Annotated in this window: 116 protein-coding genes, 1 pseudogene, 1 riboswitch and 1 other annotated feature (2 of these 119 only partly in view); of the genes and pseudogenes, 50 read left to right on the top strand and 67 right to left on the bottom strand. The window is 48.1% G+C overall.

Translation table 11 applies throughout. The features are described from left to right. Together VP472_RS05650 and VP472_RS05645 are read right to left on the bottom strand one after the other, a co-directional pair. Positions 1-117, bottom strand: the 5' portion of a protein-coding gene (locus tag VP472_RS05650; RefSeq protein WP_003155043.1) for an ABC transporter permease. It extends 819 nt beyond the left edge of the window; the window shows 117 of its 936 coding nt (coding positions 1-117); it begins with the start codon at positions 115-117; its stop codon lies beyond the left edge, outside the window. A gap of 106 nt (positions 118-223) precedes the next feature. Beyond that, the gene (locus tag VP472_RS05645; RefSeq protein ID WP_039062894.1) at positions 224-1,858 is read right to left on the bottom strand and encodes a peptide ABC transporter substrate-binding protein; all 1,635 of its coding nucleotides are present in this window, start codon (positions 1,856-1,858) and stop codon (positions 224-226) included. Between the two features lie 476 nt (positions 1,859-2,334). Beyond that, positions 2,335-2,546, top strand: a binding site (T-box leader). Positions 2,547-2,601: 55 nt separating this feature from the next. On the opposite strand from VP472_RS05645, the gene trpS reads away from it, so the two are divergent. Beyond that, entirely contained in the window at positions 2,602-3,594 is a 993-nt protein-coding gene (gene trpS, locus VP472_RS05640; RefSeq protein ID WP_014304785.1) for a tryptophan--tRNA ligase, read from the top strand. A gap of 33 nt (positions 3,595-3,627) precedes the next feature. Here trpS and VP472_RS05635 read toward each other — a convergent pair whose 3' ends face one another. The 9 genes from VP472_RS05635 to VP472_RS05595 form a co-directional block, all read right to left on the bottom strand. Next, a complete protein-coding gene (locus VP472_RS05635; protein WP_014304784.1) occupies positions 3,628-4,380 on the bottom strand; it encodes a YjbA family protein in 753 nt (250 codons plus the stop codon). A 147-nt stretch (positions 4,381-4,527) separates the two neighbouring features. Then, the gene (opp4C, locus tag VP472_RS05630; protein WP_003155049.1) at positions 4,528-5,442 is read right to left on the bottom strand and encodes an oligopeptide ABC transporter permease; all 915 of its coding nucleotides are present in this window, start codon (positions 5,440-5,442) and stop codon (positions 4,528-4,530) included. Between the two features lie 21 nt (positions 5,443-5,463). Further along, on the bottom strand, positions 5,464-6,414 hold the full coding sequence (locus tag VP472_RS05625; RefSeq protein ID WP_003155051.1) for an ABC transporter permease: 951 nt from the start codon (positions 6,412-6,414) through the stop codon (positions 5,464-5,466). 66 nt (positions 6,415-6,480) lie between these two features. Next, positions 6,481-8,109: a peptide-binding protein gene (locus VP472_RS05620; protein ID WP_077722053.1), complete on the bottom strand. Its 1,629-nt coding sequence runs from the start codon at positions 8,107-8,109 to the stop codon at positions 6,481-6,483. A 77-nt stretch (positions 8,110-8,186) separates the two neighbouring features. Next, positions 8,187-9,176 (bottom strand): ABC transporter ATP-binding protein, encoded by a 990-nt coding sequence (locus VP472_RS05615; protein WP_025851953.1) that lies wholly within the window; start codon positions 9,174-9,176, stop codon positions 8,187-8,189. Further along, complete coding sequence (locus VP472_RS05610) at positions 9,173-10,159, bottom strand: ABC transporter ATP-binding protein (protein ID WP_146276503.1); 987 nt, start codon at positions 10,157-10,159, stop codon at positions 9,173-9,175. The genes VP472_RS05615 and VP472_RS05610 overlap by 4 nt, the downstream gene beginning before the upstream one ends. 173 nt (positions 10,160-10,332) lie before the next feature. Beyond that, entirely contained in the window at positions 10,333-11,118 is a 786-nt protein-coding gene (locus tag VP472_RS05605; protein WP_012117278.1) for a DUF2268 domain-containing putative Zn-dependent protease, read from the bottom strand. 83 nt (positions 11,119-11,201) lie between these two features. Then, entirely contained in the window at positions 11,202-12,440 is a 1,239-nt protein-coding gene (gene fabF / locus VP472_RS05600) for a beta-ketoacyl-ACP synthase II (protein ID WP_003155056.1), read from the bottom strand. Positions 12,441-12,462: 22 nt separating this feature from the next. Beyond that, positions 12,463-13,401 carry a beta-ketoacyl-ACP synthase III gene (locus tag VP472_RS05595; RefSeq protein ID WP_007409122.1) on the bottom strand — a complete coding sequence of 313 codons (939 nt, stop codon included), beginning with the start codon at positions 13,399-13,401 and terminating at the stop codon, positions 12,463-12,465. A 166-nt stretch (positions 13,402-13,567) separates the two neighbouring features. Between VP472_RS05595 and VP472_RS05590 the strand changes: the two genes are divergently transcribed. Further along, complete coding sequence (locus VP472_RS05590) at positions 13,568-13,786, top strand: hypothetical protein (protein ID WP_003155059.1); 219 nt, start codon at positions 13,568-13,570, stop codon at positions 13,784-13,786. A gap of 29 nt (positions 13,787-13,815) precedes the next feature. On the opposite strand, the gene VP472_RS05585 is transcribed toward VP472_RS05590, so the two are convergent. The 4 genes from VP472_RS05585 to VP472_RS05570 all read right to left on the bottom strand — a co-directional run bounded on the left by VP472_RS05585 (position 13,816) and on the right by VP472_RS05570 (position 16,446). After that, the gene (locus VP472_RS05585) at positions 13,816-14,007 is read right to left on the bottom strand and encodes a ComZ family protein (RefSeq protein WP_003155061.1); all 192 of its coding nucleotides are present in this window, start codon (positions 14,005-14,007) and stop codon (positions 13,816-13,818) included. Positions 14,008-14,019: 12 nt separating this feature from the next. Continuing rightward, positions 14,020-14,973: a BMP family ABC transporter substrate-binding protein gene (locus VP472_RS05580; RefSeq protein ID WP_070081621.1), complete on the bottom strand. Its 954-nt coding sequence runs from the start codon at positions 14,971-14,973 to the stop codon at positions 14,020-14,022. An 89-nt stretch (positions 14,974-15,062) separates the two neighbouring features. Next, the gene (locus VP472_RS05575) at positions 15,063-15,629 is read right to left on the bottom strand and encodes a Rossmann-fold NAD(P)-binding domain-containing protein (RefSeq protein WP_146276501.1); all 567 of its coding nucleotides are present in this window, start codon (positions 15,627-15,629) and stop codon (positions 15,063-15,065) included. A gap of 82 nt (positions 15,630-15,711) precedes the next feature. Next, positions 15,712-16,446 carry a lipase family protein gene (locus VP472_RS05570; protein ID WP_070081619.1) on the bottom strand — a complete coding sequence of 245 codons (735 nt, stop codon included), beginning with the start codon at positions 16,444-16,446 and terminating at the stop codon, positions 15,712-15,714. 260 nt (positions 16,447-16,706) lie between these two features. Between VP472_RS05570 and VP472_RS05565 the strand changes: the two genes are divergently transcribed. After that, positions 16,707-16,892: a YjzD family protein gene (locus VP472_RS05565; protein ID WP_032874447.1), complete on the top strand. Its 186-nt coding sequence runs from the start codon at positions 16,707-16,709 to the stop codon at positions 16,890-16,892. 36 nt (positions 16,893-16,928) lie between these two features. Here VP472_RS05565 and VP472_RS05560 read toward each other — a convergent pair whose 3' ends face one another. The 10 genes from VP472_RS05560 to VP472_RS05515 all read right to left on the bottom strand — a co-directional run bounded on the left by VP472_RS05560 (position 16,929) and on the right by VP472_RS05515 (position 28,722). Then, complete coding sequence (locus VP472_RS05560) at positions 16,929-17,108, bottom strand: YjzC family protein (RefSeq protein ID WP_003155070.1); 180 nt, start codon at positions 17,106-17,108, stop codon at positions 16,929-16,931. A 75-nt stretch (positions 17,109-17,183) separates the two neighbouring features. Then, entirely contained in the window at positions 17,184-18,155 is a 972-nt protein-coding gene (gene argF / locus VP472_RS05555) for an ornithine carbamoyltransferase (RefSeq protein WP_063174200.1), read from the bottom strand. Next, complete coding sequence (locus VP472_RS05550) at positions 18,143-21,238, bottom strand: carbamoyl-phosphate synthase (glutamine-hydrolyzing) large subunit (RefSeq protein ID WP_146276499.1); 3,096 nt, start codon at positions 21,236-21,238, stop codon at positions 18,143-18,145. The genes argF and VP472_RS05550 overlap by 13 nt, the downstream gene beginning before the upstream one ends. Next, on the bottom strand, positions 21,231-22,289 hold the full coding sequence (locus VP472_RS05545) for a carbamoyl phosphate synthase small subunit (RefSeq protein ID WP_024085118.1): 1,059 nt from the start codon (positions 22,287-22,289) through the stop codon (positions 21,231-21,233). Before VP472_RS05545 ends, VP472_RS05550 begins: the two co-directional genes overlap by 8 nt. A 68-nt stretch (positions 22,290-22,357) precedes the next feature. Beyond that, the gene (locus VP472_RS05540) at positions 22,358-23,515 is read right to left on the bottom strand and encodes an acetylornithine transaminase (RefSeq protein WP_029973152.1); all 1,158 of its coding nucleotides are present in this window, start codon (positions 23,513-23,515) and stop codon (positions 22,358-22,360) included. After that, the gene (gene argB, locus VP472_RS05535) at positions 23,512-24,288 is read right to left on the bottom strand and encodes an acetylglutamate kinase (protein ID WP_146276497.1); all 777 of its coding nucleotides are present in this window, start codon (positions 24,286-24,288) and stop codon (positions 23,512-23,514) included. The genes VP472_RS05540 and argB overlap by 4 nt, the downstream gene beginning before the upstream one ends. A 14-nt stretch (positions 24,289-24,302) precedes the next feature. After that, positions 24,303-25,520 (bottom strand): bifunctional ornithine acetyltransferase/N-acetylglutamate synthase, encoded by a 1,218-nt coding sequence (argJ, locus tag VP472_RS05530; RefSeq protein ID WP_146276495.1) that lies wholly within the window; start codon positions 25,518-25,520, stop codon positions 24,303-24,305. Positions 25,521-25,542: 22 nt separating this feature from the next. Then, entirely contained in the window at positions 25,543-26,580 is a 1,038-nt protein-coding gene (argC, locus tag VP472_RS05525; RefSeq protein ID WP_146276493.1) for an N-acetyl-gamma-glutamyl-phosphate reductase, read from the bottom strand. A 166-nt stretch (positions 26,581-26,746) separates the two neighbouring features. Next, positions 26,747-27,289, bottom strand: a complete 543-nt coding sequence (locus VP472_RS05520) for an MFS transporter (RefSeq protein ID WP_003155082.1) — start codon at positions 27,287-27,289, stop codon at positions 26,747-26,749. Continuing rightward, positions 27,286-28,722 (bottom strand): FAD-binding oxidoreductase, encoded by a 1,437-nt coding sequence (locus VP472_RS05515; protein ID WP_146276491.1) that lies wholly within the window; start codon positions 28,720-28,722, stop codon positions 27,286-27,288. The genes VP472_RS05520 and VP472_RS05515 overlap by 4 nt, the downstream gene beginning before the upstream one ends. Positions 28,723-29,063: 341 nt before the next feature. Between VP472_RS05515 and fosM the strand changes: the two genes are divergently transcribed. Beyond that, on the top strand, positions 29,064-29,486 hold the full coding sequence (gene fosM, locus VP472_RS05510) for a FosM family fosfomycin resistance protein (RefSeq protein ID WP_003155086.1): 423 nt from the start codon (positions 29,064-29,066) through the stop codon (positions 29,484-29,486). A gap of 107 nt (positions 29,487-29,593) precedes the next feature. Here the strand turns inward: fosM and VP472_RS05505 are convergent, their stop codons facing one another. Next, entirely contained in the window at positions 29,594-29,902 is a 309-nt protein-coding gene (locus VP472_RS05505) for a metal-sulfur cluster assembly factor (protein ID WP_003155088.1), read from the bottom strand. A 62-nt stretch (positions 29,903-29,964) separates the two neighbouring features. Continuing rightward, positions 29,965-30,732 (bottom strand): prolyl oligopeptidase family serine peptidase, encoded by a 768-nt coding sequence (locus VP472_RS05500; protein ID WP_007409140.1) that lies wholly within the window; start codon positions 30,730-30,732, stop codon positions 29,965-29,967. Positions 30,733-30,851: 119 nt separating this feature from the next. On the opposite strand from VP472_RS05500, the gene VP472_RS05495 reads away from it, so the two are divergent. The 3 genes from VP472_RS05495 (at position 30,852) to VP472_RS05485 (ending at position 32,096) form a co-directional block, all read left to right on the top strand. Beyond that, positions 30,852-31,664 carry a Cof-type HAD-IIB family hydrolase gene (locus tag VP472_RS05495; RefSeq protein ID WP_039252027.1) on the top strand — a complete coding sequence of 271 codons (813 nt, stop codon included), beginning with the start codon at positions 30,852-30,854 and terminating at the stop codon, positions 31,662-31,664. An 85-nt stretch (positions 31,665-31,749) separates the two neighbouring features. Beyond that, the gene (locus VP472_RS05490) at positions 31,750-31,899 is read left to right on the top strand and encodes a hypothetical protein (RefSeq protein ID WP_003155094.1); all 150 of its coding nucleotides are present in this window, start codon (positions 31,750-31,752) and stop codon (positions 31,897-31,899) included. Then, positions 31,899-32,096: a DUF3813 domain-containing protein gene (locus VP472_RS05485; protein WP_057080102.1), complete on the top strand. Its 198-nt coding sequence runs from the start codon at positions 31,899-31,901 to the stop codon at positions 32,094-32,096. Before VP472_RS05490 ends, VP472_RS05485 begins: the two co-directional genes overlap by 1 nt. A gap of 37 nt (positions 32,097-32,133) precedes the next feature. On the opposite strand, the gene VP472_RS05480 is transcribed toward VP472_RS05485, so the two are convergent. Together VP472_RS05480 and VP472_RS05475 are read right to left on the bottom strand one after the other, a co-directional pair. Further along, positions 32,134-32,595, bottom strand: coding sequence for a BsuPI-related putative proteinase inhibitor (locus VP472_RS05480; protein ID WP_003155099.1), 462 nt, complete (start codon positions 32,593-32,595; stop codon positions 32,134-32,136). 14 nt (positions 32,596-32,609) lie between these two features. After that, complete coding sequence (locus tag VP472_RS05475) at positions 32,610-33,452, bottom strand: YitT family protein (protein ID WP_003155101.1); 843 nt, start codon at positions 33,450-33,452, stop codon at positions 32,610-32,612. Positions 33,453-33,576: 124 nt separating this feature from the next. Here VP472_RS05475 and VP472_RS05470 point away from each other — a divergent pair, with 124 nt between their 5' ends. Together VP472_RS05470 and VP472_RS05465 are read left to right on the top strand one after the other, a co-directional pair. Further along, on the top strand, positions 33,577-34,428 hold the full coding sequence (locus tag VP472_RS05470; RefSeq protein WP_014304769.1) for a DegV family protein: 852 nt from the start codon (positions 33,577-33,579) through the stop codon (positions 34,426-34,428). Between the two features lie 48 nt (positions 34,429-34,476). Continuing rightward, the gene (locus VP472_RS05465) at positions 34,477-34,599 is read left to right on the top strand and encodes a hypothetical protein (RefSeq protein ID WP_003155105.1); all 123 of its coding nucleotides are present in this window, start codon (positions 34,477-34,479) and stop codon (positions 34,597-34,599) included. Between the two features lie 60 nt (positions 34,600-34,659). On the opposite strand, the gene VP472_RS05460 is transcribed toward VP472_RS05465, so the two are convergent. The 3 genes from VP472_RS05460 to VP472_RS05450 form a co-directional block, all read right to left on the bottom strand. Next, a complete protein-coding gene (locus VP472_RS05460; protein ID WP_146276489.1) occupies positions 34,660-36,309 on the bottom strand; it encodes a methyl-accepting chemotaxis protein in 1,650 nt (549 codons plus the stop codon). Then, positions 36,306-37,283, bottom strand: a complete 978-nt coding sequence (locus tag VP472_RS05455; RefSeq protein WP_146276487.1) for a BMP family lipoprotein — start codon at positions 37,281-37,283, stop codon at positions 36,306-36,308. The genes VP472_RS05460 and VP472_RS05455 overlap by 4 nt, the downstream gene beginning before the upstream one ends. Positions 37,284-37,454: 171 nt before the next feature. Then, positions 37,455-38,351 (bottom strand): CvfB family protein, encoded by an 897-nt coding sequence (locus VP472_RS05450; protein ID WP_192897774.1) that lies wholly within the window; start codon positions 38,349-38,351, stop codon positions 37,455-37,457. 99 nt (positions 38,352-38,450) lie between these two features. Here VP472_RS05450 and VP472_RS05445 point away from each other — a divergent pair, with 99 nt between their 5' ends. The 4 genes from VP472_RS05445 to VP472_RS05430 all read left to right on the top strand — a co-directional run bounded on the left by VP472_RS05445 (position 38,451) and on the right by VP472_RS05430 (position 42,443). After that, on the top strand, positions 38,451-38,942 hold the full coding sequence (locus VP472_RS05445; protein ID WP_012117263.1) for a YajQ family cyclic di-GMP-binding protein: 492 nt from the start codon (positions 38,451-38,453) through the stop codon (positions 38,940-38,942). A gap of 100 nt (positions 38,943-39,042) precedes the next feature. Beyond that, a riboswitch (SAM riboswitch) is annotated at positions 39,043-39,165 on the top strand. Between the two features lie 89 nt (positions 39,166-39,254). Then, positions 39,255-41,096, top strand: coding sequence for a bifunctional homocysteine S-methyltransferase/methylenetetrahydrofolate reductase (locus tag VP472_RS05440; protein ID WP_146276483.1), 1,842 nt, complete (start codon positions 39,255-39,257; stop codon positions 41,094-41,096). 81 nt (positions 41,097-41,177) lie between these two features. Continuing rightward, positions 41,178-41,618 carry a GNAT family N-acetyltransferase gene (locus VP472_RS05435; RefSeq protein ID WP_007409151.1) on the top strand — a complete coding sequence of 147 codons (441 nt, stop codon included), beginning with the start codon at positions 41,178-41,180 and terminating at the stop codon, positions 41,616-41,618. A gap of 198 nt (positions 41,619-41,816) precedes the next feature. After that, entirely contained in the window at positions 41,817-42,443 is a 627-nt protein-coding gene (locus VP472_RS05430; RefSeq protein ID WP_128974051.1) for a pentapeptide repeat-containing protein, read from the top strand. 7 nt (positions 42,444-42,450) lie between these two features. Here the strand turns inward: VP472_RS05430 and pdxR are convergent, their stop codons facing one another. Then, positions 42,451-43,893 carry a MocR-like pyridoxine biosynthesis transcription factor PdxR gene (pdxR, locus tag VP472_RS05425; protein WP_070081608.1) on the bottom strand — a complete coding sequence of 481 codons (1,443 nt, stop codon included), beginning with the start codon at positions 43,891-43,893 and terminating at the stop codon, positions 42,451-42,453. Positions 43,894-44,018: 125 nt separating this feature from the next. On the opposite strand from pdxR, the gene VP472_RS05420 reads away from it, so the two are divergent. After that, the gene (locus VP472_RS05420) at positions 44,019-44,627 is read left to right on the top strand and encodes a LysE/ArgO family amino acid transporter (protein WP_058906696.1); all 609 of its coding nucleotides are present in this window, start codon (positions 44,019-44,021) and stop codon (positions 44,625-44,627) included. 54 nt (positions 44,628-44,681) lie between these two features. Continuing rightward, complete coding sequence (locus VP472_RS05415) at positions 44,682-45,176, top strand: DinB family protein (RefSeq protein WP_146276481.1); 495 nt, start codon at positions 44,682-44,684, stop codon at positions 45,174-45,176. 45 nt (positions 45,177-45,221) lie between these two features. On the opposite strand, the gene iolG is transcribed toward VP472_RS05415, so the two are convergent. The 3 genes from iolG to VP472_RS05400 all read right to left on the bottom strand — a co-directional run bounded on the left by iolG (position 45,222) and on the right by VP472_RS05400 (position 48,403). Continuing rightward, positions 45,222-46,253 carry a scyllo-inositol 2-dehydrogenase gene (gene iolG / locus VP472_RS05410; protein ID WP_146276479.1) on the bottom strand — a complete coding sequence of 344 codons (1,032 nt, stop codon included), beginning with the start codon at positions 46,251-46,253 and terminating at the stop codon, positions 45,222-45,224. Positions 46,254-46,478: 225 nt separating this feature from the next. Then, complete coding sequence (locus tag VP472_RS05405; protein WP_146276477.1) at positions 46,479-47,504, bottom strand: LacI family DNA-binding transcriptional regulator; 1,026 nt, start codon at positions 47,502-47,504, stop codon at positions 46,479-46,481. Between the two features lie 35 nt (positions 47,505-47,539). Beyond that, entirely contained in the window at positions 47,540-48,403 is an 864-nt protein-coding gene (locus tag VP472_RS05400) for an AraC family transcriptional regulator (RefSeq protein ID WP_146276475.1), read from the bottom strand. 122 nt (positions 48,404-48,525) lie between these two features. On the opposite strand from VP472_RS05400, the gene VP472_RS05395 reads away from it, so the two are divergent. Next, positions 48,526-49,893 (top strand): MATE family efflux transporter, encoded by a 1,368-nt coding sequence (locus VP472_RS05395; RefSeq protein WP_146276473.1) that lies wholly within the window; start codon positions 48,526-48,528, stop codon positions 49,891-49,893. A gap of 36 nt (positions 49,894-49,929) precedes the next feature. Here VP472_RS05395 and VP472_RS05390 read toward each other — a convergent pair whose 3' ends face one another. Beyond that, the gene (locus VP472_RS05390; RefSeq protein ID WP_071392015.1) at positions 49,930-50,670 is read right to left on the bottom strand and encodes a squalene/phytoene synthase family protein; all 741 of its coding nucleotides are present in this window, start codon (positions 50,668-50,670) and stop codon (positions 49,930-49,932) included. Positions 50,671-50,755: 85 nt separating this feature from the next. Further along, positions 50,756-52,597, bottom strand: coding sequence for an asparagine synthase (glutamine-hydrolyzing) (asnB, locus tag VP472_RS05385; RefSeq protein ID WP_003155123.1), 1,842 nt, complete (start codon positions 52,595-52,597; stop codon positions 50,756-50,758). 175 nt (positions 52,598-52,772) lie between these two features. On the opposite strand from asnB, the gene VP472_RS05380 reads away from it, so the two are divergent. After that, the gene (locus VP472_RS05380) at positions 52,773-53,315 is read left to right on the top strand and encodes a DUF2777 family protein (protein WP_165698150.1); all 543 of its coding nucleotides are present in this window, start codon (positions 52,773-52,775) and stop codon (positions 53,313-53,315) included. Between the two features lie 252 nt (positions 53,316-53,567). Here the strand turns inward: VP472_RS05380 and VP472_RS05375 are convergent, their stop codons facing one another. Together VP472_RS05375 and VP472_RS05370 are read right to left on the bottom strand one after the other, a co-directional pair. Continuing rightward, on the bottom strand, positions 53,568-53,924 hold the full coding sequence (locus tag VP472_RS05375; protein WP_003155128.1) for a YisL family protein: 357 nt from the start codon (positions 53,922-53,924) through the stop codon (positions 53,568-53,570). Positions 53,925-54,017: 93 nt separating this feature from the next. After that, a complete protein-coding gene (locus VP472_RS05370) occupies positions 54,018-54,923 on the bottom strand; it encodes a fumarylacetoacetate hydrolase family protein (RefSeq protein WP_017417421.1) in 906 nt (301 codons plus the stop codon). A 215-nt stretch (positions 54,924-55,138) separates the two neighbouring features. Here VP472_RS05370 and VP472_RS05365 point away from each other — a divergent pair, with 215 nt between their 5' ends. The 7 genes from VP472_RS05365 to VP472_RS05335 all read left to right on the top strand — a co-directional run bounded on the left by VP472_RS05365 (position 55,139) and on the right by VP472_RS05335 (position 57,487). Then, a complete protein-coding gene (locus tag VP472_RS05365) occupies positions 55,139-55,348 on the top strand; it encodes an aspartyl-phosphate phosphatase Spo0E family protein (protein ID WP_025649564.1) in 210 nt (69 codons plus the stop codon). Between the two features lie 189 nt (positions 55,349-55,537). Further along, complete coding sequence (locus VP472_RS05360) at positions 55,538-55,759, top strand: spore germination protein (RefSeq protein ID WP_003155135.1); 222 nt, start codon at positions 55,538-55,540, stop codon at positions 55,757-55,759. Between the two features lie 12 nt (positions 55,760-55,771). Next, positions 55,772-56,008 carry a spore germination protein GerPB gene (locus VP472_RS05355; RefSeq protein WP_003155138.1) on the top strand — a complete coding sequence of 79 codons (237 nt, stop codon included), beginning with the start codon at positions 55,772-55,774 and terminating at the stop codon, positions 56,006-56,008. 35 nt (positions 56,009-56,043) lie between these two features. After that, a complete protein-coding gene (locus tag VP472_RS05350; RefSeq protein ID WP_146277462.1) occupies positions 56,044-56,661 on the top strand; it encodes a spore germination protein GerPC in 618 nt (205 codons plus the stop codon). After that, positions 56,658-56,834, top strand: coding sequence for a hypothetical protein (locus VP472_RS05345; RefSeq protein ID WP_003155141.1), 177 nt, complete (start codon positions 56,658-56,660; stop codon positions 56,832-56,834). The genes VP472_RS05350 and VP472_RS05345 overlap by 4 nt, the downstream gene beginning before the upstream one ends. Next, the gene (locus VP472_RS05340) at positions 56,834-57,229 is read left to right on the top strand and encodes a spore germination protein GerPE (RefSeq protein ID WP_007409166.1); all 396 of its coding nucleotides are present in this window, start codon (positions 56,834-56,836) and stop codon (positions 57,227-57,229) included. The genes VP472_RS05345 and VP472_RS05340 overlap by 1 nt, the downstream gene beginning before the upstream one ends. A 39-nt stretch (positions 57,230-57,268) precedes the next feature. Further along, positions 57,269-57,487, top strand: coding sequence for a spore germination protein (locus VP472_RS05335; RefSeq protein ID WP_003155143.1), 219 nt, complete (start codon positions 57,269-57,271; stop codon positions 57,485-57,487). Positions 57,488-57,530: 43 nt separating this feature from the next. Here the strand turns inward: VP472_RS05335 and VP472_RS05330 are convergent, their stop codons facing one another. The 5 genes from VP472_RS05330 to addB all read right to left on the bottom strand — a co-directional run bounded on the left by VP472_RS05330 (position 57,531) and on the right by addB (position 69,657). Continuing rightward, on the bottom strand, positions 57,531-57,824 hold the full coding sequence (locus VP472_RS05330) for a hypothetical protein (protein ID WP_070081602.1): 294 nt from the start codon (positions 57,822-57,824) through the stop codon (positions 57,531-57,533). A 15-nt stretch (positions 57,825-57,839) separates the two neighbouring features. Next, a complete protein-coding gene (sbcC, locus tag VP472_RS05325) occupies positions 57,840-61,232 on the bottom strand; it encodes an exonuclease subunit SbcC (RefSeq protein WP_146276469.1) in 3,393 nt (1,130 codons plus the stop codon). Further along, complete coding sequence (gene sbcD / locus VP472_RS05320) at positions 61,229-62,401, bottom strand: exonuclease subunit SbcD (protein WP_070081600.1); 1,173 nt, start codon at positions 62,399-62,401, stop codon at positions 61,229-61,231. Before sbcD ends, sbcC begins: the two co-directional genes overlap by 4 nt. 64 nt (positions 62,402-62,465) lie before the next feature. Then, positions 62,466-66,170, bottom strand: a complete 3,705-nt coding sequence (addA, locus tag VP472_RS05315; RefSeq protein ID WP_146277460.1) for a helicase-exonuclease AddAB subunit AddA — start codon at positions 66,168-66,170, stop codon at positions 62,466-62,468. Continuing rightward, positions 66,157-69,657 carry a helicase-exonuclease AddAB subunit AddB gene (gene addB, locus VP472_RS05310; protein ID WP_146276467.1) on the bottom strand — a complete coding sequence of 1,167 codons (3,501 nt, stop codon included), beginning with the start codon at positions 69,655-69,657 and terminating at the stop codon, positions 66,157-66,159. Before addB ends, addA begins: the two co-directional genes overlap by 14 nt. Before the next feature lie 141 nt (positions 69,658-69,798). Here addB and VP472_RS05305 point away from each other — a divergent pair, with 141 nt between their 5' ends. The 5 genes from VP472_RS05305 (at position 69,799) to VP472_RS05285 (ending at position 74,508) form a co-directional block, all read left to right on the top strand. Beyond that, entirely contained in the window at positions 69,799-70,512 is a 714-nt protein-coding gene (locus VP472_RS05305; RefSeq protein ID WP_021734194.1) for a DUF421 domain-containing protein, read from the top strand. A gap of 68 nt (positions 70,513-70,580) precedes the next feature. After that, the gene (locus VP472_RS05300; RefSeq protein WP_070081598.1) at positions 70,581-71,099 is read left to right on the top strand and encodes a ferritin-like domain-containing protein; all 519 of its coding nucleotides are present in this window, start codon (positions 70,581-70,583) and stop codon (positions 71,097-71,099) included. 251 nt (positions 71,100-71,350) lie between these two features. After that, positions 71,351-71,971, top strand: a complete 621-nt coding sequence (locus tag VP472_RS05295; RefSeq protein ID WP_070081597.1) for a TetR/AcrR family transcriptional regulator — start codon at positions 71,351-71,353, stop codon at positions 71,969-71,971. Between the two features lie 15 nt (positions 71,972-71,986). Continuing rightward, a complete protein-coding gene (locus VP472_RS05290) occupies positions 71,987-73,183 on the top strand; it encodes an MFS transporter (protein ID WP_003155154.1) in 1,197 nt (398 codons plus the stop codon). Between the two features lie 167 nt (positions 73,184-73,350). Beyond that, positions 73,351-74,508, top strand: a complete 1,158-nt coding sequence (locus tag VP472_RS05285; RefSeq protein ID WP_014304750.1) for an AbrB family transcriptional regulator — start codon at positions 73,351-73,353, stop codon at positions 74,506-74,508. A gap of 36 nt (positions 74,509-74,544) precedes the next feature. Here VP472_RS05285 and VP472_RS05280 read toward each other — a convergent pair whose 3' ends face one another. From VP472_RS05280 to VP472_RS05265, 4 genes are all read right to left on the bottom strand, one after another. Further along, positions 74,545-75,066 (bottom strand): MarR family transcriptional regulator, encoded by a 522-nt coding sequence (locus tag VP472_RS05280; RefSeq protein ID WP_012117244.1) that lies wholly within the window; start codon positions 75,064-75,066, stop codon positions 74,545-74,547. Between the two features lie 89 nt (positions 75,067-75,155). Then, positions 75,156-76,637 carry a monooxygenase gene (locus tag VP472_RS05275; RefSeq protein ID WP_146276465.1) on the bottom strand — a complete coding sequence of 494 codons (1,482 nt, stop codon included), beginning with the start codon at positions 76,635-76,637 and terminating at the stop codon, positions 75,156-75,158. A gap of 146 nt (positions 76,638-76,783) precedes the next feature. Next, positions 76,784-77,299: a signal peptidase I gene (gene lepB, locus VP472_RS05270; protein WP_003155158.1), complete on the bottom strand. Its 516-nt coding sequence runs from the start codon at positions 77,297-77,299 to the stop codon at positions 76,784-76,786. Then, positions 77,296-77,922: a TVP38/TMEM64 family protein gene (locus VP472_RS05265; protein WP_003155159.1), complete on the bottom strand. Its 627-nt coding sequence runs from the start codon at positions 77,920-77,922 to the stop codon at positions 77,296-77,298. Before VP472_RS05265 ends, lepB begins: the two co-directional genes overlap by 4 nt. 152 nt (positions 77,923-78,074) lie before the next feature. Here VP472_RS05265 and VP472_RS05260 point away from each other — a divergent pair, with 152 nt between their 5' ends. The 4 genes from VP472_RS05260 to VP472_RS05245 all read left to right on the top strand — a co-directional run bounded on the left by VP472_RS05260 (position 78,075) and on the right by VP472_RS05245 (position 80,579). Further along, a complete protein-coding gene (locus tag VP472_RS05260; RefSeq protein WP_012117241.1) occupies positions 78,075-78,434 on the top strand; it encodes a YhjD family protein in 360 nt (119 codons plus the stop codon). Positions 78,435-78,554: 120 nt separating this feature from the next. Then, a complete protein-coding gene (locus VP472_RS05255) occupies positions 78,555-78,755 on the top strand; it encodes a DUF3311 domain-containing protein (protein WP_003155162.1) in 201 nt (66 codons plus the stop codon). Continuing rightward, a complete protein-coding gene (locus VP472_RS05250) occupies positions 78,752-80,221 on the top strand; it encodes a sodium:solute symporter family protein (RefSeq protein WP_063174181.1) in 1,470 nt (489 codons plus the stop codon). Before VP472_RS05255 ends, VP472_RS05250 begins: the two co-directional genes overlap by 4 nt. 40 nt (positions 80,222-80,261) lie before the next feature. After that, positions 80,262-80,579: a YbjQ family protein gene (locus VP472_RS05245; protein ID WP_003155166.1), complete on the top strand. Its 318-nt coding sequence runs from the start codon at positions 80,262-80,264 to the stop codon at positions 80,577-80,579. 32 nt (positions 80,580-80,611) lie between these two features. Here VP472_RS05245 and VP472_RS05240 read toward each other — a convergent pair whose 3' ends face one another. Continuing rightward, complete coding sequence (locus VP472_RS05240; RefSeq protein ID WP_070081595.1) at positions 80,612-80,881, bottom strand: excalibur calcium-binding domain-containing protein; 270 nt, start codon at positions 80,879-80,881, stop codon at positions 80,612-80,614. 195 nt (positions 80,882-81,076) lie between these two features. On the opposite strand from VP472_RS05240, the gene VP472_RS05235 reads away from it, so the two are divergent. Then, complete coding sequence (locus VP472_RS05235; protein ID WP_146276463.1) at positions 81,077-81,787, top strand: YrpD family protein; 711 nt, start codon at positions 81,077-81,079, stop codon at positions 81,785-81,787. A gap of 132 nt (positions 81,788-81,919) precedes the next feature. Here the strand turns inward: VP472_RS05235 and VP472_RS05230 are convergent, their stop codons facing one another. From VP472_RS05230 to VP472_RS05220, 3 genes are all read right to left on the bottom strand, one after another. Beyond that, complete coding sequence (locus VP472_RS05230) at positions 81,920-82,291, bottom strand: iron chaperone (protein WP_070081594.1); 372 nt, start codon at positions 82,289-82,291, stop codon at positions 81,920-81,922. Between the two features lie 26 nt (positions 82,292-82,317). Then, positions 82,318-82,686 carry an iron chaperone gene (locus VP472_RS05225; protein ID WP_032874384.1) on the bottom strand — a complete coding sequence of 123 codons (369 nt, stop codon included), beginning with the start codon at positions 82,684-82,686 and terminating at the stop codon, positions 82,318-82,320. Positions 82,687-82,831: 145 nt separating this feature from the next. Continuing rightward, positions 82,832-83,410, bottom strand: coding sequence for a competence protein ComK (locus tag VP472_RS05220; protein WP_003155179.1), 579 nt, complete (start codon positions 83,408-83,410; stop codon positions 82,832-82,834). 315 nt (positions 83,411-83,725) lie between these two features. On the opposite strand from VP472_RS05220, the gene VP472_RS05215 reads away from it, so the two are divergent. Then, the gene (locus VP472_RS05215; RefSeq protein ID WP_003155181.1) at positions 83,726-83,959 is read left to right on the top strand and encodes an IDEAL domain-containing protein; all 234 of its coding nucleotides are present in this window, start codon (positions 83,726-83,728) and stop codon (positions 83,957-83,959) included. A 30-nt stretch (positions 83,960-83,989) separates the two neighbouring features. On the opposite strand, the gene VP472_RS05210 is transcribed toward VP472_RS05215, so the two are convergent. Next, a complete protein-coding gene (locus VP472_RS05210) occupies positions 83,990-84,847 on the bottom strand; it encodes an SDR family oxidoreductase (RefSeq protein ID WP_007610477.1) in 858 nt (285 codons plus the stop codon). A 124-nt stretch (positions 84,848-84,971) separates the two neighbouring features. On the opposite strand from VP472_RS05210, the gene VP472_RS05205 reads away from it, so the two are divergent. The 7 genes and pseudogenes from VP472_RS05205 to VP472_RS05180 all read left to right on the top strand — a co-directional run bounded on the left by VP472_RS05205 (position 84,972) and on the right by VP472_RS05180 (position 91,751). Beyond that, positions 84,972-86,495 (top strand): FAD-dependent oxidoreductase, encoded by a 1,524-nt coding sequence (locus VP472_RS05205; RefSeq protein WP_070081593.1) that lies wholly within the window; start codon positions 84,972-84,974, stop codon positions 86,493-86,495. Then, positions 86,411-87,151 (top strand): annotated as a pseudogene (locus VP472_RS20075) (protoglobin domain-containing protein); the annotation flags it as partial. The gene VP472_RS05205 and the pseudogene VP472_RS20075, both read left to right, overlap by 85 nt. 243 nt (positions 87,152-87,394) lie before the next feature. Continuing rightward, positions 87,395-87,910, top strand: a complete 516-nt coding sequence (locus tag VP472_RS20070) for a methyl-accepting chemotaxis protein (RefSeq protein WP_369719112.1) — start codon at positions 87,395-87,397, stop codon at positions 87,908-87,910. 130 nt (positions 87,911-88,040) lie between these two features. Next, positions 88,041-88,598, top strand: a complete 558-nt coding sequence (locus tag VP472_RS05195) for a biotin transporter BioY (protein WP_029973185.1) — start codon at positions 88,041-88,043, stop codon at positions 88,596-88,598. An 11-nt stretch (positions 88,599-88,609) separates the two neighbouring features. Next, complete coding sequence (locus VP472_RS05190; protein ID WP_070081592.1) at positions 88,610-90,046, top strand: acyl-CoA synthetase; 1,437 nt, start codon at positions 88,610-88,612, stop codon at positions 90,044-90,046. Then, positions 90,034-91,125: an acetyl-CoA C-acyltransferase gene (locus VP472_RS05185; protein ID WP_070081591.1), complete on the top strand. Its 1,092-nt coding sequence runs from the start codon at positions 90,034-90,036 to the stop codon at positions 91,123-91,125. The genes VP472_RS05190 and VP472_RS05185 overlap by 13 nt, the downstream gene beginning before the upstream one ends. Before the next feature lie 50 nt (positions 91,126-91,175). Next, entirely contained in the window at positions 91,176-91,751 is a 576-nt protein-coding gene (locus tag VP472_RS05180; protein ID WP_007409196.1) for a histidine phosphatase family protein, read from the top strand. Positions 91,752-91,766: 15 nt separating this feature from the next. Here VP472_RS05180 and VP472_RS05175 read toward each other — a convergent pair whose 3' ends face one another. Next, the gene (locus VP472_RS05175) at positions 91,767-92,645 is read right to left on the bottom strand and encodes an ABC transporter substrate-binding protein (protein ID WP_070081590.1); all 879 of its coding nucleotides are present in this window, start codon (positions 92,643-92,645) and stop codon (positions 91,767-91,769) included. A 487-nt stretch (positions 92,646-93,132) separates the two neighbouring features. On the opposite strand from VP472_RS05175, the gene VP472_RS05170 reads away from it, so the two are divergent. After that, positions 93,133-94,281 carry a S8 family peptidase gene (locus VP472_RS05170; protein WP_077722018.1) on the top strand — a complete coding sequence of 383 codons (1,149 nt, stop codon included), beginning with the start codon at positions 93,133-93,135 and terminating at the stop codon, positions 94,279-94,281. Between the two features lie 44 nt (positions 94,282-94,325). Here the strand turns inward: VP472_RS05170 and VP472_RS05165 are convergent, their stop codons facing one another. Beyond that, positions 94,326-95,576: a M48 family metallopeptidase gene (locus VP472_RS05165; protein WP_146276459.1), complete on the bottom strand. Its 1,251-nt coding sequence runs from the start codon at positions 95,574-95,576 to the stop codon at positions 94,326-94,328. Between the two features lie 154 nt (positions 95,577-95,730). Here VP472_RS05165 and VP472_RS05160 point away from each other — a divergent pair, with 154 nt between their 5' ends. Then, positions 95,731-96,126, top strand: coding sequence for a YhfM domain-containing protein (locus VP472_RS05160; RefSeq protein WP_063174170.1), 396 nt, complete (start codon positions 95,731-95,733; stop codon positions 96,124-96,126). 47 nt (positions 96,127-96,173) lie between these two features. Here VP472_RS05160 and VP472_RS05155 read toward each other — a convergent pair whose 3' ends face one another. The 4 genes from VP472_RS05155 to VP472_RS05140 all read right to left on the bottom strand — a co-directional run bounded on the left by VP472_RS05155 (position 96,174) and on the right by VP472_RS05140 (position 100,314). Further along, positions 96,174-97,715 (bottom strand): fatty acid--CoA ligase family protein, encoded by a 1,542-nt coding sequence (locus VP472_RS05155; protein ID WP_063174169.1) that lies wholly within the window; start codon positions 97,713-97,715, stop codon positions 96,174-96,176. 131 nt (positions 97,716-97,846) lie between these two features. Then, entirely contained in the window at positions 97,847-98,491 is a 645-nt protein-coding gene (locus VP472_RS05150) for an SDR family oxidoreductase (protein WP_003155203.1), read from the bottom strand. Between the two features lie 80 nt (positions 98,492-98,571). Beyond that, positions 98,572-99,567, bottom strand: coding sequence for a lipoate--protein ligase (lplJ, locus tag VP472_RS05145; protein ID WP_003155205.1), 996 nt, complete (start codon positions 99,565-99,567; stop codon positions 98,572-98,574). A gap of 12 nt (positions 99,568-99,579) precedes the next feature. Further along, positions 99,580-100,314 (bottom strand): MBL fold metallo-hydrolase, encoded by a 735-nt coding sequence (locus tag VP472_RS05140; protein WP_014304736.1) that lies wholly within the window; start codon positions 100,312-100,314, stop codon positions 99,580-99,582. 151 nt (positions 100,315-100,465) lie between these two features. Here VP472_RS05140 and yhfH point away from each other — a divergent pair, with 151 nt between their 5' ends. Further along, a complete protein-coding gene (gene yhfH / locus VP472_RS05135; RefSeq protein ID WP_012117221.1) occupies positions 100,466-100,606 on the top strand; it encodes a protein YhfH in 141 nt (46 codons plus the stop codon). Between the two features lie 234 nt (positions 100,607-100,840). Continuing rightward, positions 100,841-102,130, top strand: coding sequence for a glutamate/proton symporter GltT (locus tag VP472_RS05130; protein ID WP_007610442.1), 1,290 nt, complete (start codon positions 100,841-100,843; stop codon positions 102,128-102,130). A 41-nt stretch (positions 102,131-102,171) separates the two neighbouring features. Here VP472_RS05130 and VP472_RS05125 read toward each other — a convergent pair whose 3' ends face one another. Further along, complete coding sequence (locus VP472_RS05125) at positions 102,172-103,203, bottom strand: M42 family metallopeptidase (protein ID WP_246879675.1); 1,032 nt, start codon at positions 103,201-103,203, stop codon at positions 102,172-102,174. 131 nt (positions 103,204-103,334) lie between these two features. Here VP472_RS05125 and VP472_RS05120 point away from each other — a divergent pair, with 131 nt between their 5' ends. Beyond that, positions 103,335-103,532 carry a hypothetical protein gene (locus tag VP472_RS05120; protein ID WP_129091247.1) on the top strand — a complete coding sequence of 66 codons (198 nt, stop codon included), beginning with the start codon at positions 103,335-103,337 and terminating at the stop codon, positions 103,530-103,532. 138 nt (positions 103,533-103,670) lie between these two features. Continuing rightward, a complete protein-coding gene (gene fabHB / locus VP472_RS05115) occupies positions 103,671-104,648 on the top strand; it encodes a beta-ketoacyl-ACP synthase III FabHB (RefSeq protein WP_025852087.1) in 978 nt (325 codons plus the stop codon). Positions 104,649-104,698: 50 nt separating this feature from the next. On the opposite strand, the gene VP472_RS05110 is transcribed toward fabHB, so the two are convergent. From VP472_RS05110 to VP472_RS05085, 6 genes are all read right to left on the bottom strand, one after another. Further along, on the bottom strand, positions 104,699-107,032 hold the full coding sequence (locus VP472_RS05110) for a YhgE/Pip domain-containing protein (protein WP_014304734.1): 2,334 nt from the start codon (positions 107,030-107,032) through the stop codon (positions 104,699-104,701). A gap of 74 nt (positions 107,033-107,106) precedes the next feature. Further along, positions 107,107-107,679 carry a TetR/AcrR family transcriptional regulator gene (locus VP472_RS05105; protein WP_003155219.1) on the bottom strand — a complete coding sequence of 191 codons (573 nt, stop codon included), beginning with the start codon at positions 107,677-107,679 and terminating at the stop codon, positions 107,107-107,109. A 148-nt stretch (positions 107,680-107,827) separates the two neighbouring features. Then, positions 107,828-109,261, bottom strand: coding sequence for a protoporphyrinogen oxidase (gene hemY / locus VP472_RS05100; RefSeq protein ID WP_003155220.1), 1,434 nt, complete (start codon positions 109,259-109,261; stop codon positions 107,828-107,830). 27 nt (positions 109,262-109,288) lie between these two features. Further along, positions 109,289-110,224, bottom strand: a complete 936-nt coding sequence (gene hemH, locus VP472_RS05095) for a ferrochelatase (RefSeq protein WP_003155221.1) — start codon at positions 110,222-110,224, stop codon at positions 109,289-109,291. Positions 110,225-110,339: 115 nt separating this feature from the next. Beyond that, entirely contained in the window at positions 110,340-111,401 is a 1,062-nt protein-coding gene (hemE, locus tag VP472_RS05090; RefSeq protein WP_032875175.1) for a uroporphyrinogen decarboxylase, read from the bottom strand. Between the two features lie 123 nt (positions 111,402-111,524). Beyond that, positions 111,525-113,666: a transglycosylase domain-containing protein gene (locus VP472_RS05085; protein ID WP_033574485.1), complete on the bottom strand. Its 2,142-nt coding sequence runs from the start codon at positions 113,664-113,666 to the stop codon at positions 111,525-111,527. 122 nt (positions 113,667-113,788) lie between these two features. Here VP472_RS05085 and hmoB point away from each other — a divergent pair, with 122 nt between their 5' ends. Both hmoB and VP472_RS05075 read left to right on the top strand, forming a co-directional pair. Further along, a complete protein-coding gene (hmoB, locus tag VP472_RS05080) occupies positions 113,789-114,289 on the top strand; it encodes a heme-degrading oxygenase HmoB (RefSeq protein WP_003155224.1) in 501 nt (166 codons plus the stop codon). A 118-nt stretch (positions 114,290-114,407) separates the two neighbouring features. Continuing rightward, positions 114,408-115,343, top strand: the 5' portion of a protein-coding gene (locus VP472_RS05075) for a hypothetical protein (protein WP_146276455.1). Its footprint extends 450 nt past the window's final position; the window shows 936 of its 1,386 coding nt (coding positions 1-936); its start codon is at positions 114,408-114,410; its stop codon lies beyond the right edge, outside the window.

Below are 115,343 nucleotides of genomic sequence, written 5' to 3'. Positions count from 1 at the left end.
TCTTTCGCCGGAAAATGGTCCGCCCGGCGCTGCCTGCATTAAGAAGAACGTGGCGGTCACAATCACAAACAATGTGATGATCATGTAAATGAATCGTTTACCGATATATTTCAGCAAGGTGAACACCTCCATGTTTTTTACAATTTTATACGTAATCAGTAAGAAAGGTATATGGGGACATCCTCCCCATATACCTTGGGTCTTTTGTTCTCAGAACCGGCTTTTATTCAAAAGAAGCGTTTCTGAAGTAAACTTCGCCTGTTCCTGTCAAGATCACATTTTTGAGGTTTTTATCCTGCACCCAAGGATCCGTATAGAAATAAACTGGCGCGACCGGCATTGCGTCCATAAAGATCTTTTCTGCTTTTTTCAGCTCTTCGATACGTTTATCCGGATCCGTTTCAAGCTGAGATTGGTTCAGCAGCTTTTTAAACTCAGGATCTTCCCACCCGGTATCATTGTTTCCGCCTTCTTTATCACGGAACAATTCAAGGAAGTTGATCGGATCGTTGAAATCGCCGAGCCAGCCCATACGCGCGATTTGGTAGTTCTGGCTGTGCAGCTTGTCGATGTAAACATTCCATTCGGAGTTATCAAGCTCAACTTTGACGCCCAAGTTCTTTTTCCACATTTCCTGTACGGCCTGCGCGATTTTCGCATGCGCGTCATCCGTATTGTAGGACAGTTTGATCGCCGGAAGGTCAGAGGCATTCTTGACGCCTAATTCCTTCAGTCCTTTATTTAAGAATTCTTTAGCTGATTTGACGTCATTGTCTTTGAAATAACCTTTTGTGTTATCCTTGAATCCCTTCATTGACGGCGGCACCGCAGCCATGGCCGGGATTTGTTCGCCCTGCGTTACATTTTTCACGATGGACGAGCGGTCGATCGCATAAGCAAGGGCTTTACGGATGTTGACATTGTTCAGCGGTTTCTCTTCTGTGTTGAATTTGTACCAATACACGCCTGCGATCGGTTCAACGTGAAGAGATCCGTCTTTTTTCAATGTCGGCAGAGATTCAGTCGGAAGCTGGCCGAGCGGCATTCCTGCCCAGTCAAGCTCACCGGCCTGGAATTTTTTCAGTTCGGTGTTGTTATTGTTAATCATCACCATATTGATTTTCTTCAATTTCACAGCGTCTTTATCCCAATATTGATCGTTCTTTTCGAGCGTGATGGAACCGCTGTGTTTCCAGGCCGTCATTTTGAACGGGCCGTTTGACACATAATTTTCGCCCGCATTTGTATTCCAGTTTTTATGTTTTTCCGCGATTTTCTTGTTGATCGGCATATACGTATAGAATGAAGTTAATTGCGTGAAATAAGGTGTCGGGTTATTCAGTTCAACCTTTAATGTTTTGTCATTTACGGCTTTTACGCCTACATCATCAATCTTGCCTTTTCCTGTATTGGCAGCTTCAGCGCCTTTGATGTAGTAGAGCTGATAAGCGTATTGTGATTCGTTGTTCGGGTCAAGCGCCCATTTCCATGCATATTCAAAATCCTGCGCCGTCACCGGGTCGCCGTTAGACCATTTCGCACCGTCACGAATCGTAAATGTATAGGTCTTTCCGTCTTTGCTTGTTTCAATTTTAGATGCCATTCCTTCTTCAGGCTCACCTTTGGAGTTTACGCGTGTCAATCCTTCAAAAGTCTGTCGGATTACGCCTCCTGACACGGAATCATTCGCTAAACCCGGATGCAGTGAGAACGGCTCGGTTTTAATATTGATATTAAGTGAAGTCTGTCCTTTGGTGTCTTTTTTACCGCCGCCTGATCCGCCGCTGAATCCGCCGCACGCACTTAATACAAGCGAGAAGATAAGCATCAAACCTACAATAGACCAACGCTTTTTCATGCACTAACCCCCTAATCAAATTTTTCAGCCTTTACTACTAAATACTCAGAAATATCAGACAAAATAACTTAATATTTTTCTAAACTTTAATTGTGTTCCGTCTTTTCTGATTATTTTATGTAAAGAAGCTGTAACAATAGAGTGAACAAGTTCATTATAATGAAATGAATAATTTATTGCAATACTATTTTCTCAATTTAAAATATTTAAATTTGGTCAGTTTTTCTGTCAAAAAGGTGATACACTTCTATAGTTTAAAGCATGACCTAACTAAATTTTTTTAATGTAATTTCCAGTTCATATTGCTTTTTACATATAATATTCGTTATACGAAATGTTGATATACGTTATCATTTAAGCATTTTCAGTTCTTTTTGAGGATTTCCACCCCTAAAGTAAACTGGAAATAAGCTTGTATTCCTCTGATGACATTTGGCTATAATTGATTTATAATAGATCAATCAAATACATTTGTTGTGATTGCGATGATGAAGAGTAGTACACATTTTCATCCGTTTGAAGAGAGTCTGCGGTGCTGGGAGCAGGTAACGGGCGATGTGGAATGGACTTCTGAGCAGCTGACCGAACGTTAGTAGGCCCAGCCGGAGCAGCCTCCGTTACCAACGTCTCGAGCGATTCCATTGTAATGGAATAATCAGGGTGGCACCACGGTTCATTCGTCCCTTTTTTCTACGGGAAGAATGGGCTTTTTTTATTATGTTTTAAGAAATGAGGTAAGAACTATGAAGAAAACGATTTTTTCAGGCATTCAGCCGAGCGGTTCCGTTACCCTCGGCAACTACATCGGCGCAATGAAGCAATTTGTTGATTTGCAGCATGACTACAACGGCTACTTCTGTATTGTCGATCAGCATGCGATTACGGTTCCGCAGGATCGGCTTGAGCTGCGGAAGAACATCCGCAATCTCGCGGCTCTTTATCTGGCCGTCGGACTTGATCCCGAGAAAGCGACCCTCTTTATCCAGTCGGAAGTTCCCGCTCATGCCCAGGCGGGGTGGATGCTCCAATGCGTCGCATATATCGGCGAGCTTGAGCGGATGACTCAATTTAAGGATAAGTCAAAGGGCAAAGAAGCCGTCGTGTCCGGACTGTTAACCTATCCGCCGCTGATGGCCGGCGATATTTTACTGTACGGAACGGATCTTGTTCCGGTCGGAGAAGACCAAAAACAGCATCTTGAACTGACCCGCAACCTGGCGGAACGCTTTAATAAAAAATACAATGACATCTTCACGATTCCTGAGGTGAAAATTCCTGAATCAGGCGCGCGCATCATGTCACTGGCTGATCCGCTCAAAAAAATGAGCAAATCAGATCCGAACCAAAAGGCATTCATCACGCTGCTTGATGAGCCGAAGCAGCTCGAGAAGAAAATCAAGAGCGCCGTGACTGATTCTGAAGGCATTGTAAAGTATGATAAAGAAAACAAACCGGGCGTTTCTAATCTTTTGACGATTTATTCTATTTTAGGAAACACATCAATTGAAGAATTAGAAGCTAAATATGAAGGCAAAGGGTACGGTGAATTCAAAAGCGATTTAGCCGAAGTCGTTATCGGCGCATTGACACCGATCCAAGAGCGCTACCGTGAATTAATTGAGAGCGACGAGCTTGACCGCATTCTCGACGAAGGGGCGGCGCGCGCAAACAAAACGGCCGGCAAAATGGTGAAGAAAATGGAAAACGCCATGGGTCTCGGACGGAAAAGAAGATAAAAAAAAGAGGCGGGAGAATCCCCGCCTCTTTTTTTAGTTCACTTTTGATTCCTGTTCCATTTCCCAAAGCTTTTCGAAAAACGGCTGCCCTTTAATCAAATTTTCACAGAACGCAAGATGTTTATCCGACCAGCCTTCAATTGTTTCATTGTAAAGCATGTCCCAGATCTCTTCAAAACTCATCCGTTTGATCTGTTCATACATATGCGGATTCCATTCCGTGTACCAATACACAATTTCCGCACGGTTTTTCAGCCCTTTCAGCTGGTCGAGCGCCATAAACATCAGCTGCTTGATCTGCCGCTCTTTTCTCGTCAGACCTCTGACATGCTCCGGCGCCAATGACAAAATGTGATATTCCTTTGAAGACTCCAATTGCGACGGCTCAAATTGAAATGATTCCGGTTCTACATCCTTTACCATTTCATAAACAAGCTGCTCCTGTCTCGGAATCAGGCGGCTCTTTCTGACCGGAATGGTATACCCGATCGTATCTACGGCAATGATGCCGATCCCGTCTGTCACGACAAAACAGTACTCCAGCTTTGTCCGCTCGTGATTTTTTCGCACGTATGACTTCTGGTGGACTTGGTCAAGCAGCTCTTTCGGAAGCTCTGATAAGTCGTTTTCTATGTAATGAAATAATACCGACGGCACTCTGAGCAGCGGCGTCTGATCCAAAAGCTCAACCGTGTCTTCCTTCCGCCATTCGTGAAAATGGCATACATTGTAGCCGTTTTCTTCCCCTTCAAACCAATTGACCCATACATCATGAAGAAATAACATATTCGACCCCTCACTTTATAAAAACTGTTGTCCACAGTATAGGCAAGGGATAGATAAATTATTCCATTTCAATATGAGATTTCCGTATTACGGAGCTGGATTTCCGACTGCATTGCAACAAAAAAATCTCCCGTTCCGTCCGGGAGATCATTTTACATTTTTCGGATCAAGCGCATCACGCAGCCCGTCTCCGACAAAGTTGAAGCACAATACGGTAAGAAGGATCAACAAACCTGGGAATAACGGGTACCACCAAGCCTGAATCATAAGCGTAAAGTTCTGTGCATCCTGAAGCATATTGCCCCAGCTTGCGATCGGGGGCTGAATCCCGAAACCGAGATAACTTAATGTAGATTCCGCCAAAATAACCGTTCCCACCTTTAATGTGGCTGAGACGATAATCGGTCCGAGCGCATTCGGCAATATATGAGAAAAGATGATGTGATGATTTTTTGTACCGATCGTCTTTGCAGCTAATACAAACTCTCTGGAACGAAGCGATAAAAACTCCCCTCGGACAAGGCGTGCCGTTGTTGTCCAGCCTGTAAGGGAGAAAATTAAAATTAATTTATCCATTCCGGGCTGAAAAATCGTAACAAGTGTAATAAGCAAAAATATATCAGGTATGGATAATACGATATCAACGGTTCTCATGAGAACGGCATCGACAAACCCTTTAAAATATCCGGCAACAGCTCCGACAACTGTCCCGATTGTAATCGCGCCGATCACAGAAGCGAATCCGACAAGCAAGGAGACGCGTGCCCCGTACAGAACCCTCGTAAAGATGTCTCTTCCGAATTTATCAGTTCCCATTAGATGTTTTAAGCTCGGCGGCTTCAAACGATTGATGAGAGATTGACTCTCCGGAGAGTAAGGAGCGATTACCGAAGCGAATAAAGCTGACAAGATAATGATGGTTAATATAACGGCTCCGATTACAGCTAGTTTATTTTGAAAGAACTTTTCGAAAAAAATCTTCGTCATTGTTTCCGGTTTGGATTGAATATTTTCCTTTAATTTTACTTCGCTGGGGGGTGTGCCGGTATTTGGCTGTAACATTTGACCTCTCACCTCTCTTTGTTAATATTCAATGCGGGGATCAACCAGCGCATATAAGATGTCCGCAATTAAATTCCCCACTACAACCAAAACAGCTGAAATGACCGTCATGGCCATGATAACCGGATAATCCCGCGAAAAGGCTGAATCAATAAACAATTTGCCGAGACCCGGCCAAGTAAAAATCTGTTCTACCACTACCGCTCCCCCGATAAATGACGGTATCATCAAACCAAAAATAGTGATGACAGGAAGAAGTCCGTTTCTCAAACCGTGTTTAAAAATCACTTTATTATCTCGGAATCCTTTCGCACGCGCCGTTCGTATATAATCCTGTTTTAACACATCAAGCATACTGGATCTTGTGTACCTCGTTATCCCTGCCATGTCTGCCGTGGCGAGCACAAAAGCAGGCAGAATCAAGTGATGCAATCGGTCAAATATGTTAAAGTCAGCATTCAAAGTGCTTACTCCGCCAGTGGGAAACCACCCCAGATTTACAGATAAAACCATGATTAAAATCAAACCGAACCAAAAATTCGGAATGGCAAGCCCTAAAAATGAAGTAACAGTTATCCCGTAATCCAATTTTGAATAAGGACGTTTCGCTGACAGAACGCCAAATGGAATAGAAATAAGAAGAGCGACAAGGGTTGAGAAAAGCATAAGCACAATCGTATTCGGTAAGCGGGATAAGATAAGTTCAGAAACCGGAGTGCCTTTCTTGACGATAGAAGTCCCAAAATCCCCTTGCAGCATATTCCCCAGCCATTTCACATATTGAACAGGTTCCGGATCATTCAACCCGTATTTTTCAATGAATTTCGCCCTGTCCGCTTGACTGATTGTAGGGTCCATCATAAGTGACATCGGGTCTCCCGGCGCTGCTTTCATGATGGCAAACGACAAAATTGTAATGCCTAAGAGAATCGGCAAGGACATTAATGTTCGCCGTAAAATATATGTAACCATATTCTTGTCCCCTTTTTAAATAGGATAAGAGAGGAAAGGAACCTCCTTCCCTCTCCAGGGCTTTTGCTATTTTTGATCCAGCCACCATTTTTCAATATTGTACAAGTCATTTTTAGGGTGGAATACATAGCCTTGTAAATTATTCGGCATCGCTCTGTGGTAATTGTAATAGAATAAGAAGCTGTACGGCTGATCTTCAGCTATCAATTTGTATATCTCTTCATACTTCTTTTGGTATTCTTTTCTGTCTGTAATTGTCTTCGCTTCTTCAAGCAGCTTATCGACTTTCGGGTTTTTATACCAGATATTATTCAGCCCGTTTTTCGATTGGCTTGAATGGAAGATAGAGAATTGATCCGGGAACGTTGCAAGACTCCATCCGAGAAGAAGAGCGTCATAATCCCAATTAGGGGCACTTGTCTGTTCGATTAACGCACTGAATTCAACAATTCGCGGTTTAGCCTCGATTCCCACTTCTTTTAATTGCTGCTGAACGACAACAGCTAAATCTTCACGAATTTTATTGCCTTGATTCGTTTTAATTTCAAATGAGAATTTTTTTCCGTCTTTATCAAGGTAGCCGTCACCGTCATGGTCTTCCCATCCGGCTTCTTTTAGCAGCTGCTTTGCTTTTTTCGGGTTATAATCAAATGTCGGCACTTTAGACTTCGGATAATTCCATGACAGCGGACTCTCAGGAACATCCGCTACCTTACCGTCTCCGTTCAGCACTTGATCCACCATTGCCTGCCTGTCAAGAGCGTAAGTCAATGCCTGACGCACTTTTTTGTCCTTAAAAAGCTCTTTTTTCTCATTCCAGCCGATATAGCTGTAGTTTAAGCCAAGATCAGATTTGACCTTCACGTTTCCAAACGTTTTAACCGTATCAAAATCTGTGCCCGGCACAACGAAGAAATCAATATCTCCCGCTTTTAACTGGGCCACGGCCGCGTTAGAATCAGGAATTGTTTTGACTGTCACTGTATCAAGGTAAGGTCTGCCGCCAAAGTAATCATCATTTGCTTCCAGTTTGACATACTCACCTTTTTTCCACTCAACAAACTTAAACGGACCGGAGCCGATTGGATTTTTACGGTTAAATTCATTCTCTCCCAGATCTGCAACCGGCACCTTACCCAATATATGTTTTGGCAAAATGCCGTAACTGTCGAGAACGACATTATAGAAATAGGCATCTTTTTTCTTCATTTTAAACTGAATTTCATATTTTCCTTTTTTCGTCACGGATTTAAGGGACTCAAAACCCGAGCCACGCTCACCGTTGTAATCCTTGTTAAGAGGGATGCTGTAGGTGAAAACAACATCATCGGCCGTCAGCTCTTTTCCATCATGGAATTTAACGCCTTTTTTCAGTTTTACATCATACGTTAATCCCCCGTCAGCTTCTGTTACTTTTTCAGCCAGCGACGGCTTGACGTTTAATTTCTCATCCGTTTCCAATAATGTGCTGTAAAGCATGCCTTCAATATCAGAACTTGCAACATCGGTAGAATAAAGTGGATTAAAAAGTGTGGGTTCCCCGGTTGACCCGACAACCAAATCTCCGCCTTTTTGCGGTTTTCCTGCCGGTTTGGATTCGGTGCTTGTGGATTTCGAGCCGGAGCAGGCTGACAGGAAGATGGCGAGCGCCATAAAAACACTTAGCATCATCAGTGCGCTTTTACGTAATTTCATATCAATTCCCCCTTTGTGATATATATGCAGCAAACTGGTTATGTAATCCGGCATACCCCCTCTCGATGCTTGTCATTTCAGGCATATAAATGGCAGGCGACGTAATGGCCGGGAGCGGCTTCTTCAAATGCCGGGATTTGTTCCTTGCAGATCGGTTTGGCCATCGGGCACCGCGTGTGGAACACGCAGCCTTTCGGCGGGTTTGCCGGGCTTGGCAGTTCTCCTTTCAGGATGATTCGTTCCCGCTTGACGGCGTCTTTTTTTCTCGTGACGGGCACTGAAGACAAAAGCGCTTGCGTATAAGGGTGAAGCGGATTGCCGTACAGCTCGTGTTTATCGGTCAGCTCCATCATTTTTCCCAGATACATGACGCCGACTCTGTCGCTGATATGGCGGACAACACTCAAATCATGAGAAATAAACAAATAGGTCAGGTTGAATTCATCCTGCAGTTCTTCCATCAAATTGATGACTTGGGCCTGAATGGAGACATCGAGTGCGGAAACGGGTTCATCCGCAATAATCAGCTCGGGATTCAACGTCAGAGCCCGCGCAATCCCGATCCGCTGGCGCTGGCCTCCGGAAAATTCGTGCGGATAGCGGTTTGCAAAGCTCGGGTGAAGGCCGACTTTCGCCAGCAGCTCCTCCACTCGCTCGTTCCGCTCGCTCATGCTGTACATATGGTGAGTCTGGAACGGCTCTTTAATAATGGAACGCAGCGTTTTCCTCGGGTTAAGGGATGCGAAGGGATCTTGGAAGACCATCTGGATGTTTTTGCGGACGCTTTTTCTCAGCTTTTCTTCAGATAAGCCGGAGATATCCTGACCCTTAAAAAGAATCCGGCCGTCTGTCGGCTTGTATAAACGGATCATCGTCCTTCCCGCCGTTGATTTGCCGCATCCTGATTCACCGACGATGCCGAGCGTCTCCCCGCGCTTCAGTGAAAAAGAAACGCCGTCAACAGCCTTTATATCACCGACTTTCCTTTGAAAAAAACCGGAGCGGATCGGGAAATATTTTTTTACGTCTTTCAGCTCTAAAATCGTTTCTTGGTCTGCAGCTGTCATTTTGATTGGGCACCCTCTTCCTCATATAAAAAACATCTTACAGAACGGCCGCTTTCATGCGTTATCAGCTCCGGCTGCCCTGTTTTGCATTTGTCCATCGCTTTTGAACACCTCGGGGCGAATCGGCAGCCTTCCGGAAGATTATCCGGTGTCGGGACACTGCCTTTGATCGCTTTTAATGTATCAATCTCTCCATCTATCACCGGTATGGAGTTTAACAGCCCTTCGGTATACGGATGAAGAGGGTTTAAAAATAAGTTCTCCACACTCGCACTCTCTACGACTTGTCCGCAATACATAACGATCACCCTGTCGGCGGCTTCGGAAACCACACCTAAATCGTGAGTGATCAGCAGAATGGAAGTATCGAATTTTTTGCAGAGGTCTTTCATCAGCTCCAATACTTGGGCTTGTATCGTCACATCAAGCGCCGTCGTCGGCTCATCAGCGATCAGAAGTTTCGGATTGCAGCTGAGCGCAATGGCGATCATCACCCTCTGTCTCATCCCTCCGGAAAGACGGTGCGGATATTCTTTCATCACTTGTTCCGCTCTGGAGAATCCGACGAGTTCCAGAAGCTCAACGGCTTTTTTAGCCGCTTCTCTTTTATTCATTTTTTTATGGTATTCGAGCACTTCGGTAATTTGTTCGCCGATGGTCAGCACCGGATTCAGGGAAGTCATGGGCTCCTGAAAGATCATAGAGACGTCATTTCCGCGGATTTTGCAATATTCGTTTTCGGTGAAGGAGGCCAGGTCCCTGCCTTCCAGCTTAATCGAGCCGTCCATAATTTTTCCGCCCGAGCCTTTGACAAGTCCCATAATAGAAAGCGAGGTGATGCTTTTGCCCGAGCCGGATTCTCCTACAAGAGCGACGGTTTCGCCTTTGTTAATGTGAAAATCAACCCCGTCGACTGCGGGTATCGGCTGTTTCTTTCTGAAAAAATAGGTCTTTAAATTATTCACTTCTAATAGTGTGCTCATGATACGCCCCTTTCTCATTCCGCTGAAGCAGAGGGAAACATACGTTTCGCTATCACAAAATATAGAATAGTCGAAAAATTTTATAGTTGTATATTATTACATCATTATTACAAAAGCAAGAATTTTTTAGGATAAATGTAATATCCTTAAATAATTTCCATTCTTTTAATCTATTAAAGCGTTGCTTCCAGAAAGGTTTTGGAAGGGATGGCCAATGCTTCTTTTACTGTTTTTTGATGATCGGTTAAATATTTTTTTACTATATTGAATCCGACGGCATAGCCGAGCATTGAGGGGAAGTATCCTTTTCCGTATAACAGCTGGGAAAACATTCTGCTGTCTCTCGTTAATCGGAGGTTCGGCTTGACTCTTTTTTCAAACAGAAAATCAAGCTGCTCAGGCGTATAGTAGGACGTCCATTCCGCCGTAAGACTTGAGCCGAACCGCTCATATACAGCATATTCTGCCAGCCCCTCCATCATGATTGTATCAAGAAATGTCTCATCTTTTTCGTCCTTTGTCACATGTTCTAACCGGCAGACGTGATTATATTCATGTGTCATAAGGGCGGATACAGCTGAATTGGAACTATCCGACGATAGAAAGAGGAACATTTTGTCCCGAAAGGCCAGACCGGATTTTGATCCGAATTCCTGACGGATTTTCCGGTTTCGTTCATCGACGGGCAAAACTACGATCGGCACGTCCGGCCCGTTCCACTTCTCCTTTAAATAGGCTTCCTCCTTTTGAATATGGCTGTAGCATCCTTTTTCTTTCAGCCGTTTACTGGTCCTAACGCCGTCCTTCAGATGGCGGAACATGCCGTGGTTTTGCAGCATCCCGAGTATCGGCTTCCACTCTTTCTTATCGGCCCCTGAAAAAAGCGGCAAAAGATGCGGGGCCAGGTCATTTACGGATGCCGCCTTTTCCATCCATTGATATGTCTGCTTGACGCTCATACCGGTTCGCCTCCTCTTGTTGTTATCATATGCACGCACAAAAAAACCGGCCACCTTTTTCAGGCAGCCGGTCAAAAACTGTATTATTGATATTTTTTAAAGATCAAAGTGGCATTATGTCCGCCGAAGCCGAGCGAGTTGCTGAGGACGATGTTGACATCCTGCTCGCGCGCTTTGTCCGGTACATAATCTAAATCACACTCTTCATCAGGTGTTTCAATGTTAATCGTCGGCGGGATAATGCCGTCTTTAATTGCCATGACGGAGAAGATTGCTTCAATTCCTCCGGCAGCGCCTAACAAATGACCCGTCATTGATTTTGTCGAACTGACGGCAAGCTTGTACGCATGATCACCGAAAACGGTCTTAATGGCTTTTGTCTCGTATTTATCATTGTAGTACGTGCTTGTGCCGTGAGCGTTGATGTAATCAATTTCTTCAGGCTTGATGCCCGCATCTTTGATTGCTTCCTGCATCGCTCTCGCACCGCCTTCCCCGTCTTGGGCAGGCGCGGTAATGTGGTAGGCGTCACCCGTTGAGCCGTAGCCGACAATTTCCCCGTAAATTTTCGCACCGCGGGCAAGGGCATGCTCAAGCTCTTCAAGCACGACGATCCCCGCGCCTTCTCCCATGACAAAGCCGTCACGGTTTTTATCAAACGGGCGGCTTGCCGTCTTCGGATCAGGATTTGTAGAAAGGGCTTTGTTTGCGCTGAAGCCCGCAAATGACATTCTTGTCAGCGGCGCTTCCGTTCCGCCCGTAATCATCGCATCGGCATCGCCGCGCTGAATGACTTTAAACGCGTCACCGATAGAGTTCGTTCCCGTCGCACATGCCGTCACCGTACAGGAGTTGACTCCTTTTGCTCCGAGAGCGATTGAGATTTGGCCTGTCGCCATATCCGGAATCATCATCGGAACAAAGAACGGGCTGACCCTTCTCGGCCCTTTTGTCAGGAAGATTTCGAATTGGGATTCAAGCGTTTCAAGACCGCCGATTCCGGATCCGACCCAAACGCCGACTCTCGGCGCGATCTCGTCTGTGATGTTCAGACCGGCATCTTGAACGGCCATTTTCGCGGCTACGACTGCATATTGCGTGAAGCGGTCCATTTTTCGCGCTTCTTTTTTATCCATGTGATTTTCAATATTGAAATCTTTCAGTTCAGCAGCTACTTTCGCCGGATACTCGTCCGATTCCACACGTGTGATCGGTCCGATTCCGGATACGCCGCCGATTGCATTTTTCCAGCTTGTTTCGGCGTCGTTTCCAAGCGGAGACAAGGCTCCAAGCCCTGTAACGACTACTCTTTTTTTACTCATCTTGTGTGCACCTCACCTTTTTTTATCGTCCCCAGCGTATTGCTATGGCGCCCCATGTCAATCCTCCGCCGAAACCGACCATGACGATGACATCGCCGTCTTTAATTTTGCCTGCTTCCAGTTCCTCTACTAATGAAATCGGAATGGATGCTGCGGATGTGTTTCCATATTTATGGACTGTTTTAGACATCTTTTCAACCGGAAGCTCCAAACGTTCCCGTGCCGCTTCCATGATGCGGATGTTTGCCTGATGCGGAATCAAAAAGTCTACGTCCTCTTTGGAGAGGCCGGCTTTTTCAATAACATTTACACTCGATTCACCCATTTGCCGGACGGCGAATTTGAATACTTCTCTTCCATGCATGATTGTATGCCCTTTTTCATCTAAGTACAAGTGCTGACCGCCTGTACCGTCTGCTCCGAGCTCAAATGACAGTATGCCTCTGTCGTCGCTGACCGGTCCGATGACCGCCGCTCCGGCTCCGTCTCCGAACAGCACAGCCGTATTACGGTCGTCCCAGTCGGTAATGCTTGAGAGCTTTTCCACGCCGACCACGAGGACATGTTTGTATGTTTGCGATTCAATGAATTGTTTGGCGGTTACGATACCGTACATAAAACCCGCACATGCGGCGCTGATATCCATCGCGCACGCTTTTTTGGCCCCGAGCTTCTCTTGTATCATACAGGAAACGGTCGGGAAAGACTGGTCAGGAGTAACCGTCGCCACGAGGATCATATCAAGCTCTTCTGCGGAAATGCCGGCCTGATCAAGCGCTTTTTGCGCAGCCTCGGCGGCCATGCCGGATGAATACATATCTTCCGCGGCGATTCTTCTTTCTTCTATACCTGTTCTCGTACGAATCCACTCGTCCGATGTATCTACCATTTGTTCAAGATCATGATTTGTCAGCACTTTTTCCGGGATGTAACGGCCGACGCCAAGAATTCCAGCTTTCATGGGAAAGACTCCTTTTTTATAATGAATTTAAAACTAATTAGTTATGATCAATTATTAGTATCAGGTACTAATTCTACCCTATTTTTTTTCTGTTGGCAATATATTCGTCTAAACTATCGGACGCTGCTCCTCATAGAATAAAAGGAAGACGAAAGGAGGCTTCACTATGGATATTTTCTCCAAAATGATGTTCGGCGATTCCAGAGACCGGGATAAAGAACCGGAAGAAAACCCGGAGCAGCCTCAGGCTGAAAACGAAGAAGAGATCGATTACAACCACGTGTTGAATCAGCTGGGGTCCATCATGAACTCCCTGGATCAATTAAAGCCCGTATTTAAAGACTTTGCGCCGATGGTGTCCGCCATAAAGAAAAAAATCATGTGAAAAGCCACTTCATGAAAAAGTGGCTCTCTTTATTTATTCAGCTCCCCGGCATCAGATCTGCCAAGCTCATACGCTTCCGCCATGACCGATGTAAACAGGTCCATAAACGGCTGAATCATTTCCATAGACAGATCTATGCCGGATTTCTCAAGCTCCGCCTTTGCTTCCGGCAGGTATTTCATCGCGATCTGCATAAATTCAAGAGACTTTTCATGCTGCATGTGTATCCACCTCTATTCATTTGACGGCAGTTCATTTGTTTGGTTATACGTTTTTACAAGGTCTGAGATTTTGTCTTGAAACGCTTTGTCCACCAGCGGGCTGAACGTCCCCATTTCAACGACTCCTTCCCTGAAATCAAAGTCGTGATCTCCGCTCTTGAGCGTACCTTTATTATATTGCTCGGCAATTAATGTATAGGCTTTATCTACGTTTTGCACCGTGCTTGTCAGCACCGTGTTTTTGCCGAGATTCGATTGCTCGGCGACATAGCCGATGGCGTAAAGCCCGTCTTTTTTGATTTGCTGAATGACAGGAACATTATACCCGTCTCCGGCCGGATATACAACATCCGTGCCTTCCGCTTTTAACTTCTCGTAAAGATGCAGCGCTTCATTGCCGTTATCCCAGTGGTCCGTAAATTCCGTATTGACGGTGATATCAGGCTTTTCATATTTCGCCCCTTTGATAAAGCCGTCTACTTCAGGCTGCCACAGAAAGGAGGCGATGACACCTACCTCATTGGTTTTTGACATATGGGCGGCCGTCATTCCCCCGAAAAAGCCCATTGCTTCTCCCATAAGGTGAACGCTTGTGACATTATCGCTTTTCGCCGTTCCGTTTGCGACGACGAATTCCATGTCGGGATAATCCTTGCTGATCATATTGAAGATTTCCTCGTATTCATTTCCGTGCCCGTATAAAAGATTGACTCCTTTTTTATGAAAATCATCTATCGCTTTTAAAATATCTTCATCGGATCTGATATTTTCTTTATAATAAACGTCAACGTTAAATTCAGATTGTATCGCTAATAAACCTTTGTAACCTTTTGTGCCCCATACCAAGTCACTGATGGTATCGGGAAAAAGCATTCCGACCTTCTCAATTTTTCCTTTAAACGGAGTTTGTGCGCATCCGCTCAATAAAAGGAGGACAGAAAAGATCATGACAAGCCTGGTGATCAAGCCATGTTCAACCCCTTTTCAAACTCATAACATATATAATTGATATACGTTTATTGTAGCGGTAATGCACATAACATGGAAGGTATTTCTTAAAAAATGTCGAATATTGATGAAAATTGTCTTTTCCATTCTTTAATTTTTTCTTCCGCTTCTGTTTTTTGCGTTTTTTCTTTTATTTCCAGGGTAATAATCTGATTTTCGTCTTCTGTGCCGTCAGCCTCCAGCTTATTCATCAGCCCGCAGACCGCGTCTTCTAAAAAGATTCTGCTTTCGCCATCTTCTTTTGCTTCCGTCCACGGACCGTAAAGGGGAGGAAGGATAATCGCTTTTGCCGTATCCCGCTGACCGTTTTTTTCCCAGTCTCCGTGATCCTCACTGTAAACAATCCAATATAAAGGCTCAGCCCTTTCTTCGGGCAGACACCCGCTCCCGTATTGAACGCAGATACGATCGTATTCCTTTTCACCGATTTCCTCTATTATTTGAAAAAGCCCGTTTCTCGCGAGCCACATTAAACGTTCTTCTAAATACAGCTGCCTCGTTTTGTCCTCCGGTTCTGCCAAAATGACATCAACGTGCACACCCTCATCCATCAACCGTTCGCACAATGAAAGGCCGAGAAATTCATCTGCTCCAATGATCAGCGCTGTTTTCATCACATCTGCCGCCTTTCCGGTTTTTCATTCACACACAAGCCAAACAGCCCTCTGAAAAGAGATGGCTGTTGTATTCTATTCATTACAGGTCTTTTTCATGACTGCGGAAAAACCGGCAGATGGCTCTGTAAATACGAGCAGGGTTCTCAAGCAGGTGATACGTGATATCAGTCTTGCTTCCGGTCTTTTCCCGGGCTTCTTTATACGCGTTCGCATGCAGGGTGTACGGGTACGGCGCTCCGGTCGTTCTTTGCCATATATGTACCGGCACGCGGGTGCGGCAGCCGGTAATGGTCTGATAGCTCAGTGAGCTTGCCTCTTTTTCAGAAACACCGAAGCTTTGTGCCGTTTCCCTCAGAAACTGCTTATAAAAAAACTTATTTTCTTTCTCTGATTCAAAATGGGCTTGAAGATCAAGACAAGGATCTAACATTGCGGCTGAACGGATATGCTCCGGTGAAGACTGCAGCAATTGATCGGCGATGAGGGCGCCCATGCCTTCTGCGAGCAAATGTATTTTCGGATTGAGCGTTTCTTGTTTCAGCACATAATGAATCAGCTGTCTGGCGTAAAGGGCGGCTTTTTCCGAACCCCAATGCCGTCCGTATAAATTGCTGTTGAAAATGGTGTACCCTCTGTCAAGCAGCGTATTTAACAGCCGGTTTCTCCCTTCATGTTCGAGCCAAAAGCTTGAGTCCCGGCTGACAAAGTGGGTTCTGTCCCCCAGAATAAAGACACAGAAGCCGTTCGGCCGATACGGCAGATGGATGACGTTCAGCTCAGATCCGAATTGGAAAAATCTTTCCGTTATCCCCATGCCTGCCCGCCTCCTTTTACTCCTAATCTCTCTATTGGCTATCATATGTAAGAAGAATGAAAACGGATCGGATAAACTCCTATTTGCTGCTATGTTTTGGCTATTATCCCAAGCACGGGAACCGAATTTTCCGTCAGACGGCCGGACAGGCGGGCACATGTCAGTTTCAGGCGCGCTTTTTGATGAGAAAATGACCTTCCGCCCGCGCTTTATGTATGGTATGATACAACGTAGAATAAAATGAAGGACGAGGTGGAAACGTGCGGTTAGTTATCGGTTTTATTTGGACGTTCCTTTTAACACATATGGCCTGTTATTTGATCGCCTCCATGAACAGCGCGGCGTACAATTTCAAGCAATCATCCGTTATTGCCGTGGTTATTGCGGTGCTAGTCTTTGTTCTTGCGGAGATCATGCCTGTCAAACAGGATGCAAACCAGCATTAAATAAAAAAACCTGCTATTCAGCAGGTTTTTTTGTGTTCACGGTTTTCGTTGGTACGTCCACAATCTGTTGTGGTTTGAAGTTTCAGGGAACATTTCTCCCACCGTAAGCTTGATTTTTTGCGGGTTTTTGACCATGCTTCCCGTTTCGCCGATTTCAACGTACACACCGTTATTCGGCGCTTTTTGTCCCGGTCGGAATTGATGCTGCTGTCCCACGTCATTTCCTCCTTTTTCTTTTTTATGTAGTATGCGCTTGTATGCGGAGAAATATCAAAAACCGCTGAATGAGATTCAGCGGTTTTTTTGTTCATCCTGTTTGTAAAGAAGAGCTTTCAGGAGCGCTTTTTGCGCGTGAAGCCGGTTTTCCGCCTGCTGGAATACCGCCGAGTTCGGACCGTCGATAATCTCGGACGTGACCTCTTCTTCCCGATGCGCCGGCAGGCAATGCAAAAATGTATAGTCGGGTTTGGCGAGACTGACGAGTGAGGCGTTGACTTGATACGGTGCAAACACATTCAGCCGCTGCTGCGTCTCTTCCTCCTGCCCCATGCTCGTGAAGACGTCAGAGTAAATCACGTCTGCATCCCGCACCGCTTCCTGCGGATTTTCGGTAAGGGTGATTTTCGCTCCGGAAACAGCCGCCGCTTCTCTCGCGGCATTCACCGCCTCTTCCTCTGCTTCATAGCCTTTCGGCGAAGCAACCGCAATGTCACAGCCCATTTTTGCGCAGCCGATCATAAGTGAATGCGCGACATTATTTCCGTCACCGATATAGGCGACTTTTACTCCTTTTAATTTTCCTTTTATTTCTTGTATCGTTAACAGATCCGCGAGTGCCTGACACGGGTGATACCGGTCGGTCAGCCCGTTTATGACGGGAATATCTGCATGCTCAGCAAGCTCTTCGACTTTTTCATGCTCAAAGGTGCGGATCATAATGGCATCAACGAAGCCGGACAGCACCTTCGCCGTATCCGCGACCGTCTCCCCCCGCCCAAGCTGCAGGTCGCTGCTTGAAAGAAATAGTCCCGTTCCCCCGAGCTGGGCCATTCCCGCTTCAAAAGACACACGTGTGCGGGTTGAAGATTTTTCAAAAATCATCGCCAATGTTTTCCCTTGGAAAATCGGCTGTATCGGATGTTGTTTTAATAATGAAGCTTCTGTCAGAAGCGCATTGATGTCTGACGGGCTGACATCTTTTAATGAAAGAAAATCTTTGCCGTACAAATGGGTTAATGTGTGTTCCGCTTTTATTGTGTGCATGATGCCACTTCCTTTTGATAAAGATCTTTGAGCGATACAGGCTGAGGTTTGCCGGAGCCGCTTGCTAAAAATGCCTTTACGGTTTCCGGTTCAGTAAAGACCGTCACACCGTGCGTCATGGCTTCGATCCGTTGTTTACGCGCTTCTTCAGAGTGATTGAAATTAATATGGACCGCTTTATCCTTTCGCTCTGCCCATGCCGGGAACGCATCTTTGCATACGGTAAATCCCGCCTCTTGAGCCTGACGTTCCAATTCCGCATCACAGCCTTCCAGATAGATGCTGCCTTTTTTCTCCCAGACGTGCGCGTAGATTTTTTTCAGTGCGCTTTCTGCGTCAAACGCGACACACATGCCTTCTCCGGTCGACTTCATTTCCGGCCCGGGCTTTACGTCCACATCCTGAATGGCGTGAGAAGAAAAAACCGGGAATTTCACTGCAGTTCCGTGCTGATTTTGAACCTCGGGCTTGATGTCTTTAAGGGAAGCGCCGGCCAGCAATCTGGCGGCAAGCGGGATCATCGGCACCCCCATCACCTTAGACACGACAGGAACCGTGCGGCTTGCCCGGGGATTCACTTCAAGAACGAGAATATCCCCTTTGTCATCAATGACAAACTGAATGTTCATAATGCCTTTAAAAGCCAGTTTTACCGCGATTTTTTCGGCGGCCTCTTTTATATTCCGCTGCATATCAGGTGTGACAGACGGACCCGGAAGAATCGCAAAACTGTCGCCCGAATGGACGCCGGCCCGTTCAATGTGCTCTGTGTAAGTCGGCACGAATACTTCATGTCCGTCGGAAATCAGATCGATCTCCAATTCTTTTCCTGTAATGTACTGATCAATCAAAATCGGGTACGGCATGCCCGCTTCTTTTTCCAGTAGCTCTGACATTTGCGCTTCTGAATGAACGACGATCATGCCCATCCCCCCGATGACATAAGACGGACGGATCAGCACGGGGTAGCCGATCCGGCTTGCTTTTTCCGTTGCTTCTTCTTTTGAATAAGCGGTTTCGCCTTTGGCATGTTTAAGATCAAGATCATCAAGCAGCTGATAAAACAGATCCCGATCCTCCAGCGCATCAAGGGTTTCAAAGGATGTTCCGAGCAGCGGAATGCCCGCTTTTTCCAGCGGTTCAGCGGCATTGATCGCGGTCTGTCCCCCAAACTGGACGATGGCAAAATCAATGTTTTCATGTTCCGCCACGTTTAAAATATGTTCTGTCGTCAGCGGTTCAAAATAAAGCCGGTCGGCGATTTCATAATCCGTGCTTACTGTTTCCGGATTGTTATTGATCATAATCGTTTCATATCCCAGCTTTTGCAGGGTCAGGACGCCGTGGACGGCGCTGTAATCAAATTCCACTCCCTGACCGATGCGGATCGGGCCTGAGCCGATGATGAGTGCGCGTTTTTTCTCTTTTCGGCTGACATCTCCGTCGCTTTCCCCAAGGTAGGTGGAGTAGAAATAATTCGTCTTGGCATCAAATTCAGCGGCGCATGTATCTACGATTTTAAACGACGGGACGATGCCTGATTTCTTTCTGAGAGCACGGATGTCTTCTTCCGTTTTTCCCGTGAGAGATGCGATCATGACATCCGTGAAGCCTTTTACCTTCGCCTGCTTTAAAAGCGGGACAGACAGATGATCCCCTTCTTCCATCAGCTTGTTTTCCAATGTGATGATATTTCGGAATACATGGAGAAAAAACGGGTCAATTTTCGTTTTGGCATGGATATCTTCTATCGTTTCACCGCGGCTTAACAGTTCCATGACGACGAAAAATCTCCGGTCATCCGGCGTTACCGCTAATTCCCACAGCTGATTGATCGTACAGCCGCCGAGTTCAGGCAGGCGGGTGCCGATCGTTTTCAGCTCAAGGGAGGCCGCCGCTTTTTGAATGGCCGCTTCCATATTTCTTTCGATCGCCATGACCTCTCCCGTCGCTTTCATCTTCGTTCCGAGCGTGCGGTCGGCATGTTTAAATTTATCAAACGGCCAGCGCGGGAATTTGACGATGACATAATCAAGCGCCGGTTCAAAGCTTACATAAGTAGAGCCCGTCAGCGGATTTTTCAGTTCGTCGAGCGTATAGCCGACAGCAAGTTTCGCCGCCATTTTGGCAATCGGGTAGCCGGTTGCTTTTGACGCGAGGGCCGATGAACGGCTGACACGCGGGTTCACTTCAATGACATAGTACTGTTTGCTGAACGGATCCAGCGCAAATTGAATGTTGCAGCCGCCGACCACATCCAGCGCCGAAATAATCGCCAGGCTTGCTGAACGCAGCATCTGATATTCTTCATCCGTTAACGTCTGGGACGGTGCGACGACGATAGAGTCTCCTGTATGCACGCCGACGGGATCGATGTTTTCCATATTGCAGACGGTGATGCATGTATGATTGCTGTCGCGCATGACCTCATATTCGATTTCTTTAAATCCGGCGATGCTTTTCTCGACGAGGCATTGGCTGATCGGGCTTGCTAACAGCGCCTGTTTAATAAGCGTCTGAAACGCTTCTTTCGTTTTCGCGATTCCGCCTCCCTTTCCGCCTAACGTGTACGCCGGTCTCAGAATAACCGGAAATCCGATAGACTCAGCGAAGCGGAGGGCGTCTTCTTCGTTATCGACGATTTCGCTTTCCGGAACGGGCTGGTCGAGCTCTTTCATCAGAGCGCGGAACTGCTCCCGGTCTTCGCCTTTTTGAATGGTTTCCACCGATGTTCCTAAGAGCTTGACGTGATGCTTCTTCAGCACGCCTGCTTCTTCAAGCTTAACGGCTAAATTCAATGCCGTCTGGCCGCCCAAATTGGCAAGCAGACCGTCGGGTTTTTCTTTTTCAATAATGGCCTCGATGCTGTCGGTTGTGAGCGGTTCAAAATATATTTCATCGGCAAACGCCTCATCCGTCATAATTGTTGCCGGGTTGTTATTGACTAGAATAACGCGGTATCCTTCTTCTTTCAGAGCCATGCAGCCCTGCGTTCCTGAATAATCAAATTCTGCCGCCTGGCCGATGATGATGGGGCCGGAGCCGATGACTAATATGCTGGAAATGGTTGTATCTTTAGGCATGAGCGATTTCTCTCCTTGCTGGTATCACTTTCTCTAGAAATTCATCAAATATCCACTCGCTCTCAGCCGGTCCGGGGTGAGCTTCAGGGTGGAACTGGACGCTTAATACGGGAAGGCGCTTATGAATGAGCCCTTCCACTGATGTATCATTGACATGATGAAATCTGATCGATAGTTCGTTTTCGTCAATTGACGCTTCATCGACGACATAGCTGTGGTTCTGGCTTGTCATAAACACCCGTTTCGTTTTCCGGTCAATGACGGGATGGTTGGCACCCCTGTGGCCGAACGGCAGCTTATACGTATTTCCTCCGAAAGCCAGGGCAATCAGCTGATGCCCGAGGCAAATGCCGAGTGCAGGGAAATCACTGAGTAAAGATGTAATCCGGTTCATGTACGGCGCAATCGCTTTCGGGTCGCCCGGGCCGTTTGAGAGCACGATTCCGTCAGGCTGAATGTCATAAACGGCGTTCATCTGCTGATACGGAATGACCGTTACTTTACAGCCGCGCTTTACAAGTGACGAGGCGATTGATTTTTTATAACCGAAATCAATCAGCGCAATATGCCGGTCTCCGTTCCCCATTGAAGTGATGTCTTCAGACTGCGCCAGCTCCGCCGGATTTTGTGTTCCGGATGCTGCGGGAATTTCTCCTGCTGTTGACACAGCAGCGTTCATCGTGCCGCCGGAGCGGATGGCTTTGACGACGGCCCGTGTGTCCACTTCGGTTAAGAGCGGGATGTTCCATTTATTTAAATACTCTCTCAAGCTTGAGACTGCTTCATGGTGAGAAAAATGTTCACACGCTTCATAGACGGCAACAGCCTTGACTTGTGGAATTTTACTTTCAAGGTCTTTTTCATTAATTCCGTAGTTTCCGATCAGCGGATACGTAAAGACGATGATCTGACCCTTATATGACGGGTCTGTAAGCACTTCCTGATAGCCCGTCATTCCGGTGAAAAAAACAGCTTCGCCAACACAGCGGGCCTCTTTTTCAAGTTCACCGCCGAATGATGTTCCGTCTTCCAATACTAAATAGCCTTTCATCTAAAGCCCACCTCTTGATGAATAATTAATTAAAAATATGAATTTTTATACCTTTATATCGAAAAAAATTACCGTTTCACTGCCGAATGCGCTTCGATCGCTGCTTTCAGCATACTGACGGCCGACAGCATTTCTTCTTCAGAAACCGTAAGCGGCGGGAGCAGCCTGATGACATTCGGTCCGGCCGGAAGCACGAGAAGCCCGCGTTCCTGCAGATCTCCGATGATGCCGGACACGGGACCTGCGCATTCAATGCCGATTAATAACCCTTTTCCGCGGATTTCTTTTACAAAAGGCCCTGTCAGTTCACGGTTCAGCTGCGCTTTTAAAAAAGAGCCTTTGTCTGCCGCCGCCTGGAGAAAGTCCGGCTGAAACACAATGTCCAAAGTTGCTTTCACAGCTGCCATGGCGAGCTTATTGCCGCCGAAAGTCGTACCATGCGTACCCGGCGTAAAGGCGTCGCCAAGCTTCTTTTTGCCGATCACGGCTCCGACGGGAAAACCGTTTCCAAGCCCTTTCGCAGCAGTGATAATGTCCGGAGAGATGCCGAAGTGCTCATAGCCGAATGCCTTGCCCGTCCGGCCGATTCCGGTTTGAATCTCGTCTGCGATAAGCAGCGCCTGTTTGTCTTTGCAAAATGTCTGTAAGGCTTCGATGAATTCCGGATCGGCGGGATTGACTCCCCCTTCTCCCTGCACCGTCTCAAGCATGACGGCGGCGATATCATCCTCTTTTGAAAGCGTGCTGAATGCCGACGGATCATTGAACGGAAGATAGTGAAAGCCTTGAAGCATCGGTCCGAAACCGGTCTTGATTTTGTCTTGTCCGGTGGCGGCCATCCCCGCATAGGTCCGTCCGTGAAAGGATTGATGGAATGTTACGATTTTTGTCTTTCCCGTTGCTTTACGGGCAAGTTTAATGGCGCCTTCATTCGCTTCGGCTCCGCTGTTGCAGAAGAAAACGAGATCCCCCTCGCTATGTCCGGCAAGCTTTGCCGCGGCTTTTTCCTGAAGATCATTTTCAAACAGATTGGAAACGTGCCATACGCTGTCAAGCTGTTCTTTCACCGCTTCTGTCACCGCATCATGACAATGGCCGAGATTGGAAACGGCGATGCCCTGAATAAAATCGAGATACGTTTTTCCGTTTTCATCCTCTGCGATTGTCCCTTTCGCTTTTTTAATATCGATAGGCCAGCGGCTGTAGGTTTGAAATAGGCTGCTCATGACACGCTCTCCTTTTCTTTGACGATTTTTGTTCCTCGGAAGACTTGATTGGTGAAAAACGCTCCTTTTCCGTTTACGATCATCACTTCCGCGACATCTTCACTCAGTGCCGATAATGCCGAGTTTACCTTCGGAATCATCCCCCCTGAAATCACGCCGTCATCGATGAGGGCCTGAATCTCTTGCGGCGTCAAAGTATCCAGCCTGCTCTCTCCGTCCATAATTCCTTCGACATCCGTGACAAATAAAAGTTTATCGGCGTGTAAGGCTGAAGCGACGGCCGATGCCGCGGCGTCTGCATTGACGTTCAGCGTTTCGAAATCACTTGTCATGGAAAGCGGAGCGATAACGGGAATGATGCCTTCTTTCATTAATGCGTGGATGATTGACGGATCGGTTTTTTGTATTTCACCGACTTCTCCGTATTTATCTTGATTAAGGTAAGATGCTTGAAGGAGACCGCCGTCCTTTCCTGATATTCCCGCGGCTTTCAGCCCGTTTTTCGCGAGTTCGGTTACGAAAAATTTATTGATCGTCCCTGACAAGACCATTTCCGCTGTTTCCAGCACCGGTTTGGTCGTTTTCCGCTGTCCATCGACAAATTCCGTTTCAATCTGCAATGTTTTCAGCATTCTTGAAATGTCCGGGCCGCCTCCATGCACGACGGCAATGTTCCAGCCCGATTGCATAAGCTCTTTTACATTTTGAAAAAAATCGGCGGATAACTCGCGGATTACGCTTCCGCCGCACTTAAAAACGATCGTTTTCTTCATGCCGCTCCCCTTTGTTATGTGCGATAGCTCGCATTGATTTTGATATAATCATAGGTTAAGTCACAGCCCCATGCCCGGCCGCTGCCGGAGCCTTCCTGCAGGCGGACTGCAATCGTAATTTCATCACCTGATAAGTACTCCTTGGCATCAGTTTCCGAAAATGGCTGAGGTTCGTTGTGTTTAAACAGACACTGACCGCCGAGGAAAACTTCCACTTGTTCGGCTGTTACGCTTGCCGCACTGTGCCCGATTGCGCCGATGATGCGCCCCCAATTGGCGTCTGTGCCGTAAACGGCAGTCTTCACAAGGCTTGAGCCGACGATTTTTTTGGCGATAATATTCGCCTCAAGGTTATTTTTCGCGCCTTCGACTCTGGCTTCAATTAATTTCGTCGCTCCTTCACCGTCTCTGGCAATATCTTTGGCAAGGTCTTCGCATACAAGCTTTAATCCCTTTTTAAAAGCCGGCCAGTCAGGGTGATCCTCCGCCAGGCAATCATTCCCCGCGCAGCCGTTCGCCATCACAAGCACCATGTCATTCGTCGATGTTTCACCGTCAACGGTGATTTGGTTAAATGAAACATCCGTAATCTCTCTGAGCGCGTTTTTGAGCGCCTGTTCTTCCACGGCCGCGTCCGTTGTGACAAAGCCGAGCATTGTCGCCATGTTGGGGTGGATCATGCCGGAGCCTTTCGCCGCTCCGCCGATCGTGATGATGTCTCCGCCGATCACCAGTTCATAACACGTCTGTTTCGTCACTGTATCCGTCGTCAAAATGGCTTCTTCAAATGCTCCGGACACTGACGGCGCTTGACCGAGCTGTTCAATGCCCGCCTGAATTTTTTTCATATCTAAAAGCTCGCCGATCACCCCGGTTGACGAAACCGCAACAAGCTCCGGCTCAATGCCGAGCTGGCTCGCGAAGCCGTCCCGCATTTCATAGGCGTCCTTTAATCCTTGGTCTCCCGTACAGGCGTTGGCAATCGCGCTGTTGACAATAACCGCCTGAAGCACGGCCTCTTTTTTTAAGCTCTCTTGCGTCACTTTCAAGGGCGCTGCCTGAAAATGGCTCTGCGTATATACCGCCGCACTGACTGCAGGCGCTTCGCTGATAATCGCTCCGAGATCTTTTTTTGAATAGCGCAGGCCGCAGTGCACGCCCTTTGCCTCAAACCCTTTCGGCGAGGATACGCCGCCTTTTATTTTCGTGATTTCCTCACTCAGCTGAATCATATTTTCGAATCCCTCTTTCGTTCTATGGATAGACTGGCGTCATCGTAAGTCCCGTTTCTTCCTGCCAGCCATTCATGATATTTAAATTTTGAACCGCCTGCCCTGCGGCGCCTTTCATCAGATTATCTATGACAGAAACGATGGTGGCACGGTTTGTTCTCTCATCCACGGTGACACTGATATCACAAAAATTGCTGCCGTATACCTCTTTCGTCGCCGGAAATTCACCTTCCGGCCTGATTCTGACAAAATATGAATCTTTGTAGAATTCGGAATACAATTCTCTTACCTGTGCAGCAGACATACCCGGAGGGGCGTCGGTATACATCGTCGCCATAATGCCCCTTGTCATCGGCGCCAAATGAGCGGAAAACGTGATCGGACCTGTGCCGGGCTGCCATGCCGCCAATTGCTGTTCAATTTCCGGAGTATGCTGATGCTCATTAACCTTATAAATTTTGAAATTATCATTCAGCTCAGAATAATGAGTGCCCATGGATGCTTTTCGGCCGGCACCGGATACGCCTGTTTTCGCATCAACAATCAGAAATGAATCTTGTAAAAGCTTATTTTTCGCCAGCGGGGCGAGCCCGAGCAGCACAGCCGTCGGAAAACATCCCGGATTGGCAATCAGCTTAGCAGTCTGAATCTCTTCTTTTTGCAGTTCGGCTAAACCGTAAACCGCGCTTTGAAGCGTTCCTTTCGGCGCGGCCTTCCGCTTATACCACTTTTCATACACGGCCGGGTTTTGAATCCGCAGATCACCGGATAGATCAATGACCGGGATGCCCGCCTCCGCCAGCTTGGGCGACCACTCTCCGGAAACGCCGGGCGGCGCGGCTATAAACATGACATCAATTTCGTTTCGAATCGTTTCTATATGAAGCGGCTGAAGTGATTGTGACGCTATATTCCTCAAATGCGGATATGAAGCGGCATATTCTTTTCCTTCGTCGCTCGATGAATATAATATACAATCTTCTGCATAAGGGTGATGGTTAAGAATCCTGACAAGTTCGGCGCCTCCATAACCAGTCGCGCCTATAATACCTATTTTCAATGGGTTCACCTTCTTGGTTTTTGTGAAATTATTTAACATTATAACATGAATAAAAATTAATTCAATTGTATATTTAATATTTTTTCATTCATTTTCCATCTGTTTTCGCTGACAAAAAACCCCCTCTCGATCGAGGGGGTTTCATAAGAAAAACAGGCTGATCGGATCAGCCTGTTTTTTTCAGCATCATCAGCCCGCTTATAAAAAACAGCACGGAGCTGGCGTAAAAAATAATATAAACCGTAAAGAAATCAGCGAGAAACCCGCCGAGAATAATGGCGGCAGCTGAAAATACGGCCGTCCAGAAATGATAGCTGCCGACTTTTTTCCCCCGCTCCCCGCCGTCAGTGTAATCGGCGATCATGATTTTCTCGCCGTGTTTTTGCATGGCGCCGAAGAGGCCCAAAAGCACCTGCACAACATAAACCTGGTGCACGCCGGTAATATGCGGGAGCGTCAGAAGAAGCACCGCCATCCCCCACGAATTCGCCATCAGGAACCAGCGGGGATCCAGTCTTGCCGACAGCCGGCCGAGCAGCGGATGAATCAATGCGCCGCTCAGGCCGAACAAGCCGTATGAGAGACCGAATTGCGTGTAGCTGGAACCGATGTTTTTAATAAATAAAATATAAAACGGAAAGATCAGGCTGCCGGCAAAAAAGACACTGCTCTGAGACAGGATCAGCCATTTTAAATGGTTGTGTTTCATGATTTGTACCTCTGATAAAAATAATTCATAAACAAGTCATCGGGATCATATTTGTGTTTTTTCCGAAAGAACGTATCGCTTTTCGGATATGCCTCGCGCATCTGCTCTTTCGTTTGATACAGCATATACGGCAGATAATAACTGCCGCGGTGGCGCAATGCCGTATCCGTCATTTTTCTGACAATCCGCGCTGCACTCGCCTGGCTGTCTTTTGAAAACCCTTCATTGATTAAAAGAACGAGTGAAAACATGTCTTCCTTTGCGTATGACAGATCGGCTTTTTCATTTTTTTGCACGTAGCGGATCGTAATATTTACGAGATTGAGATCTTCATGTGACAGCGTCTTGCGTAAATCATGAATGTACGGTGCAAATTCGCCGACGGGCACGAAGTATTCTTGAAGCACGTCGGTGTTGTCCGTGTTTTCATATTCCAAAAATTTCGATTCTGACCGCATGACATTGTTCCTGGAGACTTTCACGCCGTTTTGACTGAGAAAATAAGACTGCTGGGTTGACCAGAACCAATTTCTTCCCCAGTCATACCGGCGGGAGAGGCCGAGCGCGAATTTCGTCAGCGCCGGATGCTCATCTTCTTTCAGTTCATTGTGCCGCTTTAATTCTTTCTGATTGTCTGAGAGTGTGTAATCAGTCACATACATATCGTGCAAAAAGCCTTTATCCCCTGTTGCGATCCGCGCGAGATGCATGCGCACGGCGGGGTTGCGCTGAACATGCTGCGTAAAATATTGACTGTATGTATCAGCGTTCATGCGTTTCGTTTTCATTTCATAAAGCTCATCATCCGTCAGCTCAATATCCGCGTCAAGGATGACGCCGAACAGGCCGTAGCCGCCGATGACGGCTGAAAACAGGTCATCTTTCGGAGTAACGGTGATGACTTTGCCGTCCGCCTTTAAAAGATGAAACGATTTGACCGTATCAATCAGCGAACCGTACCGGATATCCCGGCCGTGGGCGTTGGCGCTCAGTGAGCCCCCGATCGTAAAAATGTTTTGCGATTGCATGACTTTTACCGCGAGCCCGTACGGATTGACATAGCGCTGAATATCATTCCACGTCGCTCCCGCCTGCACTCTGATGATTTTTTTCTTTCGGTCGAGACCGAGTATTTTGTTGTAGCCCGTCATGTCGAGAACGATACCATCTTCATAATACGTCTGGCCGCCCATTGAGTGCTGGGCGCCTGCGATTGAGATCTTCAAATGCTTTCTCTTTGCTTCCTTAATCGTTTCGACCAATGTTTCTTTCTCTTTTCCTTTGACCGTCTGCTTAATTTTCACGGGCATGAGACGGCTGACATCCGTCATTGTCCCTGCCTGCCGCTCCGGCTCTTTGTGAAAGGCGGAAACAGCGAACAGCGCCGTATAAACAAGAATGCTAAGGATAATGAGAAGTAATTTTTTCTTCATGGGTTCCTCCCTCGCATGCAGCCGGTCTATTATATCATGCCTCACGTCCGTTTTTTTCCTTTTTAACCCGATACCGCAAAAAACCCCGAATGGCGGGAAACTCGGGTTTTTTAGTGACTCGCCCTTCTTTCCGCACGCCGGTCTGCAGCGACAAAGCAGACAAAACGGCGCCAGAAAGAATCATGTTTAGTACAGTTCGAAACGGTCATCCGGAAAACACCGGGCATAAAAAATACACAGAAATCCTTAAAATGATTTTTAGTCAGTATATAATCGATATATATGCAGATGTATTACCAAAGGGATTGTTTAAAACAAAGATGTTAAATGAGGTGGGGAAAATGAACATAAAAGGGATCAATCATCTTCTTTTTTCTGTTTCAGATTTGGAAAAATCAATAGAATTTTATGAGAAAGTATTTCATGCACAACTTCTGGTTAAAGGACAAAAGACAGCATATTTTGATCTGAACGGGCTTTGGCTTGCACTTAACTTAGAGGCGGATATACCAAGAAATGAAATACATAAATCCTATACGCATACGGCCTTTACAATTGACCCAAAAGATTTTGATGCAATACTTCAAAGGTTAAAAAATCTAAATGTAAATATATTAAATGGGCGTCCTAGAGATAAGCAAGATCAAAAGTCAATTTATTTTACTGATCCCGATGGACATAAGTTTGAATTCCACACAGGTACACTCCAGGACAGACTGTCCTATTACAAAAAAGATAAACCTCATATGAAATTTTATATATAAGGGTTCGTTTGCGATCCAAAACAAGCCCTCACTGTCGCTTATATGCAGACAAAAGAAAAGCACCTCGGATTTTAGGATGTACCTAAAATCCGGGGTGCATTTTCTTATTACTGAATCCCTAATGCGATTTTTGCGTAGCGTGACATTTTGTCTCTTGTCCACGGCGGATTCCAGACGATGTGGACTTCCGTCTCTTTTACATCCGGAATGTCGGCGAGCGCTTTTTTCACCTCGTCGACGATGATCGGAGCGAGCGGGCACCCCATTGATGTCAGTGTCATCGTAACGTGCGTCAGGCCGTCGTCATCCATATCAACGTCGTATACAAGGCCGAGATTGACGATATCGACGCCGAGCTCAGGGTCAACAACCTGCTCCAAGGCGCCCATGATGTTTTCTTTTAATGCTTCTTCCACGTTCCATCACTCCTTTTTCCTCAGTATAACGTAAAAGCGGGTTTTGTTAACACCTTTGTGCTTTATAAATGCTTATCGAACCAGGCGACGGTTTCTAAAACGGCATACCTCGGGACTTTATGATCAGCCCGTTCGTCTTTCAGAAACTGAAGATGGTCAGGCCGGCTGCTGTAATGAGGTTTAATCGTTTCATAAAAGCCGCGGGTCGGTGCATACGGAACGACTTTGTCTTGAACGCCGTGCCAGAACAGCAGCGGGCGGCTGCGGAGTTTTTCCGGTTCCAGACTGAGATCGAACGGTTTGAGCCGCGCAAACAGTTCATCGACCTGTTCTTTTGTGACGTCAATGTCGATGTCCTGCTTTTGAATGTGGTCAATCTGCTGCTGAAAAAATGCCGTATAGTTCGGGCTTCCCATCAGACTGACGCCGGCTTTGACCCAATCATACGCGGCCATCGCGCCGAATGTCGTAATTCCGCCCATTGAGGTGCCCGCAAGACCGATCCGCCCGTCTTCAATCAGACCGCGCGCTTCAAAATCCTTTTTCAGCACGTCAAGCTCCTCGATTTCATTTAAGACAATGTCCCAAAAATGGACGGCGAGCTCTTCTGCTGACAGCTGTTCAGCGCGTTCACCGTGGTAAAGAGCTTCCGGCAGCACGGCTCTGAAACCCTTTTCAGCAAGCAGGTAAGCGAAATGAAGATTATGCTCCTTCGCGCTTGTAAAACCGTGAATAAAGAAAACAAGGGGAGCGGGACGGTCCCGATTTTCTTCTTTTACAATATGTAAAAACGGAATGCCTGATACGGTTTGATGATCAATAAGAATCACGTTGACTCCCTCCTTAGGATAACCATAATCATAAGTGTAACATGTAGACAATAAAGATGGTAAAAAGCTACACTGTACATAAGAGAAAAACAGCAAATTATATGACAAAAGGAGTTATTATGGAGACAAAACCTTACCTCATCGCCTTAGATCTGGATGGAACCTTATTAAAAGATGATAAAACCATTTCCCCTGAAACGGCACGGACGATTCAGACGCTGAAAGAAGCGGGCCATCATGTCTGCATCTCAACCGGCCGCCCTTTCCGTTCCAGTTCGATGTATTATGACGAGCTTGGGCTGACAACGCCGATTGTCAATTTTAACGGAGCGTTTGTCCACCACCCGAAAGACGAGTCATGGGGACGCTACCACACGTCTTTATCTGTCGATGTGGTCAGACAGCTTGCCGAACTTACAGAGACCTACCAAATACATAATGTGCTCGCTGAGATCATTGATGATGTGTACTTCCATTATCATGATGAGCATTTAATTGAGGCGTTTCATATGAATACGGCGAATGTCACATTCGGCGATCTGCGCGAAACGGTCAAAGAGGATGTGACGTCCGTATTGATTCACGCGAAGGAAGAGGACGTCGCGGACATACGCGCGCATTTATCCGATGTGCACGCCGAGGTCATTGACCACAGAAGATGGGCGGCTCCTTGGCATGTGATTGAAATTATTAAACACGGGATGAATAAAGCGGTCGGCCTGAAGAAAATCAGCGACTATTACCAAGTGCCGAGAGAACGGATCATCGCGTTCGGCGACGAAGACAACGATCTTGAAATGCTCCGATTTGCCGGGTGCGGCGTAGCGATGGGAAACGGCACGGATGAAGTCAAACAGGCCGCCGATCGCGTCACGGGTTCAAATGAAGCGGACGGAATCGCCGAATTTTTAAAATCCTATTTCTCCCTGTAAGGTTTTCCCGCTCATAACAAAAAGCCTTCCGCCCATACTAAAACAGACGACTCATCTCGTCTAAATATGGAAGGGGGACATTGCAATGGGTAAACGAAACAAATCAAAACGGTTTATTCAGCAAGGCAAGGACTCTGTCAGTCTTCATGACGCAAGATTTCCATATCGGTCTACATTAGAGGAAGCACAGCATGATGCAGCAAAAGATTCGGCTGAAAGGCAGGTTGACTTTTAATGAGAAACGAACTGTTTTCTCAAGCCAAGTCATTTGTCCAGCAGGCCGTCATGATTGCTAACGGTTTCGAGGACGGCGACCAGGAAAAAGCTGTCTCACGCGCCAAAAATGCCGTGTCTTCCGCGTACGCCAATTCGACGGATGCAGAACGTCAGCAGCTGCACCAATTTCAGAATCAGCTGGAGAAATTGCAATAAAAAAAGGCGCCCCGTTTGAGATGAGGGCGCCGCTTTTTTATTTTACTTCAAATGTTTTTACCGTTTTCAGTCTTTTTCCGATCTGATCGGACTTCCCTAAAAACGTCACCGTCACCGTGTATGTTCCCGGACCGGGCACGTTCTTCCACACATCTGAAAAGTCATACGTTTCATTCGGCATTAAGGTCACGGTCTGAAACGCCTGAGTAAACATTTTGTCTTTTGAATAGCGGTACAGTTCTTTGTGATGTTGGTCATGTACGGTCAGTTCGAATTTCTGCCCTGAGCTGAATGTGAAATCGATCGGGCTTTCGCTTTTGTTTTTTAAAGACATTTGAAATTCGATCTGCTGATCCGTCTGCACAGGATTTACGGCTAATTCCGCTTGCTGTTCATTCATCTCTCCGGATACCTCCTCAGCGGGCTCCTTCTGCCCGGATTGACTGCTGCATCCGATCAATAAAATGACCGGCAATAACAGGCCAAACAGCCACTTCATTCTATCCGCTCCTATCAGTCTTTTCTGAAGAAACCAAAGATCCCCGTCGTTTGCACGATGTTTGTGAAGGCTTTCGGGTCGACTTCTTTCACGATTTTCTCAAGGTCATACAATTCGTACCGCGTGATGACGATGATCATCATTTCTTTCTGTTCGTTTGTGTAAGCGCCTTTTGCCGGCACCGTCGTAATGCCTCGGACCATTTTCCCGTAAATCGCTTCTTTGATTTCATCAGCTTTTTTTGTAACGATCATGGCGGTCAGTTTCATGTGGCGCGTGTGAATGGCGTCAATCACCCTTGTTGTGACATACAGAGCGACAAGGGTATATAATGCTTTCTCCCATCCTTGCAATAATCCTGCCGTCAAAATGATAATCCCGTTCAAAATGAAGAAATATGTGCCGACCGGTTTATCCTTCCATTTGGCCAGCACCATCGACACGATATCAAGACCGCCTGTCGAAGCGCCGAATTTCAGCGTTAAACCGATGCCGATAGCTGAGATGACTCCTCCGAATACGGTATTCAGAAGAATATCGTGTGACAGTCTCATTTCCGGGAGAATCCCCATAAAGACGGACGTCAGCGCTACGCTTAATATGCTGTACACGGTGAATGATCTGCCGACTTTCAGCCACCCTAACACACCGATGGGAATGTTTAAGAGGAACATGAGAACTCCTGTCGAAATATAAAAGGGGGCGTATTGATCAACGACGCTTGACAGCAGCTGGGCGACACCGGTAAAACCGCTGGCATATACATTCGCCGGTATCAGGAATAAATTCAGTCCCGCCGCATACAGAAACGCGCCGATGACGACGATTGCTAATTTTTTTACTTGTTCTAGTACCATGGCTTGCTCCTCCGCTCATTTTCATTATTAGCTTTTCCCTTAAAATAAAGTTTTGAACACTATTTTGCCAAATTTATATGATATAGTTGGCATACTCTCACCAACCGGAAAGAAGGGAATTATGATGACAGTTCACCTTATTGCTGACAGCGCCTCTGACCTGCCGAAATCTTATATTGAAGAAAACCGGATCGGGTTCATTCCGCTGCACGTAACACTTGACGGAAACGAATATGAGGACGCAGTCACCATTCAGGCGGATCATATCTTTCAAGCGATGCGGGACGGGAAAGTTCCGAAAACATCCCAGGCATCACCGGATACGATAAAAAAAGTATTTTTACAATACGCGGAACTGGGAGAACCGGCGATATACATCGCCTTTTCCTCAGGTCTTTCCGGCACCTATCAGACGGCCGTAATGATCGCCAATGAAGTAAAAGAGGAATTTCCCGATTTTGATTTACGGATTGTAGATTCCAAATGCGCTTCACTGGGCTGCGGCCTCGCGGTGATGCACGCGCAAACACTCTGTGTTAACGGGAATACAATACAAGAAATCGAAACGTCTGTAAAGAACTTTTGCGCACGGATGAAACATATATTTACGGTCGATGACGTCGCTTATCTCGCGCGGGGCGGCAGAATTTCAAAAACGTCCGCTTTTGTCGGGGGGCTTTTGAACATCAAACCGATTCTGCATGTGGATGACGGCAGGCTCGTGCCGCTCGAAAAATTGCGCGGACAGAAGAAACTGTTTAAACGGATTATAGAAATGATGAAGGAAGAAGGCGGCGATTGGGCGGATCAAACCGTGGGAATCAGCTATGCAGATAATGAAGAGACGGCGATTGGGATGAAGGAAATGATTGAAGAAGCGTTCCATCCGAAAGAGATCATTCTTCATTCAATCGGCTCTGCGATCGGCGCCCACTCCGGGCCGGGCACGCTCGCGATTTTTTTCCTGAAGCCATAATTTCAATGCGGGCGGGCATCCTAACGGACAGAAGGGAGGCTTTGCCGCATGAAAGATGATGACAAAAAACCGTTGGACAATAACGCCGTAAATCAGAAAAAGAACCGGCTTGCCGAAAAAAACCGGCAGGCGGGAAAAAACCAGAATTCCAAAAAACCGGACCATCTGTAAAAGCAAAACAGCCCTCTTGTCTTAGAAGAAAGAGGGCTGTTTTTTGCGCACGGATGTCTGTTACAAAGTAAACCGGCGGACCTGATCATTTAACCGCTCTGTCAGGCTCACCAGATTATTGACGCTTTCCGCCATTTTATGAAAAGAAGACAGCTGCTCAAGCGCGGAGGCAGAAATCTCTTCGCTTCCTGCAGCCGTTTCCTGAACGACGGCGCTGATGCTTTCGGCATGATGCAGCACTTGCTCACCAAGCTGTTTCGATTCGATGATCCGTCCGTCCAATTGAGTAAGCTCCGCCTTAATATGGGCGGCTTTTTGTTCAATATGGGCGAATGATTCTGACGTTTTCTCCATCAGCTCCTGCTGTCTGTCCGCCAAAGCGACGCCGGTCGTGACAGCTCCGGTAATGGATGTGATGCCGTCTTCAATTTGCTTTACCATATCGAAAATCTGCGCGGTCGCTTTGGCTGATCCGTCTGCGAGCTTCCTTATCTCCTCGGCAACGACGGCAAATCCTTTTCCGGCCTCGCCTGCTCTGGCCGCCTCGATTGCGGCGTTTAAGGACAGCAGATTGGTCTGGCCCGCAATGTCGGAAACGGTCTGCGCCATCATACTGATGCCTGCCGCATGCTCTATGAAGAGATCGGCGGCTTCGGAAATCTCTTTTGATGTCTCATTGCTTTTATCAATGGCTTGCTTGGTCTCGGCTAAAGCACCTCGCCCCGCAGCCACCGCAGCAATCGTCTCTTCGCTGCTTCTCGTCGTTTGTTTTGAACGTTCGGCGTTCGCCTTTGAATGATCATCCATTTGTTCAATGAATTGCACCGCATGCTGCAGATCTTCTGAAATGGTTTGGGAGCCTTGCGCCATTTCTTCCGTCGATACGGACACCTGCTCGGTCATGTCCTTCAGCGTCTGGTTTTCCTTCGTCAAACCTTCCGCAAAAGTCTCGACTTCACGGCCGACCTCTCCGATCGCCTGAATTAAGGTGCGGAGCTGTTCAGCCATCATTCCGAATGAGTCATTCAGCTCTTTCAGTTCGTCCTTCCCTTTATAATCAAGCATTTCAACAGCAAGGTTCCCTCCTGCAATACGGCGGGCATTTTCAGCCATGCGGCGGATCGGCCCTGCAATTCTCTTCGTCAGCCTGATGGAAGATATGACGGTGACGGCAAGTATCACGATGGTCAGCACGGCTGCGCTGTAAACGATAAACTGAATCTGGTCAGCCGTCTGCTTCTGCATGTCTTCATAGTGATCCCGGCTTTTCAGATTCAGCATATAAATATCATTCAGGAGACCGTTGATGCGGGCCGCCGTCCTTGTCGCTTCAGCCGGGCTTTTCGAATCAAGGGCAGCGTCCGCCTCCGCCTGCCATGATTCGTATTTTTTGGCGAGTTTGTCATAAGCGGCTTTGTCCGCATTGTCCCTCATCGTTTTTTTGAGCGCCGCCAGTTTGTCTGAGCTGCTTTTCATATAGCTTCGTACATCTTCTTTCTGGGCGTCTGCGAGCGTATAGGAATAGCCGGTGATGCTTTCTTTTAACGTATTAAGGTCAGCTTTTGCTTCCTGGACGTTTAACAGCGTGTCCACTTCATCTTCATTTGAAGCCTGAATCTTCATCATGTTTACGATGGTAAAGCCGATGACGGCGGCGAAGCAAATCATCGTAACGGCTGCGTTAACGAGCAGCCTTGTCCGTAATGTCACTTCAGATCGCCTCCTTTTTCAATCAGACTGTTTTTCATATCCGTGATCTTTTTCGTCAGCCCGCCTGCGTTTTTGACAACTCTGATCTTGGCTAAGTCCATGCCGTTTTCCTTCAGTCCGTAAACGATCTCACCGCTTTTGATCTCCTTGTTGTCTTTTAAATCTTTCGCCAATTCATAGATGACATGGTCGACGTTTTTCACTAAAGAAGAGATAACGGCGTGCTCGGCGGTGTAATATTGATCGCTGTCAACACCGATGGCGTATACTTTTCGCGCCTCCGCTTCTTTCAGTGCGCCGACACCCGTGAAGCCGGCCGCCGTAAACAGGACATCGGCTTTTTTTCGGATCATGTTTTGGGCGATGCGCTTCCCGAGCTTATCATCATCAAACGTACCGCTGATTTCCGACAGCACGCGGATGTTCGGTTTGACTGATTCCGCGCCTTTCAGATAGCCTTTCTTAAACCGTTTAATGACGTCGGCATCTGAACCGCCGATAAATCCGATCGTGCCGGTTTTGCTCGTCATAGCCGCCAGCGCTCCGGCTAAGAAGCTTCCTTCATCCTCTTTAAACGTGACGGAGGTGACATTATCCAGGTCTGATACGGAATCAATCAGCACAAACCGCTGCTTCGGATATTTTTTGGCGACCTTTTCTAAATCCGCCTGCATGCTGTAACCGAGCCCCACAACAAGATCATTGCCTTCCCGGACAAGCTGGGTCAGTCCTTTTTCGTACTTACCGGTGTCTTTTATTTCTCTGTAATCAAATGTGATGCCGAGCTCGTCTCTTGCTTTCATCAAACCTTGAAAGCCTGAATCATTAAATGATTGGTCGCCGAGGCCGTTGTCTGTCAGCATGATGCCGATTGTTTTCGTTTTTTCGGCCGCCGTCTCCTCGGATTTGCCGGCACATCCCGCCGTGCTGAGCGCAAGCAGCAGTACAGCCGCAAATATCGCCATTTTTCTCATTGAAACTCTCCTTTTGTTTTTTTCTATAGTTATATATCGGTTCGGATGTCAGAATATTTTATTTCAATAAAATATGTATGTTCGGCAGGTTGATAAACAAATGAGGGATATAGGAGCTTTTGAGAAAATAAAAAACACCGGTTTTGGTTCACCGATGTTTTTGCAGAAAATTTATTGTTTTTCGTATGTCCAGCCGTCTTTCTGATACACTTTGCCGTTTTTCATCAGGTGCCCGAGCGCCCGCTTAAAGGCGGCTTTGCTTAAATGAAACCGTTCGCGGATATCGTCAGGATCGCTTTTGTCTCCGTAAGGCATCGCGCCGTTTCTTGATCTCAGATAGGTCAGAATCTCCTCCGCGTCAACCGAAAGCGCATCCTGCTTTCTCGGCAGCAGGGACATGTTGACGGAGCCGTCTTCCTTCACCTCGATAACACGCCCCGTCACGCGGCTGCCGAGTCTCGGCTCTTCTTTTCTTTCTGAAGGGTGAATAAACCCGCGGATGCCTTCATCGGTAATCAGAAAAGAGCCTGATGCGATCAGTCTGTACACCGTGCCTGTCAGGTCTTTATTCATGACGTCTTCCTCTGCATCCGTAAATAATTCACTGATGATATCCTCAGGCGCCGGCTTGGCAAACATGCGTCCGCGGCTTGTCACCTTCAGCATGCAATACAGTCTGTCGCCTTTTTGCGGCCAGACGGATTTGTACGGAGGCAGGTGCTCCGTTGCGACGAGCGCGTCTTTTGACAGACCGACGTCGACGAATACGCCCATATCCTCCACAGCGTCCGTCACTTCCACCCATCCGTAGTCATAAAAGCTGATGAGCGGCTTTTTCATCGTCGCCGCGAGTCTTTCCTGATGATCGACGTAAATAAATACGTCCACTTCATCTCTGTCTTCAATATCCTCTGTAATTTCACTGTTATGTAAAAGAACCGTATCCTCGCCGTCGGTTAAAAAATAACCGAAATCGGTTTGGTGATCTATACTAAGCGTGAGCTGCTGCCCTGGTCTCATGTTATCGTCCTTCCTGATTCGCCCGTATGGGGCTGATGTTTTTCTCATTTTTTCCAATATGCATAAATTCATGCTTTATGCTGTTGGACATTTCTCTTTATTCTACTATAATCAACTCATAAGTGAAATGTTATAGGAGGTTTTCTCATGGCAAAAGAAAGTTCTTTTGATATTGTATCCAAAGTTGAATTTCCCGAAGTGCAGAATGCGATTCAGATGACGCTGAAAGAAATCGGCACGCGCTATGACTTTAAAGGATCGAAAAGCGATGTAACTTTAGAAAAGGAAGAACTTGTCCTGATTTCTGATGACGAGTTTAAACTGAATCAGCTCAAAGATGTGCTGAGCGGCAAGCTGATCAAACGGGACGTGCCGACGAAAAACATTGAATACGGCAAAATCGAAAATGCCTCAGGGGGCACGGTGCGCCAGCGCGCGAAGCTTGTACAGGGCATTGATAAAGACAACGCCAAAAAAATCAACGCTGTGATTAAAAACTCCGGCTTGAAGGTCAAGTCTCAGATTCAGGACGACCAAGTGCGCGTCACCGGAAAAAATAAAGATGATCTGCAGCAGATTATTGCAGCCGTCCGCGGGGCAGACCTGCCGATTGACGTTCAATTTATTAATTTTAGATAAATTATGTGATTCCTATTGATTATTGTCTCTATTTTCGGTAAATTTGGAGAAAGGGATTTTCACAGTTAAGTTTTGGAAACCCATGACAATTATATGAACGTTCTTATCAAGAGAAGCCGAGGGACTGGCCCGACGACGCTTCAGCAACCGGTGTAATGGTTTAACCCAAACCATGACCAAGGTGCTAAATCCAGCAAGCTAAAAACAGCTTGGAAGATAAGAAGAGAGACAAATGATTACAAAGTCTTCTTCTTAAGAAGACTTTTTTTATTTCTCTTTTTTCCTTGCTGAATGTGACGAAGGAGGCAAACAATGGGACTATTACAAGACTTAAAAGAACGGATTTTAATCGGAGACGGCGCGATGGGCACTCTCCTCTATTCCTACGGCATTGACAGATGTTTTGAGGAACTGAACGTATCAAAGCCCGAGGAAGTCAAGCGGATACATAAGGCTTACGTCGAAGCCGGGGCAGACATCATCCAGACAAATACGTACGGCGCGAATTTTATTAAGCTCTCAAGATACGGACTTGAGGATGAAACGAAAAAAATCAATCAGGAGGCGGTCAGAATCGCGCGCGCTTCCTCAGACGGCGCTTATGTATTGGGAACGATGGGCGGCATCCGCACCTTTAACAAAAACGCCTACAGCCTGGAGGAGATTAAACGCAGCTTTCGGGAGCAGCTTTATTTATTGCTTCACGAAGAGCCGGACGGTCTGCTCCTGGAAACATACTATGATTTAGAAGAGGCGCGCGAAGTGCTGAAGATAGCGAGAAAAGAAACGGAACTTCCGATTATGCTGAACGTATCCATGCACGAACAGGGCGTGCTGCAGGACGGAACGCCGCTTCGGGAAGCCCTCAGGTCAATTGCCGATCTCGGCGCTGACATAACGGGAATCAATTGTAGGCTCGGCCCGTACCACATGATTGAAGCGCTCACCGAAGTGCCGATTTTCCGTGACGCTTATTTATCGGTCTATCCGAACAGCAGCCTTCCGTCTTTAGAAGAAGGCCGGCTTGTTTATGATACGGACGATGCCTATTTCCGGGAGAGCGCCGTACAGTTCCGCACTCAGGGCGCGCGCATTATCGGCGGCTGCTGCGGTACGACGCCAAACCATATCAGAGCCATGGCTGAAGCGGTCCGCGGACTTTCTCCCGTCACTGATAAAGAAGTGAAAATCAGACGGGAAGAAGAAATCATCTCCGTCCGGAATGAACGGACCGAGCCTGGTTTAAACGAAATCGCCGCTCAAAAACGGTCAATTATCGTAGAGCTTGATCCGCCGAAAAAATTGAATTTTGACAAATTTCTGCAAGCGGCGGCTGAATTAAAAGAAACCGGCATAGAAGCGCTGACGCTCGCCGACAATTCATTGGCGACACCGCGGATCAGCAATGCCGCCTGCGGTTCATTGCTGAAAGAACGCCTTGATATCCGTTCTCTCGTTCACATTACATGCAGAGACCGCAACATCATCGGCCTTCAGTCACATTTAATGGGGCTGGATACGCTCGGGCTCACCGACATTTTAGCCATCACGGGTGATCCTTCAAAAATCGGCGACTTTCCGGGGGCTACCTCCGTCTATGATTTAACGTCCTTTGACTTGATCAGGCTGATTAAGCAATTCAACGAGGGCATTTCTTTATCAGGGAAACCGCTCGGCAAGAAAACGAACTTTTCCGTAGCCGGAGCATTTAATCCGAATGTCCGCCATCTTGATAAAGCAGTAAAACGGCTAGAGAAAAAAATCGAGTGCGGAGCTGACTACTTCGTGTCCCAGCCTGTCTACTCGGAGCAGCAGCTCATTGACATTCATCATGAAACGAAACACCTCAAAACACCGGTGTATATCGGAATTATGCCGTTAACGAGCAGCCGCAATGCAGAGTTCATTCATCATGAGATCCCGGGCATTAAGCTGTCAGACAGCATCCGGGAAAAAATGGCGCTCGCAGGCGAAGACAAGCAAAAGCAGAAAGCCGAAGGCCTCGCCATCGCCAAGTCGCTTCTCGACACGGCGTGCGAACTGTTTAACGGAATTTATTTAATCACCCCGTTTCTCCGTTCTGATTTGACATCAGAGCTTGCAGCTTATATTAAGCAAAAGGATGAAAAGCGGGCTGATGTATATTTGCACTGACGCGGAAGAGGCCGCCTGATATGACAGGCGGCTTTTTCATGGTACGATACAGAAAAAGAATCAAACAAAGGAGGATTTTTTATGGTTGAAGTAAAACCCATCACCGCAGAAGACACATACGCCATCAGACACAGCGTGCTGCGCCCCCATCAGACGATTGAGGATTGTAAATATGATCAGGACAGCGTCAAAGGAGCATTTCATCTCGGAGGTTTTTACGACGGGACATTGATCAGCATCGCTTCTTTCTACCCGCAGAACCAGCAGGCTTTACAGGCGGCGCCCGCCTACCAGCTGCGCGGCATGGCGACGCTTGAAGAATACCGGACGCAAAAAGCGGGAAGCACGTTAATCGCCTATGCGGAACGAAAACTGGCAGATATGGGGGCGGCGCTTGTCTGGTGCAACGCCAGATGTCACGTGAAGGGATATTACGAGAAGCTCGGCTGGAAAAGCACGGGCAGCCCCTTTGACATACCCGGCATCGGCCCGCATGTGATCATGTATAAAGAACTCGCCTGAAACAGACAAAAGCCCTTGGGGACATGTCTCTAAGGGCATTACCTTGAATGTCACGTCTGCTTTTATATGCGACACTATTGACGCCCTCCCGCTTTTTTAATACCCTTTGTACATTACGCAACAGCAAGGTTGGCAGGCAGAAAGCGATATCTGCCAATTGCCGATTTCAGCTATTATGTTTAGAAAAGGGAGTATGAGATGAATACGATCCAAAAACCGAAAATCCCGAAAGAATTGCCGGTGCTTTCTTTCACTGAAGCGCTTCAGGATGAGGAGCTCAAAGAAGTCATCATTGAAAACGGCATCGTAAACGGCAAACTGGACGGCCTGCGTGCCGAAAAAGTCATTTTCAGAAACATCGTTTTTACGGATGTCTCTTTCAGACATATGGAATGTACGGATGTCCTGTTTGACAAATGCGATGTCTCAAACGCTGATTTCAGCGGAAGCATCATCCATAGAACGGCGTTTCAGCATTCAAAACTTCTCGGCTTGAATCTGGCGGATTCCGCCATGCGTCATGTACGGTTTGAAGACTGCCTCGCAAATTACAGCTCCTTCAGCTATTCCAATATGAAGCATGTCCGTTTTGACTCGTGCGGCCTTTCAGAAAGTGAGTGGAATGATTCCGTTCTTGAATACACAGATCTTGACGTCTGTGATTTGAACGGCGCAAACTTCATCGGCACGTCTCTTTTTAATATGGATATCAGCACGTGCACATTTGATCATCTGCATGTCTCGCTTGATAAGCTGAAAGGATGCCGCATCTCTCCGGCGCATGCCGTTACATTCGCAGAAGCGCTCGGCGCCATTGTGACGTGATCTTTTATTAAACGAAACGGCGGGCAATGTCCGCTATCGTTTGAATGCCTTTTTCCAAGTCCGGTAAAGATGCGTACGAATAGGAAAGACGCAGGCTTTGCCGGTCTTCGGGAAGATAGAGAGCTCCCGGATTGATCAGCACGCCGGCCTCCAAGGCACGGATGAAAAGCGTCTGAACGGTGAATGCTTTATGGAAGGTGACCCAAATATAAAAGCCCCCCTCCGGCACACGCCACTCCGCAATATCTCCCGCGTATCTTTCAAGAAAACGCAATGCCGCATCTCTCCTGATTTTGAGTTCCTTTCTGAGACGCAAAAGACGCTCTTCATAGCGGCCGCTTGACAGCCATTGACATGCCGCCCATTGAGATAAAGCGCTGGAGCCGTAATCCGTCTGCATTTTAATATCGGCGAGCCTGTCTGCAACCGGCTCAGGGGCGACGACCCATCCGATGCGCAGACCCGGGCTTACGGTTTTTGACAGCGTACCGATATACAGTACATTCCCCTCACCGTCCATGGATTTTAACGGAGGCGGCGGTTCTTTATCGATCCATATATCACCGTATGCGTCATCTTCAATGACAGGCAGACGGTGATTTCTTGCGAGCGCGATGAGTTCCTTCCGCCGCTTGAGTGACATTACCGTTCCGGTCGGATTATGGAATGACGGAATGGTGTACAGCAGCCCCGCTTCGTATTGCCGACGGTAAGCGGGAAGATGATCCGTTTTGATTCCGCTCTCATCCATCGGCACTCCCTTAAGCCTGACGCCCGCTGATTGAAACACACGCAGGGAATGGAGATACGACGGGTTTTCAGTCAGCATGACGGAGTTTGGTTTTAGCAGCCCGATTGAAATGAGCTGAAGCGCCTGCAGCGCGCCTGAGACGATTACGATGGATGCCGGGGACGCGTGAATCCCCTTTGTTTTCAAATGTTCCGCGACGCTTTGCCGAAGCTGCAGGCTGCCCTTCGGTTCTTCATAGCCGAGCGCAAAAATGTTAGTTCCCGCTTCACGGAACAGTTCGCCCATCTCCTGCTCAGGCAGCAGCTCTTGACTCAGCTCACCCGTCCCCAGCCTGATCAGATCCGGACGCGGCTCGTTTTGATTAATGGCCTGAATCAAGGATGAATTCGGCTGATGACTCCCCGATGTAACGTACGTGCTCCAATCAAGGGGCTTAGCCGCTGCCATGATGCTCCACGTATTGTTGACGACCTTTGTGCCTCCCCCTCTTTTTCCTTCCAGAAGACCTTGGGCGATTAACTCATCAACTGCTGCCGTCACTGTGCTTCGGTTGACCTGAAGCTCCTCGGCGAGCTTTCTTTGTGAGGGAATTTTCGTGCCAATGGTCCATTCGCCATGAAGTATTTTTTCTTTTATATGCTGTTCGATCTGGAGATAAAGCGGTATGTGCGACTCCCGATCCGGACGCCAGCTGTTCATACGTCATCCCTCCTTCTTTATTTATTATACATTTGGCTGGTTTAAGTACCAGCCAAATGGCCGGAGACATCAGCACACAGTGCGGCTACAATGAGATGTAGTTGACGATTGGAGGGTTTTACGATATGAATGCCATTCTTCACGGAGTGATGCTCGCTTTCGGCCTTATTTTGCCATTGGGCGCGCAAAACGTGTTTATTTTTCAGCAGGGAGCCTGGCAAAAACATGTGTGGCAGGCGTTTCCCGCAGTGATTGCCGCGGCGGTATGCGATACGATTCTCATCAGCGCGGCCGTCGCAGGCGTGTCAATGATTATTGCAGAGATTCCCGTTTTTCAGACCGTCATGCTTATAGGCGGCTTTTTGTTTCTCAGTTTTTTAGGCTGGCAGACTTGGAGAAGCAAACCGCAGGCCGAACAGGCGAAAAAAACAGTTTTCACGGCAAAAAAACAGGCGGTCACGGCCGCCATGGTATCCCTTTTGAACCCGCATGCGATTTTGGATACTGTCAGTGTCATCGGCACAAGCTCCGCCGCCTATCCGGGAATTGATAAATGGCTGTTTGCCGGTGCTTGTATCATGGTTTCCTGGGTATGGTTCGCCGGACTGGCATTCGCGGGACGGCTCGTCCAAACGGCGGATACAGGCGGCCGGCTCCTCGGCATCCTGAATCAATGCTCGGCATTGGTGATGTGGGGTGCTGCTTTTTATTTTGCGGCGCTTTTGTTTCGATAAAAGGAATTCGGCCAGGTCATGTTGAATGTACCGGTAGGAAGAGGGGGAATTGGAATGTCAGACATTTTAAAGCTGTATCACTACCACAGATGGGCAAATGAGCAAGTTATTCAGCATCTGAAGAGCCTGCCCGCGGCAAGCTTACAGCAGAAACTGGATAGTGTTTTTCCGACTGTGAACGCCGTGCTTGTGCATATATACCGGGCGGATTACATTTGGCTTCACGTGCTTTACGGAGAAACTTACGAACAAATCGTCTCGCAGTTTGATCAATTTGAAAAGCTTGACGGAGATTTTGAGGCGGTTGAACATAGAATGACTGAACTGGACAAAGAATACAGCGAATTTTTAAGAGACTTGGAGAACACGGAAGGCCCGATCTCCATTTCTCATCCGCGCATGGGAACGCTCCGGACGACATATGCCGATGTGATCCGGCATATTGTGAATCACGGCACATACCATCGCGGCAATATAAGTGCGATGCTTCACCAAATGGGCTATAAAGGCGTGCCGACTGACTACATTTTTTTCTCATACGAATCATAAAAAAGCAAAGGCCTCCCGTGCCTTTGCTTTTTCACTTCGAATCTATCATAATCCGGCATAGTTGGGGGCGCCCGGGGTAAGCTTTACAGGCCTTCCGGTTTTAAAAGATTCCGTCGCGGCGATCCCGATTTCTAAGTTAATCGCGGCATCGATGTCTGTCACAATCGGCGTTTCCCCTTTTTTCACACATTCGGCAAAGTGCTCAAGCTCCAGACGGTAAGCGTCTTTAAAGCGGGCTTGAAAATCCGGAATAATTTCGTAGCTGCTGCCTGACTCCGTTAAAATGGTGACATGGCTGTTCCGCAGCGTGCCGACTAAAATGCTTCCCGCCGTCCCGATTATTTCGGCGCGGATGTCATGGCCGTACGGAGAATTTCGGCTTGCCTCCACATCGCCGGCCGCGCCTGAATCAAACTCAAGATACGTTAATGCCTGATCGACATCGCCGCACTCCTCCATGAACGGGTGCTTTAAAACCCTCCCGTGCCCGCTCACGGACGTAACCTCAGCATTCATGAGATATCTTGCGATGTCGTAATCATGAATCGAGCAGTCAATGAAAAGCCCTCCGCTATGTTTGATAAATTCCGCGGGCGGTGCGCCTTGATCTCTTGTAAATCCTTTATAATAAATGGGTCTGCCGATTTCCCCGGCGTCGATTCTTCTTTTCGCGTCGGCGTATGCCGGATCAAACCGCCTCATAAAACCGACCTGGCAGATGACGTCCGTTTCTTCGATTTTTTTCATGACTTTAATCGATTCCTCAAGACTCAGGGTGAGCGGCTTTTCAACAAAGATATGCTTGCCGTTTTCAGCAGCCTTCATGATCATTTCCGCATGTGTGCTTGTCGGCGTGACAATGATGACGGCGTCAATCGTGTGATCTTCCAGCAGTTCATACGGATTCTCCGTCCATTTGGCGATTCCTAATTCTTTCGCACACGCTTCCGCCTTCCCCTTCATCGGGTCACAGACGGCCGCAAGCTCGGCTCCCCGCACTTCGCCGGCTAAATGCTTCGCATGAAAATACCCTAATCGTCCTAATCCCAGCACCGCACATCTGACTTGATCTGTCATCTATCACCGCTCCTTTTTTCTTGAGGCCGCATGCCGCAATGGCGCAAGCGGTTTCCCTTATTAAACAGAAATTATTATTTTGAAAGCGCTTTATTTACAACTCAAGCTGTTGGCTTTCTTTGCTTGCAATCCGCAGTATTTGCGCAAGCGCTTTCCCAAAAGCTGTTTTAATTTTACAATGCTTTTCGCTCGTTTGACAATGTTTTTCACAGAAAAAAACGCGCCTTATTGCTGAGGGCGCGTTTTTACCGGTGCCGTAGAATGCCTGATGACGAGTTCCGGAGATAAAATGATTTTGCTTTTTGTTTTTTTCTTCCCTTGAATCTCATCAATGAGAAGTTCAACGACACGCCGCCCCATTTCGCGGATGGGCTGAGAAATCGTCGTGAGCGGCGGTGCCGTCATTTCAGCGAGAATGGTATTGTCAAAGCCGATGACGGACAAGTCTTCCGGCACTCGAATGCCCCGGGAGCGCGCCGCCTGTATCGCCGCGCATGACAAGACATCATTAAAGGCGAAAACGGCGGTCGGAAGGTCTCTGTCAAACAGCTCGCCCGCTGCCTGTTTTCCGCTTTCCAGCGAATATTCCGTCGGTATGATCAGCGATTCATCTAGTGTCATCCCCGCTTCCCGCATCGCTTTTTGAAAACCTTTGATTCTGTCTCTTTCACCCGTGGTCGAGCCGTTTCCGACGATACAGGCGATTCTTTCATGGCCTAAAGATATGAGATGCTCAGCCGCCGTATAGCCGCCGAGAAAGTCATCGATAATGACGACGTCCATCGGCGCGAGCGGTTTATCCTGCGTAATCATCGCAAGCGGGATGCCCGATTTCACAATATCATCAAGCGCCGTGACGCTGTCATCATGATCAAGTCCCGTCGCGAATATAATGCCGTCCGCCTGCTTCTGCCGCAGCATCGAAAAATACTTCGTTTCTTTTTCAGGCTGATAATCGGTGCTGCAGATAATGATATGAAACCCAAGTACACCGGCGCTGTCTTCAATGCTTTTCGCCAGTTCCCCGAAAAACGGGTTTGAAATGTCCGGGGTGATCAGGCCGATCATATTCGTCTTTTTGCCCGTCAAAGCGGATGCGTGAACATTCGGATGATAGTCCATCTCCTCCATGACACGGAGCACCATCCGGCGGGTTTTGTCACTGATCCTCCCCGTATTGTTGATGACCCGCGAGACGGTCGAGATGGAGACGCCCGCTTTTTCGGCCACGTCGTAAATTGTCATTTTCATGCTTACCGATCCCTCTTCTGTTCTCTGGTATTAGGTCAGTCCGTTTTCCGGCTTACGAATTTGCGGTATTCAAGCGGCGAAATGCCTTCAATCTGTTTAAACAGTTTGGAAAAATAGGTTGGGTCCTCCATGCCGATGGCGTCTGCGATCGCCCCCATTTTGTCATTGGTTGCGGACAAAAGACGTTTCGCCTCCGTCATTCTGACTTTGTTCGTATACTGGCCGGGCGTGACGCCGAGCACCTGCTGCATGCAGCGGGTCACGTAGTCTTGGTTGTAATGAAGAGCCGAAGAGAGCGCTTTGATGGTTGTTTTCTCCTGATAGTGCTCCTGCAGGTACCGGGCGGCCTCCCATGCGACTCTTTCCTTTGCGGACGGGATTTGGAACGCTTCTTTCTGAAGATGGAGCAGCAGCTCTTCAAACAGAATCTGCTTTCTGAGCGGCAGGTCGAAGTTCTCGGCGCTGTCATCTGTCAGCACACTGAATTGCCCGGCCATAAACTGCGGGCGTCTCACCTTCCCTTTTTGCGGCAGGGACAGCCGGTAGCGGGACGGCTCTTCAAAGCTCCCTTTTTTTCGCCTCAGCTCCGACCAGTTGTTCCCGGTTGTTTCCGTCACCTCATAATCCGCTCCTTCAAAATGAAGCCACGAATAGGATGTCGTTTCTTCACTGCCTTTTGTTCCGTAATGTTCAAGCCCGGGAGAAAGCAGAATATATTCTCCCGCTTCAACGGAAAAGGCGTTTTCGTCTTCTGTAATGTAGAGGACGCCTTCTTTCACATACAGCAGATCAAACACCGGGAAGACCCGTCTCACATGGGTTTCGCCTTTTTTGAACACTCCTTCTCCCGCAGCGATAAAGACCGGGAACGGAGGGACTGTGAACTCGAGAAAGGACATATTTCCGGCCCTCCTTTTTAAGTCGGATTTTTGCAAGAAGTTTCGTTTCTCTCCCTTTTTATTATAAGAAAATGGAGGTACACTTTTAAACGTTGATTTTTTCAGGAAAGGGGTTAAAAGAAATGAAACAAGCGATTTTAAAACGGGCTGCATTCAAACAATCCTCTGATCACAAACTCTCATTATACGCGCTGACTTGGCCGATATTTATTGAGGTTTCATTATATATGTTTATGGGAAACGCCGACACTCTTATGCTTAGCCAATACTCTGACAACAGTGTGGCGGCCGTGGGTGTCAGCAATCAGATTTTAAATTTAATTATCGTGATGTTCAGCTTTATCGCAACGGGTACGACAATTGTGATTTCACAGTTTTTAGGATCTAAACAGAAAAAAGAGGCGCAGGAAGTGGCTTATGTATCAATAGGAGCGAACTTTGTCATCAGTCTCGCCATCAGCGCCGCCATATTTTTTGCGGCCGTTCCGCTGCTTCATGTGATGGGTCTTTCCAATGAATTGATGCCGGATGCCAAAGTCTTTTTGCAGGTGGTCGGCGGGCTGTCCTTCATTCAGGCTTTGATTATGACGTTCAGCGCCATTTTAAAAAGCTACGGTCATACGAAGGATACAATGTTCGTTACGATCGGGATGAATTTTTTAAATATTGCCGGAAACTTTCTTGTCATTTTCGGGCCGCTCGGCCTTCCGGTGTTAGGCGTCGCCGGTGTTGCGATGTCAACGTCCTTTGCGCGGATCATCGGGCTCATCGCGATGATTGTGATCGTCAAAAAACGCATCGGACTCGGTCTGACATGGCAAAAGATTTTTCACGTCCATAAAGAGCACTTGCGGAAACTCCTGAAAATCGGGATTCCGTCTGCCGGCGAACAGCTGTCTTACAACATTTCACAAATGGTTGTCACTTATTTTATCGCCATTATGGGCGCTCAGGCGCTTACAACAAAGGTTTATACACAAAACATCACCATGTTTATCCTGCTGTTCGGAACGGCGATCAGCCAGGGCACACAGATTTTGATCGGTAGATATATCGGCGCCAAACGGTTTGACGACGCTTATGACCGCTGCATGAAAAGTCTGTACTGGGCGCTTGGCATTGCCGCTTTGACATCCGTGATCATGACCTTGTTTTCAAAGCAGCTGATCGGAATTTTCACAAGCAGCCCTGACATTATTGCGACGGCGAGCATGCTGATCGCCATGACGATCATTCTTGAGCCCGGCCGTTCATTTAATGTCATTATCATCAACTCGCTGCGGGCTGCCGGAGATGCAAAATTCCCCGTCTACATGGCGATGATTTCCATGTGGGGTATCGGACTGCCTCTCGCTTATCTGTTCGGCATCCATTTCGGATTGGGGCTTATGGGCATCTGGATTTCATTTATCGCGGATGAATGGGTCAGAGGCATTCTTATGTACAGAAGATGGCGGTCGCGGATTTGGATTCAAAAAGGGATTGCATAAACGCCCGGAGCTTCGTTAAGAAGCCGGGCGTTTTTTTTATGCTTGCGAAAGCCGTTTTCTCATGTCACCGAGCTCTGACCGGTAATGTGCCAGCAAACCGGTAACGGCAGGCCTTGAGTATAACGGAAACAGCTCCAGCTCTTCAGACGCCTCCTCGAAATACGCCTCGGCCTCAAATGCGATGTACTCCCATACATTCATAAAAGCTTTGTTGACGGTATGGCTCTCCAGCTCTTCTTCCGTATAGCCGAATTGCTTCATCACCTGGCGCGGGAGACGCTTTTTCGCCAGCTCGTCCGTATGAATCCCCAGAAGCACCCGGGTCAGCTGAATGGCTGCTCCTAATGAAACGGCTGCATGGCGGAGTTTCTCTTGGTTCCGGCGCGCGCAAACCGGCAGCAGAAGCAGGCCGAGGGCTCCGCCTGTTTGGCCCGCGTACATCAGCAGGTCATCAAACTCTTGATACGTTACTTTTTCTCTGTCAGAGATGTGGCCGGCGATAAACTCACGCAACGGCTCTTCTTCAAGCGCAAATTGCTGCCGCACATCGGTGAGCGCCTCCCACAAAAAGCCGTCGGCGCGTGCCCCGTTCAGAAAGTCTTGTGCCGCCTGTTCAAATCCCCCAAGTTCCTGCACATCGAGCCGATCAGCTTCGTGAAACAAAGCAAGCACCGCCCATGCGGCCCGCCTGTTTTTTGGCGGCAGGGATGAGAAAGTCCGTTTATATAAAGGAAAGTGCGCCTCGGCAAGCTGGGCGCATGTTTCATATTCGGTCATGGTATCACTCCTCTGTTTTTTAGTGTACCATATGTTTCACAATAAAAAGACCGATATCCTTCAGCGGAAACCGGTCGCGGCACTGTTATTCTTCTATATCGATACGGTACGCCTCAAACCATGTATGGATCTGGGCAAGATGGGCGATCAGCTGCGGGCCTTTCATCAGCTGGCCGAACCACGGCACCTGAAAAGATGAACCTTCTGTCTCCAGCAGCATTTCCAGCTTCTTTCTGTCAAGCAGGGTGTGAAGCACGGAATCTTTCTGTTGCAAAATCGTTTTCAGCCATTCTGTGACCCCCTGCGTGTATTTCGGGTGATGCGTTTTCGGATAAGGGCTTTTTTTGCGGTACAAAATATCTTCAGGAAGCAGTCCTTCAAGCGCTTTCCGCAAAATGCCTTTTTCCCGGCTGCCATGCATTTTCATTTCCCAAGGAATATTCCAAACGTATTCCACAAGTCTGTGATCGGCGAACGGCACCCGTACTTCAAGACTTGCGCCCATGCTCATGCGGTCTTTGCGGTCGAGCAGATTTGTCATAAACCAAAGCATATTTAAGTAGAACAGCTGCCGTCTCGCTTTATCTGTTCCCGTCTCACCGTCTAACAGCGGCGTTTCCGCAATGGTTTCTTCATATCTCGCATTCACGTATTCTCTAAGATTCAGCCGTTTTTGCCACTTTTCATCCAAGAGCGTGACCCTCTCCTCAGTCGACCTCATCCAAGGAAATCCGTCTTCTTCTGCCGCGGTGTGAAACCACGGATATCCGCCGAAAATTTCGTCCGCGCATTCTCCGGAAAGGCTCACGACAAAATCTTTTTTAATTTCCCGGCAGAACCATAATAGCGATGAATCAACATCAGCCATGCCCGGCAGGTCTCTGACGAGAACGGATTCCTCCAGATGTTCAACCAGCTGATCCTGCGTAATCACGCACTTATGATGCTGTGTGCCGAATGCATTTGTCATTTTATCGATCCACGGGCCGTCATCATTCGGCTGAAAGGCGCTCGCTTTAAAAAATTTGCTGTTCTCCTCATAATCAATTGAATAAGTATGAAGGGGATCTCTTCCTTGTTTCTCAAAATGAGCGGCGGCTATCGCGGTTATCGCGCTCGAATCAAGCCCCCCTGATAAAAACGTGCAAACCGGCACGTCAGATACGAGCTGGCGTGTCACTGCATCCTGAAATAAGTACCGAATGTGAGCCGCGGTTTCATCGAAGCTGTCTGTATGCTTTTCGCTCTTTACATTCCAATAACGCCATATGGACAAACCGTCCTTTGAGAAAGTGAACGCATGGGCGGGACGCACCTCGTGAATTCCTTTAAACACCCCGCAGCCCGGAGTTCTGGACGGCCCGAGTCCGAATACTTCCGCAAGTCCGCCGCTGTCTGTGCGGGCTTTCACATCAGGATGAGCAAGGATGGCTTTCAATTCCGACCCAAACAGAAAGGAAGAGCCGTGTTCTTTATAAAAAAACGGTTTGACGCCGAGCCGGTCTCTTGCCCCGAAGAGCCGCTTTCGCTTTTCATCCCAGATGGCAAAAGCGAAAATACCGTTCAAGCGGTCCACGCACTCCTCCCGCCACTCAATATAGCTGTGCAGCAGCACTTCTGTATCAGAGGTCCTCTCAAAACGGTGGCCCCTCGCCTGAAGCTCCTTCCGCAATTCCTCCGTGTTATACAGCTCGCCATTATAAATGATGGTGTACGTTTCCTCTTGATGCGTGCAGGCCATCGGCTGGCGGCCGCCTTCAATGTCAACGACCGAAAGTCTTTTATGTCCGAATAAAACATGGGGCTCTCCCCAGACGTTTGAATCATCAGGCCCTCGTTTTGAAAGAGTGTCTATCATATTGTTCATAATATGTTTCTCTTGGACGAGCTGCTTTTGAAAATCGACCCAACCCGCAATTCCACACATGTGATATCAGCTCCAATCCCGTTTCTGTCGGTATCAAATTCGTTTCTATCAGCACTTTACCCAGTTTATGCAAAGAAACGCAGATAGTTGATTTGTCCCACTAAGAGTTGTATGAGACAAGCCCGATTTGGAAAGAACGGAAGAGAAGAAACAAACAAAGGAGACCGGCACGGTTATGAAACGAAAACAGCTTTTCTCAGAAAAAAACAAATGGGGGTGCGGCACACTGATGATAGAGGACGGCATCTGCCTCGTCGAAAACGATGAAGGCGATATCCTGCTTGCAGACAGTCTCGGAAACGCAGACGTATTGATGAAACGCGGCGGCAGATGGCAGCCGGCACGGATTTGCGGCGGTTCGGCCGAAATCGGCGCAGACACCATCCCCCTGCTCGGCGGGGAAGAAATCCGTTATGAAAAGGCGGTCAAACGGCCGCTGTTAACCTTGCTCGATTCGCTGGACGATGAAACGTTTCTGCTGTTTCTCAGCCATCTGCACGGGTTCGGCCTGTCTGTATATGATTGCGTATTTTCCTACAATCAGGCGCTGTTTTCCGGTGAAGGCGTTTCGTTTTATCACTTCTCGGCGGATGACGCACAATGCGCCCTGCAGCATCACCGCGGCAGCCCGGGTAAACACGACAGATTTGAATGGACGGCATCTGACGGGCGGCGCTCCATTATGTATTCAGCGGCAAGACAAGACGGCACCGCGTAACAAACAGGCGGCACCTTTTAAATAGGTGCCGCCTGATGTATTCAGCTTTGTTTTTCACGCTGATTGACGGCCGGCGTTTGCTTTTACCCTTCACAGCCGTAGCTTTTACGGCAACAAGAGTGATTGATGCTTTTGGCATCCTGCACATCTCCTTCGCCTCATCACCATCCCCCTGTCACGGCATTTCTCATTCAGCGGCACAGTTGCGCAACTAAAAAAACCCGGATGCATCCGGGTTTTTCAAGCGATTGATTAAAATACGTGAAAGCCGATCGGCAAGTGAAGGCCGAGCAGCACCGTCAGGACGAGCACGATAATAAAACCGATCCACAGTCCGCCGGTTGATTTGCCTTTTTTCTTACGGATGACGAGCATTTCCATCAGTCCGATGGTAATGATGCCGAGCAGCATTTTTCCGGCGTACTCTCCGTTCCAATTCGCAAAACGGACAAAAAGCTCAGCTCCGGTCAGAATAATAATAATGTAGAATAAGCGCAGAATCATATGCGTAATTTTTGCGCCCTTCGCTTTTCCGGCACCGTACAGCCCGTAGCTGACAAACACCAGGATAAGCGCAACGACCCATGAAGTAATATGCCAATGTGTCATTATGTTCAATTCCCCCTATCAGATCAATCTGCCTCACTTATGGTACCACAACAAGCCGGTCGGAGCATTATCAATCGTGCCAAAGACACACAATTATCCGATTTGGTTCGACAGCGTGCCGATCGGTTCAATTGTAATGTCAATACGGTCCCCCGGCTTTAAAAATTTCGGCGGCTTAAATCCTTTTCCGACACCGGACGGCGTCCCCGTCGCTATAATGTCACCGGCTTCAAGCGTCATTCCTTTTGACAGCGTCTCGATTAATTCAGCTATCGGAAATATCATGTCACCCGTTGATCCTGATTGGCGCAGTTCACCGTTCACCCGCGTTTCAACTTTCAGGCTTTGCGGATCGCTGACGGCCGACTTATGTACAATGACCGGGCCCATCGGGCATGTCGTATCGAGGCTTTTGCCGATAAAAAACTGTTTATGTTTTTTCTGCAGATCGCGCGCTGTGATATCATTTACAATTGTATAGCCGAATATATGATCAAGCGCATGTTCTTTGGAGATGTGCGATCCGCTTTTTGATATGATTACCGCAAGCTCCCCTTCATAATCAAGCTGCTCCGTTACATCCAAGTGGCTGTCCACTGTTTCTCCGTGTCCTGTAACGGCAGCCGGGGCTTTCGTGAAAACCATGGGATGCTCGGGTATATCCGCCTCACTCCCCATTTCAACGGCATGATCACGATAATTTTTCCCGATGCAGATCACGTTCTTTGAAGGTCTCGGAATAGGCGCGCAAAGCTTTACGTCAGACAGCGCATACATAAATGAACCTGATTCGTCATTCGGTTTTTTCGCCCATTCCGCAAGCTGTCCGGCATGCGCGACAAACTTATCTCCTTTTTGAATGCACTCGATCAGCGAACCCGGAATCGTCTCAAGTTCAAACAATTTTTTTTCAGCCTTTTGCAGATCTAAGATTTTGTCATCATCAATAATCAGACCGACAAATTTTCGGCTGTTCAGTTCCCCTGTCGCAAATTTCATGTTAATCCCCCATCATTTTTAAATGGCATTCCTTTATGTATTCTTCCTCCGGGCGGGAAATCCCTCTTTTAAACAGGCTGAAAATAAGTGTAAAAGAGTATCAAAAATTGTCACTTTTTTAGTCATATTGACGAAATAAAACCTTCTTGGCCAAAATGGGTTATACTATTATCATCCTATGTTTTCCAAAATAATCGAGAATTGGAGATCACACGATGAACAAAATTGAAGAAAAAAGATTAACTTTATTCGAGACAGCGCAAAAATTCGGAATCAATGCGACGGAGACCATCAGGTGCAGCCAGGAGCTGGACAGCCTTTTAAACGGGTGCCGGGGCGGGCTCATCCAACAAACGAAAGACAGCGGGCCGAACCCGGCCGCACAGATTCAGCACGGCCGAGAAAAAAAAGAGGCTTTCTCATAAACGTGATATGTATATAAATCTGTATCATTTATGTATAAGACCCGGCATGCGTAAAGCGCCGGTGTTTTTACGTCTAAAGTTTTTTCCGCTCACAAAAATGTGCATTTGTCATAAGCTATTTTAGGCAGGCAGCCCAGATAAGCTCCTGGAGTGCAGTCATGAAAATCTTCACGAAAAGGATGTGCTCGTATGCCCGCAATTGTCGGAGCGTTTAAAATTAATGCCGTCGGTACGAGCGGAGTCGTTCATATAGGCGACTGCATCACCATTTCTCCAAAAGCAGAGGTTAAGACATTTGCCGGAGCGGGCAGCTTCAATACCGGAGACAATCTCACACTGACGAATTACAGGAATTCAACGAATGTGTACGATAATGATGTAATCGATCAGCCGATGGCAGGAAACGCATAAAGGAGGCGCCGTATGAATTTTTACGTCAATCAGTCGATCCATATCAATTACATGCGTGTAGAATCTGTCAGCAATTCCTCCATACTGCAAATCGGAAGCGCCGGTTCAATTAAATCTCTTTCCAATCTGTACAACACAGGGAGTTATGTTGAGCCGGCGCCGCCTGTCACCGCGGGGCAGCAGGCTGTAACAACAGGGGGAGGTCCCGGCACCTCATCATTTGTACCGCTCCAGCCGCCAAGCCGGTAGTTTTAATGAAGGAAACGAGACGCGAGGTGAATGTCATGTATGATCAATCCGTTTCATCCTACCTGCAGAATTTAAATTCTTTCGTCCAGCAGCAGGCGCAGCAGATTCAGGAGCTCGAACGGCAGCTGAAAGAATTCCAAAATGAAATTTCAACGCTGAAGCAGCAGCCATCTACAAGAATCGATCGGCTCGAGTATAAATTTGATCAGCTGAAAATTGAACGGCTGGAAGGAACGCTGAATATCGGGTTGAATCCGACTGATCCGAATGCCGTGCAAAACTTCGAAGTCGGCCAGACATCTCCGCAGGTCGGAATGATGCAGCAGGAACAGGCGGGCCAGCAAATGCAGCAAATCCGTCAAAACGTCGATATGTACCTGAATGAAGAAATCCCCGCGCTTTTAGAGCAGCTCGAAACTCAGTATGAGAGCAGGCTGGACGAAACGAACAAATATCATATTATTGAAGATATCAGAAAGCAGATGGACAGCCGGATTCAGTATTATCTGTCCCATGTCCCGAAAGAAGAAAATACGGCGCCCGCGCAATATACCGAGCAGATTGCCGAACATGTGAAGCGTGATATTGTCAGGGCCGTCGAGCACTTTATTAAACACATACCTGGTGAAATGAAAGGTGATGATCCGTCATGATTTTTACAGTGATTAACCGGAATATTGAAGTCGGAGACATCCGGTCTACCGGTGTATCCAGTTCTTCCTTATTATTAATCGGCGACACCGATTCCGTCTATCTGTCTTCCATCTTTGACACGCCTCCGGAATCTCTTATTATCGGGCCTTATGTGCCGCTGGCGCCGGAATAATGTTAAAGCGCATTTCACGCCTCCGGAACGCCAAAATCAATTCAGTCGGGATTGCGAGTGTCTTTCAAGCAGGCGATACGAATGAAATCAATATGCGGATCAAAGTATTGGCCGATCAGCGTAGTCTTGCTGTATACAGAGATGATGAAGGCTCATTTAACAAAAAAGAGTACCAGATCTTTCGGCAGCCGGCCGTCATGCCGTTACCGGAAACGGGAGTCCAAAGCGCATTCTGCCATGAAAATCCTTCAATTCGGGTAAGGAATGTGAAAGTTCAAGGGGTATCGTCAGCGTCCGTGGTTCAAATCGGATCGACGTCGATCGTTCTGGGAGATTCGCGGCTGAAACATATTAGGCAGATCTTCACGCCAAGCTCACAATCACAGCAGCCCTGACATATAATGACGGTGAGACTTCTATAAAGGGTGTCGTTTATGCCAGCAATTACCGGACCTATAGCTATCAATTCCATATCGGGCGGAGTCGTAAACTTTGGTGATTCCTTTTACCTTTCTCCAAAAAGCTCTTCTAAATCTGCGCTCGGTTCGGGAGCAGGCAATACCGGAGATTTCCTGTTATTAAACAACGTTGTCAATGCGACAAACTATATAGACCCCGATGTCAGCGATCAAAATGTGGTCGGAAACGCCTAAAAAGCAGCCGCTCTTTCAGAAGAGGGCTGCTTTTGGTTCAGCGTTATTTTCGTTCATTTGCTTTTTTTGTTTTTACAAGCTTTTCCGGCGGCTGTTTTCTGATCCATTTCACAAACCGCGCGAGTTTCGGGTCACGCCGCAGCTCTTCTATTCCCGCGAGCCTTGCCGCAAGCTCCTGATTCGTATAGAGCGCGTGAATCTGTTTATGACAAGGGATGCAGAGCATTGCGGTCGGAAGGAATGTCCCGCCTTCTTCCTTAGGCGTTAAGTGGTGCTCCGTCAGCCGCACATGATGGCGGCCGCATAATTCACATGTGCCCTCGGCAGAATCGGCCATAATTCCTTCTCCTTTCTACATGATCTCCAATGTGACCCGGGTGCCTTTCCCGCCCGGTTCGGACGGATGAACGATTAATTTTTTCGGCAGACGCGCTCTCAGCTCCTGCACATGGCTGATCACTCCGACGGATAAGTTGTCCGATTGCAGCTTTTCGAGCGCTGTGACAACGGTGTCTAAGAGCCCTTGGTCAAGAGTCCCGAATCCTTCATCTAAGAAAAAGAATTGCAGCGGGTATTGCCCCCGCAGCTGAATCTGGGCGGACAAGGCAAGCGCAAGCGACAGCGATGTCAGAAACGTCTCCCCGCCGGAAAGGCTTGATACGGGCCGTTTGACGCCTCCGTTCGCGTCATCACGCATGACGAAACCGCCTTCTGAATCGACTAATATGGCATACCGCTGCCTTGTCAGCGCTCCGAGACGGGCAGAGGCGTCTCGAGCCACGCTTTCCAGCTGTTCTTCCGCTAAAAATTCGACGAATGTATTGCCTTTACATACAGACTGGAGCTTATCAAGCCTGTCAATCTGTGTCTGCCAGCTTTTCAGTTCGGCTTCAATCTCTTTAAAGCGCTTATGCTGTTTTTGCATAACCGCGAAGGCTTTTGCCTGTGCCCCTTTTTCCTCCATGGCGGCGCCTGACTCAGCCTCTGCCTGCTTCAGCAGAGAAACCGATGCTGTCCATTCTTCCTCCGATATCCGGCGCTCGGCTAATTTATCAGTAACACGGCTGATATTTGCCGATAGCTGTTTTGAGGTGTCCAGAAACTCATCAATTTCTTTTTTCATTTCCTCTGCACGCCCTTGCGGAAGCAGACTTTTTTTAACTTGGTCCGGCTCGGTAAACCCGGTGTCTTTTGACCTCACGCGCCAGTCGTTTTGCGCTTTCTCAAGGGAGGTCTCAGCATCCCTGAGTGACATGAGACTCCCGGATTCCCTGCCTTTTGCGTCATTCAGTGATTGCTGCGCCTGCTTCAGCGCATCGAATAGGGACTGTTCTTTCGATTTTAACAGCTGTAATTCCTGCCGCACCGCTTCAAGCTTTGCGGAAATTGATGTTTCTTCAGCTGCTGTTCCGAGCTCTTGTTCATATCCGTCAATCACCTGCTGCAGGCGCTCAGACGCATAGTGAAGCTCGAGCCGTTCCCGTTCAAGCCGATGCTTCATCTCCTGCAGGCGTTCTTTCTCCTCTTCATGTTCCTTGAGGAATGCGATGCTTGTTTCAATGCGCTTCTCACATTCTTCTGCCTGCCTGTCCTTCTCATCTATCGAAGCCTGCCAGGCGTCAATCCGGTTTGGCGGAATATCACCGCAGACTTCGTTGTACTGATTCAATCGGCTTTCTGACAGCGATTCAAGCTCTTCTAATGAATGTCTGAGACGGCCGGCTTCTTTTTCCTCGTAGCGGATTCGTTCGGCAAGCTGCTCAGCTTGTTTTACCGTCTGCTGATGCGCGCTGATCAGTCTTGTGACCTTCTCTTTTACCGACAGCATATCCTGTTTCATTTGTTTCCATTCCAAGCGGACGGCGCTGAACGCTTCATCAAGCGGGCGTCCGCTGATGGAAGAAGCGGCTTCCAGCTCCGGAACCCGGGCGCTTTGCAGAAACGGACATTCTTCGGTAAAACGCCCCGACTGTTCTTCTAATGAAACCTTGGCTGTCAGCACTTCCTGAGAAAGAGCCGCCGCCTCAGAAAGCAGCGCTTCCACCTGCTCCAAATGTTCCTGCACAGCCGTATCAGGCGAGAATGTTTCATGAGCGGAACGCGGGCGGTCATGCTGCGTCGAGCCGCATACAGGACAAGGCTTTCCTTCGATCAGTTTTTCCGATAATTCTTTTGTTAATGCAGCCGTTCTCGCTTCCTCTGAGCGCCTGCGGAGATCGGCTTGCGTTTTTTCAGCCCGTTCGGCTGCGGCTTTCAGTGAACGTTCCGTTTCACAGACCATATGGTAAACGGTTTGCAGCGTTTGATAAGCGCGCGTAATGTCTTCCTCTTCCGTTTTCGCTTTCGCTGTGAGCGACTCGCTTTCTCCGTTGAGCTTCTCCACGTTTTTCAGCTGCGTTGTCAGATTGGCCCGCTCTTTCGTGATTTGTTCCTGTGTCTGCTGAAAGCCTGCCGCCAGCTGTGCTGCGGTCTGGCATTTTTTCCGTTCATCGGCGGTCACTTGAACTGCTTTCAGCTCTTCTTTCAGCTCATTCTGCCTGTTTTGGCCGCGGGTCAGGCGGTCTTTCACTGCGGCCAGCTGTTTCGAGGCGGCTTCGTATTCTTCCTCTTTTTTGCTGTGCTCCGCATTTGTTTTTTCCGCTTCTTTTTTCGCTTCAAGCAGTTTTTGTTCAATGGCTGAAAGTCTTTGATACAGCTCTTCTTCCTTGACAAGTTTCGGCTCCTGTTCGGCCTTATGGGCGCGCCATGCTTCATAGGCTTCATTTTGCCGGGTAAATGAAACGGTTTCCGCCTCTGATTTCCGTTTGGTCAGTTCGTGTTCCTGTTCGGCGCGCTGCTTCCGGCGGACGGCTTCGGTGCAGCGGTCTGCGTACGGCTCAAGGGCGAGAGCTGTTTCCGCCTCTTTAAGACGCTCAGTCAAATCCGTGATGTACGGGCGTCTTTCCTCAAGCTTTTTCTCCCGGCGCTCATATTCATCTCTTTCTGTCTGCAAGTTCCAAATTTCCTGGTGATTTTCAAAACGCTCTTTTGCCCGGACCCGTTTCTTCTCAGCTGCTTCAAGCCGTTCGTTCGCTTCGTGAAACTGCTGTTCAGCCTGCTTCAGCGCATCTTCTCCTGCGTCTCCGAGGCCGGATTGTTCGGCCAGCATTTCATTTTTTTTCGCTGCCGCTTCCTGCGCCCGCCGCCGCAATTTTTTGACAAGCCTGTCCCCGTACTGTTCCAGATTAAACAGGCGCTGGAGCATATGTCTTCTTTCCGCGCCTTTAAGCGACAGAAACTCGGCAAACTTTCCTTGCGGCAGCACGACGGCTCTTGTAAAGTCGTCAATGGTCAGGCCAAGAAGCTCCTCTACCTTTTTGTTCACTTCATTCGCTTTATCGGCCAGCACCGTTTGTTCATCTTTGATTTCAATCAGCCGGCAGAGGGCGGTTTTTACTTTCGTTTCATCCGTTCTCTTAAAAACGCGCTCGACCTTGTAGGAAACCCGGTGGCCGGATTGAAGCGCGAATGTAAATGAGACGGCAAGCTGATCTTCGGCATGATTCAGGATGCCGTGCGTATTATTTGCGGCGCGCTCCACTTTTCCGTATAAAGCGAGTGTCATGGCATCAAGGATCGACGATTTTCCGCTTCCGGTCGGCCCGAAAATCCCGAACACCCCGGCTCCTGACAGTCCGGCAAAATCAATGGTCTGTTCCTCCCTGAAGCTGTGGAGCCCTTTTATCGTTAACAGAATCGGCCTCATGTCGCATCCTCCTCATCATCTGCTGACGCAAGCTCTAAAAACAGCTTGACCATCTCCTCATCCGGCACACCGCCGCCCGTTTGTTTTTCATAAAACTTCTTAAATCGGTCCTCAATTGATATGTGTCTCACTTCAATCCGGTCATTTTCGGTCTCTTTTTCTTCAAAAACCGGCCTGATATGGATAAAGCCGGGATGCGCCTTTCTCAGCCGATGAATTTCCTCGAGAGAAAGCTGATCCGTCAAATGGATATCAAGATCGATCCAGGCATTCCGGTCACGCCCTTCATCAAGCCAGCCGTGAACCTCGCTCAGCCCCTGCGCTTTCCATTTGACGAGCGGTTTACCGGAAGACAGGAAAATCTCTTCCCACTTCGCTTCTCCGCCGGGCTTCGCTTCTACCACTGTCACCGATTTGGCATAACCGGCTTCCGAAAAGCTGTATGCGAGCGGAGAGCCTGAATAACGGGCAGCCGTCTTGGCGCGCTTGATCGTTTGCGGACGGTGGAGATGGCCGAGAGCCACGTAAGCCGCATCAGCCGGCAGGCTGTCAGCGGCGACCGTGTAAGCGCCCCCGACTTCAATCGGACGCTCTGAATCGGTCTGATTTCCCCCCGCGACATAAATGTGGCTCGCCGCGATTTTCACGGCATCGTTCCGGCACAGCCCGCACATGTGAGCAAACGCCTCTCTGATTTTCACATCGTAATGATCGCGAAGAAGCTTTTCCTCAAACGTATCAGAAAGCACTTCGTTTAATCTCGCCTCTGACGGATATGCCAGCGCGGCTACGGCTAACAGCTCGTCCGCCGACGGCACCTCAATATGGACGGGTTCTGTCCGCGGATAGCCGATTAAATGAATGCCGCGCTCATTTGTTAACGGAGAAGCCGCCGCCAGCCTGTCGGGATTGTCATGGTTTCCGGCAATGACGACAACCGGGCGTTTTCCGCCGTCAGAAAGCGCGGAAAGACTTTCGTAATACAATTGTTCAGCGAGCGCAGGCGGGTTGACCGTATCGAATACATCCCCTGCCATAATGACCGCATCAATGTTTTCTTCCTTGACAATGGTATTCAGCTCTTCCAGTACTTCGGCCTGCTCACTCAGCCGGCTTCTGCCTTCCAGCGTTTTGCCGAGGTGCCAGTCAGCTGTATGTAAAATGCGCATACCGCATTCACCTCACTTTTTGATAGAAAAAAAGATCCGCTCCAAAAAGGAGCTTCGGATCTCGTTACAGTGTAAGAACGTGACCTCCATCGAAGAAATAGAGCGCACGCCCTTTCACTTTCGTTTTTGTAATTTGTTCAACCGCTTTTGTATACAATTCGATTTGTGTTTCATATCTTTTTTGCAGAATCGGAGCCGCGCCTTCAAATCCATTCCGGAATTTCCCCTCTATCCGATCTGTTTTATAGTCCAGCAAATAGAGACCGTCCGCAGTTTCGTAGAGGCAGTCAATAATCCCTTGTACGAGCAGCGGTTCACCGGCCGTTTCGGCATCCTTGTACACCTCGCCGGCCGGAAGCGCCATACTGAACGGCACTTCCCGGTCAATCCGCAGCGCCCCGAGAAGGTCTTTACCGATTTCAGTTCCGAAAAACCGGACAATTTCTTCTATATCAATGGCTTCCTGCTGCTCTTCTGTCAGCAGCTCTTTTTCGTAAAGCATCCGGACCGTCCGCTCTGCTTCTTCGGCAGTCGGAACGTGCGTCAGCGGTATGTGCTGCATCACCGTATGCATCGCCGTCCCTTTTTCGGCGGCTGTCAGCCCTTTTTTCATCATAAAACCGGGACGCCTGTATAAAAGCGTGTCTCCTGACGGTTTGATGAGAGAGCGGCCGCTGTATTCATCCTCGTACTCTTGCTTTCTCTTCAGCTCAGAAACTGACTGCTTCGTTCTGATAGCCGTCAGCTCTCGGTACGGATATTCCCATTCAAGCAGACGGCGCGCCTGATCATCAAATGAAAACGAACCAGGAATCGGCTCGCCCTGCTGTATCGCCTCGAGACGTTTGCTCTTTTCTTCAGCACGTTCTTTTGGATTCTCTTCCAGCAATTCACTTTGCTGAAGCATCCGGATGTGAAAACGCGACGGGTCGCGCAAGATATCCTCAGTCGAAGAAAGTCCCGGCGTCCTGTGCGCCTCCATGTCACGGTGGCGGATGAGCGCCGGCCCGATAAAGTCCAAATAAGATGACGCCTGATAGCGGTCGAATTCAGAAAGAAGCCAATCAGCCCGGTCTGCTTGGGCCTGCCATTTGGCCAGCTGTTTTTCCCGGTTTTTGCAGGAACCGACGAGAAACAGCTTTTCCTTCGCTCTGGTCAGCGCCACATACAATACGCGCAATTCTTCGGATAAGAGCTCTCTGCGCATCTTTTTCTTCATCGCCACAAGCGGAAGAGTCGGATAGCTGATTCTGAGTTCCGGATGAATATACTTCGTGCCGAAACCGAGCTCTTTATCAAGCAGGTATGATTTGTTGAGATCCATCATATTAAAACTTCTGCCGAGTCCGGCGGTGAAAACGACAGGAAATTCAAGTCCTTTGCTGCTGTGGATCGTCATCAGCCGAACGACATCCTCCTGCTCGCTGAGCGCCCGGGCCGTCCCCAGATCATCGCCGCGCTCCTGCATCCGTTCAATAAACCGCAAAAAGCGGAATAACCCGCGGAACGCCGTCGCTTCGTACGAGCGCGCCCGGTCATACAAGACGCGCAGATTGGCCTGGCGCTGCTTTCCGCCGGGCATGCCGCCTGCATAGTCAAAATATCCGGTATCGCGGTATACTTCCCAAATCAGCTCAGACACCGAATGATTCGTCGAAAATGACCGCCACTTTTGCAGACTGTCATAAAAGGTTCTCAGTTTTTGATACAGTTCATCATGCCTGTCACCGTTCGCTATATATGCTTTAAGCGCTTCATAAAACGGCGCTTTTTTCTTTTCAAGGCGTATCAGCGCAAGTTCATTTTCGTCACAGCCGACGATGGGCGAGCGCAGCACGGAAGCAAGCGGAATATCCTGATACGGATTATCAATCACCTTCAAGACTGAAAGCGCCGCAGCCACCTCCACAGCTTCAAAGTAACCCGACGTCAAATTGGCGTACACCGGAATGCCCTGGTTTTTCAACTCTTCCATTAATTGCGGCGCCCACGGCATGGAGCGCAGCAAAATCACGATATCCCGGTACTGGATATTCCGGTGAGTTTTTGTTTTCCCGTCATATACCTTAAACGGAGACGAGACAAGCTTTCGGATCTCCCCGGCTATCGCTTTCGCTTCCCAGTGCACGGTTTCAAAGTCTTCGGCATCCTCGGAGCTGTCTGCGTCATCAGCGCTGTCAATCAGCAGCAGTTCCGTTTTTGCCGCGTCATTCGGCGGATACGATGCACCGAGCTTCAATGCCGCCTGTTCATCGTAGTCCACTTCGCCGATTTTTCCGCCCATCAGCTGCTTAAACAAGAAATTCGTACTGTCCAAAATATCGGAGCGGCTGCGGAAATTTTGGTTCAGGTCAATTTTCTGCCCCGCGCCTGCCCCGCTTTCTGTAAACCTTTTATATTTCCCGAGAAACAGCAGCGGCTCAGCAAGTCTGAAACGGTAGATCGATTGTTTAACGTCGCCTACCATAAACAGATTTCCCGCCTCTTCATCCCCGCTTTTCACAAGCTGCAGGATAGACTCCTGCACAAGATTGGTATCTTGATATTCATCAACCAGAACTTCATGAAACTGGTCTTGATAATAAACGGCCGCTTCGCTCGGCACCCGCCGGCCTTCTTCATCAACCGCAGTTAAAATCGCCAGGCAGTAATGTTCCAAATCTGAGAAATCAATAATTGATTTTTCTTGTTTCGCCGCTTCAAATCGTTTTCCGTACGATATCACGAGCTGAACGAGCGTTTCGATGACAGGCTTCATATCTGTTAAACTCTTCAAGTGATCTTGCGGACTTCTTGTAAAGTAATCGGTCTTTAACTTTTCGATCAGTTTCTTCGCGCCGTTTCGCAAATCGGTCGCTTCGTCCAAAAGCGCTTTGTCAAATTCATCACCCTTTACCGGCTTCGCCCGCTTAAATGAGACTGCGGGGACCCGTTCATACAGCGCATCGAAGTCATGCCGGCAGCTGATCAGCTCTTCTATCTGCTGAAGGTCATCCAGAAAATGATCAGCGCGCGGGGCCGGCCCGCCGGGCGCTTTTGTCAGTTCAAGCGCCTTCTCAAGCTTTTGTTTTGCCCCGAAGAGCGCCATTTCCGCATCTTCTCTCACATACTGGTAAAACGGAAGCTCTTCCATTTTGCTTTCTTCCGTCACGTCATACAAGCGGACAAAGCTCTGCAGCCACGCTTCCGGGTCAGGATGCGACCGGGAATACTCGTACACCCGTTTGACAAGGTCTTGAAGATCCAGATCATGCCTGTCTGTCGTATATCTGTCCGCAAGCTCAAAAAACGCCTGATTCCCTTTTGCGTATTCATCTTCAAACAGCTCATCAAGCACTTCGTCTCCGAGCAATTCGCCTTCCGTCTGGTCAGCCATGCGAAAACCTGGGTCAAGATCAATCATATAATAATATTTTTTAAGCACTTGCAGACAAAAAGAGTGAAGCGTCGAAATGCTCGCCCGGTTTAATAGAGAGAGCTGCCGTCTGATATGCAGAGATCCCGGATTTTTGGCGAGCTCTTTTTCTAATGCTTCAGCGATCCGATGCTTCATCTCCGCTGCTGAGGCGTTTGTAAAGGTCACCACAAGGAGCCTGTCAACATCAACCGGATCTTCCTCCGCGGTTATCTTTCTGATCATCCGTTCCACGAGCACGGCCGTTTTACCTGATCCGGCTGCGGCAGCGACAAGAATATCGCGGCCCGAAGAAACGATGGCGCTCCATTGGTCATCCGTCCATATGCTGTCTTTCGGTTTAGGAATTTGCATCATCATCCGCCTCCTTTTTCAGCCAATCCAGTATGGTGCCGTCTTTTTCCGCTTTCAGGCTGCGGTATTCATTTTCCTTAAGCGACTCATCAAACTGGCACACCGATTTAAACGCACAGTACGTACAAGGCGTCTTATCTTTCAGCTTATACGGGGTAATGGACACAAGTCCGTCCGTTATCGCTTCGCCCGCCTGTTCAAATGTCCGCCGCACATGGTCTGTCAGCAGATGAAAGTCCTGTTCGCTGACCGCCGCTGAGTCGGATCTTAAAGACCCGTCCTTTTTCAAACCGGCATTGACGATATTTGAACGCCCTTCCTCCAAAGTCGTGTCCATCAGGCTGATCGCCTCCCGGTCACCGAGGAGAAGGCCTTTCATTTTAAATTTCTTGAAAATTTCCTGCTCGATTTCATCAAGCCCCATCGGCAGACTGGCCTGAATCATCGGATCATGGATATGGAAATACAAAACGCCTGCCGGGGTCGCTTTCATGCCGAGCCAATCCGCAGAATGTGTAATCGATAAGTCAAGATATGTGAGCATTTGCAGAGCGAGCCCGTAATACACCTCAGCCAGATCAAGCCCCCTGTCGCTTGATTTATAATCAACGATTCTCAGCAGCAGGCCTTTTGAACTTTCCGCTTTATCCACGCGGTCGATCCGTCCGACGAGTTCCATCGTACAGCCGTTTTTCAGCGTGAAAGTGAGCGGAGGCAGCGGTCCGCTTCCGCCGAAACCGAGTTCAAGACCGACCGGGACGAAACCGCTCGCCTTCGCATGCTCGCTTAATATGCCAGAAACACGCGTGACGATCTTCTGCAGTTTTTCCTTCACATAAAAGTGTCTGTTTGAGCTGAGCAGAATCTCTTTTTGCAGCTTTGGCGCAAGCCGTTCCACCGCTTCATAGGAGAAATTCCGGCACTGATCTTTCGTCAGATCGCGCCATTCCAGCTTCTGCTCACGAAGCCGGTCTGAAATCAGCTTCAGACTGGAGTGAAACAGCTGGCCGATATCCGGCGCTTCCAGCTTGAAAAACTGCCGCTCTTTTAATTGCAGCCCGTGAGATGCAAAATGAGAAAACTGGCAGGCATTAAACGCCTCCATCCGGGAGACGCTTCCTTTAATATGCTCGCCGTAAAGCTGGCGCGAAACAGGCCGTTCAAGACGCTTCGCCTCATTGCGGAAAAACAGGCTTGAAAACAGCTTTTTCGCACGCTGGTGATCAGACTCTTTCATCAGCACATTGTATGCGCTCCACCATACGTCACTGATCTCGTACTCTCTTGTCCACAGCCTGAGCTGACTTGCCGTATACGTCTGAGCCACCTGTTTATTGACGAGATACTGAAGCTGCTCTTCTTCGCTTACCTGCTCGGGATCAGCCGCTGACAGCTTTTCCTGATGATCGGGAAACAGCTCGCCAAGCCTGTTTACAACGATTGACGGCAGGAGCGTTTTTCCTTCCGCATCGGCAATCGGGTATGACACATAAAGACGGTCAGACGGACTCGACAGCGCCATATAGATGAGAAAATGCTCATCAAGCAGCCGCTCACGCCCCGCGGAAGACAGCTCCACTCCGACTGCTTTCAGCCACTCCCGGTCATCATCAGACAGCACGCCGTTTTCATCCGGGCGCGCCGGAAGAACGCCGTCATTGGCCCCGATGACGAATGTGCAGGACGTGCCGTATATTCTTGAGAGATCCATATTCCCTACAAATACTTGGTCAAGCGCAGGAGGAATTAAAGAAAAATGAAGCGATTCCGTTCCCGTTTCAAGCATTTGCTGGAACAGCGCTAAAGATATTTCATCTTCACCCATCATGCCGGCAAACTCCTCGAGAAGCTGGATAACGGCATCCCACGCCTGGCCGTGCTGCTGCGCTTCGATCATGTTTCCGGCCTCTTCGGCCCGCTGCCTTTTCCGGTCCAGCTTCAGGGGAACATCGGTATCTTCCAAAAAGAGATAAAGAGCCTCCGCCATACTTTGAACCGTTTTCGCTTTTTTCATCCGGTTCTGCAGCCGGACAAGGGGTGCAGCTATCCACTCTCTCGTCTCATTCAGCATGTGTTCCATCTCGATTTCCTGATCCGTCTGCGCGAAATCCTCATCGAGCGATACGAAGCGCCTGTATACAAACCGCTCGCCGTTCGTCCAGCGCTCCCCTTTAATGCCGTAGGCGATACAGTAATTTTCAAGCTGATCAACCTGCTCTCTTATGTTCTGCTCCGGCTGATCAAGCGGGAATAACAGTTCGGTTTTCGCACAGCGGAACACCGCTTCATATCTCCAGTTCCCCTTCACGACATCCAGGCTTGAACGGATGAATTCAATAAGCGGGTGATGCTGCATAGAAGCTTTTCCGTCAATAAAATAAGGAAGCCCGTAATCGGCAAACACTTCCTTCAGCAAATCTTTATAATCTTCCGGCTGACGGATGAGAATCGCCATATCTTTGTACCGGTATCCTCCGTCCCGGACAAGCGATTGAATTTCCCGGGCAATACCTTCGAGCTCAGCTCTTCTGTTTTGCGCCTGCATGACGGTAAAAGCTTCCTGTCCGCCGGTATACGCCGCGGCGGGACGCACATCGTACTGCGACTCTATACAGGCAAGCTCCGGCACATGCCGATGCCGCTTCGTGCCATGCAGTTCCTTGCAGGAAATATCGGCATTCAATTCCTTTGCCGTCTGATAAAGCTTATAGTATGTGCTTCCCGTCATTCTGAACAGATCGAGCTCATCCGGTGCCTGTTCCGCCGAAGGGCTGTCCGCCGTCAGCGAGAATGTGACATGTTCAGCATGCATGATCAGCTGCTCCAGCACCCTTAATTCCTGCGGCGTAAATTGATAGAATCCGTCGACGTAAACACGGGCGCCTTTTACAACGTCCGCCAAAGGAATCTGCTGAGCGAGCAGCGTCAAATAATCCTCCGAATGCAAATAGTGTCCGGCGAGGCTTCTTTCCATCTGCTGATATAAAATGCCTAAGTCATGAAGTTTTTCAGACAGCATCCGCTCTCCGCGATACTCTGACGCCGTTCCGCTTTCCGCCATGCGGCGGACGTCTTCAGGCTCAATACAGTATCGCTTAAACTCTGTCAGCATCCGTTCCACCTGCTCAGTGAATCCTGCTTTGTCACTCGCTTTTTGATACACTTTAAACTCGTGCTTATGTTCTTCAATCAGTTTCCTTAAAAGCATCTGCACACCCGTCGTCGTCACAAACGGACGGTTCATGCCCCCGGTATGCTGAAGCACGCGCCACGCCAAACGCGAAAAACTGAACACTTGAGCGCGTATCATGCCTCCGATATCCGGCGTTTTAGCAAGCTCATATTCCATTAAAAACGTCATTTGATCCGGGACTAGAAAAATGATCGGTTTCCCGAACGGCTCCCGGCGCAGTTCATCTTGAATGCTGTCGATAATCAGCCTCGTTTTCCCACTCCCCGATCTGCCTACTAAAAACTCAACACCCAAATTAGAAGACCCCTCTCTTTTTATCTTTCTACATTTTATCGAAAGTTGACGAAAATGACCAATCTCATCTGCTGGTAAAAACGGGATGACTGTTTTAAAACATATCGTTTTTGACCAAATTAAAGAAAAAAAGGATTAAATATGATGTCAGAATATCCCGAAGTGATTGTGCGAACGATTCTGTCGTTCAGCATTCTGTTTATCGGCGCCCGTATACTCGGAAAACAAACCATTTCACAGATGACGCTTTTTGATTTCATTGCGGCCATCTCGCTCGGCGCCATCACAGCCAATCTGTCGTTTAATACAAAACTGCCGATTCATTTTACTGTCAGTGCTTACACGATTTTTGTGGTTATCATTTATCTTGTCGCATATCTTTCTATGAAAAACAGAACTGCCAGGGGTTTCTTTGCAGGCAAACCGACCATTATCATTCAAAACGGAAAAATACTTGAGCATAATATGAAAAAGATGCGCTATACCCTCGACTACTTGAACCAGCAGCTTCGTGAAAATGATGTATTTGACATTTCTCAGGTTCAGACTGCCATCATTGAAACAAACGGCAGCATGTCAGTGGAGGTCAAACCGGAATTTGCGCCCGTTACAAGACAGGATCTCGGCATCTTTGCCGGACATGAAAAGAACTTTGCCGTTGAGCTGATTATGGACGGCCGGCTGGTGATGAAAAATCTGGAAGAAAACCACGTATCGGAAAAATGGCTGAGAGAAGAATTGGACAAGAGAAACCTCAAACCGGAAGACGTCGTATACGCTGTGCGCGGAAGCAACGGCCGGCTTTTTGTCGACACATACGACGACCATATTACATCGCCGCTGGATCAAGAATAAGAATGACATCCGCACATGTCACGGGCTGCCGCCGTATAATACCCTATAAACATCCGGGGGTGAGTCCAATGCACGAGAATTTTTTTCATTATACAGCCATCTGCAGTGACGATTCTGTGCTTATAAAGGATCTGGTAAAATCCATAAACGGTGAATACAGCGCTGTGATTTGCTACTCAATATTAGCCGAAAAAGCGCCAACCGCAGAAATCAGAAGACGAATCGAACATATCAGAGAGGAAGAAGTGCGCCACATGCACGCTTTCTCTTCACTGTATACGTCAATTACCGGAAAACAGTTGACGCCGAAACAGACGGAGCATTGTCCGCACACATACAGAGAAGGACTGAGGGCGGCGTTTTATGATGAGCAGAAAACGAATGATTTTTATTTGCAGGCATCCGATAGAGCGGTGCATCCGGAAGCGAAACGGTTATTTGCCCGCACGGCATTTGATGAGCAGCGTCATGCCGTCTGGTTTTTATACGATATGGCCCACTCTGCCCACTCTCCTTTCCACCATACAGGGGGAACGGTATCAAACGCGCCGAACACAAGCTACACCGAGGTAAATACCGGAAAATAACGATTCAGGCAGATCACGCTCCCCCGCCGGGAGTCTTCAGACGGCTGACAAACCCCGTTCTTTCAACAGGAGAGAATGGGGTTTATTTTTCGAGCCGTTTTTATACTTCCACTAAACAATGGATAACTTCTTCATTGTATAGTCAGCAAAAACCCTTTATAATAAAATAAACCAACTGGTCGGTTTTAAACGAACCGAGCCCCGCTTTGCCGGGACAACGATATGAACGAGGCGGAAAGGATCTGTGTGAAGTGACAAATACAAAAGGCGGTGCCGGAAAGAGCGAAAAGACGAAGAACAGGCTCGTATCCGCTTCGCGTGACTTATTTGCAAAAAAAGGATATTCAGAAACATCAATTCGGGATATTTTAGAAGCGGCCGAGATCAGTAAAGGCAATCTATATCACCATTTTAAAGGAAAAGAGTTTCTGTTTCTTCATATCATGGAAGAGGATCACCGCGTGATGATCGAGACGTGGAGGGAAATGGAATCCGATCTGAAAGATGCGGCCGAAAAGCTGACGGGCTTTGCGGAGCTGCTGAGCCGGATGAGCATCAATTACCCGCTTATGAGAGCAAGTGAAGAGTTTTATGCGAGTGCGTTTACGTCAGAGGAGGTCGTAAAGCGGCTCAACAAAATTGATATTGAATATGACGATGTGATGAGAGAGATCTTAGAAGAGGGAAATCAAGACGGCAGCTGGTCCATTCCTCATGTCGAATCAAAAGTAAAAATCCTGCTATCCGTCTTCTACGGTTTAGATGTGTTATATAAAAACGATACCATTCAGCAAAGAATCGAATTGCAAAAAGAAGCCATCTCCGTGTTTATTCACGGGTCGATCAACGCTGATAAACAGAATGACAGCTGACAAAGGAGAAACAACATGCAAAAACCGATCAGAGAACAAAAGGCTGTACTCATCATCTTATTAAGCAACATATTTATTGCGTTTTTAGGCATCGGATTGATCATTCCCGTTATGCCGCTGTTTATGAATGTGATGCACTTGACGGGCAGCACAATGGGATACCTTGTCGCTGCCTTCGCCGTCGCGCAATTAATTGCATCCCCCATTGCGGGGAGATGGGTTGACCGCTTCGGCAGAAAAATCATGATTCTCGCCGGACTGTTTTTGTTCGCATTATCCGAACTGACCTTCGGATTGGGCACACATGTCTCCATTTTATATTTCGCAAGGGTGCTGGGGGGCATCAGTGCCGCTTTTATCATGCCCGCTGTTACAGCGTATGTCGCAGATATTACGACGGTGCAGGAAAGATCGAAGGCGATGGGCTATGTATCTGCCGCCATCAGCACAGGGTTTATCATCGGGCCCGGCATAGGAGGATTTATTGCCGATCACGGCGTTCGTATGCCGTTTTTCTTTGCAGCGGGAATTGCATTTATCGCAGTGATTTCCTCTGTCTTTATGCTGAAAGAGCCGTTAACTAAAGAAGAACGCGCAAAGCAGATGGAAAGCGCCAAAGAATCAACCTTCTTAAAAGATTTGAAAAAGTCGATTCACCCAAGCTACTTGATCGCCTTTATCATCGTCTTTGTTTTGGCATTCGGGCTGTCGGCGTACGAAACGGTATTCAGCTTATTTACAAACCATAAATTCGGCTTCACGCCAAAGGATATCGCCATTATTATTACGTTCAGCTCCATTGTGGCGGTCCTCATTCAAGTGCTCGCGTTCGGCAGACTTGTCAACTTCCTCGGAGAGAAAAAAGTCATTCAGCTTTGTCTGATCATCGGCGCTGTGCTGGCTTTCGTTTCTACGGTGATGTCAGGGTTTTTGCCCGTGCTCGCTGTCACCTGCATCATTTTCCTTGCGTTTGATTTACTGCGCCCGGCACTGACTACTTATCTATCGAAGATCGCAGGAAATCAGCAGGGGTTTGTTGCCGGTATGAACTCAACATACACGAGTTTGGGCACCATTTTCGGCCCGGCTCTGGGCGGTATTTTATTTGATATGAATATTCACTTCCCGTTTCTGTTCGCAGGTGTGGTTTTATTTCTCGGTCTGGGATTGACGCTTGTGTGGAAAGGAAAAGCGGGCGAGGTTTCGGAGTAGGGTGCACTCACCCATCTCCGGAGCTTTTTTTGCGTTTGCGATAAGAAAAATGAATGGATTATGAGAAATAATTCATTATTTATTTATCTCAAAATCTATACTATAGTAATAGTAAGGTTAACGAGCTTAACAATTTAATATGAATGTTTCAGGAAGAAGGGTTTTCATTGAAGAAAGACAAACATCTCCTTACAGATATCTGGTTTATTCTCATCAGTGCGGCAGGGGGGTTTCTTCTTTCGCTTACAGGGATGTCGATCGCCTGGATGCTCGGAACGCTGGCCGCCGGCTGCATCCTCTCCATGACGAGGCCCCGCTGGCTGTTCATGGCGCCTGACAGAAGAGGGATTCACCGCAGATGGCTTGCAGCGGGACAAATGATCCTCGGCATCGAACTCGGCCAGAAACTGAACCTGTCCGTTCTGTCGGTTTTACGGGAGCATTGGCTTCCGGTAGGCTTCATGCTGATTTTCTCTATCGTGATGGCGCTTGTTTCCGGATATGTGCTCTTTCGGTTCAGCCGGACGGACATGATGACAAGCTTTGTAGGCACGGCGCCGGGCGGTTTATCCGCCATGCCCGGTATCGCCCAGGAAGTCGGCGCAAACACCGCGATTGTAAGCCTTATTCAGCTGACGCGCGTCCTTTTGGTCGTCATGACAATACCGTTTCTCGTTATTTTCTTATTTACCAAACAAAACGGTGCGGCTCAGACATCAGCCGGAGCCGTTTCAGCAGGAGCTTCACATCCGGGCCTTATTCCCGTCTTGTTAACGGCCGGATTTATTTTGGCTGCCTGGCTTGCAAGCAAAGGCGCAAAACGGCTGAAATTTCCCGCCCCTTGGCTGCTCGGCAGCATGATCGGCGTTGCTGCTGCGGAAATCGGCGTGTCCGCCTTGGCGGGCAAAGACATGCTGGCCTGGTGGCCGCCGGAAGCGAACCAGCTGTCACAAATTTTTCTCGGCGCCACAATCGGATCAAAAATGTACAAAAGCATGTTCACCGGCGTGACGAGAGTGCTGACCGTCGGGTTTATTTCTTCCGTCGGATTAATCGCCGCCATGATTCTGAGCGCGGTTGCGGTTTCTAAATTAACGGGCATCTCCATGATTACATCGGTTCTCGCCTTTTCTCCCGGCGGGATCGCCGAGATGGCGGCGACTTCGATTACCCTGCACGAAGACTCGACTTTCGTCGTCGCGGTTCAGGTCATCCGGATCGTTCTCGTCATCGCCATGCTTCCGCCCTTCTATCGGCTGCTGCACCACCTTTCTCAGCTGAAACGGGCACACGGCGAAAGAGGCCGGGCAGAAAGAGGAACATGATCCGAATAAAAAAACACGCATCCATATGCGTGTTTTTTATTTGAACAGCTCTCCGCCGCCATTTACAGACCGCCAGTTTGCTGAAAGATCACGGAACAGCCGTTCAGCAAATAACAGTTCTTCATCTGTATAGCGGTCTAAAAACGCCAAGAGCCGCTTTTTTATCAATTCATGATATTCATGATGAAGGGAATGCAGCTCTTTCCCGGCAGGAGTCAGCCGGAAATAGACTTCTTTTTTATTGTCGCTCAGCCGGGTTCTGCGCAGGAAGCCGGCTTCCAAAAACTTCGCGCAGCTTCTCGACACGGTCGGCTTTGTCGTCTTCATTTTTTCCGCTATTGACGTGACATTGATCGGTTCATGATCTCCGATACACGACAAAATGTGAATTTCCGTCAAGGTCAATTGTAACTTTTTCCCGTTTTCTTCACGGAGTTCATCCATCCGTCCGGCCAACGACGCCCTGATATCCTCCTGGCACCTCTCCTGCTCGTGAAAAATATCTGTCAGCCCTTCAAGAATCATGTGTTTTGCATGGTCTGGCTGTCTTCTGTCCAACTGCTGAGTCACCCCTCCGTATTGATTGTTTCTTTTACTATAACGTTTTGTTACACAAGAAACAATCACACAGACGCATAAAAAGGTTATCAGATGAATAATCCCCATCTCTCCAAACCGGCCAGAACGCCTTCTTCCGCTTCACGTCCCGATCCGCCGGCTGCCCATGCCGCATGGCCGTCCGGCCGGATTAAAACGGTGTGGACGTCGTTCCAATCGGCACGTGTTTCAGCAAGCTCCGCCCTGACTGCTGCCACGCTTTCCGTATCAATACCGGCGGGAATGCTCCCTCTTAATGACAGAAGCACAAAGCCGCCCTTGCGGAGAAAATCATACAGCCGGGCCGGCCGCCCGTCATGAAGGGTCAGTTCGATATCCGGCAGGCGTTTTCCGTTCAGGGTATGCGGCGGCAGCTCCGCATCCGGTTCATAATGCAGATCAAGCGCGGATACTTTTCCCGCCAATAAACGGTTGGACTCCTGAAAATCCAGCAAAGCGGTCATCGTTTCTCTTAATGCCATCCCCGACTCGGTAAAATCCATGAGCTTGATCTGCGTTTTGATATTGTGCAGCACTTCTTTTCCTGTGCTGTGCCTTTCCTGATGATAGCTGTCCAGAAGATGAGGCGCCGCTTTTCCCTTCATTTGCGCCGCCAGCTTCCAGCCGAGATTGACGGCATCCTGAAGCCCCGTATTCAGGCCTTGGCCGCCTGCGGGAAAATGAATGTGCGCCGCATCCCCAGCCACAAAAACCCGGCCGGAGCGGTACTGCTCAGCCTGACGCTCGGCATTGCCGAACCGCGACATCCATACCGGATCACTCAATCCGAAATCAGTGCCGCATATCCGCCGCAGGTCTTCTTTCAGCTCATTTTCGGTGACCGGCTCTTCCTTCCGCTTTTGCAGGACGTGCGGAGAAACGATGAGGACGCGGAAAAGTCCGTCCGTAAGAGGGATAATCACAACCGATCCCTCCAGGCGGCACGTTGAAAAAAAGGAAGATTCGGGCGGATGTTTCAAAGCGGCATCACAAAGGGTTCCTGTTAAGTCGGCATCAGTGCCCGAAAAAGCGATGCCCGCCTGTTTCCGGACAATGCTCCCCGCTCCGTCTGTACCCGCGGCATATAAGCTGTGAAGAGTGCGGATTCCGCTTTCGTCCCGGAACACCGTCTCCACTCCGTCATCCGTCTGGGTGACAGCCACCGCTTCCGCCCCGCGGATGATATTTGCGCCGAGACTTGATGCATACTCCTCCAACATCCGCTCCGTTTCTGCCTGAGGCAGCATTAACGAATAATTCTGCTTCGTATCCAGCCGAGAAAAATCCAGCCGTGTATCCAGCATGGAAAAATGGCCGGAAGACACCTTCGTCCCTTGATCCGCAAAGCGTTCCAATATGCCTCTCATGGCAAAAAGCTCAAGTGTGCGCGGATGCATGATAAGCGCTTTGGAATATGGCACCGTCTTCTTCAATCGTTCAATGACAGTCGTTTTCACTCCGGCCAGCGCCAGTTCTGATGCAAGCATAAGCCCGACCGGACCTCCCCCGATAATGGCAGCCTGTGTTTTCATTTCATCAGCCCTCTTTCATATTTTTGTTGCGTGCGTAACAAAAATATCAAAAATAAAACGCATCCTTTTTTTGTTTCGCGCGTAACAATTTTCATTATAGTCTTTCCTCTGCTTTTTGACAATCATTTCCGAAAAAAAGACGCCGTTCACTTGGCGTCTGATTCACTGATGACTCCGACAATGTCTTTATCCTTAATCGGACCGAAATGACGGCTGTCGAGGCTGTATATGCGGTTGTCGCCAATAACAAAGTATTGTCCCTTCGGTATGCTTTTGCGCCCGGTCGTTTCCTTCAGCGTATAATCACCGGTCACATGGCTCCCGGCGGACAATGATGACTTTAACGGTTTTAAAAACGGTTCCGCCACCCGTTTTCCATTCACATACAGCTGATCCTCCCTGTATGCGATTGACTCGCCGGGGAGCCCGATGACACGTTTGATCAGCACTTTGCGGTGCGGGCCTTTAAACAGAACAATATCGAAACGGCGGATCGTTTTGTAACGATGGGAAAACTTGTTGACCATCAGCTCATTTCCTTGTTTAAAGGTCGGATTCATGCTGATTCCTTCGACTTTATAATCAATAAAAATGGCATTCTTTAATTGTATGGCCAAAACAACGATAAGCACGCCGGCTATAAACCAAAATCGTTTTTTCAAGATTCCTGTCTCCCTCCGTCTTTCTCATGCTGACTGATTCTCGTCTGTAAACGCCGTTCGATATGCTTTCCGGCATACCACAGCACCGCGATCACCATTATGGCGCCCGCCATCCTGAAAGGCTGTGTAATGAGTGCGTGAAGATCATACCCGATAAAACTGATCATAAAGATCATAACCATTTTCCCCATAGCGGCTGCTGATATAAACTGCAGCGCCCCTACCCGTGACAGACCGGCAACGATATGAACCGCAGCGGACGGCGTAAAGGGGAAGCAAAGTAAAATAAACAGCGGACCGAAACCGTGCCGCTCAACCCAGAGCATCATCCGCCTTATGGTCTGATGCCTGCGGATGAAACCGAAAGCTCTCTTCTGTCCGAAACGGCGGACGGCATAAAACATCAGCATCGATCCTGACGCAGACCCGAGCCATGACAGAAAAAAACCTTCCCACAAACCAAATGCATTCGTATTCGCCACCACAAATACAACGAGCGGCAAAAACGGAAGAAACGCTTCAATAAAAGGCAGTACAGCCGCAGCAGCCGGGCCGAAAGCTCTATAGCTTTGGAACCATTCCGTCAGCTGTTCCTCAGTCAAATATGATAAAAATTGCTCCAACGTTTATACTCCTTAACGAGTTTGTCTATCCTTATTCTACACATTATCTCCAAAAAACGAAAATGTTTACGAGATTTTCCGACTTGAAATATCGTGTAAGCGAGTATAAAATAAGAACAAATGTTCTCTTTTTTAAGAAAGAAGGAGTATTTATGCCTGACATTCGGAGCGGCACCCGCGATCTCATCGAAAAAGGGCTGTTTCTGCCCATGGCGGCTGCCATCCTGAACCGGGACCTCGAAGCGCTTGATTCGTGCCCGTTCAAATTAAAACAACCCTATAAACAGCTTATCAGCTGCTCTTTAAAATTAGCACAAAAGGATTTGAGTGATGTTCGAAAAGAGTTAAGAAAGCGTAAAATTAAAATATACGAAGCGGAAAGAGACGAAGCATTTACGCTTTATATATGCACCATTAACGGCTATGAAGAAAAACACCGTTATTTCAACCCGAGAATACGGGAACAGGTAACCGCCTTATTGGAATATTACCTGTCTCTTGCGACCATTTAAAAAGCAGCCGGGACTGCTTTTCCTTTTCAGTTGATAAATTTCAGACTATTCACACTATACATTCGACATGATTTTCTTTATAATCGGGACACGCTGTTTTCAATGAAAAGGAGGAATGTTATGAAACTGATTCATGTTCTCGCCGCCCTGCCCTTTTTCGGAATTCTCGCCGGCATTCCATTTGCCAACCGGGTGACGCCTTATGTTTTCGGAATGCCTTTCATTCTCGCATATGTCGTCATCTGGGCGGTGCTGACTTCCGTTCTGATGGCCGCCGTTTACAAATTGGACAAAGAAAACAAGGCGGGTGAGACGGAATGAACGCAGCATTTCCCGTAATGGCCGCCGTGCTCCTGTTTTGTGTATATCTCGGAATCCGGGCCCGAAAAGGAAAACATATGGACCTTGAACAATGGACGGTGGGCGGACGCGGCTTCGGCACGATGTTTGTCTTTTTATTAATGGCGGGAGAAATATACACGACCTTTACATTCCTCGGCGGAAGCGGATGGGCTTACGGAAAAGGAGGCCCGGCCTTTTATATTATCGCGTACGGCTGCCTTGCCTACATTTTGTCATATTGGCTTCTGCCAGCCGTGTGGACTTACGCCAAACAACACAAACTGATGTCGCAATCAGATTTTTTCATTTCAAAATACAACAGCCCGCTCCTCGGCATTCTCGTATCGCTCGTCGGCATCGCATCCCTCATCCCCTATCTCGTCCTGCAGCTGAAAGGGCTCGGATTAATTGTTTCAGCAACGTCATACGGACAGATTCCGCCCTCCGCCGCTGTCTGGATCGGTGCTGTCTCCATCACGATTTATGTGATGATTTCAGGAATCCATGGTTCAGCGTGGATATCCGTCGTCAAAGATATCATGATTTTAGGCATCGTCCTGTATTTAGGCATTTATCTGCCCATTCATTATTACGGCGGGTTTACGGAGATGTTCAAACAAATTGACGCCGCAAAACCCGGTTTTCTCACGCTGCCGGAAACCGGACAGAGCGTTTCCTGGTTCAGCTCAACGGTTTTGCTGACCGCCCTCGGCTTTTATATGTGGCCTCATACCTTTGCCGCTTCCTATTCGGCGGAGCATCCGCGGGTGTTTCGGAAAAATGCGATCATCATGCCTCTTTATCAGCTCGTCCTGCTGTTTGTCATCTTTACCGGATTTGCGGCGATTCTGCAGGTGCCCGGTTTAAAAGGGGCGGACACGGATCTCGCCTTATTAAAGCTGTCTGTGAAAACCTTTGATCCCTGGTTTGTCGGGCTGATCGGATCGGCGGGCATTCTGACGGCGCTTGTGCCCGGTTCAATGATATTAATGGCCTCAAGCACGCTGTTCGCCAAAAATGTGTACAAAGCCATTCGGCCCGGCACGACTGACGAAAAAGTCTCACGGCTCGCAAAATACGCCGTACCCGTCATCGCGCTGATATCCGTATATTTTACGCTGAAAGGCGGAAATACCATCGTCACCTTGCTTTTAATGGGCTACAGCCTTGTCACCCAGCTTTTCCCCGCCCTCTTATTCAGCCTGCCGAAGCGGCGTTTCATCACAAGCCACGGCGCTTTTGCCGGCATAACGGCCGGGGTCGGAACGGTGGCCTTCATTACGCTGACCGAATCAACCGTCGGAACCCTCTTTCCGTTTCTTCCGCAGATCGTTAAGGATATGAATACAGGCATCATCGCGCTGGTTCTGAACATTGCCGTCATGTTTGCAGTCAGCGCCGCAGTCAGAAAAAAACAAATCAGCGCAGCCGAAAAGGCGGCTTAATGATAAAATAGCGGTAAGACACATGAAGGGGGAAAGCCGCATGATCATGACAACGACCGAAACCGTCGCCGGAAAACAGATTACGGAAGTAAAAGGCTTGGTGACAAGCAGTATCGTCCAGTCCCGTCACATCGGCAAAGATTTGCTTGCAGGCTTAAAATCTGTCGTCGGCGGCGAATTAAAAAGCTATACCGAAATGCTGGAAGACTCCAAAAAAGCGGTGAAAGAGCGGCTGATCAGAGAGGCCGAGCAGCTCGGAGCGAACGCCATCGTCGGCCTGCGGTTCGAACTGACCGCAGGACAGAACACATCCGAATTAATCGGATACGGAACCGCCGTCACCGCCGAATCCATTTAAAAAAACAAGCCTCTTTAAAGAGGCTTGTTTTTTTATTTCTCACATGCGATATAGTCTTTATCCCGGTCAAGTCTTTTATTTGCATTGTAAAGCGCTTTTGATACATACGGCTTGTACTTTGTTCTGCCGCCCTTGTTTTTCACTTTCGACGATTTGGCCACGCCGCCTTTATACACCTTATTCAGCGCCTTGCAGTTTTGATACGTTTTTACCTTTGTTTTCGCTTCTGCCGTCTGCCCCGCCCCGTATGAACAACCGAACACCAGGCCGAAAGACAAAAGCATAGCTGCCGTCTTTTTCATTTCTATCCTATCCCCTTTCCTGAATCATGTTGTATGGCTGAACATATCATAGTTCAAATAATCTCCATTTACAAGATAAATAGGAAAATAGTTTTAATTTATGTCCGCCCGTATATCTTTTATGGAATTTTTCCCAAAACCTTTTATAATATGAATTGATAGCGCTATCTGACTATGATGATAGGAGGAGAAATGATGATGAAAAAAGGGCTTGTTGCGGGTGTTCTCACTACAGCCGTTCTATTCGGCGCATGTACGGCGGATATTCCGGGGGTGATCAGTCCAAATACGGCGGAAGCGGCGTCCCAGCTCAGTAAAGGAATCGGCGGAAGGGCCTATCTGAACAGCACGGGCTCAGTTCTCGTCACGAAAATTCAGCTTCCAAGCTCGATTCAGGTGTCAAATGGGACAGCCTATATTTACTCAGGATTTACCGGAGGCACAGAGGCTGATATCGGGCTTCAGTACAGTGACACCTATCATGTATGGAAACCGATCATGAAAGTCGGTTCAAAGGGACAAGGCCAGATCCGGTATCTGGAAGGAGAAAGCCAATTCACTTATACGAAAGGCTTCCGGCCCGGCAGCACCGTACAGCTGACCATTTACAAAAATCTGAACGGCAATACCCGCGCCACATATTGGGGCACGAATAATGACGGATACACCGGCCGCATCATCTCAGAACTCGCCCAAACAAATGTAGGCTCTGTCTCAAAATGGAAAGCGCTCGCCACCGTTGCGGTCACATCAGAGGATCAGCGCCCTTACATCAAATCAAACTTCTCAACAGCCTTTACGAACATCACGATCGACAATAAAGCAGTCACCCCTGTGATTGATACACAGGATTTTGCCAAATTGACAGTGTCAGGCAGCAGCGTCAGCATGTCTGTCGTCAAATAAAGAATGTTGGACGCACGATTTCTGTCATCGTGCGTTTCGTGAGGGTCTGCCGGATACGCAAATCCCTTATTTTTCGGATTACGTTTAATAAAAAACAGCCCTCCTCAGGGTTGTTTTTTAACATTTCTTTCATTATTTCCGCCAAAACGCTGAGCAGTCCGCCTTATCCTGGATATTGAATTGAATCATGCTTTCAAGCAGCTCATAATGCACCGGTTCAGTCCATTGAATTCTGAACAAACGGGAAGTAGCGCTGTAGCCGGCACGGGCAATGTCGTCGGCAAAATGCGCAATTCCAGCTTCTTCGGGGGAAACACTTACATGATGCTTTGCTGCCGCAAAGCCGATAACAAACGTGCCGTGATCGGTAAACATCGGCGTGTTCCACTTGATCTGCGGTGTTAAACCCGGGAATTGCTCAGCCGTCCACGACAGGATTTCCTCCATTCGCAGACGATGATCAGGGCTGTCGATACTTGATAAATAGTCTTTGAAAACGTCCATGTCTTCCTCCTTCAACATCACGTCCGCTAGCGCCAAAACCCCGGATTTTCAGCTTTTTCCTTGATGTTAAATTCGATGATCTTCTTAAGCAGATCATAGTGCACCGGATCAGTCCACCGAATTCTGAACAGGCGTGAAGAAGCGCTGTACCCGGCTTGGGCGATGTCATCGGCAAAATGCTCCATCGTCTCTTTTTCAGGTAAAATGCTCAAATGATTTTTTGCCGCGGCAAACATAATGATATAGGTGCCGTGATCGGTAAATGTCGGTTTGTTCCACTTGATCTGTGCTTCTAAGTTCGGAAATTGGTCAGCCGTCCACGACAAAATTTCCTCTGCTTTGAGACGGTGATCCGGGTTATCGATTCCTGATATATATTTTGCAAACACATCCATGCCCATCTCTCCTAAAATGAAATATCATTACTCTTTACATCATCATAGCCAACAGACGGACACGATACAACTCTATCCGGGCATGTAAATCGAAAAAAGCCCTTCCTAAAAGGAAAGGGCCCGTCCCTTCACATCACAGCTTTCTCTAATATCTCTCCCCCAGCTCCCGCAAAATAAAGTCGTAGATCATTCTTGTCCGCTCTTCTTTCGGATACAGCATGAATTCCTGCCGCTTCGGGATATGACTGCCCATCCTGTCCTGAAAAGTGGTTCTGAGATAGGCGGTTCTGTAAACCTGATTTTCAAAAGAATGATAGGATACTTCCAGTTCCATCGTTTTGCCGTTTGAGAACGTGACCGCTGTGTCATCAAATGCCGTCGGTTGAAAATCTTTAACGTGCACATGAGATATCCAGCCGCATTGAGGCCTTGCAGAAGAAAGTGTAGGGAATAAAAAGATGTGATTTGAAGGGTCCACCATAATCGGCGGCTTGTGAGAAATTTTAATCGCTTCATATGTTCCTGCTTTTCTCCCGGCATAGCTGGAGCCAAAGTAGCGGCAGCTTCTGTCGATGATGTGAATCGGCTTCATGCTGACATACAGAATGCAGTCTTTTTCAATGACCTTCGACCCCATTTTACCGTCTATTTCCTCAGGCAAAACAGCGATGGTTGAACGATTTACTTCGTAGCTTTCTAAGGGTGCGTGTGTTTTCTGGCACATGATGTGCAGCCTCCAATCCTTTTCTTGAAAATTTATACTAATAATCTATCATCTGTCATTGGAAAACGACAGGTTTTTTTTGAATATAGCTAAAAATCACCTTTTAAAGCTGTAATTTAGTCTTAAATTACTATTTAAATATTATTTTTCTTTTTCATTTCACCTCATTTATACAATGATCATTTTCGTTTTTTCGTCAATTTGCAGGATATGTCGATATATTTCCAAGTATTAGTTGTCTAAAGATTATAAAAATTAATTGATTTTTCCGGCCGTTATCCATATACTATAAAAAAGGCATTGGGGGGATTCTTTATGAAAGAGAAAAAGTCGTACACTGAGCTCATGAAGTCCCGCAACACGGAAAAAGCAAACGAATTCGATGTGACAATGGCCGATATTTACATTCAAATGGTGCTTGATGAATCCTTGTATAAACGCCGGATCGCCATGCTGACAATGCAGATTAATAAGGCGCTTGATGATAAAAATAAAGAAGCGTTCCTCACGCTTTCAAAAGAATATGCCGCTCTCAAACAGAGTGAATAAGCCAATCCATATGGATTGGCTTTTTTTACATTATCCGTTTACGATGGTGCCGCCGTTCACATGAATCGTCTGTCCCGTGACATAGGAAGAATCATCGCTTGCTAAGTACAAATAGCTCGGCGCCACTTCAACAGGCTCTCCCGGGCGCTGCATCGGCACGTCTGAGCCGAAGACTTCCACTTCCTTCGCCGAGAAGCTCGCCGGGATCAGCGGCGTCCAGATCGGCCCCGGCGCCACTGCGTTTACCCTGATGCCCTGAGTGACAAGAGATTGGGAAAGAGATCTTGTAAACGTGACGATCGCCCCTTTTGTCGCTGAATAGTCAATCAATGTTTTGTGGCCTTTATAGGCGGTAATGGAGGCCGTATTAATGATTGAACTTCCTTTTTTCAGGTGAGGGAGCGCGGCTTTCGTTAAGTAAAACATTGAAAAAATATTCGTCTGAAACGTTCTGATGAGCTGGTGGCTCGTGATTTTCTCAATCCCCGGCTGCACGTGCTGCTCACCCGCGTTATTGACCAGGATGTCAATGGAAGGAAAGGCTTGGCCCGCCTGGCGGATGACATCGTTGCAAAAGGCTTCGTCGCCGACATCCCCTGCGATCAGCAGACACTTCGCCCCCTCTTTTTCTACATATTGCTTCGTCTCTTCGGCATCCTGATGCTCATCAAAGTAAACGATGACCACATTAGCGCCTTCCTTCGCGAATAAAACGGATACGGCGCGGCCGATCCCGCTGTCTCCGCCCGTGATGATCGCCGTTTTTCCTTCAAGTTTTTTCGCCGCTTTCGGTTTGTCAAAAACGGGGCGCGGGTCCATTACATATTCAAAGCCCGGCTGCCGGTTTTGATGCTGCGGCGGCAAGGTTTTCTTCTTCTGATTCGCCATTTTGATCACTCCTTTACATTAATTACTATATTATGAGTAATTTGAGCATCTTATACGAATTTCATGTATGAACAGAGTCTTATTGGAAAAATTAAGAATATACAACAGAGGAGGTAAATCTGAATTGACTACTTTTTCAAACGAGGAACCGGCTTCCTATTGGAAAGCAACAGCTGACATTCCTTCCTTTCCCGCCCTCACTGAAGATACGGAATGCGACGTTGCGGTGATCGGCGGAGGAATTACGGGTCTGACAACGGCATACGAACTGACGAAAAGAGGATTCCGTGTCGCTGTCATTGAAGCAGACCGGATTTTAAACGGGACGACCGCGGGCACGACCGCAAAAATCACCGCCCAGCATGATTTCATCTATGCCGATCTTATTCAGCAGATCGGTCTGACCAGCGCAAGGCTGTATTTCGAAGCCCATCTCCGCGCCATGGAAGACATGAAGCAGATCATCAAGGACCTTTCGATTGACTGCAGACTGATTGAACAAGACGCATATCTTTACACCAATACAGAATCAGGCGTCAAAAAAATCCGCAGTGAGCAGGAAGCTTATACCAAGCTCGGTATTGAACACGAGCTTGTGAAAGAACTTCCCGTCCCCGTTGATTGCAGGCTCGGCCTCGCCATGAAGAATCAGGCACAATTCCATCCGCTTTTATATGGTGCGGCGCTCGTCAAAGAGATCGTTAAAAACGGGGCGCGGATTTTTGAACAGACGGCTGCGATCGACATAAAAAAAGAACCGCAGCCGGAAGTGGTCACGAAGAACAGACACGGCATCAAGTGCAGCTACATTGTCTGCTCTTCCCACTTTCCTTTTTATGACGGAGGCGGGCTTTATGCCGCCAGAATGTATGCCAGCAGATCCTACGTACTCGCGGTAAAACCGAAACAAGCGTATCCGGACGGGATGTATCTCAGCATAGACAAGCCGTCCAGATCACTGCGATACACCGATTTGAACGGTGAAAAACTGGTGCTTGTCGGCGGTGAAAGCCACAAAACAGGCCAAGGAAAAGAAATGTCCGGGCATTACGAAGCGCTGAAACAATTTGCGGAAGACACAATCGGAGTTGAAAGCATCCCATATCATTGGTCTGCACAAGACCTTGTCACCATTGACAAAATTCCGTTCATCGGTCCCATCTCAGGCGATGAAGAACATATTTTGGCGGCGACCGGTTTTAAAAAATGGGGGATGACAAGCTCAGCGCTCGCCGCGAAGCTTTTGGCTGATCATATCCAAAACAAAAAGAACCCGTTTTCCGGCCTGTTTATTCCGTCACGCTTCCACGCAGATCCCGGACTGAAAAAACTGATTTCCTATAATGCCGACGTGGCCAAACACCTTATCTCGGGCAAACTTGAGAGGCCGGACGCTTCGCCTGAGAGTCTTGGGCCCGGGGAGGGAAAAATCGTAACGGTAAACGGCAAACGGGCCGGCGCCTATAAAGATGAAAAAGGCTGTCTGCATCTTGTCGATACGACATGCACCCATTTAGGCTGTGAGGTTGAATGGAATGACGGCGAACGGACGTGGGACTGTCCATGTCACGGGTCCCGGTTCACACCCGACGGCGGGGTTGCCGAAGGTCCCGCCATCAAGCCGCTGAAACGTCTCACCCAAGATTGACTAAACCATTCTGTACGAATGGTTTTATTTTTTTCCGCATTAAAATATTTTTATCAGATTCCTTCATTCAAGTTCCTTCCAAACCGATAAAAAGAAAAAGAGAATATCTGGGGGAACTTATATTGTTATTTAAAAAAGACCGTAAAAAAGAAACAGCATATTTTTCAGAAGCCGATGGAAAAAAACGCATCGCGCTTTCAAATCAATATGCAGATGTCCAAAAACAGCTGAAAATGGTCAGGCTCGGAAACGAAGAACTTCATGTGCTTGAAGAGCTGCAGCCGTTAATTAAAGAACATATCTCAACAATCGTCGATTCCTTTTACCGAAATCTGGATCACGAAAAATCATTAATGACGATCATTAACGACCACAGCACGGTCGAGCGCCTGAAAAAAACATTACGGCGTCATATCCATGAGATGTTCGCCGGCACGATTGATGATGAATTCATTGAAAAAAGACAGCGCATCGCTTCCATCCACTTGCGGATCGGCCTTGAACCGAAATGGTATATGGGAGCGTTTCAGGATCTGCTTCTGTCGATGATGAACATATATGAAGCAACCATTCCGGATTTGCATGAGCTTTTAAAAGCGATCAAAGCGACGACGAAAATATTGAATCTTGAACAGCAGCTCGTCCTTGAAGCATTCCAGACTGAATATAACTGCCAGCGTGACGAACAAGAGGAAAAGAAAGCCCGTCTTCATCAGAAAATCCAGGAAACATCTGGATCACTCGCTGATTTGTTTTCAGAAACGAGCAGAGCCGTGCAGGAGCTGGTCGATAAATCCGAGGGCATTTCCGAGGCGTCAAAAGCCGGCACCGTCACTTCCGTACATGTCGAAGAAAAATCAATCGGCGGGAAAAAAGAGCTTGAAAGCCAGCAGCAGCAGATGAATAAAATCGACGCCAGCCTTCTGCAGATTGAAGAAGAAATGGACAAGCTGAATGACATCGCCCAACAGATCGAAAAAATCTTCGGCATCGTGACGGGGATCGCCGAGCAAACGAATCTCCTGTCACTCAACGCTTCAATAGAATCCGCGAGAGCCGGGGAGCACGGCAAAGGGTTCGCCGTTGTGGCGACGGAGGTAAGGAAGCTTTCAGAGGATACGAAAAAAACCGTTTCCACCGTATCAGAGCTTGTGAACAATACCAATACACAAATCAACATCGTGTCCAAACATATCAAAGATGTAAACGGACTTGTAAGCGAAACGAAAGAAAAAATGACGCAGATCAACCGTCTGTTTGATGACATCGTCCAAAGCATGAAAACGAGCAAAGACCAGACAGGCAAAATCGACGTTGATTTGCAGGCCTTTCTCGGCGGCCTTCAAGAAGTCAGCCGCGCCGTTTCCCACGTTGCATCATCCGTTGATTCACTTGTTATCCTTACAGAAGAATAAAGATAAACCGACCGGCCTTTTTCATAAAGGGCCGGTCTTTTTATTGTCAACTCAAAATATAATAGAGTTGACATATATAAAGACTCGCTTTATTGTATAAACATATTTTGATAAGCTGGAGGAATACATAATGAAATTGACAGAAATGATGCATATTGCCGTGTTTACCGCCATTATGGGACTTTTGGGGCTGCTCCCGCCGCTTTTCTTATCCTTTACGCCGGTTCCGATTACACTCCAGACGATCGGTGTGCTCTTATCGGGAAGCATCCTGAAACCGAAAGCGGCGTTTTTAAGCCAATTGCTTTTTTTGCTGATTGTGGCATGCGGAGCGCCTCTCCTTTCAGGCGGAAGAGGCGGGTTCGGGGTTTTTTTCGGGCCGAGCGCCGGATATCTCATCGCATATCCGCTGGCGGCATTCCTGCTGAGCCTCAGCATCCAAGGCCTTCGCTCAGCTGCTGTCCCCCATTTGTTTATCAGACAGTTCTTGTTCGGCGTGCTGTTTTTGTATGTCATCGGCATTCCCGTTCAGGCTTTTATGATGCACATTGATATCTTGACTGCCGTAAAGCTCAGCCTCATCTATGTGCCCGGAGATCTGCTTAAAGCGGCCGCAGCCTCATTCGCAGCCGTAAGAATCAGAAAAACTCTTCAAGCTAGCCGGCTTTTGCCGACGAAAGGAAGCTGATTTTAGTCATCATGATTACATCATCATATTCAGATACAGCCGGACAAGCGCCGGAACAGATCGCGATTCAGACAGAAACAGAACAGATCAACTATCAAACTTGGAACAGGCTAGTAAACCAAACCGCAAACTGGCTTGGCAGCCTTTCAGATAAGCCGGAAAACATTGCAATATTACTGCCGAACGGCATCCCATTTTTACAACTTTTCGCAGGGGCGGCGCATGCCGGCTGCACGGCGGTTCCGTTAGATCCCCGCTCGGCGGCGGCGGAACTCGCGGACCAGCTGCACATCAGCAAAACCGATCTCGTCATCTGTGACCGCCGGCTGAGCGGCAGACTGGACGGCGTCAAAACGCCTGTCATCCTGTGGGATGAATGCAGGCCTTTGATCGAGGCGGAAAAAGCGGAAGGCGCTTTTATCAAAAACGCCGGCCTGCCCTTTTATACCGGATTCACCTCGGGATCGACCGGTAAGCCGAAAGCCTTCACCCGCTCTCACCGTTCGTGGCTGGAGAGCTTTTCTTGTACGAAACGTGAATTCGGCATTTCCCCTGATGACAAAGTGCTGGTGCCGGGCACGCTGCGCTCATCACACTTTTTATACGGCGCTGTCAGCACTTTGTTTATCGGCGGAACCGTCCTCCTTCAAAGAAAATTCAATCCGGCCGGAATGAAAGACCGGCTCAGACAAGCTGACGTTCTATATACCGTTCCGACAATGACGGACGCCCTGCTCTCACTAGAGGCGTTTCCGGATACACCGCTCAAGGTGATTTCTTCCGGTGCAGACTGGCCCGCTTCGTCTAAACAAGCGCTGTCAGAGCGCTATCCCCATTTGCGGTTGTATGATTTTTACGGAACGTCTGAGCTGAGTTTCGTGGCGTTCTTATCGCCTGAAGACAGCGCCCGAAAGCCTGACGCGGCGGGCCGTCCGTTTGAAAATGTTACAATCGAAATCCGCCGGCCCGGCGGGGAACGCTGCATGCCGGGCGAAACGGGGAAGATTTTTGTGAACAGCCCGATGAAATTTTCCGGATACATCAACGGCGCAAAGCCTGATGATTCCGGCTGGATGACGGTTGATGACATGGGATATATCGATCATGAAGGCTATCTTTATATCGAAGGACGTGAAAACGGGATGATCGTATCAGGCGGCCTGAATGTATTCCCGGAAGAGATAGAACGTGTGCTCAACCGCTGTCCGGGCGTCAGAAAAGCGGCCGTCATCGGCATTCCTGATGATTATTGGGGCAGCATCGCCGTTGCGGTGATCGACGGACATGCAAATGTAAAGGAACTGAAGAAACAGTGCCGCGAGCAGCTGGCGGCATATAAAATCCCGAAAAAATGGCTGTTTTCAGAAATACCGGAAACAGCCGGCGGAAAGATCGCCCGTGCCGCCGTACAAAAGCAGGCAAAGGACATGATGGAATGGAAGCTGTAATTACGGATGCGAAACGGACGATTTTCGCCCGGGAAAACGGCCTGTTAAAAGACTGTCTCCCCGAAGATTTGGCAGCTCCGCTGATCCGACATTTGAGCCGGAACATGCCCGAAGACATTGATGAAGTCCTGATCGGAAACGCGACGGGCCGCGGCGGGAACCTCGCCCGGCTGTCAGCCTTGGCCGCCGGGCTTCCTTTGAGCGTGTCCGGTACGGCCATCGACAGGCAGTGCGGTTCCGGATTGGACGCCGTGAGAATCGCGTGCCACTTTGTTAAAGCCGGCGCGGGGAGCACATACATCGCGGGAGGAGCGGAGAGCAGCAGCCGTTCCCCTTTCTCATCCCGGGCGCGCTTTTCTCCTGAACACATCGGCGATCCTGATATGGGCATAGCGGCCGAGTATACGGCACAGGCTTACGGCGTAACGAGAAAGATGCAGGACGAATATGCCCTTCTCAGCTATGAACGGAGCGTCAAAGCGCACGAAGACGGCTTGTACCGCCGGGAAATTCTCCCCTGTCACGGATTCGCCGCTGACGAAAACATGCTGAAAAAGCGGAACATGGAGCCTCTCATCGCCCGCGCCAAACCCGTCTTTCAGTCCGGAGGCTCTGTCACCGCGGCCAACAGCTGCGGAATTTCTGACGGGGCGGCTGCAGTTTGTGTGATGGAAGAACAAAAAGCGCGGTCTCTCGGTTTAAAGCCGGGATTGCGTTTTATCGGAAGCGCGGTAAGCGGCGTCCATCCGCATTATCCGTCAGCAGCTCCGGTTTATGCCGTCAAAAAGCTTTTGAAGGAACGGGACCTGTCACCGGATGATATTGATATATACGAAATCAACGAGGCGTTTGCCGTCAAAATATGCGTTTTTTCACAGCAGCTTCAAGTGCCGTATTCTAAAATAAATGTCCGGGGCGGCGCTCTGGCCGTCGGGCATCCGTACGGGGCTTCCGGGGCGGCGCTTATCACCCGGCTTTTTTATGAAGCAAAAAGACGCCCGGATGCCCGCTACGCAGCAGCAGCGATCGGCAGCGGAGGCGGAGTCGGACTGGCGCTTCTCTTTGAAGTGTTAACGTAACGGCAGTATAATAGATGATATCGATAAAAAATGATCGGAGTGGAGACTTTATGACTGCCGTTTGTTTAGTAAGACATGGAGAGACTGATTGGAATGCCCAAAAGAAGCTTCAAGGCAAATCGGATATTCCGTTAAATGCGACGGGAGAGCGTCAGGCGAAAGAAACAGGAGAGTACTTAAAGGGGTCCGAATGGGATGTCATCGTCTCGAGCCCGATGAAACGGGCCAGAAAAACGGCTGACATTATTAACGGGTTTTTGAATCTTCCCATTGTCGTCATGGAAGATTTCAGAGAACGGAGCTACGGTGATGCGGAAGGAATGTCTTTACCGGAACGGTCGAAGCGCTACCCGGATAAAAACTATCCGAATATGGAGACCGCAGAAGAGCTGACAGACAGAATGCTTGCCGGTTTAGTGAAAGTTCAGGAGCGGTTTCCTGAGCAAAAAGTACTGATCGTCGCTCACGGCGCAGCCATTCACGCCCTCTTGTCCGCTATTTCTGACGGTGATACCGGCATACAAAACGCAAAGCTTGTCAATGCGTGCCTGAGCAATATCGAACGAATTGAAAATAAGTGGCGCGTCAAAGATTACAATGTAAGCAGCCACCTATCAGAATCATAACAAAAAGGCCCGAATTCAGTTTTGGGCCTTTTTGGCGAGCATTTTTTTCTCCAGATCATGTAATATGGCGTCCGCACCGTCAATGCTCCGGCGCTCCGTCCATGCCGCCCTGTCCGCGCGGTAAACGTGGCCGTTTTTTACGGCAGTCAGCTGTTTCCAGAGGTGATTTTTTTCGAGTTCTTTCTCACCGTCCAGCAGTACGATGTAATCAGGATCGATATGCAAAAGCTGCCCGGGCGTCATTTTGATAGCGTCTGATTTCCCGCCGGAATCTGTCTGGACCGCATATGTAAACCCTGCTAGCGTCAAAAGCCGGGACGTAAAAAACTGATCATCCTTTACGGAAATGCTGCCATTTGCAGCGTCAATTAATAAAATCGTGCCGCCTTCTGCATCCAGCTTTCTTTTGATGTCATTCAGCTTTTCTTCCTGAGCCGACAATTGTTTCTCTATGATGCCCTCTTTACCGACCGCCTTTTCAATGGTAAGGGCAGCATCAACCGCATCCTGATAATCCGCAGCTTCATTTTTTAAAGCGATTGTCGGAGCGATCTTTGTCAGTTTTCGGTATATCCCCCTGTGCAGGCTTGAGTCTGCAATGATGAGATCGGGTTTTAACGAAGTGATCTTTTTCAAATCGGGATGTGACGGGGGCCCGACGGACAGACTGCCGTCGTTTCGCTCTTTCCGGTTATCCGCCGCGGCCGCCGGCTTTATGCCGAGATCATGGAGGGTGTCAATAAAGCCCTCATTCAATACGGCGATGCGATGCGGGTGCGCAGCCACATGCGCCGTCCCCAGATCGTGCCTGACGGCGGTTTCATGTTCCTGTTCTGAGCATGCCGTTATGAAGAGAACGGATAAGATCATCAGCATACTGAAAATTGGTTTCATCTGTTCCCCCTCTTTCGTTTTTCCGCAATTATATCATTGACAATATAAGTATCAATGATATTCAATATCATTATTTTCATAAAATGGTTTCACAGCTTTCTCCGTCAAGAAAGCCAAAGACTGATTCATGCCGGCCGCTTTATTTCATTCCGCTTTCGATTCCATCAGACTTCTGCATTCAACAAAAGGTGACATTTATCCTGTTTTTGCCGCAGCTTCCAAAAATGGAATCAAACCGTTCGACCCAGTAAACAAGAGAGCGATTGCGGCTGTGTACAAATACTCATGTCCTTCCATCGGTTTTTTCCATTAAAATTTAAATATTTCGGGTTCCTATTAAACGAAAGAGAGATGATATACCTAAATAGAAATAAAACAAACTGAAAAAAATTGGGTCTACTAAAATATTATTCCATACTATACAATTAATCCACAGAATAATCTGTCTATTGGTTATTCTGCAAATGAAAAAAGGAGTGGATAAAGAGTGAGAGGCAAAAAGGTATGGATCAGTTTGCTGTTTGCTTTAGCGTTAATCTTTACGATGGCGTTCGGCAGCACGACTTCTGCCCAGGCTGCAGGGAAATCAAACGGGGAAAAGAAATATATTGTCGGATTTAAGCAGACAATGAGCACGATGAGCGCCGCCAAGAAAAAAGATGTCATTTCTGAAAAAGGCGGGAAAGTGCAAAAGCAATTCAAATATGTAGACGCAGCTTCAGCTACATTAAATGAAAAAGCTGTAAAAGAGCTGAAAAAAGACCCTAGCGTCGCTTACGTTGAAGAAGATCACGTTGCACAAGCGTACGCGCAGTCCGTGCCTTACGGCGTATCACAGATTAAAGCCCCTGCTCTGCACTCTCAAGGCTTCACCGGATCAAATGTTAAAGTAGCGGTTATCGACAGCGGTATCGATTCTTCTCATCCTGATTTAAAGGTAGCAGGCGGAGCCAGCATGGTTCCTTCTGAAACAAATCCTTTCCAAGACAACAACTCTCACGGAACTCATGTTGCCGGTACAGTTGCGGCTCTTAATAACTCAGTCGGTGTATTAGGCGTTGCGCCAAGCGCATCTCTTTACGCTGTAAAAGTTCTCGGCGCTGACGGTTCCGGCCAGTACAGCTGGATCATTAACGGAATTGAGTGGGCGATCGCAAACAATATGGACGTTATTAACATGAGCCTCGGCGGACCTTCTGGTTCTGCAGCGTTAAAAGCGGCAGTTGACAAAGCCGTTGCTTCCGGCGTCGTAGTGGTTGCGGCAGCCGGTAACGAAGGCACTTCCGGCGGCTCAAGCACAGTGGGCTACCCTGGTAAATACCCTTCTGTCATTGCGGTAGGCGCTGTTAACAGCAGCAACCAAAGAGCATCTTTCTCAAGCGTAGGTTCTGAGCTTGATGTCATGGCACCAGGCGTCTCTATCCAAAGCACGCTTCCTGGAAACAAATACGGCGCGTACAATGGTACGTCAATGGCATCTCCGCACGTTGCCGGAGCGGCTGCTTTGATTCTTTCTAAGCACCCGAACTGGACAAACACTCAAGTCCGCAGCAGTTTAGAAAACACCACTACAAAACTTGGTGATGCTTTCTACTACGGAAAAGGGCTGATCAACGTACAGGCGGCAGCTCAGTAAAACATAAAAAACCGGCGTCGGGCATGGCCCCGCCGGTTTTTTTATTATTTTTCTTCCTCCGCATGTTCAATCCGCTCCATGATCGACGGGTGGCTCCCTCTGAAAATTTTGACGAGAAACGGCGGGTTGACCCGGCTCAGTCCCGTATCGGCCAAGTCCTGAAACGTCTCAATCGCCGCTTCCCGGTTTCCGGTCAGCTCGATGCCGTAACGGTCGGCGGCGTTTTCCTGATACCGGGAGACGGCATTCGTAATCGGATCAGAAGCAAAACTGAGAACAGATAAGAGCAGCAATAACAGCGGGAGGGCGGCCAGATCTTCAGGCCCCTTTATATGAAGCATTCGGCCGAAGAATTTGGACAGCCGCTTATAAAGCTTGTCAATGATATAGAACCCGGCTAATGACAGCAGCAAATACCCGGCCAGTCCGATGTACACGTGCTTCATCACATAGTGCCCCATCTCATGCCCCATAATGAACAAAATTTCCCGATCCTTCAGTTTGTTAAGCGTCGTATCCCACAAAACGATCCGCTTATTCGAACCGATGCCCGTCACATACGCATTCAGCGCATTCGTTTTCTCCGACATATTCACTTCATACACATGGCTGGCCGGAATGTCCGCCTTGTCGGCAAGCGACAAAATTTTGCTTTCCAGCTCCTTGTCTTTCAGCGGATAGAAATCATTGTATAAAGGATCAATCACGACCGGCTGCAGGAAAAACAAAAACAGGGTAAACGGCACAGTAAGACACCAAGCGTAAAACCACCATTTTTTTGTATGCTTTGTGATCAGCCAGTAAAACACAAGCACACACACGGCAAACAGCGGAAAACTGATCCAGAAATCAATGACATGGTCTCTTATCCAGCTTGCTGCTGTCTGCGTCGAAATATGATACGCAAGCGAAACCCGATATCCGATCCACTCTAGCGGAAGCGAAGCCGCCGTAACGATGAGTGAAATCACAAATACGAAGCTTACGATTTGCAGCACCCGAAAGCGCACCGCTGCTTCCAGCCAATACTTTATTTTTTTGGCAAGCCCCGTAATGAGCAGCAGAAAAAATAAAAACCAATCTAACGGCGCTCCGATGAAAAATAAAAAATCCTTTACATTTGAAAAGTTTTCAGCGGCTGCCAGGCGGCCCGGCTCCATAAACGAGGACGGATCGGCTTTCGTTCCCTTTACGGCCTCCGGGACGGCGGAGTCTCCTGTCATAAAGAAATACCAATAGAAAAAAAGGCCATACAGCACATAGGCAAGTCCCGCTGCCGCTATCCATTTGCGCATGGAAGTCTCCCTCCTTAGCCTTATGACTTACTCCTATTGTAAGCATAAATGCAAATAAATAGAACCAAGCCTCCGAAACGGATGTTAATCTTTTCACAACAGAAAAGAATGGAACAACAGGAAGCGGGAAAGACTAAAAGACGGAGTGATGAATATGAAAAAAATAATCGCGTTTATTGTAGTAATCGCCCTTTTGGTTATTGCTTTCTTCTATGTATACAGCCGGACCGGCGATGTGTTTCCATCAAGCAACGCAGATCTGATTATTCTGTCAGAGCACGGAAAAAAAGAAATCAAAATTAAAGACAGGCAGAATGTAAAAGATATGCTCGATATCTTGAACCAAGGAAAACAAGTCAAACTGACCAAAAGCGTGTCTCCCGATTACGACGGAACGGTCAAATACCATGAAGACCGTTTTGATTCATTCAGCATGTGGCTCGAAAGCGGCAATTATATAATGTACAAGCATAAAAACACGTATTACAAACTGACCCGGCATGATACGAAGCTTGTGCAAAGCATCATCAAGGAAGAATCGCAGAGCTGACCGGATCAGCATGTAAAAGCGAAGCCCCCGGCTTCGCTTTTCGTCCGTCATTTCGGAAGCATGTCCCGGACCGCCCGTCTCAGCAGTTTCCCGGTCGCGTTCTTCGGAATCTCATCAAGAAAAACCACTTCCGCCGGCCGCTTATATTTTGCCAAATGTGTTTCACAGTAATCAAAAACCGCATGCTCTGTCAGCTCACCGTCCCCAGGCACTATATAAGCATGCACCGCTTCCCCCGTTTTGGCGTCAGGAACGCCGATGACCACGGCTTCTTTAATGCCCTCATGGCTGTAGAGCACTTCTTCTACTTCGCGCGGATAGACGTTGTATCCGCCGACGAGAATCATATCTTTTTTTCTGTCGACGATATAAAAATAACCGTCTTCGTCGCGCTTCGCCAAATCACCCGTGTACAGCCAGCCGTCTTTCAGCGCGTGCTCCGTCTCCTCGGGCATCTTGTAATAGCCTTTCATCACATTCGGCCCTTTCACGATCAATTCTCCCACTTGATGGTCGGGCAATTCGCGTCCGAGCGTATCGACGACTTTATTTTCGACATGTAAAATATTCGTCCCGATCGAGCCGGGCTTTCTCCCCCGGTCAAACGGATTAAAACAAGTAACCGGAGACGCTTCAGAAAGTCCGTACCCCTCCAGAATGGTGACGTCAAAGGTTTGTTCAAACGTCTGCAACAGAGCGACCGGCATGGAGGCCCCGCCTGAAATGCACAGTCTGACGGACGCAAAATCCTCCGCCTTGCCGTGCTCGTATTGATACAGATAGTTATACATCGTCGGAACGCCGGCAAAAATGGTTGCCTGTCGGCTTTTAATCAGTTTAAACACAGAAGCCGGACTGAATTGCGGCTCGATTAAGACACACGCTCCGCTCATCAGAGGCGCATTCATACAAACGGTTAAACAAAAAACGTGAAACATCGGCAATGCCGCCACAATTTTGTCTTTCTCATTCATTCCTAAGTATCCGGCGACATCATTTGCATTGGAGAAAAGATTCTGATGGGTGAGCATGGCGCCTTTCGGTTTTCCGGTCGTCCCTGAGGTGTATAAAATGACGGCAGTATCGTCTTTGGACAATGTCGGATAAGTTCTGCTGCGCTCCGCCGGGCGCAACATTTTTGTAAACGTTGTCATTTTTAAGCGCAATTGAGGGTCTTCTGTCGATGGAGCGTTCTCTGCTGTCTGGCTGATAATGATATGCTCCAGCAGCGGCAGCGAGCCGTGCAGGCTTTCAAATACGGGAATTAATAGGTCGATGCCGGCGATCGCTTTGACATCGCCGTTTTTCAGCATGTATGCGATTTCTGAAGGTGTGTATGCCGGATTAACAGGTATGACGACAATTCCCGCTTTTAACGCGCCGAAAAACGCAATAACAAAGTCAGGCGTATTTCCGAGCAGCAGCGCGAGATGATCCCCTTTTTTCAGTCCCCTGTCCTCCAAGCCGTTTGCAAATGCTTTGATTTTACCTGCCAGCTCCTCATACGTCATGTACTGATCTTGAAACAGACAAGCTGGTTTTTCCGGTTTCTGCGATGCCGTTTCTTCCAATTTGGAAACCAGATTCATTTTCCCACCCCTTTAAAAATGTAATGAATGAATAGTCATTCATTTCTCCGGAATAAACGTTCACTTTTATTATAGAAAAATATAGAAAAACACTCAAGGGCAAAAAGCCCCGAGTGCCTGAAAACCGGAAACTATAATTGTTTCAGCGCTTCACTGACCGGCGTGCCGCCTGCTGTCAGATCGAACGCTTTTTCATACGTATTCGGTTCATCAAGGGATGCGATAACGGTCTTGGCGACATCGTCTCTTGAAATGGAGCCTCTTTCTAAATCGGCTGCGGCTTTGATATTTCCCGTGCCGGGATCATTTAATAACCCGCCCGGCCGGATAATCGTATACGTCAGACCGCTCGCTTCAAGAATTTTATCCGCATAATGCTTTGCGGCATAATACGGCTTCAGCGCTTCATTCCAATTGTCGCGGTTATGAGCCTGAAGGGCGCTTACCATAATGAACCGCTTGATGCCGGCTTTCTTTGCCGCTTCTATCGCTTTCGCCGCTCCGTCAAGATCAATCAAAAGCGTCTTATCGTATCCGGTGCTTCCTCCTGATCCGGCGGTAAATACAATCGCGTCACAGCCTTCAGCGGCTTTCGCGATGTCTTCCGTGCTTCCTTCCAAATCTGCAAGAACGGCTTCTGTTCCCGCGGCTTGAAGCGCTTCTTTCTGCTCTTCTTTCCGGACCATCGCCCGCAGCGTATGCGTGCCGTCTTTTTGAAACAGCCCGGTCAGACGCTGTCCGATCTGTCCGTTTGCTCCGATGAGAAATACTTTCATCATGATCCCTCCCCATTCATTATGGTTCTATCATTTCACAAAAACGGGCGCTGATTCAAATCATGCGTTCGGCAAATGTTCTAATAAATCAGCTCGAGGAAATCTTCCAGCTCTATTTTGCCGAAATACTGTTTCAGATCGATTCCGGCCAGCGCCTCCCTGATAGCGGTTCTGTCATACTGTTTTCCGGTCAGCGCCTGTTCGACTTCACTCACATCTTTCGCACCGAAGAAATCACCGAAAATTTTGCAGTCCTGAATGATTCCTTTTTTCACTTCAAGACGCAGATCAATCGATCCGACCGGATAACGTTTCGAATGCTGAAGGTTGAATGCGGGCGACCTGCCGAAATTCCAGTCCCAGTTTTGATAGCGCTCTTCGGAAATCTTCCGGATCGCTTTCCAGTCTTCATCGGTCAGTTTATATTCCGGCACTTCGGAGAGATCATTTGTATTAAAAATATGGTGAAGCAGATGCTTTTTGAATTCGTCCGCCGTCATTTTGTCATCAAGAAACTCGCTGATATTGGCGACACGGCTTCTGATTGACTTAATGCCTTTTGATTCGATTTTGTCTTTTTTCACTTTTAAGGCTGACACGACATGATCAATGGCGGAATCCAGCATTAATGTTCCGTGGCTGAAAATACGCCCTTTCGTCGAAAATTGAGCGTTGCCGGAAATTTTTCTGCCGTCCGCGACGATGTCGTTTCGGCCGCTTAATTCAGCTTCCACACCGAGCTGGCGCAGCGCCTGAATAACGGGTTCGGTGAATTTTTTAAAATTGTGGAAGCTGTCGCCGTCATCCTTGGTGATAAAACTGAAATTCAGATTCCCGAGGTCATGGTAAACCGCGCCGCCTCCTGACAGCCTGCGGACGACGATGATTCCGTTATCTTCTACGTATTTCGTATTGATTTCTTCTATTGTGTTTTGGTTCTTCCCGATGATAATCGACGGCTGATTGACATAAAACAGCAGGTATGTCTGTTCAGGGTCGAGATGCTTCACGCAATATTCCTCGATCGCGAGGTTGATCCTCGGGTCGGTTATGTTTTGGTTGTCGATAAATAACATGGTGCTCCTCCTTTATTTCTCCCACTTCAATCCGGAAGCGGCGATTGTCACTTCGCCCCCGAACACGGATTCCGCTTCTTCTTTCAGCTTCCGGTGCTCGCCGAAATGAGGCAGATGTGTGAGAATCAGCTCCCCCGCTCCGGCCTCCTCCGCGATACGTCCGGCTTCCAAACTGTTCATATGGCCGGCTGACGTGCCGTCCTGGTCCGCGTAAAAATTGCACTCGCAGATCAGCAGATCGGCATTTTCCGCAAACGGGATAAACGCGTCCTGGTAGCTTGAATCAGCCGTATACACAACAGAAGCTGAACCGTCAGTAATCCGCATCGCATAACAAGTGACCGGATGCACCGTTTTCAGGAAGGTAATGGTGAACGGCCCGGCAGAAAGCGGGCGGTCCGGCTGATAGGCCACTCCTTTTGTATGCGTTTTATATGTAAGACGCTCAAACTGTTCTATATCAGCATCATGCCCGTAAATCGGCAGTGCATGCGTCCCTTTTCCGAGAAAGGAGCCGACCTGTTTGGCGAATTGAAGCGGCCCGATATCAGCGATATGATCATGGTGATAATGGGACAAAATGACGGCATCAAGCTCTTCTGCCGGAACATAGGCAAACAGCTTTGATAATACGGCGCTTCCGCAATCGACGAGCAGAGAATAGCCGCCGGACTGAAACAGATAGCCTGAAGTTGCTTCGTTTGCGGCCGGAAACCCGCCGCAGCATCCAATAACTGTAACTTTCATATGACCCTCCGAATGTTTATGATAAAAAGATCCTTTCCTCCAATATACCTATTTTTCGTACAAATTGCATGTTTTAAACATTGTGCCAAAACAGCCGTTGATTTTCCGAAACTGTTATAATACAATGTAGAGACAAAACAATGAAAGAGGGATGGGTATGTTGGAAAAGATGTCGGATTTTTTCAGAAATTTACCCGGTAAGAAATGCGAAGAATGCGGAAATGAGATTGTTGAGCAGTATGAGTGTCATATTAATTTGTGCAATGACTGCTTGAAAATTAAGGATATGTGACAATAGGGCGCCGCACAATTCTAAGTTGTGCGGCGCCCGTTTTTTTCGGCCGTCATCATACTTTCTGAATAGGGAGTTATTCACCATTATTAGCAATTATCTGTACGTTTTAAAAGATTCAGTATTTTCAATCTATATTTTTCTATAGACGGATTGTTTTCTTTTCTATTATAATTTGTTCTAATAGCTATCTTTTTAGATACTTATTGCACTTTTTTCTTCGGGAGGTAATCTATGAAAAAATTACGCTTTGGACTAGCGACGCAAATTTTCGTCGGACTCATACTAGGGGTTGTAGTCGGTGTCATCTGGTACGGCAATCCTGCCATTCCAACATATTTACAGCCTATCGGCGATTTGTTTTTACGCTTAATCAAAATGATAGTGATTCCAATTGTCGTCTCCAGCTTAATCATCGGCGTTGCCGGCGCGGGAAGCGGAAAACAAGTCGGAAAATTAGGCTTCAGAACGATTTTGTATTTTGAGATCATTACCACTTTTGCCATTATTCTCGGGCTGGCTTTGGCGAATCTTTTTCAGCCGGGAGCAGGCGTTAATATACATGAAGCTCAAAAAACAGATATCAGTCAATATGTTGAAACAGAAAAAGAACAAAGCGGTAAATCCGTTGCGGACACATTCCTGCATATCGTACCGACAAACTTCTTCCAATCATTAGCCGAAGGAGATCTGCTTGCCATCATCTGCTTTACCGTGCTGTTTGCACTCGGCATCTCGGCAATCGGTGAAAAAGGAAAGCCCGTATTAGCCTTCTTTGAAGGTGTTTCTCATGCGATGTTCCATGTTGTGAACCTCGTCATGAAAGTTGCGCCGTTTGGTGTTTTTGCGTTGATTGGTGTTACCGTTTCCAAATTTGGGCTCAGTTCCCTGCTTTCACTCGGTAAACTGGTCGGTTTAGTATACGTAGCTTTGGCTTTCTTTCTCATTGTTGTATTCGGAATCGTCGGAAAGCTTGCCGGTTTAAACATTTTCAAATTCCTCGCCTATATGAAGGATGAAATTTTATTGGCGTTCAGTACGTCAAGCTCCGAAACCGTACTCCCCCGCATCATGGAGAAGATGGAGAAAATCGGCTGTCCGAAAGGTATTGTTTCCTTTGTTGTGCCGATCGGATATACCTTTAACTTAGACGGATCTGTGCTGTACCAATCAATCGCCGCTTTATTCCTCGCTCAGGTATACCACATTGACTTGACCATTTGGCAGCAGATTACCCTTGTGCTTGTCTTGATGGTCACTTCCAAAGGAATGGCTGCCGTGCCCGGGACTTCTTTCGTCGTCCTGCTTGCGACACTCGGCACAATCGGCGTTCCTGCAGAAGGCCTTGCATTCATCGCCGGTGTTGACCGGATTATGGACATGGCCCGAACGGTCGTCAATCTGACCGGAAACGCGCTGGCATCCGTGGTGATGTCAAAATGGGAAGGCCAGTATGATCCCGTTAAAGGCGCGAAGGTCATGAGCCTCGCCAAAACAGAACAAAACACAACCATCTCAGGTTAAAATGAAAACCCTGCACGGAATGATTTCCGCGCAGGGTTTTTTTATGCCATCGGCGATAGAACGTACCGGTGCAAAAGCTTCGCCGTATTAAGAAGCGATAATTCATGCGTGCGTTCAAAAGCGTGTGAAGCGTCAATTCCCGGTCCGATCAGCCCGTGGACGATGTCATGGCCCGAACGGATGGCTGCTGAGGCATCAGAACCGTAATACGGATAAATATCAAGCTGATAATCAATGCCATAGCGCTCCGCAAGCCCGGCCAGATGTTTTCTGAGCTGATAATGGTACGGGCCGCTCGCATCCTTCACACAAATGGAGACGGTATATTCATCCGTAGACTGGCCGTCGCCGATCGCTCCCATATCAACAGCCAAGTATTCGACGGTCTCAGGAGGAATGTTGGAATTGCCGCCGTAGCCGATTTCTTCATTATTAGAAATCAGAAAATGCGTCGTATACGGAAGTTCGATTTTCTCTTCCGTGATGCGGCGGATTAAATTCAAGAGCAGAGCCACGCTCGCTTTGTCATCAAGATGACGGGACTTAATAAAGCCGCTCGGCGTAATCTGCACACGCGGGTCAAATGAGATGAAATCGCCGACCCTGATGCCGAGATCGGACGTCTCTTCCTTCGTCCGGACAGGTTCATCAAGGCGGACTTCCATATTCTCCTGATTCCGCTCTGCCTTGCCGGCGTCCTTGTAGACGTGCACTGAAGTCTGATGCATTAAGATGGTGCCTGTATAGGTTTTGCCGGAAGAAGTTTGGATCTCGCAATATTCCCCTTCAATCGAGTGATATCGGAAGCCGCCGATCAAGTCAATCTTCAGCCGGCCGTCCGCCTTTATTTCCTTTACCATCGCGCCGAGCGTATCGACATGCGCCGTCAGCAATCTGTGTTTCTTGTCATCACGGCCGGGAATTGTGACAAAAAGACCGCCTTTGCGGTTTCTGTAAGAGGAGACGCCCCAGTCTTTTAAAAGGCTTTCTGTATAGGCGATAACCTCGTATGTATTGCCCGTCGGACTCGGAATCGACACCAGTTCTTTAATCAGTTCCATCGTATGTTTCATATTTGCCACAGGTCATTCCTCCTATCAATTTTATTCTTCTTAAAATATACTCTTTTGATCCATAACCCGTCCAATCTTTTCCTGCTCTTTTTTCATAGAATGAAGGGAGCATGAGCATAGGAGGGAAATGTATGATCAGCCGTAAACCGCACAAGCGGAAAAGGTTTCATAATGATTGGTTTGAGGATTGGTTTGAGGATGATTGGTCTGGTGCAGCCTTCTGGTGCTGTAAAAAAGAAAAAGATCACTGTAAAAAGAAGAAAGAAAAAAAGAAGAAAGACAAAAAGAAGCATCATCATTCATGCCGCCGCTGCTGCCGTCATTGGTAATCGTTCACACAAACCCGTTTTACAAATAAATTTCTCATGCTCCCCAAACAGCGGATGCTGCTTGGGTTTTTTTTATTAAAATTAGTACCAAGTAATAATATCAGGTGTTATAATCTGATATAAAGGAGTGATTTTTTCATGTCAAAATCTAAAATTACAGCAATCGGTACATATGCTCCGGCACGCCGATTAACAAACGCGGATTTGGAGCGCATCGTCGATACATCTGATGAATGGATCGTCCAGCGCACCGGTATGAAGGAAAGACGCATTGCCGGCGAACATGAATTCACATCGGATTTGTGTGTGGAAGCGGTGAAAAACCTTGCAGAACGATACAGCGGAACTCTTGATGATGTCGATATGATCCTTGTCGCCACAACGACGGCGGACTATGCGTTTCCAAGCACCGCGGCACGCGTTCAGGCTTACTTCGGCTGGCCGCACACGGGAGCGCTTGATATTAACGCCACATGCGCCGGACTCACTTACGGCCTTCAGCTCGCAGACGCATTAATTACCGCCGGTTCCCATCAAAAAGTGATTGTCATTGCCGGTGAAACATTATCAAAGGTAACGGATTATACTGACCGGACGACCTGCGTTCTTTTCGGAGACGCTGCAGGCGCCCTATTGGTGGAACGCGACGAATCAGCGCCGGGCTTTTTGGCAGCCGTGCAAGGAACAGCGGGAGGAAGCGCGGACGTGCTGTATCGCACGGGACTGAGCGCAGAATTAAACGGCAAGCCGCTTAAAGGCGGAGGAAATATGGTGCAAAACGGGCGCGAAGTATATAAATGGGCGGCCAGAACCGTGCCTGAGGAATGCAATGCCCTTTTAGAAAAAGCCGGCTTTTCAAAAGACGATCTGGATTGGTTCGTTCCTCACAGCGCCAACATGCGGATGATCGAATCCATCTGTGAAAAACTGCCCTTCCCGCTTGAACGGACATTGACAAGCGTTGAATATTACGGCAACACTTCATCGGTTTCTATTATTCTCGCTTTGGATGAAGCTGTGAAAGCAAAAAAACTGTCGGAAGGCCAGACGCTGGTATTGTTCGGGTTCGGCGGCGGATTGACGTATACCGGACTGTTGGTGAGATGGGGATTTTAATCGAAATCAAAAAAAAGAGGCGCTGAGCATCTGCTCAGCGCCTCTTTTTCTTATGCTGTTATTTCTTCTTCCGTTTTGTGTTCTTTTTTGCTTTGCACCGTAAAATACACGATGGTCAGCGCGATCATGACAACGGCGATGCCCAACAGAATGGATGCCTGCTGCCACATATAGCCGTAATCGCCATTTGAAATGACGGCACGGAACCCGTTGATGCTGTAAGTCATCGGCAGTGCCCCGTGAATCACTTGATAGAATCCCGGCAGGAGTTCAAGCGGGAAGGTTCCTCCGCTTGCCCCAAGCTGGAGCACCAGAATGATGACAGCGATAAAGCGTCCCGGATTTCCCATCGTTGTCGCCAATAATTGAATCATCGACAGGAACGCGATGCTGGTAATCATCGTAAAGAGATAGAATCTCCAAGTGCTTTCCACATCAAGCCCGATTCCTTTTAACAGAACCGTGGCGACTATTACGGATTGAATCAGTCCGACGAGCAGAATGACGCTGAATTTGCTGAGGAACCATTCAAAACCGTTTCTCGGACGCCCTGAAGCTTCACTCAGAGGGAATACGACCGTCAGCATCAATCCGCCGACATACAAGCCCATAGAGAGAATATAAGGCGTCAGTCCGGTACCGTAGTTAGGCACGGAATGAATCGCGTTATCGTCCGTTTTTACCGGATCGGCAAACATGCTGTACGTTTTGTCATCTGTCTTAATGTCCCCGGTTTGATCAGCCGCATCTTTCAGCTGGCTGGACAATTGTCCGGTGCCGTCTAAAAGTTTGCTTAAACCGGTGCCGAGAGACGCTTGACCCTGCTCAATTTTGGACGAGCCATCATGGATTTTGTTTTGCGCGTCCAGCAGTTTCGTTAAGCCGCCAGACACCTGGCCGCTCCCTGACACTAACGCTTCTGATCCTGATTTGAGCTGTCCGAACTTGCTGTTGTATTCGCCGATACCGGCCGTCAATTTGTTTTGGCTTTCAAAGACGGTCTGCGCTCCGCTGTACAATTTATCAGTTCCAGCCGTCAGCTGGTTAATCGCGTCTTGTACCGCCGCCGCGCCGTTATACAGTTTCGATGTGGACTGAGGCAGTGCTTTCAGCTGATCAGCCTTCGCTTTTACATCTGCCAGCGCGCTTTTTATGACTGACATATCCGGAAGCTGGATATCTCCGCCGGACGGAAGCTGGCTGACGATATTGTCTAAATCCGGAAGGTCAGCCTTCGGAAGCTTCTCATTCAGAAGCTGAACAAGTTTCGCTTTTTGCTCATCCGTTAAGAAATCACTGTCCTTAATCACCTTTTTGACCGCGTCATCCCGGGCATCCAGGCTGTTTTTCAGATCAGAAAGCTTTTTCTTAAACTGCTGCAATTCCTTTTCAGTCTGCTCAAGCTCCCCAACCGCTTTTTCAATATCTGAGAGGTTGACTGAATTGATCGCATCTTCAAATGCCGCCGCTTTTTGCGACACTTCCTGCGCCTTGCTGTTTAACGCACTTAATCCATTCGTTAAATCCGGAAGCTTTTGCTGGAGCTGCTTTTGTGCGTCAAGGCTCGTTTTCAGCCCGCTGGCCACTTGGCCTCCTCCTGAAGCAATCTGTCCTGATTTATCTTGAATTTCGGCGCTTGCGCTCTGAAGTTTTGCGATAGAGCTGTCAAGCGTTTGAATTCCGCTTGTCACTTTCGCCGCTCCGTCTGCAAGCTGCTGCGTTTTATCGCCGATGGTGGCGGTGCTTTCAGTAAGCTTCGCTAAATTTTCCTTCAGCTTGGCGCTGCCGTCTTTCGCGTTTTTCGTGCCGTCGTCTATTTTCTTGGCGCCGCTGCTGGCTTTGCCGAGTCCTTTGGCAATATCTTTAAAATTGTCAAAAATGACTTTTGCGTATTGCTCCGTCACTTCTTTCGACACGGAGGCTTTCAGCTTGTCGATCGCCTTTTCTCCGATTGTCGCGCCGACATAGTTTGATCCGGCATTCGTATGATATTTCAGATCCAGCTTCTTCGGATTTTTATCCATTACCGTGCTGGCGTTTTTAGAAAAATCTTCAGGAATCTCGACCAATAAATAATATTTAGCATTTAATAAGTCCTTTAACGATTGATCAAGATCGTTTGAAAAATGCCAATCAAAATTATCATTTTTCTTTAACTCTTTCACAAGATCGTCACCGATCTGAAGATGTTTCCCTTCGTAGTCCGCCCCTTTATCCTGGTTGACAACGACAACCGGCAGCTGATCCACCGTGCCGTACGGGTCCCAGTACGCCTTCAAAAACACTCCGCTGTAGATCAGCGGAACGAATAATATGGCAATGATGGGGATTAACAGTTTCTTGTTCGTTACAATGTCTTTCCACTGGCTTTTTATTGTATTCAACCCTGTTGCCTCCTTCCGCAAACTGACTCATTTGACAAAACGGTCACGGCACCTAAAAAGTGAAGGATCATCTATTATTTAGATAATCCTTGACCAACATACATTTCCAGCAATTCGGCGATCGTCTCTTTTTCAAGAGGCGGATGGTTTTTTTCCCAGTCAAATATCAGCGCGATGTAGAGCTTGAGCATCACAAAAGCGGTCAGTTCCGGATCACACGGTTTAATGCTTCCGTTTTCAATGGCTGTTTCTATCTTTTCTTTAATGTATGACAGAATGGCCCGCTCCATTTTCGCAATGACATCCTGAACGGCTATTGTACCAATCTCGGCGTTCTCCTGAAAAATTTTAATAGTCAGCTGGTGTGTTTTTCTGAATTCCAAAATCGCGACAAGCGCCCGGTGAACATTTTCGTGAAATGAAAGCTCCGGTTTCATCGCTTCGTCTGCGTGTTCCTTCATTTCTCTTAAAATAGTGGTGAAAATATCATCAAACAGTTCTTCTTTGTTTTTGAAAAACGTGTAGATGGTTCCCTTCCCCACATTTGCAAGCTTTGCCACCAGATCCATTGTCGTTGCTTTGTAGCCGAATTGTGTAAAAGACTTCGTTGCCGCTTCCAGAATGAGCTTTTTCCGATCGACGGACATGTTTCCCACCTCGTTAAATTGACCGTTTGAACGTTTTAGTCATTTTGTACATAAGATAACTTATCACAGTCGCAAAGAAGATTCAAATGTTTTTTCTCTTTATTGGTGTTCCCTTTACAGAACGGGAACATGCAAAAAAACCTCCGTTTTACGATAACGGAGGCTGGTACGTTTCAAATAAATATGCCAGTGAATCATATACGGCGGCTTTTCCCTGGTCGATACAGTCGGGGATGCCCACCCCTTCGAAAGACGCGCCCGTCGCGTATACGCCCGGATAGGAAGCTTTCAGCGCATCTCTGAACTCTTTGATGCGCTCCTTATGGCCGACATGGTATTGCGGCATGCTTTCGTTCCAGCGGGTCACACAGGTCATTTCCGGTTCGCCATTTATTTTCATTACTTTTTTCAAATCTTCCATTACGATTTTAATGATCTCGTTATCTGAAAGATCTACGATGGATTCATCTCCGGCCTTTCCGACGTACGCCCTGAGAAGCGTTTTGCCCTCCGGCGCCGCGTGCGGCCATTTTTTATTCGTCCATGTGCAGGCCGTGATGGAGAAATCGCTGTTTCTTGAGATAACGAATCCCGTACCTTCATGCTCCATCTTGACGGCTCCCTCAGGAAAACCTAAGGCGACGTTGGCAACGGACGTAGAATGCATGTCTTTGAGACATGAAACCGCCGGCAGATCAGAAAGCATTTTCGCCGCGGCTTTATGCGGGGCTGTCACTATGCATCCTTCCGCATAGAGCACTTTGCCGTTATCAAGCGTCACGGAATATCCCTTCTCCTCGCGGCCGATATGAGTGACTTTCGTTCCTTTCATCACCTTTGTCAGCGTAAGCTGCTTTTCCAGCTCCTCCACCAACGTTTGAAGCCCTGTCGTCAGCGTTAAAAACTGGCCCTGCTTTTTGGCCGTCAGCTGCTGTCCCGAAGGCTGCGGACGTGATTTTTTCATACCGAGAATCAGGCTTCTGTGCTTTTGCTCAGTCTGATAGAATTGCGGAAACGTGGACATGAGGCTCAGCTTATCAATATCTCCGGCATAAATCCCTGATAAAAGCGGTTCTATTAAATTCTCAACGACTTCGTCACCGACGCGTCTGCGGAAAAATTCACCGAGAGACTGATCTTCCTTCGGTTTGCTCGCAGGCAGGACAAAGTCAAGCGCCGCCCGCGCTTTTCCGGGAACAGAAAATAAACCGGTGGAGATGAACGGAGCGATTTTGGTCGGAATGCCCATCACCGCGCCCTTCGGCATCGGATGAAGCGTCTCATTGACGAGCACGTAAGACTGGCCGGTCGCATTGTTGACGAGCAGATGCTCAAGCCCCAAATCCTTAACGAGCTGCGGCGCGCTTTTTTTCCTTTCCAAAAAAGAATCCGGCCCCCGCTCAATGATGTAGCCGTCTTTATGCGCCGTCTGAATTTTGCCGCCCGCTCTCGGTCCCGCTTCGATCAGGGTGACCTCAAGCGGCAGCTGTTTTTCCTTGATTTCTTTTTCCATGTAGAAGGCGGCGGCTAATCCCGTTATGCCGCCGCCGATGATGACCAGATGTTTTTTATCGCCACTCATTTTTATCGCCTTCTTTACCGTTTAATTCTACTTGTCCAGCTCTTTCAGCACGACCGCTGCAAGCGCGTCGATAAATTCAGGCTGTGCGTTCGGCATGGCCGGACGATAGTAGCTTGCGCCGACTTCTTCGGTCACAGCTTTGCATTCATAATCATTATCGTAAAGCACCTCTAAATGATCGGCAACGAAGCCGGCGGGCACGTATACAAATGCTTTATAAGGATGCTTTTGATACAGCTCGCGCGTGAGATCCTGCACATCCGGCCCGAGCCACGGATCAGGGGTGTTCCCTTCGCTTTGCCAGCCGACTGCGTAATCGGTAATTCCGGCGCCTTCGGCAATCAGTTTTGCGGATTCCTCCAGCTGGTCAGGATACGGATCGCCGTATTCTTTAATTTTTTCAGGAAGGCTGTGCGCTGAGACGATCAGCATCGCGTCATCCCGTTCTTCTTTCGGCATTGATTCATACGTTTTCTTCACCTGGCCGACCCAATAATCAACGAATTTCGGTTCATCATACCAGCTTTCAACAGACTTGATGGTCAAGCCGCCGAGCTTCTCCGCTTCTTCTTTCGCGCGTTTGTTGTATGACTGGACGCTGAATGTTGAAAAATGAGGGGCGAGCACAAGGCTGACAGCTTCTGTAATGCCGTCTTTATGCATGTCCGCCACCGCATCTTCAATAAACGGTTCAATATGTTTTAATCCGATGTACACTTTGAATGTTACGTCGTCCTGGATTTCATTTAAACGCTGTGCGAGCTTCTCCGCCTGCTCCTGCGTGATTTTTGCCAGCGGAGAAATGCCTCCGATCGCTTCATATCTGTCTTTTAAATCTTGAAGCATGTGCGGCTCAGGCTTTCTTCCGCGTCTGATATGTGTATAATAGCGTTCTATGTCTTCTTCTTTGTAAGGCGTTCCGTAAGCCATGACGAGAAGTCCCATTTTCTTTTTGCTGCTCATTTAGTTAAACACCTCTTTTGATGGTCTGTCTACCTTGATTTTGACAGGAAAATCTTCTTATAACCAACGATCTGCTCAGTTTGACAGGAAAATCTTCTTATAACCAACGATCTGCTCAGGAAGATTGTTCCGTTTTTTGGGCCGCGGAGTATTCATGTACAAACGCCGTCAGCTTTTTCAGCGTTGCCGGATTGACATCAGGGAATACGCCGTGCCCTAAATTGAAAATAAACCCGTCCGTTTTCATGCCTTGATCAAGTATCGCTTTCGCTTTTTTCTCGATGACTTCCCAAGGCGCAAGAAGAAGCGACGGATCAAGATTGCCCTGAACCGTTTTTGTAATGCCTTGTTTTCTGGCGTCATCTATGCCGAGTCTCCAATCAAGACCGACGACATCAAGAGGAAGGTCATGCCAATCCCCGGCCAGGTGGCTTGCGCCTACGCCGAACATGATCAGCGGAACTTGCTCTGCTGAAAGCTCCCGGAATATTCTGTCCATCACCGGTTTTATAAACTGCCGGTAATCTTCGCGGTTCAGCGCGCCGACCCATGAATCAAAAATCTGAATGGCTTTTGCGCCGGCATTAATCTGCGCTTTTACATAAACGATAATCATGTCCGCCAGCTTGTCCATCAGCATTTGCCACGCTTGCGGCATACTGTGCATAAACGCTTTTGTTTTGTTGTAATTTTTAGAAGGTCCGCCTTCAATCATATAACTGGCCAGCGTAAAAGGCGCTCCCGAAAAACCGATGAGCGGAACATTCAGCTGTTCGTTTACGAGTAATCGGATCGTTTCCAGCACGTAAGGAACATCCTGTTCGGGATTCAGTTCGCCGAGCTTTTCAATATCCGCAGCAGAGCGCACCGGCTGATCGATCACCGGGCCGATTCCGTTTTTTATTTCAACATCCACTCCGATATAAGGAAGAGGCGTCATAATATCTTTATATAAAATGGCAGCGTCCACTCCGTACTGCTCGACCGGGAGCCTCGTCACATACGCGCACAGCTCGGGCTGATGCGTAATTTCGACTAAGCCGTACTTTTCTTTCAGCTTGCGGTATTCCGGCTGAGACCTCCCCGCCTGTCTCATGTACCAGACAGGGACGTGATTTGTTTTTTCTCCCCGTGCCGCTTTTAAAAACGTATCATTAAACGCTTCTCGTTTACTCATCTGAATTTCCACCTTTCCTCCTGCAACCATACGTTCGTGTTCTTCGCCCATTACACTATACCTTGTTTTTTCTGAATGGTATAGAATTGAGGCTTAATGTTCAAAAAATCGCCGAATTCATGATTAAGAAGAAAAAAGCTTCGGCTGAACGTATTCCGTTCCCTCTCCTTCTTGATTCGTCTGTGAATTATATGGAACGACTTTGTATGAAGCCCCTGAAAACAGATTGGCGTACGGTATGTCAAAGCTGCCTTTTCCTTTCACCGAATCCAGAAGCTTGTCTTTTCCGTCTTTCTTCTCATATATTCGGTAAACAACCCGATCATCCTTTTGAATATCCCATTTTAATTGAACCGTAATCAGTCCCATCGCCTTAAATGTATAACGGGCCGACAGGGATTTTACCGCCTCCAGCTCAATCGGGCTGCCCAGTTCCTTCACATTTTCAGGCTTTTTGAATGTCCGGCCGTTTTCACCCGCTTTTGTGACGATATCTTTAAAGAGTCTGACCGGGTATTGGCTGCCGCCTTTCAGGTAATGGGTTTTATCCGTTTTGTCATAGCCCATCCAGACGGCTCCCGTCAGTCCGGGAGTGTATCCCGCAAACCAGGCGTCCTTTGTCGCGCCGGGGATGCCGGTAAATGTGGTCGTGCCGGTTTTCCCCGCCAGGTCACCTTGATAGCTGCCTTGTGAAGCGGTTCCTTCTTTTACAACCTGCTGAAGCATTCTCGTCATATTCCATGCCGTCTGTCCGCTGAAGACGCGCGTTTTGCCGTTTTTAGGCCCGGATAACGTTTCTCCGTCTTCGTCCGTGATGTTCTCTATAAAAAATGGCTTCGTATACATTCCGTTTGCCGCAAAGGTATGATAAGCTCCGGCAAGCTGAAGCGGAGTGACGCCTTCAGACAGACCGCCCAGCGCAATCGCGAGTCCGTTGTCAGAAATGTTCATGCCGTTTTTCTCAAGATACGATTTTCCCGTATCCACGCCGATCTGCTTCAATGTCCAGACAGCGGGCGCATTTATGCTGTAAGTGATCGCATCCTGCATCGTCACTTCCCCCTTGTACTGTCCGTCATAATTTTTCGGTTCATACCCGTCGTAGGACGTCAGTTTGTCTTGGAGAAGCGAATATGGTTTGAACTTGTCTTCCTGCATGGCGGGCCCGTATACGGCAATCGGCTTAAACGTTGAGCCCGGCTGCCGCTTCGCCGTAACCCTGTTGTATCCTTTTGCCACATAGTCGCGCCCGCCGACCGCCGCGCGCACGCCTCCGGTTTTATTATCAATAAAGACGGCGCTTCCCTCTGCCGCCTGATCCGTCCCCGGAAAATAGCCGCTTTCCTTCATGAGGGTATATGCCGTTTTCTGCAGCTTGGAATCAAGTGACGTCCGGATCGTATAGCCGCCTTGAAGCAGCTGTTCTCCTGACATCGAATAACGGTCTTCCGCCTCCTTGATGACAAGATCGATATAACTGTCAAACCAAGGCGTTTCTGATGTTTTCTTGACATTAAGCCCCAATGTCCGGCCCTGGGCTCTGACGGCTTCCTTGGCGCTGATATAGCCTTGATCGTTCATCATTGCAAGAATCGTATCGCGGCGTTCTTTATTTTTATCCGGATGCTGAATCGGCGAATAAAGAGATGGCGCCTTCGGAATCGCTGCCAGAACGGCTCCTTCTGCAACGGTTAAATCTTTTACTTCTTTATTAAAGTAGTAGTGGGACGCGGCTTGAATGCCGTAAACGCCATGGCCGAAATAAAGCTGGTTCAGGTACATTTCAAGCAGCTTGTCCTTGCTGTAATCACGCTCAAGATTGATGGCGATAATGACTTCCTTCGTTTTGCGCAAAAATGTTTTATCATGAGTCAGAAAAATGTTTTTCGCCAGCTGCTGGGTGATCGTGCTTCCGCCCTCCACCTTGCCGCCTGCTAAAACGTCCCGGAACACCGCCCGGCCGACAGACTTCACATCAATGCCGTGATGTTCGTAAAACCGTTTATCTTCAACGGCGATAAAGGCATCTCTCACATCTTCCGGAACCTGCTGAATGGATACCGGCTCGCGATTTTCCGTATAGAGGCTCGCGATTTCATCACCGTTTTGATCGACGATTTTTGAAGAGGCGTGCAGTATTAATTTCTTTTCATCGATGACATAATGGCCGAGAAATATAATGATAATGTATCCGATTAACGCGAGAAAAGCGGTTGCCGCCGCAATTACAGCCGGAATAAAGAATCTTTTTTTCTTTTTCAGCATAAGTCACCTCGCCTTTCTTAACTTGTAGTATGGGAAATATTGTTTCGAATTATGTCAGAATGAGTCGCCAATAGAAACTTATACCACTCTTTTGATATACTAGCAAGCAGGAGGTGGCTGATATGAAGGTTTATATTACATACGGGACAGCCGATTTTTTAAAGACGATTGCCAAGAAACACCCGAGTGAGAATATGGTGCTGATGCAGGGGGAGGATAATGCGGTTTTAATTCATGAAACAAATGGAGAAACCGTTTTTCAGGCGCCCCATTCCTATGAAAGCATCGACAGCGTCGGGGAAATCAAAAATCCGGGCTACGCCGTCCTCAACAACATCGCCGTTACCCAGGAAGGCCGTCCGCTGTTTGAAAACCGGTTTAAAAACCGCGCCGGCAAAGTGGAAAATGAACCCGGTTTTAAAGCCATCCGCGTATTAAGACCGCTCGAAGGCGATACGTATGTCATTTTGACCCTGTGGGAAGAGGAAAAAGCCTTTCAGGATTGGCAGCAGTCAAACTCTTATCAGGAAGCTCATAAAAAACGCGGAACATCTGCCGGCATCGACACGACGTCTATTTTTTCCCGTCCGTCTTATGTAACCGCTTATTACGCAATAGACTAAAAAACCGCCGGAGATTCTCCGGCTTTTTTGATGTCCCGATTTTACGCATCCTTCTTTGCACCTTCCGCCCGCCTATGAATACCCTGTAGCAATCCTATTTATAAACGGAGTGGTTCAATTGGGGATCGGCGTCTACTCGGTACATCTGCTTTATGTTGCTTTTATCGCGGCCATTATCGTTTTTATGCTTCTCAGAAAAGATACAACCTTTATTTCACTCGCCGGCATTTTTGTGATTGCGCTATGGACGACGCATTCATTCTCCGCTTCGGTCAGCAGCCTGTTTCACAGCTTTACGTATGCCGCCGGAGAATTGCTGCCGACGATTTTTATCATTTGTTTTATCGTGGCGATGAGCGGCATTTTGACCGAAACCGGTATTAATGAAGCGATGATTTCTCCGTTTGCAAAGCTGATGAAAGGGCCGGCTGTCGCGTATTGGGTTATCGGCTGTCTGATGTTTGCCATCTCTCTTTTTTTCTGGCCGTCACCCGGGGTGGCGCTGATCGGCGCTGTGCTGCTTCCCGCAGCGATCCGGGCGGGCCTTTCTCCGATTGCCGCGGCTATGGCGATGAACCTGTTCGGCCACGGATTCGCTTTATCGGGCGATTACGTCATTCAGGCGGCCCCGAAATTAACGGCCGACGCCGCGGGCATTCCCGTGAGCGATGTCATGCAGGCAAGTATTCCGCTCGTTTTGATCATGGGGTTAACGACGACAATCACCGCTTTCTTCCTCATCATGCGGGATCGAAAAAAAACGAAGGCCCCCCTCTCCTTGGACAGCTCCGGTTCTTTGGACACAAGTATGTATCTGCCGAAAAAACTCAGGGTGATCCTGGCGGTTTTCATTCCGCTTGTTTTTCTCGCCGATATTATCTGCATGATCGTATACCGCCTCCAAGGAAACGATGCGACGGCACTCGTCGGAGGAACCGCGATCGGCATTCTCCTGATCATTCATTTCATTGTATATAAAGAGCGGCATTTAGAAAAGATCACCGAGTATTTTATCGGCGGTTTTCAATTCGGCTTTAAAGTATTCGGCCCCGTC

The sequence above is a fragment of the Bacillus sp. MT(2024) genome, from assembly GCF_036362845.1.
GTDB classification, from domain to species: Bacteria; Bacillota; Bacilli; order Bacillales; family Bacillaceae; genus Bacillus; species Bacillus velezensis.
Note: the sequence above shows the minus strand (reverse complement) of the source record. Positions and strands in the feature narration are given on the sequence as shown.

Coding starts and splice junctions, on each gene's coding strand:
- VP472_RS05645 (WP_039062894.1), bottom strand. CDS start 1,858: ATGAAAAAGCGTTGGTCTATTGTAGGTTTGATGCTTATCTTCTCGCTT.
- trpS (WP_014304785.1), top strand. CDS start 2,602: ATGAAGAAAACGATTTTTTCAGGCATTCAGCCGAGCGGTTCCGTTACC.
- VP472_RS05635 (WP_014304784.1), bottom strand. CDS start 4,380: ATGTTATTTCTTCATGATGTATGGGTCAATTGGTTTGAAGGGGAAGAA.
- opp4C (WP_003155049.1), bottom strand. CDS start 5,442: ATGTTACAGCCAAATACCGGCACACCCCCCAGCGAAGTAAAATTAAAG.
- VP472_RS05625 (WP_003155051.1), bottom strand. CDS start 6,414: ATGGTTACATATATTTTACGGCGAACATTAATGTCCTTGCCGATTCTC.
- VP472_RS05620 (WP_077722053.1), bottom strand. CDS start 8,109: ATGAAATTACGTAAAAGCGCACTGATGATGCTAAGTGTTTTTATGGCG.
- VP472_RS05615 (WP_025851953.1), bottom strand. CDS start 9,176: ATGACAGCTGCAGACCAAGAAACGATTTTAGAGCTGAAAGACGTAAAA.
- VP472_RS05610 (WP_146276503.1), bottom strand. CDS start 10,159: ATGAGCACACTATTAGAAGTGAATAATTTAAAGACCTATTTTTTCAGA.
- VP472_RS05605 (WP_012117278.1), bottom strand. CDS start 11,118: ATGAGCGTCAAGCAGACATATCAATGGATGGAAAAGGCGGCATCCGTA.
- fabF (WP_003155056.1), bottom strand. CDS start 12,440: ATGAGTAAAAAAAGAGTAGTCGTTACAGGGCTTGGAGCCTTGTCTCCG.
- VP472_RS05595 (WP_007409122.1), bottom strand. CDS start 13,401: ATGAAAGCTGGAATTCTTGGCGTCGGCCGTTACATCCCGGAAAAAGTG.
- VP472_RS05590 (WP_003155059.1), top strand. CDS start 13,568: ATGGATATTTTCTCCAAAATGATGTTCGGCGATTCCAGAGACCGGGAT.
- VP472_RS05585 (WP_003155061.1), bottom strand. CDS start 14,007: ATGCAGCATGAAAAGTCTCTTGAATTTATGCAGATCGCGATGAAATAC.
- VP472_RS05575 (WP_146276501.1), bottom strand. CDS start 15,629: ATGAAAACAGCGCTGATCATTGGAGCAGATGAATTTCTCGGCCTTTCA.
- VP472_RS05570 (WP_070081619.1), bottom strand. CDS start 16,446: ATGGGGATAACGGAAAGATTTTTCCAATTCGGATCTGAGCTGAACGTC.
- argF (WP_063174200.1), bottom strand. CDS start 18,155: ATGCACACAATAAAAGCGGAACACACATTAACCCATTTGTACGGCAAA.
- VP472_RS05550 (WP_146276499.1), bottom strand. CDS start 21,238: ATGCCTAAAGATACAACCATTTCCAGCATATTAGTCATCGGCTCCGGC.
- VP472_RS05545 (WP_024085118.1), bottom strand. CDS start 22,289: ATGAAAGGCTATTTAGTATTGGAAGACGGAACATCATTCGGCGGTGAA.
- VP472_RS05540 (WP_029973152.1), bottom strand. CDS start 23,515: ATGAGCAGCCTATTTCAAACCTACAGCCGCTGGCCTATCGATATTAAA.
- argB (WP_146276497.1), bottom strand. CDS start 24,288: ATGAAGAAAACGATCGTTTTTAAGTGCGGCGGAAGCGTAATCCGCGAG.
- argJ (WP_146276495.1), bottom strand. CDS start 25,520: ATGATTCAGCTGAGTGAGGAAATCACGAAAATAAAAGGCGGCGTATCC.
- VP472_RS05520 (WP_003155082.1), bottom strand. CDS start 27,289: ATGAAACACAACCATTTAAAATGGCTGATCCTGTCTCAGAGCAGTGTC.
- VP472_RS05515 (WP_146276491.1), bottom strand. CDS start 28,722: ATGAAGAAAAAATTACTTCTCATTATCCTTAGCATTCTTGTTTATACG.
- fosM (WP_003155086.1), top strand. CDS start 29,064: ATGAACATAAAAGGGATCAATCATCTTCTTTTTTCTGTTTCAGATTTG.
- VP472_RS05495 (WP_039252027.1), top strand. CDS start 30,852: ATGGAGACAAAACCTTACCTCATCGCCTTAGATCTGGATGGAACCTTA.
- VP472_RS05490 (WP_003155094.1), top strand. CDS start 31,750: ATGGGTAAACGAAACAAATCAAAACGGTTTATTCAGCAAGGCAAGGAC.
- VP472_RS05485 (WP_057080102.1), top strand. CDS start 31,899: ATGAGAAACGAACTGTTTTCTCAAGCCAAGTCATTTGTCCAGCAGGCC.
- VP472_RS05480 (WP_003155099.1), bottom strand. CDS start 32,595: ATGAAGTGGCTGTTTGGCCTGTTATTGCCGGTCATTTTATTGATCGGA.
- VP472_RS05475 (WP_003155101.1), bottom strand. CDS start 33,452: ATGGTACTAGAACAAGTAAAAAAATTAGCAATCGTCGTCATCGGCGCG.
- VP472_RS05470 (WP_014304769.1), top strand. CDS start 33,577: ATGACAGTTCACCTTATTGCTGACAGCGCCTCTGACCTGCCGAAATCT.
- VP472_RS05465 (WP_003155105.1), top strand. CDS start 34,477: ATGAAAGATGATGACAAAAAACCGTTGGACAATAACGCCGTAAATCAG.
- VP472_RS05455 (WP_146276487.1), bottom strand. CDS start 37,283: ATGAGAAAAATGGCGATATTTGCGGCTGTACTGCTGCTTGCGCTCAGC.
- VP472_RS05450 (WP_192897774.1), bottom strand. CDS start 38,351: ATGAGAAAAACATCAGCCCCATACGGGCGAATCAGGAAGGACGATAAC.
- VP472_RS05445 (WP_012117263.1), top strand. CDS start 38,451: ATGGCAAAAGAAAGTTCTTTTGATATTGTATCCAAAGTTGAATTTCCC.
- VP472_RS05440 (WP_146276483.1), top strand. CDS start 39,255: ATGGGACTATTACAAGACTTAAAAGAACGGATTTTAATCGGAGACGGC.
- VP472_RS05435 (WP_007409151.1), top strand. CDS start 41,178: ATGGTTGAAGTAAAACCCATCACCGCAGAAGACACATACGCCATCAGA.
- VP472_RS05430 (WP_128974051.1), top strand. CDS start 41,817: ATGAATACGATCCAAAAACCGAAAATCCCGAAAGAATTGCCGGTGCTT.
- pdxR (WP_070081608.1), bottom strand. CDS start 43,893: ATGAACAGCTGGCGTCCGGATCGGGAGTCGCACATACCGCTTTATCTC.
- VP472_RS05420 (WP_058906696.1), top strand. CDS start 44,019: ATGAATGCCATTCTTCACGGAGTGATGCTCGCTTTCGGCCTTATTTTG.
- VP472_RS05415 (WP_146276481.1), top strand. CDS start 44,682: ATGTCAGACATTTTAAAGCTGTATCACTACCACAGATGGGCAAATGAG.
- iolG (WP_146276479.1), bottom strand. CDS start 46,253: ATGACAGATCAAGTCAGATGTGCGGTGCTGGGATTAGGACGATTAGGG.
- VP472_RS05405 (WP_146276477.1), bottom strand. CDS start 47,504: ATGAAAATGACAATTTACGACGTGGCCGAAAAAGCGGGCGTCTCCATC.
- VP472_RS05400 (WP_146276475.1), bottom strand. CDS start 48,403: ATGTCCTTTCTCGAGTTCACAGTCCCTCCGTTCCCGGTCTTTATCGCT.
- VP472_RS05395 (WP_146276473.1), top strand. CDS start 48,526: ATGAAACAAGCGATTTTAAAACGGGCTGCATTCAAACAATCCTCTGAT.
- VP472_RS05390 (WP_071392015.1), bottom strand. CDS start 50,670: ATGACCGAATATGAAACATGCGCCCAGCTTGCCGAGGCGCACTTTCCT.
- asnB (WP_003155123.1), bottom strand. CDS start 52,597: ATGTGTGGAATTGCGGGTTGGGTCGATTTTCAAAAGCAGCTCGTCCAA.
- VP472_RS05380 (WP_165698150.1), top strand. CDS start 52,773: ATGAAACGAAAACAGCTTTTCTCAGAAAAAAACAAATGGGGGTGCGGC.
- VP472_RS05375 (WP_003155128.1), bottom strand. CDS start 53,924: ATGACACATTGGCATATTACTTCATGGGTCGTTGCGCTTATCCTGGTG.
- VP472_RS05370 (WP_017417421.1), bottom strand. CDS start 54,923: ATGAAATTTGCGACAGGGGAACTGAACAGCCGAAAATTTGTCGGTCTG.
- VP472_RS05365 (WP_025649564.1), top strand. CDS start 55,139: ATGAACAAAATTGAAGAAAAAAGATTAACTTTATTCGAGACAGCGCAA.
- VP472_RS05360 (WP_003155135.1), top strand. CDS start 55,538: ATGCCCGCAATTGTCGGAGCGTTTAAAATTAATGCCGTCGGTACGAGC.
- VP472_RS05355 (WP_003155138.1), top strand. CDS start 55,772: ATGAATTTTTACGTCAATCAGTCGATCCATATCAATTACATGCGTGTA.
- VP472_RS05350 (WP_146277462.1), top strand. CDS start 56,044: ATGTATGATCAATCCGTTTCATCCTACCTGCAGAATTTAAATTCTTTC.
- VP472_RS05345 (WP_003155141.1), top strand. CDS start 56,658: ATGATTTTTACAGTGATTAACCGGAATATTGAAGTCGGAGACATCCGG.
- VP472_RS05340 (WP_007409166.1), top strand. CDS start 56,834: ATGTTAAAGCGCATTTCACGCCTCCGGAACGCCAAAATCAATTCAGTC.
- VP472_RS05335 (WP_003155143.1), top strand. CDS start 57,269: ATGCCAGCAATTACCGGACCTATAGCTATCAATTCCATATCGGGCGGA.
- VP472_RS05330 (WP_070081602.1), bottom strand. CDS start 57,824: ATGGCCGATTCTGCCGAGGGCACATGTGAATTATGCGGCCGCCATCAT.
- sbcC (WP_146276469.1), bottom strand. CDS start 61,232: ATGAGGCCGATTCTGTTAACGATAAAAGGGCTCCACAGCTTCAGGGAG.
- sbcD (WP_070081600.1), bottom strand. CDS start 62,401: ATGCGCATTTTACATACAGCTGACTGGCACCTCGGCAAAACGCTGGAA.
- addA (WP_146277460.1), bottom strand. CDS start 66,170: ATGCAAATTCCTAAACCGAAAGACAGCATATGGACGGATGACCAATGG.
- VP472_RS05305 (WP_021734194.1), top strand. CDS start 69,799: ATGATGTCAGAATATCCCGAAGTGATTGTGCGAACGATTCTGTCGTTC.
- VP472_RS05300 (WP_070081598.1), top strand. CDS start 70,581: ATGCACGAGAATTTTTTTCATTATACAGCCATCTGCAGTGACGATTCT.
- VP472_RS05290 (WP_003155154.1), top strand. CDS start 71,987: ATGCAAAAACCGATCAGAGAACAAAAGGCTGTACTCATCATCTTATTA.
- VP472_RS05275 (WP_146276465.1), bottom strand. CDS start 76,637: ATGAAAACACAGGCTGCCATTATCGGGGGAGGTCCGGTCGGGCTTATG.
- VP472_RS05260 (WP_012117241.1), top strand. CDS start 78,075: ATGCCTGACATTCGGAGCGGCACCCGCGATCTCATCGAAAAAGGGCTG.
- VP472_RS05255 (WP_003155162.1), top strand. CDS start 78,555: ATGAAACTGATTCATGTTCTCGCCGCCCTGCCCTTTTTCGGAATTCTC.
- VP472_RS05250 (WP_063174181.1), top strand. CDS start 78,752: ATGAACGCAGCATTTCCCGTAATGGCCGCCGTGCTCCTGTTTTGTGTA.
- VP472_RS05245 (WP_003155166.1), top strand. CDS start 80,262: ATGATCATGACAACGACCGAAACCGTCGCCGGAAAACAGATTACGGAA.
- VP472_RS05240 (WP_070081595.1), bottom strand. CDS start 80,881: ATGAAAAAGACGGCAGCTATGCTTTTGTCTTTCGGCCTGGTGTTCGGT.
- VP472_RS05235 (WP_146276463.1), top strand. CDS start 81,077: ATGATGAAAAAAGGGCTTGTTGCGGGTGTTCTCACTACAGCCGTTCTA.
- VP472_RS05230 (WP_070081594.1), bottom strand. CDS start 82,291: ATGGACGTTTTCAAAGACTATTTATCAAGTATCGACAGCCCTGATCAT.
- VP472_RS05225 (WP_032874384.1), bottom strand. CDS start 82,686: ATGGATGTGTTTGCAAAATATATATCAGGAATCGATAACCCGGATCAC.
- VP472_RS05220 (WP_003155179.1), bottom strand. CDS start 83,410: ATGTGCCAGAAAACACACGCACCCTTAGAAAGCTACGAAGTAAATCGT.
- VP472_RS05215 (WP_003155181.1), top strand. CDS start 83,726: ATGAAAGAGAAAAAGTCGTACACTGAGCTCATGAAGTCCCGCAACACG.
- VP472_RS05210 (WP_007610477.1), bottom strand. CDS start 84,847: ATGGCGAATCAGAAGAAGAAAACCTTGCCGCCGCAGCATCAAAACCGG.
- VP472_RS20070 (WP_369719112.1), top strand. CDS start 87,395: ATGAATAAAATCGACGCCAGCCTTCTGCAGATTGAAGAAGAAATGGAC.
- VP472_RS05195 (WP_029973185.1), top strand. CDS start 88,041: ATGAAATTGACAGAAATGATGCATATTGCCGTGTTTACCGCCATTATG.
- VP472_RS05190 (WP_070081592.1), top strand. CDS start 88,610: ATGATTACATCATCATATTCAGATACAGCCGGACAAGCGCCGGAACAG.
- VP472_RS05185 (WP_070081591.1), top strand. CDS start 90,034: ATGGAAGCTGTAATTACGGATGCGAAACGGACGATTTTCGCCCGGGAA.
- VP472_RS05180 (WP_007409196.1), top strand. CDS start 91,176: ATGACTGCCGTTTGTTTAGTAAGACATGGAGAGACTGATTGGAATGCC.
- VP472_RS05175 (WP_070081590.1), bottom strand. CDS start 92,645: ATGAAACCAATTTTCAGTATGCTGATGATCTTATCCGTTCTCTTCATA.
- VP472_RS05165 (WP_146276459.1), bottom strand. CDS start 95,576: ATGCGCAAATGGATAGCGGCAGCGGGACTTGCCTATGTGCTGTATGGC.
- VP472_RS05160 (WP_063174170.1), top strand. CDS start 95,731: ATGAAAAAAATAATCGCGTTTATTGTAGTAATCGCCCTTTTGGTTATT.
- VP472_RS05155 (WP_063174169.1), bottom strand. CDS start 97,715: ATGAATCTGGTTTCCAAATTGGAAGAAACGGCATCGCAGAAACCGGAA.
- VP472_RS05150 (WP_003155203.1), bottom strand. CDS start 98,491: ATGAAAGTATTTCTCATCGGAGCAAACGGACAGATCGGACAGCGTCTG.
- lplJ (WP_003155205.1), bottom strand. CDS start 99,567: ATGTTATTTATCGACAACCAAAACATAACCGACCCGAGGATCAACCTC.
- VP472_RS05140 (WP_014304736.1), bottom strand. CDS start 100,314: ATGAAAGTTACAGTTATTGGATGCTGCGGCGGGTTTCCGGCCGCAAAC.
- yhfH (WP_012117221.1), top strand. CDS start 100,466: ATGGGTATGTTGGAAAAGATGTCGGATTTTTTCAGAAATTTACCCGGT.
- VP472_RS05130 (WP_007610442.1), top strand. CDS start 100,841: ATGAAAAAATTACGCTTTGGACTAGCGACGCAAATTTTCGTCGGACTC.
- VP472_RS05125 (WP_246879675.1), bottom strand. CDS start 103,203: ATGAAACATACGATGGAACTGATTAAAGAACTGGTGTCGATTCCGAGT.
- VP472_RS05120 (WP_129091247.1), top strand. CDS start 103,335: ATGATCAGCCGTAAACCGCACAAGCGGAAAAGGTTTCATAATGATTGG.
- fabHB (WP_025852087.1), top strand. CDS start 103,671: ATGTCAAAATCTAAAATTACAGCAATCGGTACATATGCTCCGGCACGC.
- VP472_RS05105 (WP_003155219.1), bottom strand. CDS start 107,679: ATGTCCGTCGATCGGAAAAAGCTCATTCTGGAAGCGGCAACGAAGTCT.
- hemY (WP_003155220.1), bottom strand. CDS start 109,261: ATGAGTGGCGATAAAAAACATCTGGTCATCATCGGCGGCGGCATAACG.
- hemH (WP_003155221.1), bottom strand. CDS start 110,224: ATGAGCAGCAAAAAGAAAATGGGACTTCTCGTCATGGCTTACGGAACG.
- hemE (WP_032875175.1), bottom strand. CDS start 111,401: ATGAGTAAACGAGAAGCGTTTAATGATACGTTTTTAAAAGCGGCACGG.
- VP472_RS05085 (WP_033574485.1), bottom strand. CDS start 113,666: ATGCTGAAAAAGAAAAAAAGATTCTTTATTCCGGCTGTAATTGCGGCG.
- hmoB (WP_003155224.1), top strand. CDS start 113,789: ATGAAGGTTTATATTACATACGGGACAGCCGATTTTTTAAAGACGATT.